The organism is Pseudalkalibacillus hwajinpoensis (assembly GCF_039851965.1).
Lineage (GTDB): Bacteria > Bacillota > Bacilli > Bacillales > Guptibacillaceae > Guptibacillus > Guptibacillus hwajinpoensis_E.
The window spans coordinates 1,497,775-1,611,552 of record NZ_CP156674.1 but is presented as its reverse complement, the minus strand read 5'-3'; the positions used below and the strand labels follow the sequence as shown (position 1 = coordinate 1,611,552).

Here is a 113,778-nt window from a genome sequence, read left to right as displayed (position 1 = left end):
TAATGGAAATACTTGCATATACGATAATCATGAACATTCCTCCATTACATGGTTATTAGCGTTACTTTACCCCTAATAGTGGATTTGCAAACAACTCTAACTGAAAGAAATAACAAAAGATTGAAACGAATTAGTCCTTAAAATCGTATGAAGTAGTAGAAGGGAGAGATGACCGTTGAATCGCTATTCTATTGAGGAATTCTTAAAGTCAACTGAACAGAAAGATAAAGGAGAGGGGTTCTTTGAACTCGAAACTCCTCGTATGCTTGAGGTGAATTTAAATGGACGCGTATGGGCAAAGTCAGGAGCTATGATTACATACAACGGCCAGATCAAATTTGAGAGAGAAGGAATTCTTGAACATGGACTTGGTAAAATGTTTAAGAAGGCATTTACAGGCGAGGGTGCTTCCCTAATGAAAGCAGATGGGAATGGAAAATTATATCTCGCGGATGCCGGGAAGAAAATCTCTATTTTACATTTACAGCAAGGAGAATCGATTAGTGTGAATGGGAATGATCTCCTTGCATTCGAGTCAGGTATTGAATGGGACATTAGGATGATGAAGCGAATTACCGGGATGATGGCAGGTGGGTTATTTAACGTCACCTGTAAAGGACCTGGCATGATTGCCATTACAAGTCATTATGAACCACTAACCATCCGTGTGACACCGGGCAAGCCAGTTATAACAGACCCGAATGCTACAGTTGCTTGGTCAGGACATCTTGAACCTAATTTCCAAACAGATATTTCATTGAAGTCCTTCTTGGGAAGAGGGAGCGGGGAATCCATTCAAATGAAATTTGAAGGTGATGGATTTGTTGTTGTGCAACCATTTGAGGAAGTTTATATGCAGAACAATCAGGGATAGCTCATGAAGCTATTTTTACAAGAAGAAAAGTATGCAGGCGTGAAACTGTTAGATGGAAGTCCTTATTATCTTACACTGGAGAATATAGAGAAATTAAACACTGAGAGAGTCATTAATTTGCTTAACCGTATGGAAGAGCATGGACAAGATAGAATTCAATATATCAATGTTGTAATGGATGCCACCTTCTTAGAAGGGGCTGACATATTAGAGCACATGGGTTATCAGTTAAAGTCAAGGTTTAGTGAATTTGAACGAGACTTATTAACCGGTAGTCTGAATTCAAATGATGCAAGCAATATGACCTATTATTCTGCTAAAGAACTTGGGGAAAAACTCTTCTTAAACATGTGGGAATCCTGTATGAAAGGTTCACTAAAAATGCTCCCTCTGTGCACTCGATAACGGAACAATACGAGGGAATGAAGCGAGAAATTGGTGATCAGTATAATACCAGTTGTTTTGGCGTATTTGATCAGGAGAAGTCATTGGGAGTTGTAATGCCTATAATTGAGCCGGGTACGCGTGATGAAGGGAGACTGTTTTATTTTGGTTTGATGCCGGATCAGCGTAATAAAGGATATGGAAGTCCTGTTCACAGCCTAGCGTTATCTCTTCTCCAACAGAAGGGAGCAACGTATTACGTTGGCAGTACTGGATCAGAAAATAAGCCGATGCTGCAGATATTTCGAAATAATAATTGTACGCTTCATCGAGAGGTCTTATCGTATATAAGGAAGCTATCAAATTAGCGAAACTTATCATAATATGCAGAACGAAGTAAAATATTCCTATTGAAATAAATAGAATTTTCTTTATAATCATACAAAAGGGTTCTCTACAAAGGAGAGTGCATGTATGATTCAATTAGAAAAAGGCAACCTTCTTAAAAGCGACTGTACTGTCATCGCGCACCAATGCGACTGTTTTAATGCTATGGACGTTGGTATCGCAAAATCAGTTAAGGAAACGTACCCTGAAGCGGCAGTAGCAGATGAAAATTTTCCATTTTCACCAAAGAAAAAATTAGGGAAATGTTCATTTGCATTAAGCCGTGATAATAAACGAATTATTGCAAATCTTTATGGTCAATATAAACCTGCAGGGCTCCAAACTAATTATCCTGCCTGGCTAAAATCTTTCGAACACATGATTAAGGAATTAAAACCATTTGAAGAAAAAGGGTTCCAAATAAAAATTGGTTGTGGGATCGATAAAGATGATTTAATTAATGTGAAAAAGTCTTTAGAGAAACTTTCAAAGAAATATGAGAAACCAATCCATGTTTACTACTCCTAATCCAAGACGCCCCGTTATCGGGGCGTTTTTTGCGTTGAATCCATTAATTGATTTTTAGTAAAATCGAATCAAAATTGTACAAAAGATACAATTAAAAGTTTATAGACTTCCAATCGTGGAATACCACAAGTGTAGCGTAAAGGATAACCTACTTAACCTTAAGGAGGAATCAAAATGGCTAATGACAGTAACAACAAAATGAGCAGAGAAGAAGCGGGACGTAAAGGCGGAAACAAGACTTCAAGAGAACATGACAAAGAATTCTATCAGGATATCGGACAAAAGGGTGGAGAAAAAACAGCGAAAGAACATGACAAAGAATTTTATCAAGAAATTGGAGAAAAGGGTGGAGAACAAACCTCCAAAAATCAGGATAAAGAATTCTACAAAGAAATTGGAGAAAAGGGTGGCAAGAAAAGCGGCGGAAATCAAAATTCATAAATTGAGTAATTTTACCTGATCGCAGCTCTTTAATCTTCGTTACTTTTTAGTTGTAAATTAGCTATGAAAATTAGTATCTCTAATCGAGGAGGATTTAAAATGGCTAACAATAATAACGATAAAATGAGTAGAGAAGAAGCAGGACGTAAAGGTGGAAACAAGACATCAAGAGAGCATAACAAGGATTTTTATCAGGATATTGGACAAAAGGGTGGGGAAAAAACAGCTAAGGAACACGACAAAGAGTTTTATCAGGAAATTGGAGAAAAAGGCGGCAATAAAGCAGCAAATGAACACAATAAGGAATTCTATGAGGACATCGGAGAAAAGGGAGGTAAGAAAACAGCAAGAGAACATGATAAAGAATTCTATCAGGAAATCGGAGAAAAGGGTGGAAAGCAAACGTCTAAAAATCAGGATAAAGAATTCTATCGCGAGATTGGAGAAAAAGGCGGTAAGAACAGCGGGAATTAATAAGTTTGATGAGAGCGGAGATAACACTTCGCTCTCTTTCTTTGTAAAGTAGTTGAAGCTATAAAAAACACCTTCCAAATTGAAAGGTGTTTTTTATGTGAAATTAAAATTTGCGTTCTTCTTCAACTTCATGCTGATCGTTTAAAATCAATAAGCGGCTTGGCGTATCTCCTTTAGCTAATTCCTCAGCTTTTTCAATTGCTATTGAACGCATATCGTATAGATCGGTTGGAGCTACGTCCTCGATTTTAACGTACCATCCTGTTACATCTTTATTAGGTGCTACCGTATATTCCTTCACGGGAAAATCCTCCTTTGAGCTGTTGTATAAATAACATTTCCCAACTGAAAGGGGGATAAAACCTGTGATTGTCTGGAGAATTAAAAAATCAGCGCATTCACGCTGATTTCATCAAGAGGAGTAAAAACTCCCATTGATAGAAGTTTTATTTTATATTGGTCTAGTTATCATGTAGAAACCGATTACAAAGGCGATTGGAACAGCCCATACCATAAAGGCTAATGCCCAAACTGTATAACGGTTCCCCTCTTTTTCTTTAATAGCCAAGAGCAGACCCTCCACATCATAAGTTTAGTTCCATTATAACATGGACATAGTTAAATTATGTGTGAACTTCATAAATTCCTGGGAATCAAGACAAAAAACGTATCGTCCACGGATACCGGTATTGATTCCCTTCGCTTGACTTAACCGAAGCAATAATTATTTGTACGAGATGGACAACAATTAGAACAGGTATCAAAATGAGACCAATTAACACCAGACTTAGAATTCCGATTAGAATTGCGTAAATGGTGATACTTAATTGGAAATTTAATGCTTCCTTTCCTTGTTCATCGACAAAAGGATCTGTTTCTTTCTTAATTGACCAAATAATTATAGGTCCGATCAAATTTCCGAGGGGAATGAAATACCCTGAAAGGGCGGAGAGATGGACAAACATTGCCCATGAACGGGCTTCATGATCAGGCATAGTAGATCCCTGTTTTTCCAAGCTAACTCCCCCATGTCTAAAATCCCTTTTATCATCAGGATATTAAGAATCGATACAGGATATTCTTATAGAAATAACTAAAAAAAAAGGAACCAGTTTGTGGTCCCCGTTAGTTGGCATTATAGCTCATATGATAAGATGCACGCTCAGTTGTAATGGTTAACTCGTAATCCGTTTGATTAACGCTATTAATGCTTTCAAGTGGAATTTCGAATATCGAGTGAGGAAGTGGGACCGCAGATTCATTGGAAATCACTTTTCCTTCTCCTTTTAGTTGGAGAAGACTTGAAGACGTGTAATCATCAACGGTTTTGCCTCGATGTTGAAAGTCAAAATCATCAAACTTTATGATGGTTTTATCAACATCGCCCTGTTCTTTTTTTTCAATTATGATATGTCCGCCAATCCAATTTTTAAGTTTGTTACGAATATCTGTGAGCATCTCTTTCGTTTCCATTTTATTCACCTCAAAGTTATTTTTCCCCAATAACTAATGGCTAAACCGTTACTAAGAACTTGTTAGAGTGTTGATGATATACTTGCTATACGAATAGAAAAAAGGATGAGTATAATGAAAACCATTTCTATAGAAGAGGTTCTTGAAAGACAAATACCGATTATTGATGTTAGAACGCCTGCTGAATATGAAAAATTTCAAATTCCAGGGGCAGTGAATTTACCGGTTTTTTCAAATGAAGAAAGAGAAATTGTTGGCACAACATATAAGCAGAAGGGGACAGAAGCTGCAAAAGAACTTGGAATTTCACTTGTCTCTCCATCACTCCCTGATTTTTATAAACGAGCAAAAGAAATATCGGAAGAAAAGGAATTTGTTGTCTATTGCTGGCGTGGTGGAATGCGAAGTAAGAGTTTAACAGTTGTATTTGATATGATGGGACTCCCGAGTCGGCAGCTCGAAGGCGGTATTCGTTCTTATCGCCAAAAAGTGACAGAGGGGCTTGAAAAGGCTTCCAAAGAAGAGACTCCATTCTTTGTGTTAGAAGGGCTAACGGGTACATCTAAAACGGAGATATTAAATGATTTAGAAAAGAAAGGATATCCTGTTGTTGATTTAGAAGGATTAGCGGCACATAGGGGATCTGTGTTCGGAAGGGTTAATCTTCCTGAGAGGAGTCAGAAAGAATTTGAAGCGAGGCTTTATCACCGGTTAGAAGAAATTGGTGATACGCCATATTACATCATTGAATCAGAAAGCAAGCGACTTGGAAACATTATTATTCCTGACTTTATCCTTGAAGGAAAACAAGAAGGGACGCGTATGCAAGTCCACGCCCCGCTTTCTTATCGAATCCAAAAGATCCTGAATACGTATCATCCTGAACAGCACATAGAAGAAATCACAAAAGGTATTAATAAAATCGAAAAACGTTTTTCTGATGAAGAGCGGGTTGATATTTATGCAGCACTTCAAAAGCATGACTTTGCTACGATAGTAGAGAGGCTTTTGATTGACTACTATGATCCTCGTTATGAATATAAGGCATTTGAAAATGAGGGTGAGATTATCAACCTTACGTATCAATCCCTTGAGGAAGGGTGTCGGCTTGTCCAGAATGAAGTGGATCGATTGGAAACTAAGCTTCGATCAGAAGGCGAGAAAGTTTCGCTTTAATGGATTTTCTTTGTTCTGGAAGTTGTTCGTTGTTGTACCGTTCAATTAGATCGTCAATTCGCTTAAAATAGAGATTGCCTACCCAAGCGACATAACTTTTGTATACGTGTGACTTTAAAAATGTAACAAGCATGTTTTCTTCCGGTCCGAAGTAATATGTTTTATCATCGAAGAAAGTGGAAAAGCAACTGAATGAAAGTTTTGTAAATGAGTTGTCCATTTCGTACCGAAACTTGTTTAATGCATCAGGAATGAGGCGAATGGTAAATACATCGTCATTATCAAACATTTCTCTCGGTGTTGGTAAAATCAAATACGGGTAGTCTCGATCATCAAGGGCTATAAAGAAATCTTCAGGTGACTCGTGACAGGTAGGCACTCGTTTGACGGTCGATTCAACAATCAATTGATAGACTGAATCATTCATTTGTAATCCTCCCTTTGTAATCTATCACCATTGTTGCCGGACTAGTAAACTTGTATACCCTTTGTCGAAAAGTAGTTTAATACAATCTATTATCCACATCCTGAAAAAATACCTTTATTTCAAATATTACATTTAAAATCCTGGGTTAATCTACCCGGGTTTTTGTATTCCTTAGTGTATAGCTCAATTAATACCTCAGCAAAGATGTAAAAAAATGATAAGCAAAGTACTTGAAAGTCAGAGATGGTCAAATTATAATAGGGTTACAAGGTCAAAGATAGTCAAAGTCAAAGAAGGCATCTTTAACCTTTAGACCAATTTAATTCGTTAAGATTATATATATAAGGAGGCCTTCATATGCTTTGTGATCATTGTCATCAAAACTCAGCGTCAGTTCAGCTTAATGTTCAATTGAACCAGAACAAGAAACAGGTTCATCTTTGTAGTACGTGTTATGCAAAAGTGATGAATGGTCAAACTGCGTCATCACCAAAAGGACAAATTGATGAATTCTTCCAATCATTTATGAATAGCTCAGGATCCAGTGGATTTACTAATGAGCAGGAGAAATATCAAACTGAAACAAACGGGAAAGGCGGCTTACTTGATGAGTTGGGAAGGAATCTTTCCGATGCAGCGAAAGCAGGTTTAATTGACCCTGTTATTGGCAGGGAAGATGAAGTGGCGCGTGTAATCGAGACACTTAACCGAAGAAATAAAAACAATCCAGTCCTAATAGGGGAGGCAGGTGTAGGTAAAACTGCCATTGCTGAAGGTCTCGCGCTTCGCATTTCTGAAGGAAAAGTACCTTCAAAGCTCAAAAATAAAGAAATCTATTTACTCGATGTAGCTTCTCTTGTTTCCAACACAGGAATTCGTGGGCAATTTGAGGAGAGAATGAAGCAGTTGATTTCTGAGTTGCAAACTAGAAAGAACATTATTTTATTCGTTGATGAGCTTCATCAAATTGTAGGAGCAGGGTCAGCTGAAGGGTCAATGGATGCAGGAAATATTCTGAAGCCCGCACTTGCTAGAGGAGAGCTCCAGCTTATCGGTGCTACTACCCTAAGAGAATACCGCCAAATTGAGAAGGACGCTGCGCTTGCACGTCGTTTCCAGCCTGTCATGGTGAACGAACCATCTGTAGATGAAGCGATTGAAATCCTTAATGGCCTTAAGCCGAAATATGAAGAGTATCATGAAGTAAATTATACAGATGAGGCGATCAGAGCCTGTGTTACTTTGTCTAACCGATTTATTCAGGATCGTTTCCTTCCAGATAAAGCAATCGATTTACTTGATGAAGCCGGAGCGAAAATGAATTTAACGTTAGTAGAAACTAACCATGATGAAATACAGAATCGTCTACAGAATATTGCTTTAGATAAGAAAAAAGCAACAGATGCAGAAGATTACGAACGTGCTGCTAAGCTACGTGATGAAGAATTGAAGCTTGAGAAGCAGCTTGAGCAAACTCTAAACCATACAGCTCAATCAGATGCAGTTGTGGATGTAGAGGCTATTCAGCAAATCATTGAAGGAAAAACAGGTATTCCTGTTCAGAAACTTCGTGCAGATGAACAAACGAAAATGAAAAACCTAGCTGACCGACTTAATGCAAATGTTATTGGACAGGAAGACGCAGTTAATAAAGTTGCTAAAGCCATTCGAAGAAGTCGTGCAGGCTTGAAACGACAAAATAGACCAATCGGCTCGTTTTTATTCGTAGGACCAACGGGTGTTGGGAAGACAGAGCTATCGCGATCTCTTGCAGAAGAAATGTTTGGCGACCGTGAAGCGATGATTCGACTTGATATGAGTGAATATATGGAAAAACATTCCGTTTCCAAGCTAATTGGTTCACCTCCAGGTTATGTAGGTCATGAAGAAGCAGGACAATTAACTGAGAGAGTCCGCCGTAAACCTTATAGTATTTTGCTAATTGATGAAGTTGAGAAGGCGCATCCTGATGTCCAGAACATGTTCCTGCAAATTCTGGACGATGGAAGGTTAACTGACAGCCAGGGCAGAACAGTTAGCTTTAAAGATACAGTTATTATTATGACAAGTAATGCTGGAACATCAGAACGCAAAATCACCGTTGGTTTTGGATCAGCTGACAGCTATACAGGAGTGATGGAGAGCCTTGGAGGTTACTTTAGACCAGAGTTCTTGAATCGTTTTGACGGTATTATTCCGTTTAAATCTCTTGAACAAACGAATCTTGTCACAATTGTTGATCTCATGATTAATGAGTTAGATGACAGTCTTGTAGAACAGAATATTTCGCTAACCATTAGTAATGAGGCAAAAACGAAACTTGCAGAACTTGGTTACAATCCACAATTCGGAGCTCGTCCTCTTCGACGAGTGATCGAAGAACATGTCGAAGACGGCATTGCTGACCTCCTAGTAGATGAAGGTGGCGTGGAATCGGTGACTGTTGAACTTGTTGATAATGATATTGTTGTAAAGAAACAAAAGTAAGAAGTTATGAAGGAAAGTCGTTCTAAACGGAGCGGCTTTCTTTTTTTGTGATATGAATTTCACTTAAAGCAGATTTCAGCGGAATAAAGGATAAATTAGAGATACATTAGGCGAATAAAGAACCAGGCTTGAGAATATATTGAAGCGTTATGAATTACACAGTAGTTCAACAAGGAGGGCACGCATGTCAGCTTCGAGAATACTGAAATGGGTGACTGGAGGTCTGGAAGCAAATTTTAGGCGTTCCTTTCTTAGGGGCTACCATCATATAGAGTTTATTCTGGATACCATTAGCCATTATGTTGATTTTGCACATTATCACGCTTGTCTTAACGAAAAAAGATAATGGAGCAACCACAGGCAGTGTATTAGGAATTATTAACATCTAGTATTGGATGGATTCCGTTTGTAGGAATGATTATGCATATTCTTTCAGCTATTTTTCTTATGCTTGACGCAGCCAAGCCAGATGCAGATAAGGATCTGGCCTGATCTAAAGGAGAAATCCTGTTGGTTAGGTCTTTTTTTGTTAGATTTTCACAAAAAGAGGGAAAGGATTTATATGATACATTCTTGATTTAACTTCCTTATAAAAGCGTCGAAGATTCGATTATTATGACTTCTTTTGTAGCTATATGTCGAAGAGTCAGAATATTAGTTAAAATATGTTGTCAGATCTGCTACGGTATATAAGGAAGGTCAGGAAAGACTTATCTACTATTTTGATAAAGGAGCGAGAACAAATGGAACTGGATCAGCTAGAAATGAACCAGACGTTACAAGAAATTCAGCCAGAAGGAAAGACGATTCCATATTTAACTGCTTTAATTGGATGGAGTCTTCCCGCAATCGAGGCCTGTGACAAATTGAATCGGCCTTTTGTAGTGGTGGGTCCTCCTGATTTTAAGGATTACGCCGAAAAGCATGATATTACATTTGTTGGCTGGGAGTTTGATCGTTTGAATGAAGGATCAGACAAGCTCTATAAGCAGCTAAAAGCTCTTGGTACAGAAGTAGCTGTTCCACTTTATGAAGAGTGTGTGGAGTGGGCAGGAGCACTAAATTCCCGCTTTAGAGAAGAACCAAGACTATTTAACCGTTCTCTTCTTTTGAGAGATAAAGGGATGATGAAACGTAAGGCACAAATTGCAGGTATTAAAGTAGGAGTCTTCGAAGAAGCAAGGGATAAAGAAGATGTGAAGCGCTTTTTGAAGAGAGTGAATGATGCCCTTCTTAAAGTGGATGGAGATAAATATGATCCGATCCACTGTAAGCCCCTTGATAAAGCTGGATCAGTAGGCCATCGTGCCATCGATAATCCTGGCGAAATTGATTCACTTACTGATAACGATTTCCCTTTATTAATGGAAAGTCATTTAGATGGACAAGAATTCTCATGTGAAGTTTTTGTTCATAACGGAAAAATTCAGTTTCTTAATATAACAGAGTATGTGAAGTTGGGATATTCTAACTTTGTTCCACCTTCCCCATCTCTTGAAGCAAAGCGTCCTATTATTCGAAAAGCGGTTGAACAACTCATTGAGGCATTCGAAATAGAAAATGGTGTCATCCACCCTGAGTATTTCGTCATGCCGGACGGCACACTTCACTTTGGAGAAGTGGCAGCACGAGTTCCTGGTGGCCATATTTTCGATTTAATTGAACGCGCTTACGGATTCAGTGCATACGAAGCTCAAATTATTTGCAGTGACCCAAATACGACGGAAGAAGAGCTAAGAAAGTTTTTCCCTTCTGAAGATGAGACACAGGGTTACGCAGGATGTCTGATGGTTCACCCTCATGTGAACTTCATTGAGACGCTAACGATTCCAGAGGAACTTGAAAATCATGATTTCTTTGAGAAGCACGATATGTTCACACCACCTCAAGGTAAGGTTGCTGAGCGCGTTGGCTTTGGAAATCATTATGGCACGATCTTCTTTTTTGGAGATGACAGTGCTGAGATGACCCGCTTACTAGTCGACTATGAAAAGTACGACTTCTATTTATAGAACATTATCTCTATCATAAAGGAGAATTTGGCATGCCATCTGAAGTTACAGAAGGAAAGATTGCAAGGTTTTCCCGATCGTTAACACGTCTTGAAGATGCGCCTTCTTATGCGAAGTCGCGTTATCAAACAGATGTTTTTCAGGAGGCAAATCGTCTTCTAGAAACAGAAGAAGGCCTGGAGTCTCTTTATCAATATGCGCATCGATTCGATGGAGCAGGTATTTTTCAAGATGGGCCATGGGAAGATGCATCGAAACTACAGCCGCCACTGGTGGCGGGGTCTCTACAGGCTAAAGGGCTCCCATATGTGATTGAGATGCTGAGCAATATACGAATGCTAGCTATCGCAGAGGGAAAGTCAGAACATCCTAAAGTTTCTAAGGAAATGGCAATGGACTTCTTGAATGAAGTGATGGCCCTTAATCTCGAATTGCTATTTCCAAATGCGTCAGAGGCTTCACGTATTGAGGAAAAAGAGAACACGGTAGAAGCGCAGCGACTGTTTCGGTTTATCTCACAATATCTTTCTTCCAGTGCACTCTCAGAAACCCTTATTTATGAAATCGAACGTTTAACAGCACAACGTCCGATTACTGTGAAGCGAACAGTTTCCATGATAAAAATGGCTAAGGAAATGTTAAGATCTGAAACAAGCGTAGAACAACGTGAAGTGCTGCAACAATATATTGCTTCAATTGAAGGACCTTCAGAATTGAGCAGTACTCATCCTATGCCAAATGATTATCGTAAACAACTAATGGCGCTTTCAACGGAAGAACTTCGTAAGGAGAGTGAAGCACTAGGTGTTTCGATGAGAAAAACTGGTCTCTGTTCTCCTCATCATAGTGTCCTTGCCAGGTTTTTAAGCAGAAAATCACCTCAATTGCTTCCGGTATTGCTCCAATTAACAGGCAAAGGGAAAGCAAATCTTGAAGAACATGCAGAGCTTGTTCATCAGCTAATAAAAGTAGCTCTTTTCCCATCGACGGCACAATCAGTATACGGACTTGCTTTGTTATTGGAGAGAGGAGTACTATCTGCTTCTCCAGTGATGCCAGGTTTGCGACGCTTAATTGAACTGGACATACGACCTGAAGTTAGGAGTGCATTATTTAATACAGTGGGAGAGGGAGAAGGCTTAACGGCCAATAGCATTCTGCTTGCCGGGGTTATTAGTGTTCTTGGCCAGCCACTTGGTGTTGGTCAGGGTTTAAATCCAACCTGTCAGGCGGCAAGAGGAATTAGTTTATGGGCTCAGCATGCTCCGGGATATTTACTTGAAATTATTCCTAGAGCTGCCCGTGATGGTGACATTGAAATGGTATTTGAAGGAGTTCAAATCCATTCGAAGGACCTTCATGGGGGACTTGCTCCAGATCTTCATCCAGAACTCGATCCGGTTTCGCTAGTGCTTGTACCTCACCTTGATCGTATTTACAGTGAAATGATGAGTCGTGTTGCTCTTCGAGGCGAAGACGGTCATCGCTGGGTTAATCCAGCGTTTTATGGCAACTGGGTTCAAAAAGGGTTTAGTACAGTTATCGAACCGATAACTGGAAGCGTAACTGATTATCCAGGGTTTGTCAGGTTGTTTTATGCCACGCATCATCCAGAATATAATGATGATTATGAGTTGATTTATCCTAACCCTGTAGGCATTTTTATTACAAATATTCACGGTAAAATGCTTGGTTTTCATGCTGTATCCATCCAAAGAATTGCAAAGTGCCCTGAAGGCCATTATCGCGTTTATTTCTATAACCCGAATAATGATGGTTCACAGAATTGGGGCCAGGGGATTGAGTGCACGGTGATGAGGAAAGGTGAACGTTCTGGAGAAAGTTCACTACCTTTCGAAGAATTCACATCACGTTTGTACGCTTTCCATTACAACCCCTATGAGCAGGGAGATGCTTATGCTGTAGAAGCAGAGAACATCTCGAAAGTGAGATCTCTCGCTCAGGATAGCTGGGGCAATGAATATACCTGGATTGGCAAATAGTAAAACGTCCTTCAGGGGGAGTATATTGCCACTCCCTTGGAGATGGGGATAAATATAGATTAGCGCCAAGGAAATTATTTGTTTCTTGGCGCTTTTTTATGTTTTACTAAAACAAAAGAGGAGGAGATCGAACATGATTGAACACATTGTATTGTTTAAGTTTAGTGATAGAACGACGAAGGAACAGAAAGAAGAAGGTATGAGAAGGTTGATTAAGGTGAAAGAAACAATTCCAGGTATTGTGGACATTCAGGCAGGAATCAACTTTTCTGAAAGGAGTGAGGGGTTCGAAAGCGGCCTAACGGTTCGTTTTGAATCAAAAGAAGCATTGGAAGCTTATGGTCCTCACCCTGCGCACCAGGAAGTGGTCGCTTATCTTAAAGAGGTGGGTATGAGGGATACACTGGCACTTGATTTTGAATGTCTTTAAAGAAATCGAAGGGAGCGGTACATATGAAAGGTTTTGTACATGGAGGCCATTCCGGTAATGAAGGATTAGCTCTTAAAAATTTGATGACTGAACATGACCCGAGTTCAGGAGAAGTGAAGATTAAACTAAAGGCTGCCGGTTTAAATCATCGGGATCTCTTTATACCAGATCGTCATGATTCATCAGATCCGGACGTTATTCTTGGTTCTGACGGATCTGGAGTTGTAATTGAAGTTGGTCCGGGTGTTAAAACTATAAAAGAAGGCGATGAAGTCGTGATTAACCCTGGTCTTGGTTGGGAAAGAAATGCTTCGATTCCTCCTGAAGGGTTCCAAATCGTTGGATTTCCAGGCCATGGTACGTTTGCTGAAACGATCGTTGTACCAGAGGAAAATGCTATATTAAAGCCAGCTTCTCTTTCATTTGAAGAAGCAGCAGTTGTTGGACTAGCTGGATTAACTGCCTATCGTGCTTTGTTCACTAGAGGTCAACTTGAAAGTGGTCAGACTGTTTTCATCCCTGGAATCGGCGGTGGAGTAGCGACGTTTCTCCTTAAGTTTGCAAAAGCAGCAGGAGCAAGAGTTATTGTGAGTTCTAGGAGTGAAGCGAAGAGAAATTCAGCACTTGAACTCGGTGCGGATATGGCACTTTCTGATGAAGAAGAATGGGGAGAAGTAGTAGCGAATGAAGAAGTGGATTTAGTGATTGAAAGCGTTGGGGCAGCTACCTTCAATCGATCTCTCAGTTTGTTGAAACGTGGTGGGACTCTCGTTACTTTTGGTTCATCAACAGGGGATTCAATCGAATTTGATTTGCGATCATTCTTTTATGGGCAGTACAATTTGCTCGGATCAACTATGGGAAGCGGAGAAGAATTCAGAGCAATGATTCAGTTTGTCGAGGACCATTCGATTAAACCTGTAATTGATAAAAGCTACCCATTAGATGAGATTAAGAAAGCTTTTGATTATTTGGGTAAAGCAAATCAATTTGGAAAGCTTGTTGTTTCCATGTAGCACCTCACTTATGAGGTGCTTTTTACATGTTTTTAGAGCCAAAAGGTCATGATAGGAATGGAGGTGGATTGAATGAAGAAACGTTCTTTAGAAGATAAGGAGCAGAATAACATGATGAATACACCACTTAACCCTGATATGACAATGAATAGAATACGTGGTGATTCAGTTGATCAGCTGGATCAACAGGAGGAAGGGAATGAGTTTCTTGCAGCAAGAGAATTACAGCAACAGGAGAACCTTTAAGGAATCGTCTACTGCTTTTCCAGTAGCTCATTTAAGCCCTGAGTCGTTAGACCTGCTTAAGCGATTTGAATCGCAGCTGCGAGAGGATGCTAACGATGACATTGTACTCATTGCTTATACAAATCAAATGGATGTCCGAAATTAATTAAGTAAACGATAAATCATAAAAAGGAAGCCGGAACAGGCTTCCTTTTCAATATATCGCTTCTAATAATAATAAGGTGGATACCCATAATAAGGTGGATAGCCATAATAAGGATATGGGCGATAATAAGGAATCAGACTAAGGGCGGCAATTCCAGCTAAAGGAAAGAAGAACCTGCTGAATCTGCGATAGCGACCGCGGCCATACTGCCTATCCATGTCTGGACCTTCGTCTTCTTCTACTTCTTGAGGAATCATCATCGACATATGTTCATCGTCAGAATCCATTAGGATTCCCTCGTATTCCATTCCATCCTGCATTTGAACTTTTGCATGATAGTTGTTGTACCTTTTACATAATTGTTTCATGTCGCCTACAAGCTCTTTTTCTTTCCCTGCCATCATTCCCTGCACAGCATTGTTAGGCATATTTGGCCCCTGCATCGCACCCTGAACAGCTTGATTTTGCATATTCGGCCCCTGCATCGCGCCCTGAACAGCTTGATTATTCATATTCGGCCCTTGCATCGCGCCCTGAACAGCTTGATTTTGCATATTAGGTCCCTGCATGGCACCCTGAACGGCTTGATTTTGCATGTTAGGCCCCTGCATGGCACCCTGTACTCCTTGATGAGGCATATAATTACCGTACATGTTCATAAATGATTTCCTCCTTTACACCACACAGGATATTCACCCATATGAAAATCCGTTCCCATTATAGAGCATGAAAAGTGCCCAATTCATAAAGAAATGTTTTCTTCTTCTTGAAATTTCCATAGAGAAGCTATACGATAGGTTCAAATGACCTTATAGGTAGAGGTGTACGATGAGAGGCTTTTATTTAACAAGAACAGAAATGGGAACCATCCTGCAGGCTATTCGAAATCAGAAATCACCTGATCGCATTCTTTCGAGATCCTGGAAACGCGCAGGCCAGATGGGACAATCTGATGAGGTGTTAGAGCTACCGCCTATTTTCCGGAAATTACTTCAGGCAGGAGAGGGTGTTTTTGGTTTATCCATTAATGAAATCGTCACTCTTGGCAACCAGCTAGAATACGCTAGCTTTCGATCTACGGCTGTGCAAAACTGGGTCAAAAGGGATATAAAGGAATGGATTGGGGCTCCGCAGCTTGGTAAAAAATATGCGATTGAGCAGGCAGCGATTTTATTCATTGTAGAAGACTTGAAAAACACACATGATTTTGAAAGCATACGTCTCTTGCTTCGTTATGCTTTTAACAACCCTGCCGATCGGAACGATGATTTGATTGACCCACTCGTTTTTTATACGGCTTATTCTCAGCTCTTCGATGTGATTCATACAGATCCTAAACCATCAAAAGAAGATTTCAAACAAAAAGCGACGCAATTATCTTCTGTTTTTAACTATTTAACACAAAGCCAAATTGATAATATTGAAAAATTATTGGTTTCAGCAGCGCTCTCTGTACAGGCTGCATATTATCAAACCTTATCAAAGCAATACCTTGAAGAGGTTTGGAAATGAACAGCCGGCTCCATAGAAAACGAGCCGGCTGTTTTTTAGTCGATCGTAAATTTGATTGATTGTTTATAATCACCCTGTCCTTCAGTTGCTAACCATACTTCTAACGTATAAGTGCCGGCTGTAAGCTGGTCAACGGTGATGGTGTAATCCAATACTTCGGCCTGTTTAACTTCCAGTTCTTCTTCCTGTTTCACAAAACTCTTATCGGCTGAATAAGTTTGAATGTGGTTTCCCTTATCATCATAAAGCTTGTAATCATATTTCTGGCTGCTTGGAAAATGAATGGTCTGGATATTTTCTGTCTGGTTCTGGATCTCATAAGAAAAGGTGACTCTTCCATCTTCTTTTGCCTCCAGCGTAAGAGAAGGCTCCATCGCACCAGCTACAATTCCAGAAGATCCTGATTCTACCTCACTAGAGTTACTACCACTTGAATTCAAAGGTGAATTCTCCCCTCCACATCCCGCAAGCATAAGGAGTACCATACTGCCGACCGTGATATACTTTAACATATCATCACTCCTTTCTATATTTGACGGGTACACGGCCTGAAAAGTTACAGATTACCATTAATATGTTTAATAAAGTGTTCTGACTACCGTATAATAGAGTAATAATATGCTGGGAAGAAGGAGTTAGATAGAATGAAGCCATCGATTCAGGAGATCCATTCTAAAATGCATGGCAGGATTGCTGGCGTTCTGGGAAATGAACGTTTTTTTAAATTTGCTGTTTTATTGCCATTACTCGAAAAGGATGGTGAGCTGCATGTTTTATTTGAAGTAAGGGCTCATACGCTCAGAAGACAGCCGGGTGAAATTTGTTTTCCTGGTGGTAAAGTAGATCAGATCGATAGTAGCCCTCGAGCTTCTGCCATAAGAGAAACATGCGAGGAACTTGGTATTACTCCAAAGGAAGTGAATGTGATGGGGGAACTGGATTATCTTGTTACTTCTTTTCAATCAATCGTCTATCCTTTTGCAGGAATCATCCAGGCAGACTCTAAACTTTCACCTAATCCTGAGGAAGTCGAAGAGATCTTCACAGTGCCCCTTACGCATTTTATAGACAATCCTCCCGAGCGTCATGATATTCGAGTGCATGTGAAGCCAGATGAAAGCTTTCCATTTCATCTCATCCCTAATGGAGAAGAATATAACTGGTCCTCAGCAGCTATGCCGGAATTTTTTTATTACTACAAAGACTACGTAATCTGGGGAATGACAGCTAGAATTCTATATCATTTTATTCAACTTACAAAGAAACTTTAGGACCATTGAAAAAGGGTGTGGGCTATTGTCAAGTACATAAAATATAGGTAAACTAGAAAAGGTCGATTTATGTCGGTTTTTCTAGTTTTTTATGTGGAGGAGGTAAAAAAGACTTGATGAAACGACAAAAATCGCAGTGATCATACGAAAGAGTTAAATGGATTAAAACATGTGCAATAAATAGAGAGACTGCCGGTAAATTTATTAGGGGGAAATCGTGATGTTATTAATTATCTTTATTTTACTAGCCTGTTCACTTGGATTTTTTATCTATTCTTATTTCGTCAAAGATTATGCTAAAGAAGTAAAGGGTCAGGTTGACGATGTTTACATTAACCTGATGAGAGAGCTTAAAACCGTTAAAAAGCGTACTGATATGCTTGAAAATCAAACGAAAACTGTAAGCGGTGGCACGAATGAGTAAGCAGGAAGCAAAAGGGATCGCTGCAGGGCTTTTATTCGCAGCTATTCTCTTAACAGCCTACTATTTTATGTTCTCTAATGTTACAGCGGAAGAAGGAAATCAGTCAACGGAAGCTGCTATAGAAACGCATCTAGAAGAGAATGGGATGATTATGATAAAGAGAGAAAAGTATGAGGCGTTAAAAGCAGATAAAGAGCAGAAAGCAGCAAATGAGCCAATTGAAGAAAGTAGTGATACTTCAGAAGAAGCTGATCAAGAGGAAGAGAGCACTCCTGAGAAAACCTCCTTTAACATAAAAGAAGGAATGACAAGCCAGGAAGTAGCTCAGAGTCTTCAGGATCAGAAGCTTGTTGAAAATGCAGACGATTTTATTGAAATTCTTCAGGATAAAGGAAAAGAAACTGCTATTCAACCCGGTGAATATGAGCTTCAGACAGATATGACAGCATCCGATATAATCGGTGTAATAGCGAGATAACATAAGAAATCCCCGGGCAGTGTGGCCGGGGATTTCTTGTAGGATTTAGTTTAGATTAATCGCGTTAGGAGACGTCGGGACAGATACTTCCTTGTTAAGGGAGTAGTTTCCTACCCTCTCAAAACCAGAATTTTCGAATGAGATGGTTTTGTAATTGTATTGAGAAGCAGCGAGCATTAGTGCTTCAATCGTTTGCAAAGCTTCTTCTTCAGATTGAAACGTACTGCCCTCCGTAAAGGAGATCGTTGCATGGTCTTCTTCACCCTCAAATGAAAATATTGATACATTCTCTGGAATAGAAGGCTGGTAAAATGCGGACTCAGGCTGCCCCTCTTTCATAAGGGACATAGCAACATCAAGTTGTGCTCCTTCTTCACCCTGGAGTTCCGGCCCTTCAACTAGAAAATGGTTTTGAGCACTGGTTTCAAAAAGATAGTAAGGTGAAGGCTTCTGATCTACTGAAGAGTCAGCTGGACCAAAGTTACCAAGATTGTAGCCATCTTCCCCGTTTGTTTGCCAGTTAATTTGTTCTGCGTCAAGGCTTTGTGCTAAGATTTTGACACTATCATTAATCATGATGGACTCGTTGGAAGACAGGCTATCACCTGCTTCTGGAAAATTCGCGATGAGTGTTTTTGTGTCATTAGTTATCTCAACATCAAATGTTGCATTTCCTAAAGGTGAATTCGCAAGACCAACTTCACCGGGTTTAAAGGTGGAAAGGATCGTTTCGATATTCTCAGAGAGCGATTTGCTGTTATCAAGTTCAAACGTGAGGGGGACAAGCAGCATACTTTGTTGATCAGGATAAGCGAGAACGATACTTTCAGTGCTAGCATTTGCCTGAAGTGCTGGTGTATAGTGATCAAATGTAACTGAATTCGTAATGGTTTGTTGTTCATCCTTTGTTGTTTCGGTTACTTCATTTGTCGTATCAGCTTCCTCTTCAGGCTTTTCCTCAGTACTTTTTGCCGGCTCATCAGATCGATCTTCAGACGTATCATTAGAAAGCGACGATTCTTCCGTATTTGAACCACTATTACTTGAAGTGTCGGAGTTAGTAATAGCAAGGTTAATAGAGTCATCATTTTGATTAAATAAGCCGGGTGTAATGAGTACAGCAAGGAGGATTACGACAGCTGCTGCAATCGTTGGTATGATCCAGGGTGTTTTCTTTTGTTTCTTATTTCTGGTGCTTTGATTTTCATCCATTTTATTCTGGACATTCTGATAGACCGTTTTTTTGCTTCTTTGATCTTTTATTTCGGGTAGTTGGGAGAGCAGGGATTTTGTTTTGTCTCTCATTATAAGACCCCCTTTAGTTGGTTTTTCATTTGGTCATCGGCAAGTTCTCGAAGTGCTTTTAGCGCCCGATGTTGAGTCGTTTTCACTTTACTTACACTCCAGTTAAGTATTTCAGCTGTTTCATTTATCGATAGTTCCTGTATATAGCGCAGAATAAGAACCTCCTGTTGATCAATCGTACACGATTTCAAACAATGATAGATTGCCTGAACCTCTTCTTTTTGAAGCAAGATTTCTTCTGGTAACGGCGCTAGATCTTTTGTCTGTTGCTTGTTAAAGTCAAACTTGCTAAGCCATCTTGTTGTTCTTCTGTTATAGGTTCTCAAATAATCAATCGCAACGTTACGCGCAATTGCGAATAGCCATGTTTTTTCATTACTACGTTCTTCATAGTTATCATAAGAACGTAGTACGTTGATATAAACTTCCTGAACTAATTCTTCTGCAACTGCCCGATTTTTGACCATATAAAAGATAAATTGAAATAAGTTCGAGTGATAGTTGTCATACAGTCGCTCAAATGTTTGATCCATTCTGCATCCCTCCTTCTTCTACTTAACAAAACGAGTTAGCTAAGTTAAAGGTTACAAATAAATAAATAAATAAATCCTCTATTATTCCACTTGTGATGGAGTGAGAATAGAGTGCCCATGAGTTAGAGGATCATTTTTCCGAACAACCAAGTACTTTAGAATAAGGCATTTCTTCGATAAAATGGAATTTAGTTATAGATTGAGAGGGGTAATTGATGCAGCAATCTTCTAAGCAAAAGGAATCGCCATTTTTTTATGGGTGGATCATTGTCGCAGCTGCGGCAGTAGGCGTGTTCTTCTCTGGACCAGGACAAACCTATGCCATTTCCATTTTTATTGATTATTATATTCAGGATTTTGGTTGGAGCAGGTCTCTCGTTTCTGGTATTTATTCTTCGGCGACACTTGTAGCAGGAGTGCTCTTATTTATAGTTGGAAGAATGGTAGATGGCTATGGACAGCGAAGGATGATGCTTACGATGGGGTCCTTACTTGCGCTTGCCTGTTTGTGGAATAGCTTTGTTATTGGGCCGATAATGCTTTTCATCGGTTTTTTTATGCTCCGGCTATTTGGACAGGGATCGATGACGTTAATCCCTAATACGCTTGTGCCACAGTGGTTTGTTGTAAAACGGGGGCGCGCACTAAGTTTTATGGCGATCGGGGGATTCCTAAGCTCTGCCGCCTTTCCACCGCTAAACACATGGTTGATTGCTTCATTCGGATGGGAAAATGCCTGGAGAATTCTAGGGGCTGCTCTGGTTCTCATTTTCATTCCAGTGGTTTTCTTTCTAGTCAAAAATAAGCCAGAAGATATGGGCCTTCTTCCAGACAACGCGGTCTCAAAAAAGAGGCTTGCAGAAAGAAAGGAAGCAAAGATGGAAGAAGAGCAAGATGAAGGTTTCGAAACGAATTGGACAGTGAAGGAGGCAATGAGAACCAGGGCATTTTGGTTTATCCTTTTCTGTGTTAGTATTCCTGCCCTTGTCAACACGGGATTAACGTTTCATCTGTTCTCTATTCTTGGTGAACAGGGTGTACCAGGTAGTACGGCAGCCCTTATTCTGAGCATTATGGCGATCGTTGGTTTTCCGGTTACGATGGCTTCAGGGTTTATTTTGGAACGGGTAAATGTTCATGTTGTACTAGGATTTTCTTTCATTGGCCAAATGGTGTTCATCCTGCTACTTACGCAGGTTCATACTTATGTACTTGCTATCGTATTTGCGGTACTATGGGGTTTGATCGTGGGAATTGAGCGAATCACCCTGAATATTATCTGGCCGGATTATTTTGGTAGGGAGTACCTTGGAAGTATTAAAGGCATTGCGACAACAACAATGGTTATTGGTTCCTCATTTGGTCCGCTACCTTTTGGGTGCATATGATATCTTTGGTGGGTATACGGAAATTCTGGTGATTATTCTAGTGTTTCCGATACTCGGTACAATCGCTGCATTTCTATCGCCACCACCACAAAAAACAACCTAACAAAAGCGCTTCTTCTGTGAACACGGAAGGAGCGCTTTTTACTAAAAAAGCGAATAAACAAGAACATCATGGTACTCTCTACGTAGATAAACGTGCTGACGGAAGCAGCCTTCTTGATTGAATCCAAGCTGTTCCAGCCGCTTAACGGCTGCTTTGTTATCCTTAATTGTTTGAGCATAAATTTTATGAAGCTTCATCTTACTAAACCCAAATTCAATAACCGCTTCCCCAGCTTCAAGTCCATATCCACCACTCCAGAAATCTCTTGAAAGAATAGCCCCGATTTCAGCTTTTGCAGACGTACGGTCCCAATTTTGAAACCCAGCCGTACCGATCATTTCCTCCGTTTCTTTTAATCGAACAGCCCAGCGTATTGTATTTGTAGTGGCAATAGATGAAGGATCTTTATAGGCATTGATGTAATGCAGTGCCTGCTTCGATGTTTTCATTACTTTCCCACCATCATAATAGGTAACAAGTGGGTCAGAAAAAATAGAAAAGAGTGATTCAGTGTCATCTTGCTCGAATCCTGTAAGTCGTAGCCGTTTTGATTCTAGTATCGGAAATACCTGCAACCCACTCACCATCCGTTTTCCACAGTATATGCAAAATGTGTGGTGGATTGGAGGGCGAATAGAAGAAAGTCTGGCCCAATCTCACAGCTAGGAAGTTAACAATCTGAGAAGCGAATTGTAATGAATTGTTTTATAATCTCATCTTGCTGTGGTTCATATTCTTCAGAAGTAATCGTCGATTTGTTCAGATCTTGATCAAATAGAATGACCTGTCTGCTATCTTCTCTTCGAAAAGAGGAGAATTGGTACAAATATGAAAAGCCAGGTCTGGTTGCTGGAAGCATTAAATAGGGCATACGAGTACCGCCAGGTCGCCTTCGCAACGCCAGTGCTGCAATCATTCCTTCAAGTGGACGGAAACCGAGCCCATGACCAAAGAAAGTCCCGTCTCCTAGATCGACGATGTTCTCACCCTGCCACTCGGGGGTAAGTGGATTCACGTCAGGGTTTTTCACATATCTAATGTCACCTGGAAGATAATCAGGAGGTACATTGTGGACAATTTGCAAATCCTGATCATATTTCCAACCCCAAAGACGCATATTGTCAAAAAGATGATTAAACTGTTGAGATGGCAGCATTTTGAGTGCTGCACGGTATAAAATAATTATCATTGCTGTGGCGCATTCAAATGCATATAACCGACCATTTTGATAGATGTCCAGAATGGCTTCTGAAGCAGGGACACCTCGTTTAAGCTGAAAGGCACCATCGGGTAAAAGCTGCCAGAACATTGGGTTGCATCTCGATCGATAGAAATCGGCGAATTGAACTCCACTATAATAAAGCTCCCGTGAGCTATCGATAATTGCAGATCGAAAATGGACTTCGAATGTTAATGCATCTCTAGTGCGGAAGGAATATGAAGCTATACTGGAATACATTAAATCAACAATCTTTTGTTCGACTGGATTTTGAGAAAATGTATTATCAAATTCATCCCGATCTTTCACGTCACCTCCTATTATAATCATGCTGCCCCTCCTCAATCGAACGAACCTGAGTTTCTAGCGGGCTGTTCATCCAAACTTTCCAATCCTTCCGCGAGTGCATTCTTAATTGGTAAGAATAATTGGCGAGCTTTTCTTTAACATCTTCATGAAGGCTGTGAAAATTATCCGAACGGCGCTTAAGGCTATCTGGTTGATCTTCCATATATTTCGCATGATGATCCACTATATATGGTTTCAATTCGGCTGTTAACTCATAGTTATTTTTATTTTGAAGCAGGTATGGAAGGTTTTCTGCATACCAGCTTCTGAAATATGAGTAGCGATCTTCACTTTCTTCAATGCCAGATACAAAGTGAAGCAACTCACTAGCCAATTGAACATCTGATTCGTCTGTAGATATTAGGCGTTTAGCAATCGGAATTAAACTTGATAAGTTCCTCGATGAGAAATAGGCCCATGTTAAGTAATGCGTAGAATGACCGAGTTTTCTCCTTCTGAATAGAAGATCTGATACAAGTGTCAAATCCTCAGGATCCTGATAAACAGTTGTCAATAAACCCGCTGCTCTGTCGATCACAAGGCGATATTTTGCGTTCAGGTTATCTTCTGATCCAGATTCAACCATCCATCTGAGCACAGAATGAATGAATTGAGGCATGTCACAGATTGAATAAGGAAAGGGAGTAGCCGGTGAACGTTCAGATGACAGAATATCTCTTTGAATTGCAAGGGCAACTTTATAGCGATCTTCCAAATGTTTCGTCATACCATGTTTTTGAAGAATCGAAGATAAGATATAAAGTGTTGAGTATGTTAATTCTTCTTCTTGAAGACGTAAAGCGGTGTGTTTTCGATCAAGCTGAATCAAGTCTCTTACATAGTTCTCAAGCCGTTTAATTCCTTCTGTTTTCCGTATCATTTCAAGAGAGATGGACAAATTCATTTTGTTTCCTCCTTTCGGAAACCCGCTGTTAACAGCGTATTCGTCCAGGATATTTTATATGATTGGGAAACCTCAATAAGCTAGCGTCGTCTATATAGTTAGAAGGGGGAACAGCGATGCAAAAGAAATTAATACAAATAGGAATTAAATTAATAGCAGCACTATTAGGTGTTTTACTACTTGGGGCAATGCCTGGTTTGTTTAATGGCATGAATCTTGATTTGAGTGGTTATGTAAATCGGCTTTTGAACACAATTCAGCAGCTGATCCACTACAAAGATCTTACCTTTGATTCAGGGGAGGGAAGTTATCAGCTCTTCCCGGTGTTATTTGAATACCTGACCTATTCAATAATGATTTTATTTGGTGCCCTGTTGATAGCTTTTCTAGCTGGGCTCTCTTTTACAATCCTGACTTTAAGACTGCCAGCACCTCTTCAAAAGGGGATCAGAAGGATTGCATTTCTTATAGAATCGCTACCGGATGTATTTATACTGGCACTGGTTCAGATAAGTGTCATCTGGATCTATAAAAAAACGAATGTTCTTATCATGGATGTCGCATCATTTGAACGTATTTACACGATGCCTATTCTCGTTCTTGCTATTTTGCCAACCTTTTTATTTTATCGCATCATGATCCATATATTTGAGGAGGAATTTGAAAAGACCTATGTGGACCTCGCTCGAACGAAGGGTGTGAATGCCACGAGAATTTTATTTGTACATATTTTTCGCAATGCTATTCTATCAATCTATTTCCACTCACGTTCTATCGTTTGGTTTGCACTATCTAACTTGTTCATAATGGAATTTATTTTTAATCTAAACGGGTTGACTCGCTTTATCTTTGAGCACCCGACGCCCGAGATTTTTACTGTAAGTTGCGTACTACTATTCGTTCCTATATTTGTTGTGTTAAATAGTTTTCAACTTATTGCTGAACGAGCATCGAAGGAAGAAGCATTAATCTAACGAGTAGAAAGAGGGGGAACTGATGTTACGAAATGCGATGAAAAATCCCATGTTTGTAGTAGGTTTAATAGTCATTGTGGGTTTATTTAGTATTAGTATGTATTATTATATTGTTCATGAGGATCATATACCTAAAACGTTTATGTTTCATAACGATGAAGGGCAATTGATTGATCGAGCTCCTCTTTCGCCAATACAGGTGGGTCCCTTTGGAACAGATAAATTAGGATATCATCTGTTCGAACAAATTATCATTGGAGCAAAATATACAATTGGAATTGCCTTTCTAGTAGCCAGCATGAGAATGGCCCTGTCCTTTGTGGGTGGTGTTCTCGGAGGAACGTATCTACAGAAAACGATGCGAACTACTTCGGGTATAGTTGATGCCATGCAATATATCCCTATTTCACTGCTTAGCTATTTTATTTTAAGAGGAGTTTTGATGGAGAATGGGATGGATGGGACTTTTCAGTACTCTTTTTTTGAACGGATGGTATTTGAAGTGGTGATTTTAACAGCAGTTGCAATACCAACAACAACCGTTCTCATCTCAAACGAAACCTATGCGTTGTGGGGAAAAGAGTTTATTGAAAGTGCAAGAACTTTAGGGGGAACAAGAATTCATATTCTTGTAAAACACATTCTGCCGCACCTGGGTCCGCGTATGATTATTATTTTTCTTCAGCAATTGGTAAGTGTCCTTATTCTCTTGCTGCACCTTGGTTTACTGAAGTTATTCTTTGGAGGTACGTTTTTTTCTCCAGATCCTGTGCTCGGTGATGAATACCGATCAGTTTCAGCAGAATGGTCAGGTCTAATTGGTTCTACATATGAGTACCTTGCTTATGAAACATGGGTACCGCTCATTCCGATTCTCTCCTTTGTGCTAGTTATTCTTGCGGTGCACGTGATGTTAGAAGGATTTAAACAGTCCATGGAAAGCCAATCTGGTAAACGTAATAAAAAGAGACAGTATTCTGAGAAACAAGCAGACGTCAATCCGAATTCCTTTTATTTTCTTAATGAGATCGAAGAAGAAAATCTTCCGAAAAGAACCGCAAGCAGGTAAAATGACTGATGATAATTATTCTATCTCTGCCCACATCTCCTGTGGGTTGAGTTCATAGATATTATTTTCTCTGTACATAAAGTGATTAATGATAAATTCTCTCCGAATCGTAGCAAAATCAGGATGGAAATTTTTAATATAATCATTAATTTCTTTCTCTGGATACTTTCGTCCTTTTTCTAGCCCCTTTATCATATGGCGTAGGATAATAATTTTTTTCTTTCTTTGAGATGGTAAGTGTTTTAGAGTTCCATCTGCTGCTATGAAATTATTAACAACTGCTGAGGTTTTCATTGAATCGTCCTCCTTTTCAATGTCAGGTTGGTAAATCATCTTTAGTAAATCTTCTGAATACGAACGGAAATTCTTTTCATCGATGTAATAATAAATTGTATTCTTATCTCTACGCTGGTAGATAATGCCCGTATCTCTTAATTTAGTGATGTGATGTGTAATGATGGGAGGCTTTAATCCAAGTTTTCCTGCAATAGCCTGCCCGTGTAAGGGGCCGCTGGCAAGTAGAGATAGAATACGAATACGGGTGGGATCACCGAGAGTTTTGTGGAAATTAACCATTCTACTTAACTGCAAGGGGGACCTCATTTCTTTTAGTTAGATTTACATCTAATTAGATGTTGAGGTCAACTGGATATAGAAATAATCAGTGATAGACTAATTAGAAAGCCAGTTAATCGTTGGATTTCCTTTATCTTTAGACCCTTTTAGAAAAAATGAAGTGTCCTGTTCATCGAAATAGTTGATAGAAGCATAATCATTTTCGTCTTTAATGATGATATCGACCGTATAGTATTTCCAGAGATCAACGGCACCTCCGTATTCCATCTTATATAGGTTGGAAAGAAGCTTTAGGGGGAGATTTTCATTCATCAAATCAGTCCTTCAATTATTCTTTTTTATAGTAAAGACGAATCTCTCCGCAAATAGTTGCGAAGGCTCTATAAAACTTTATCGCAATGTCCCTTTTTCCTTTTTTTTTTCGATATATAAAAGTGTAAGGAGGTAATTATGAAAGATAAAAAAATTCTAGAAGGAGTGATGAGTTTTGATAGTGATGCAGGACATGGTGGTAAAGATCCCGGTGCCACAGCGCATGGAGTGAAAGAAAAGGATTGGACACTTGAAATCTCTCTCCATCAATATGCTTTTCTTAGTAAGCTCGGGGTGCAGGCGACGCTCACAGAAAGATTGATCAAGAGTTACCCTCTGAACTTCGTTCAAGATTCGTGAAGAATTCGGGAGCAGCTGTTTGTATTAGCAATCATTATAATGCTGGTAGAGGGAGCGGAGCCGAAGTGATCCATTCGATTTATTCGAAAAGTGATCTAGCCTTTCTTACAGCGGAGGCATTGAAAAATGCAGGCATGCCGCTAAGAAGAGTGTTTTCAAGAAAAAATGAAAATGGGAAAGACTACTATTACATGCACCGACAGACCGGATCTGTTGAAACAGTAATTGTTGAGTATGGGTTTCTGGATTCTTCCCCTGATATGAAGAAGTTAAATGTTCGATCTTTTCGTTTAAAGCTGGCAGAGCAAGCGGCGCTTGCGGCAGTAAAGTATCTAAATGGGAAAATAACTTCCATTTATCTTGTTCAGACAGGGGCTTTTAAAGAAAAAGAGAAGGCCAATCAATTATGTGAGGAATTAAAGCGGAAAGGATATGCTGCATTTATTAAAAGAGAAGGGTAGCCCAAAGCTATCCTTCTCTTTTAAGGTGCTCTGGGTGCTCATCAAGTAGAGGTCGCAAAACAAAGAAAGACTATGACAGCAAGGAGTGCCACATACCCGATGATTGAGAAGAGAGGGAAGTCCTTCTTTTTTGTTGAAAACCTTTCTTTATCAATGGCGTTACGAATGGCTGCTTTCGAGCGTGGTGTAAATTTCTTTTCCCTTGAAATAAGAGGATTCATTCCTTCAGAGAGGTGCTTTATTTCATCGTCCATACTGGTTATTCCTAGAGCCAATTCTTTACTCAAGATCTTTCTGGCACGATGCAATCTTGTTTTGACGACGCTCTGGCTACAGTGAAGAGCTGTGCTAACCTCAGCAACATTCATTGCTTGATCATACAAGAGAACAATGACTTCCCGGTACTTTACTGGAAGACTAAGCACGTTCTTAGAAAGTTCTTCATATTCATCTTTTGCACTTAGCTGTAGACTCGCTACTGGAACTCCAGTCAGGAAAGTAGTGAGTTGGCTTAGTGTAAATGAATGTAAAAAACGACAATGAATATAGTCATGACAACGATATATGGCTATGCGGTAGAGCCAGGTCTTGAGTGAGGTTTCAGCTCGATATGTATCCAGCTTAAGATAAAACGAAACAAATACATCTTGAATAACATTTTCGGCTTGGTGCCAGTCTTTTACATACGTATATGCAAGACGCGTTAAGCTTTCCCCATAAGACTCCATTAGGTCCTCGATCAAATCTTCTTTATCCCTTAGTTGGATTAAATTCGCTACTGATCCGCTTTTCTCCATAGTATCACCGCCTTTTTCAGTCACACATTAGACGGCGTATTCTTAATAAAAGTTACATGTAAAGGAAAAGAGGGAGCCATGCACAACGGCATGACTCCCTCTTTTGGTCAATCCTACATTTTAGGGGTAGTAATTCCCCATCTCAAAACGTAAGATTAGGTGTGGATCAACTAACATTCAATAGGGGATGAAGGCAACTATAAAAAAAAGTCACCTTATTTCAGTAGATCAGGATTATCGTTTTTAGCTCTTCTTACTTTAGGCTTTCGAATGCCACCTGCAATATCTGCTTTCTTAAACTCTTTCGTATAAGCAACCTCTTGAGCGTCACTTAGTGAAAATCCTCTTTCATGTGTTGGTTGGTATTGAGAATTCTTAGCCATTAGTAATTCCTCCTTATGATGTCTCTTATATTTGGAGTACCCGCGAAAAAATGAGCTAAACATACAGCTATTATTTTGTTAAACAAATCCCGTTTGTGGTACCTTATACTTAACGATGAAAATAAAGTGGAGGCACTATGAGTAAAAAGAAAGTGATGAATATAACCATAGCAAGTATTGTTGTGCTCGCGAGTGTTTTGTTAATTGGTCGCTACACGTATGTACATAAAGAACATATAGAGCGTGGAGAAGTCATTAAAAAAGAAAAAACGGACCATCATTTCTATGTGTTTGTTCAACCTGAAAGTGAAGGGGAGGCGGTCGAGCTCCTCGTGGAAGACGAAATGGCCTGGAATCTTGTGCATGAAGGAAAAGTATATAGTGTAGCTTACTCCTGGTATGGAGCGAAGGAACCGACAATCGAAGAGATGGAACCAATAGAACGAGAATGAGTGCATGCACTCATTCTATTTGATAACACCGGTTTCTGCGATTTCGACAGTTACTATCGCTTCTAAATCCAGTTCTTTAAATTGTTCATCCCATTCTTCTTCGTCCCATGCTTCAAGGTATAGTTTGCTATAAAGCATTAAAGTTATGTACTGGTATTGAGTGGATTAGTGAAGGAAATGATATAGGTACAAAGTATAGATAGATTGCAATTAAATGGTCTCGTATGCTAACTGTTAGTATATTTTTTTGGGGAATACAGATCATTTTTGTCGAATATATGTACACCATATGTTTAGTTAACTTATAATACTTTTAATGAAAGGTGGTTTTTACGGTGGCGATTAAAAATGTTCAAAAGGAAAAGTTAGCTGTTGATCGGTGTATGAAGCATTTGGATGTTGTCAACGTCGAGCCAAAAGTAAAGCAGTTGGTGTCTATGTATATGACATCCTTATACCGTCAAGCGTATGAAGAAGGCTTTGCGGATTCAGAAAAAGAAAAGCTTAAATCCGAACAAAATTTCTTATAGTGAAATTTGAAAGAAATGGATTGAATCTTGATAGATATTGTCTATAATAATAACTAACTATATGTATCATCGATGCGAAAGAGAGTAGTGCCTGCCGAAGGGAAAAGCGATTCAGGGGATGGTGGGAGCCTGGAACCTTAACTAGCATGAAGCGGACTTTCAAGATACTGTTCTGAATGAAGTAGGGACAGTCGGACTCTCCGTTACAGAGTGAAGCAGGTGTGCCCTATTTGGGCAGGCAATCAGAGTGGTACCGCGGATTAAATCTCCGTCTCTATAATAGAGACGGGGATTTTTTGATGTTAATTTCTTTAGATAAAGGAGGAATTGTAATGAATTATAAAGGAATATTTGCAGAGGAGTTATACAAAGCGTTTGAGAAACAGATGGAGATCAAATCTATTATTCAACGTATTGAACAGCCGAAGCACGAAGATCTTGGTGATTATGCATTTCCTTGTTTTGATCTTGCGAAAGTAATGCGCATGGCCCCAAACAAAATAGCGAATGAATTGGCTCCGAAAATCCAGAGCTCCATTTTTGAAAAGGTCGAGGCAGTCGGCCCATATCTTAACGTTTTTCTTGAAAAGAAGTCAGTAGCATCTGAAGTTGTGAAAATCATTCAGGAACTGGGCAGTAATTATGGAACAACTAATTTTGGTGAAGGTGGAGCGGTAACAATCGATCTCTCCTCTCCTAATATCGCTAAACCTTTTTCAATGGGACATCTTCGTTCCACCGTGATAGGCAATGCCCTTGGCCTTATTTGTGAAAAGGTAGGTTATCGTCCCATTCGGATTAACCACCTGGGCGACTGGGGGACACAATTTGGGAAGTTAATTACAGCGTATCGTAAGTGGGGAAACGAGGCACAAATTCGTCAAAACACGATTAAGGAATTGCTGGCTCTCTATATTAAATTCCATGAAGAAGCTGAAAGCGATCCCTCTCTTGAAGACGAAGGACGAAAGTGGTTCAAAGCTTTAGAAGAAGGGAATCAAGAGGCTGTAGAATTATGGAAGTGGTTTAGAGAAGAGTCGCTTCAGGAGTTCAATCGAATTTATGAATTATTGGGCATCACGTTTGATTCGACAAATGGAGAAGCATATTATAACGATAAGATGCAACGTGTGGTAGATCTTCTTGAGGAGAAGGAACTCCTAACAGAATCAGAAGGTGCAATGGTTGTTGAACTTGATAACCTGCCACCCTGTTTGATTAAAAAGAAAGATGGAGCGACGTTGTATGCGACACGAGATTTAGCAGCAGCTGTTTATCGTCATGAAACATATGATTTTAGTGAAGCTTTATATGTGGTTGGTAATGAGCAAAGTCTTCACTTCACACAGGTATTTGAAGTACTTCAGAAGATGGGGTATACATGGGCAAAAGAGATGCACCATATTACATTTGGGATGATGCTAAAAGACGGTAAGAAAATGTCCACGAGAAAAGGAAAAGTTGTTTTACTTGAAGAGGTATTAAATGAAGCTATTGAGCTTGCTCAGCAGAACATTGAAGCTAAGAATCCATCTCTTGAAGATAAAAACTTCGTTGCTGAACGAATAGGGGTAGGAGCTGTCATATTTCATGATCTTAAAAATGATCGTCGTAACGATATTGAGTTTTCGTTAGAAGATATGCTGCGTGTTGAAGGAGAAACAGGTCCATATGTGCAATATACAAATGCACGTGCTTGCTCTATCCTTCGTAAAGCCAATTATAAGCAAGAAGGGTCATTTCAATTGATTGAGGATGAAGAGGCATGGCCAGTTATCACTCGTCTTCGTGGTTTTCCAAAAGCAGTTGAACGTGCAGCAACTGAGTACGACCCATCTCAAGTTGCAAAATATGTACTGGATCTCTCGCGTTCATTTAATAAGTATTATGGACAGGTACGAATTTTGGAGGATGAATCACAAAAACAAGCAAGACTTCAGCTTGTATCAGCGGTTTCCATTGTAATAACAGAGGGACTCCGTTTACTAGGTCTCCATGCACCTGAAGCAATGTAAAGAAGCAGTCCGATTAGAGTAATCGGGCTGCTTCTTCGTTAGCTAAGATCTGTGTCCTCGATTGTACCTTTAGAAGCCTGTTCTTCGTAGTCATCGAGCTCATCTTCGTAATGCTCATGAGTTTCATTTGGAATAACGCCAGTTGGTTTACCATCAATATCAGCTGATAAAAACGTTTCGATTTCTTCTACGTATCCATAAGGCTCATGCGATTCAATATACATGCTATCATAGTCCATCTGCTGCTCGTTAAAATCAGAAGGCGTTTCAGATGTACCATACCTTGCCGCACGCTGCCAGGAATCTTCAGCATCAAAAAAGTTTGCATCTTTCGTGTCATTCACATATTTACCGAATGGAGGATTGAGAGGATCTTCTTCGGCAGGCCTGTGATTTGATGTTTGCTGTGAAGGACTATGTTCGACACATGTTATTGCTGTTGGCAGGGCAGTAAGTCTTTCAACGGTAATTTCTCTGCCACATACCGTACATACACCGTATTTACCACTTCCAATACGCTGTAGAGCACTTGTAAGCTCTGCTAATTCCTGTTTTGTATGCTCGTACAAAGAAATATCCTTTTCACGTTCGTAGAGCTCGGTACCTGTGTCTCCTGGATGATTATCATAATTTGACAGTTCACCTGTTGAATGTTGAACAAATGACTCTGAAAGCCCAAATTCATTGTTGTCAGCTAACTCGTTATTAATTTCATTTATTCGATTCTGGATCGATCTTTTAAATGATCGAAGTTGTTCAGTGGTCAGCATAGCACTAGCTCCTTTCTTTTGCTCTTACGTGTAGTATGAGACAAAAGGAAAGACGTTACTTCTGGAAAAAATTCCAGTTGAACCGCATTGATTGACAATTATTTGGAAAAAATAGCGTTGTACGTAATTAGAAGAAAAGCTGGTGGTTTGGTGAAAAGAAAAGTGTTTCCATTCGAAGTGCTTCTTTGGAGCATTGCATTTCCTGGGTTTGGACAAATTATTAACAAAGCATATATTCTAGGAGCGTTTTTTATTCTTTTAGAATTCGTTATTAATGTAAAATCTAATTTGAATTTAAATATTCTATATAGTTTTCAAGGGAAGTCAGAAGAAGCGGTCCTCGTCACAAATTATGAGTGGGCGATGTTTTATCCATGTGTTTATCTCTATGCCATTTATGAAAGTTTTTTGAGCGCGATTGAGAAATCTGGAGAAGTACCACCTGTTTATTTATCATTGCCTTTTGTCACGGGAGCATATTTTTCAACGGTAGGAGTCGTTTATTCAGATGTTCTCCCTTTTATCATTTATGTCCCATCCACATTTATTCCTATTATCGGGATTGTAATAGGAGTGGGGGTTGGTTTTATGCTCCGTTTAATGATTATTCGTTTCTCAGAGTATGGAAAAAAGACGTGAAGCCTCGGGGCTTCACGTTTTTTTAAGGGATTATTTCAATATGTTTCTAACCGGTTTCCGCTTTTCTGATCTAGCTGCAGCAGCCAGGTCCTCGGTCGCTTCACCTTTCAATCTGAACACAAAAAGCGTGTTAATTTTGAAAGGCTCCAGCGCCTGCCGGACCTAAACGGCTGCTTCCGCTTTTCTATATTTCCGAGATTCTGAATTCGGGGGATTGTAGTTCTTCGGCGTCTTTTTCGCGTTCTTTTCTTGCCCATTGGAAGAAGATGTAGCCAAGGGCTGAGCCGTATGAGAGTTCCTGGATGATTTTCATGATAATGCCGCCAAGCTGTTGATCTTCCATGATTCCGAGTGGTTTGAATTGCTCGAATAATTCAGGTGAGACAACGGTGCCGCTCGCGACGCAATAGCCCATTGCATTTGCCCATACTGTTGGATCTGTATAGGTAGCGTATAGTGGTGTTGTAGCGAAAATGATAAGAGCACACGCAGGTGTTAATAAGACTCCGTCTGCGAATATATAACCGAGTTTTTTTACTCCGGATAACGTGTCGTACTCTGGAACAGGGGTGACAAGTGGCCACCACATCGCAAATGCTGAAAAAATTAATGCGGCTTTGTAGAAATTTTGTGCAGTGTAATGCACCATTAAGTAATCAAAAATTTCTGGAATATGATAGAACGAGAACAATCCATTAAACAATAAAAGTGAAATAATGGGAAAAGTAAAGAATTTAACAATTCTTTCAATAAACTTAATGTTTAGAAGAGGACGTAATAACCATGCTGGTGTCCCAACAAGCATTAATGGTGGAGCAACGAGATAGACGAGTGCCATCTCGGACATGTGTATACTTAGCAATAAATGTCCCATTAGAGATAAAGGACCGCCAAGACCAAGGTAAAAAAGGAAAACCCCTATCAAGAAAAACATTTTCTTGTAGGTTGGGAAGGGTGCTGAATCTTTAAAGCTGTCTTTCCAGGGGCCTGTTAGTAATAAATAAAATCCGGCAACGACAATTGCTGCTACCATAATTCCAGGACTCCAGAGAGCACTAAATGAAAATGTGCTCGATAATTGTTCCCACATCAGGAACACCTCCATATATCTTAATACGCGTGAGTAAATGATCAACGTTTTCATCATACCACATCAAGCTCTGACGTCCTATCTTCTGTCTTTGAAAGCTGTTACGATTCCTTGTATTTATTGTAAAAAGGATTTGGAAAGAACTCAAGGAGGGTCCTAAAGAATGTGTGAATGAATCGTGACAGTTAGGGAGTTGACAATGGTGGTTTTCTTTTCATACAATGACAGCAGTATGTTATATGAATAAGTGTTCATATAGTGAAATGGAGGAGAAAGAAATTGGATAGCGAGCGGGATAATAAGACCGATAGTATAGAACTGGATGATGAAACGTTGTTCATTGTATCCCAGACGTTTAAAGCCCTCGGTGACCCTACACGCATTCGGATATTAAACTTACTTGCTGATCGGGAATGTGCTGTGAGTGAAATTGCAGATTCCCTGCACCTATCTCAATCTACCGTCTCTCATCAGCTCAGATTTCTAAAAAACTTAAGGCTTGTTAAATTTAGAAGAGCAGGAACGAGTATTTATTATTCACCTGATGATCAACACGTTATGGCCTTACTTGGTCAGGCCATTCACCACGCCTGTCATGATTAGTAGTGTAAAATCGTAAGGAAACGTTCAAGAAAGACTTTACAGATCAAAAGGATAGCCCGTTATACTAAGGGAGTGTATTCAGGAAAGAGAGGAGTCTACTTGATGTTAACTAAGATTAAACAGCATAAAACGGAATCCGCTGTTATTTTTCTGGCATTTATTCTACCTTTTTTTACGATGATTGTGATCGGTGTGCTATCTATTTATTTATCGTATAACGGTTAATTGCAATTTTAAAGAAGAGGTGAAGAGGCTTTGGGTATGAGTTCAATATTGGTTTATATGTCCACTGGTATTTTTTTCGTGGTGTTTGGGTTATTTGGATTCTTTTTGTACATGCTGAAACAAAAAGAGAAAAGGGTTGAACAGGCGGAGCAAAAGGAGATTCATGAAAATGAGAAATAAAAACATCCGACTACTTATCATTTTAATAGCGCTGAGCGCAGTATGGGGAGTTGTTTATTGGGTTTGGGCGTTTAGTAATGCTTAAATAGCCTGTTCGAATAATCGAATAGGCTTTGATGGTAAGCGGCTCATTCTAGCGATAGCGCTTAAGAGTTATAAGTAATGGAGGTAATGGAGGGATTAGATGGGGCATGATCACCATCACAACCATTCGGTAAAAAATATACGGGCGGCCTTCTTTTTGAATTTTGGGTTCACGATTATTGAAATCATAGGTGGACTTTTAACAAATAGTATGGCTATTTTATCAGACGCGTTACATGATCTTGGTGATTCATTGTCACTTGGGATCTCGTGGTATTTACAGAAAAAAGCTGACAAAAAAGGGGAAGACCAGACGTTTAGCTTCGGCTATAAACGCTTTTCTTTACTCGGTGCGCTCATAAACAGCATTATCCTTATCGGTGGATCACTTTTCATCTTGACTCAAGCCGTCCCAAGGCTTCTTGATCCGCAACCGATTGAAGCTACTGGCATGTTAATTCTTGCAATTCTAGGAATAGCCGTAAACGGGATGGCGGTCCTCAGGCTGCAGCGAGGAAATTCAATGAACGAAAAGGTTGTGACCTGGCACTTACTCGAAGATGTTCTTGGCTGGGTGGCTGTACTCATTGTAAGTATTGTTCTCCTATTTAAAGATTTACCCATTTTAGATCCCATTCTATCGATAATGATTACGTTTTATGTATTATTTAACGTTATTAAAAACCTCAAAAAAACACTGATGATTTTTCTTGAGGCTGTCCCAGAAGGAATTGATTTTAATACGGTGAAAAATAAGATCTCTAATCTTCCCGGTGTTATTTCAACTCACCATACCCACCTCTGGTCGCTTGATGGTGAGCAGAATGCGCTTAGTACTCATATTATAGTAAAGGACTCTACCACTCGTGAAGAAATTGTTGTGCTTAAAGGCCACATCCAGGAATTTGTAGATGAGCTAAACCTTGAGCATTTAACAATTCAGGTGGACTATCAAAATGAAGACTGCTGCATGGACAAGCAAATGGTTCACGATCCTGAGTAATAAGGAGGACATATGGATTACATTAAAGAAATCCGATCGTTAGTTGGAAGTCGCCCATTGATTTTACCTGGTGTCGCTATTCTCATTAGGGACGAGAACGATGAGCAACTTCTCCTCCAAAAGCGGACGGATAATAAGCTCTGGGGATTAACAGGAGGCTTTATGGAGCCTGGTGAAACCTTTGAAAAAACGGCGCAGCGAGAATCATTTGAAGAATTAGGAATTTCCATAACAGGGCTGACCTTTATATCGATTTTTTCTGGGGAAGAACTTTATTATCAATATCCAAATGGTGATCAGGTGTATAGTGTGATTGCGGTATTCTCAGCGAAGTGCGCCAGTCAGAACTTCGCGTTGGATATAAAAGAAGTATCCGAAGTGAGGTTTTTTCCTTTAAATGAACTCCCGAATAACATCAATCCAAATCATAAGACGGTTCTTAAGGAACTTGGCTTTAGATTGACAGGTGAATAAAAATTTTATAATATGAAATCAGGTTATACGTTTAAACTTTTAAACGAATAGGAGCTTTCTGTTATGAATCAGGCAAGTGAACATCAGGAAGCGATTCAACTCTTTCGCAAGAGTACGCCCATCTTTCAGGCGCTTGGCGATCCGTACAGGCAAGATATTATTATGTTGCTTAGTAATCACGATAGTCTAAGTGTGAATGAGATTACAGAACAATCAACCTTATCTCGCCCGGCGATCTCTCACCATTTAAAAATTTTGCGTGAAGTTGGACTTGTTTCTGTTGAACAAAAAGGAACAACGAGGTACTATTTTCTTCAATTAGAAGAAGGAGTAACCACGTTGAAGCTATTGTTAGACAAAGTAGAAGAGACCTGTTTCTAGGTCTTCTCTTTTTTTGTTCATTAAATCCTTAAATACATTTGCCAAACCATATGGTAACTTCCTTTAGTTTGAGATAAGGTAAAGGAAGGATATGATATTTTAGATTACTGGAGGTCACGGGTAATGAAGAAAAAGTTGCTTCTCCTTACAAGTATAATGACCATACTTGTTATATTAGCTGCATGTGGAAAGGATGTACCGGACGATCTCGATTGGCAAGTTCAAGATTTTACCTATACGGAACATACAAACAGTGAATTCGGACTAAATGATCTGGAAGGAAAAGTTTGGATCGCTGATTTTATCTTCACAAATTGTGAAACCGTTTGTCCACCAATGACTGCAAACATGGCACAGCTTCAGGAAAAGTTAAAAGACGCTGATGTCGAGGTTGAACTGGTTTCTTTTTCCGTTGACCCTGAGCGTGACACACCAGAAAAACTAGTTTCCTTTTCTGAAAAGTTCGATGCGGATTTATCCAACTGGCACTTTTTAACTGGTTATGATGGTGATGAAATTCAAGAATTCGCGAAGAATAGCTTTCAAACGCTAGCCTTACCTGACCCAAATTCTGATCAGTTTACACATGGAACTTCTTTCTACCTTGTAAATAAAGAAGGGATCGTCGTAAAGAAATATTCTGGCGTTTCGAATGTTCCTTTTGAAGAAATTGTGGATGATGTGAAGGCACTACAGTAATCACTAACCAGTCCTTATAGTAGAGGACTGGTTTTGTAGTGTAAATGAGCTCCATACAATAACTTTGTAAAATTGACAAAAAAGAACAAGATTTCTATAATAACCTTGGAAAGCGATCACAAAATGTTGGTTTTTTATCCCAATCTTATCGGTGAAAACCGGTATAAGATTGTATGGAGCTTACCGACTTTTTCGATGCGGTTTTATAGACCAGGCAGAAGGAGAGAAGATTATGACAGAAAAACGTCCAATCACAGTAGCGACCGGAGACGGAATTGGTCCTGAAATCATGGAAGCTACATTGCATATTTTAGAGCAAGCAGGGGCAGAAATTGAGCCTGAATTTATTGACGTTGGGGAGAAGGTTTACCTGACAGGAAATTCAACGGGTATCCCTCAGGATGCATGGGAATCACTGCGCCGAACGAAGGTACTTCTTAAAGCGCCAATTACAACCCCACAGGGTGGTGGATACAAAAGCTTGAACGTAACCATTCGCACAGCAATGGGTTTATATGCAAACGTTCGCCCGTGTGTCTCTTATCATCCTGTTATTGAAAACAAGCACCCTGACATGGATCTTGTTATTGTACGGGAAAATGAAGAAGATCTATACTCAGGAATTGAGCATCAGCAAACGCCAGACGTGGTGCAGAGTTTAAAACTTATTTCTCGCCCTGGATCCGAACGTATTATTCGTCATGCTTTTGAATATGCGCGTCAAAACAATCGTAAGAAAGTGAGCTGTCTTGTGAAAGATAACATCATGAAATTGAGTGATGGTCTTTTTCATCAGGTATTTAAAGAAATAGCTGCTGAATATCCTGATATTGAATCGAACAGTTACATAGTGGATATCGGAATGGCGCGAATTGCTGATTCACCAGAAGAATTTGATGTGATTGTAACGTTAAATCTGTACGGTGATATTGCATCTGATATCGCTGCTCAGATTGCAGGTAGTGTTGGCCTAGCTGGTTCCGCTAATATTGGTGATCAAATTGCTATGTTTGAAGCAATTCATGGGAGTGCCCCTGATATTGCAGGGAAAGGGATTGCAAACCCATCCGGACTTCTACACGGTGCAATTATGATGCTTGTTCATATTGGCCAGCCAGAAGCTGCTGAGAAAATTCATAATGCCTGGTTAAAAACGATTGAAGATGGTGTATTAACAGGAGACATGGCAAAAGGTAAAGATGCTGTCGGAACGAAGGAATTCGCCCAAGCTGTTGTTGAACGTCTTGGGCAGTCTCCATCCATCCTAGAACCTGTCGAATACAGTAAAGAAGCTGTCGAGAAATCAGAAGAGAATCCGCGTTCAAATTATGTTCCGGAACGTGAACTTGATGGGACAGATGTTTTTCTATTCAACAATACATTAACGATTAATGAAATTGCTGATAAGCTCAAGCGTGCTGCAGGGAATGATCATGAGTTTGTCATGATGACCAACCGCGGTGTAAAAGTTTATCCTAATGGATTCTCGGAAACTTTCTTATCTGATCACTGGCGTTGCAGATTCCAGCCAGCAAATGGTGTGAAAGTGACGCAGTCTCTCATCCGTGAGTTATTATCACGGATCGAAGCGGAAGAGCTTGATTGGATTAAAATCGAAAATCTCTATCGTTTTGATGGAAAAATTGCATATTCATTGGCTCAGGGCCAATAAGAGAAACGCGCCATAACGGCGTGTTTTTTTGTGGAGAATGGTGCGGATAAAATCTTTAAACGAGCAAACACTACGACAAGGATAAAAGATTGTGTGGTGAATGGAGATGTTGGAGTGGTTACGAAAGCGCCAAAATCCTGATAAATTAAAAAATCTTCCTGATCTAATTAAGAGCTTAAAGGATTCTGGTGATTTTCTGCATTTTGAAAATGAACAAAAAGGAAATCCATTTTTCCTTTATTATTTTAAAACTCTTGTACACGAAACCGAACTCAATGATCATATTTTGCCGTACCTTGTAAGAAAACCTTTATCTGACATCAGTGATGTTAAAGAAAGAGTCCCCATTCCAGGTGTCATTATTACGAGTGAACTGAAAGATATATGTGAAAAAGTAATGACGGGATACGTCATGTTGCGTATAAATAAGAATGCCAATGATTGTGCGTTAATTCCATGTCAGGTTAAGAAAGCAAGACCAGTTTCTTCACCAGAAGTTGAATTTACGGTGCTAGGGTCGAAAGAAGCTTTCGTTGAATCGCTTGACACAAATGCTCACCTTATTAGAAAGCGACTACCGGTCCATGAGTTAAAAGCGATTGAACTGAAAGTTGGGAAATTAACCAATACGAAAGTAATGATTTTCTATTTAGATGGGATTACGAATCAAGAAAATCTGAACACAGTTAAACAGCGAATTGAAAGTATTGACGTTGACCAGGTGATCGATAATTCAGTTATTATGCAGTTCATTACAGATAATCAAAACTCACCGTTCCCGCAACTTGTTGATACGGAAAGGCCGGATCGAGCAGTTTCAGTTCTCTGTGAAGGCAAAGTTGTTGTCATGTCTGATGGGTCTCCTCAGGCATTCATAGGCCCTACTACATTGGTAGAGTTTTTCTCAGCATTTGAAGATTATTTTGTGAATTGGATTATCGCTTCAGCATCGAGGCTCATTCGATTGTTTTCTGTTCTCTTTTCCATCCTGGTTACACCAATATATGTGGCGACACTAACGTACCACTACGAGCTCATCCCGAAGGACTTACTTAGTACACTCGTAAGTTCCCGTCAGCAAATTCCTCTTCCACCTATTCTTGAAGCTATCTTTCTTGAGTTATCAATTGAATTGTTAAGAGAGGCCGGGGCGCGTTTGCCTACTAAGGTTGGACAGACAATTGGTATCGTAGGAGGTATCGTAATTGGAACAGCCTCTGTTGAAGCGGGATTAACGAGTAATGTATTACTAATCATAGTGGCATTGGCAGCGCTTGCTTCATTCACTACACCTGTGTATCGAATGAGTAATACCATCCGGCTGATTCGTTTCCCTTTCCTGCTGTTTGCTCATCTCTGGGGAATGTTAGGGGTAGTGATTTGTTTTTGTTTCATGCTTGTTCATTTGCTACGTTTAACCTCACTGGGGCGTCCTTTTCTTGAACCGATGTATCCGTTTCGAATTAAAGATTTTAAAGATGCCTTAATCAGACTTCCTCTCTCTTATCAGAACAGGAGACCAATCCATTTGCAAACGAATGATCCTGTTCGTTTTAAGCCAAAGAAACAGAGGAAGAAAAATGATTTCTACGAATAGAAAAAGAAAGGAGAGACTTTACAATGCATGGCTCAGAAGTAAAAGATGAATTTAAAGTTTCTCCATTTCTTGTTTTCTACCTTGTTCATTCGACTCAAGTAGGTGTAGGGGTCATGGGATTTCAACGCATTAGCGCGAAATATGCTGAAAATGATGCCTGGATTACTGTTCTATTGGCGGGTCTAAGTCTCTGTTTTATTATTTTTCTCATATATAAAATTCTTACAAAAGAGAATGGGGATATCATTGCTGTTCATGAAAAAACATTTGGTAAATGGATAGGTGGATTATTAAGTCTGGCTTTTATAGGTTATTTTACTGCGATGAGCATAACGGTTATGCGAACCTATATTGAGGTTGTGCAAGTATGGATGTTCCCTGATTTAAATAAATGGATCTTTGGTTCTGTACTCTTATTGTTGGTCTATTATTGCCTGACGGGAGGGTTTAGAACCGTCACTGGAATCGCCTTCTTTGGTGTTGTACTGCCATTCTATCTGGTACTTACCATGCTGTTTCCTTTGTACCATGGGCATTTTAGAGATCTTCTTCCATTCTTTGATCATTCAATCAAGGAACTCTATGAAGGAGCTAAAGGAGCATCTCTTTCATATTTAGGATTTACAACTATTTTAATGTATTATCCTTTCATCAAGAATCCTGAAAAATCTCATCGCTGGGCACAAGGTGGCCATCTGTTAACAATCTTTCTCTATACAAGTATCATGATTACTACCATTGTATTTTTTAGTGCGAATCAACTTCAAAAAACAATATGGGCTACGTTAACGACATGGAAAATAACTGAAATGCCATTTGTGGAAAGATTTGAATACATAGGGATAGCTTCATGGGCACTCGTCATACTTCCTAATTTATGTATTACAATATGGGCCGCTGGAAGAGGATTACGAAGGTTAACAAATGTGAGGCAGCGAACCGTTACGATCCCCCTCTTGATCATGATATTAATTGGTAGCAGTCTCTTTTCAAAACGTGAGACGATCGATTTGCTTAACCAGTATACAAATAAGGTGGGTTTTTACACGGTATACGTTTATGTTCCATTGCTTTTTTTGATTCAATACATTAAGAGCAAAGTGAGGAAGCAATCATGAAAAGGTGGTACGCTGTTTTAATTTTTGCCCTGATGTTAACAGGCTGCGTGGAAAATCGAATTCTCGACGACCTACAGATGATAACAGTTATTGGATACGATAAGGCTGATGATGGGAGTGAGAGCGATGTGGTGAAAGGGATTGCAGTTGCTCCACAGTTTGAGAGAGATGGAAGAATTGAAAATAATGTGTTTGTGGAATCAGCACACCTTAGTAAGGAAATTAGGAGCCAATTCAATGCAGAGTCATCAAAACCTCTTGTAAGCGGTAAGCTACAGGTAGCCATTTATAGTAGAGAAATTGCTGAAACAGACGGCATTATTGATCTTGTTGATACGCTTCAACGAGATCCTGCTATTGGTTCACGCGCATTTCTAGCGATAGCAAACAGTGATCCTGAAGAGATGCTTCGCTCGGATTTTGGGAATGTTGATATAGGCAGCTATATTCACGATGTCCTGGAGCATAATAGCGTTAACGGCATGTTGCCTTTAACAAACCTGCACTATTTCCTCTACTACTACTATTCTGAAGGAAATGATCCATTTCTTCCTCTCATTGAAAAGCAAGACAATAAAGTGAAAATTGTGGGCCTCGCTCTCTTTGATGGAGATAAAATGGTTGGTGAAATAGGTTTACAAGATCTTTTCACCTTTAAAGCTCTATTTGAGAAATTTAGCAGTAACGATTCGTATTCAGTTAAACTTGATAATGGAGAATACGCTGCTGTTTATAATATTGCTTCCAAACGAAATTTGAATCTTGCTGATGTAGATAAAGACAACATCGAAATTAAAGGTGAAATTCTAGGGATTATTAAAGAGTACTCAGGGGAAAAGTTAAACCCCAAGATCATGAAAGAAATTCAATCAACAATGGAAGTGGAAATTGAAGAAAAAGGAAATGCAATGATAAAAGATTTTCAGCGATTAGGGGTGGACCCACTCGGTCTTGGCAATGCAGTTAGAAGCGTAACAAGAGGTGGTCTTGACCAGAAAGAGTGGAAGAAGAAGTATGAAGATATGGACATTACCTTTAATATGAACGTTAATATAACTGAAGCAGGGGTAACTGAGTAAGCGATTTTAGATAAAGAGTAAAAGCATCCAAAAATGGATGCTTTGTTTCCTACTACTTTACTTTAATCCCTTTTTCCAGAGCTGCGGTTAATGTAACAAGCTCTTCAATTACGATCGAGAGCCTTTCTTTAGCTTTCGTATCAATCATATAGCCCTTCTCATCAAAGCAAGTAGGATCAGCACAGAATTGATCGGGGAGGACAAGGGCATAAAGGCCACGCATAACGGTTCTCATATTGTTTAATGCATTGATCCCACCTTTTCCCCCGCCTCCAACAGAAGCCAGTGCAGCAGGCTTCTGCTTAAAATGACTCCCACCAAGAAAGTCGAGGGCATTTTTAAGTGCTCCACTCATTCCGTTATGGTATTCTGGCGAGCAGATCACGAAAGCGTCAGCATTCATAGCGTTGTTCATTAGGCGCTGAACCTCTGGATGCTCAAGGTCTTCTTTTCTTCCTTTGAAGAGAGGCAAGTCATGAAAGCCAGCATCAAAAGTCATGACCTGGATTCCCTTTTCATCAAGCTGATCTGTAATCGAGTTCGTTAAATTGCGTGTCATCGATTTTTCTCTTGGGCTACCATTCATTACAAGGATATTCATTTTGAAGCTCCTTTCTACATCTATCTACTACTTTAATACCTCAATACTGATTCAGTTAATCTATTATTAGCTTATTTCATAATAGACCATGTTGCATCGTCGGGAGGAACGAGTTTATCCTCATACTTTAGTCTTATGCAAGTTCATCAAACCAGTTCTTTCTTGTAGCATAGAGAGCTGCTTGTGTGCGATCGTGAAAGTTTAATTTTGATAAAATACTGCTGACATGAGTTTTGACGGTTTTCTCTGTTATAAAAAGAGACGAGGCGATTTCCTTATTACTCTTTCCTAATGTGATTTCTCTTAAAACATCTCGTTCTCTAGGTGTAAGGGATTTCAGCCGGGGTTGATTTTCAGTCTCGTTTTCTCCGATCATATGAGACATGAGTTGACTTGTTGCCTGAGGATGAAGGTGGCGTTTGCCGCTAACGGCTGCGCGAATGGTATAAATTAACTCATCCGGATCAATATCTTTTAATTGATAGCCTTCTGCGCCAGCTCTAATTGCGGGTAAAACATGGTCTTGATCAGAAAAACTAGTTAAAATGATGACCTTAACCATAGGAAAACGTTTCTTAATTTCCTTAGTGGCTTCAATCCCATCCATTTCGGGCATGATTAGATCCATTAGAATAACATCAGGTTGCCATTCTGTGGCTAGCTTAACGGCTTCAATTCCATTGGAGGCTTCTCCAATAATTTCAATATCATTTTGCGATTGCAGAAATAATCGAAGGCCTTTTCGCACTATCTGATGATCATCTGCAAGAAGTAGTTTAATTTTCATCGATATCCCCCTTATTCAGATAGTGGCAGAACTGCTTGAACAGTCGCTCCCTTGTTTTTCTCGCTTGTAATCCTCAGTGTTCCGCCAATGATATTAACTCGTTCCTTCATACCCCTTAGTCCGAGTGTGAAGTCTCCGGTGGTTACTTTATCAAAACCAACTCCGGTATCTTGAATTGTAAGTGATGCGGTGATATTGTTGATATCTATGTGAATGAAGACCTCTTTTACCCTTGCGTGCTTGAGAACATTATTAAGTGATTCTTGTCCGATTCGGTAGAGTGCTTCTTCTATGGGAGCAGGAAGTACCTTCAAACCAGTAACCTCACAAACGGGTTCAAGTCCAAGACTAATTGCGTACGCTTTCAGTGATGTCATAAGGCCAGCTTCAATTCCTGCAGGACGAAGTTGCCAGATTAACGTTCTCATCTCTTTCATTGCTTCCTGTGCAAGCTCTTGAATGTCTACCAGAGCTTCTGTTAGAACAAGATTGTTTTCCTGTAAGCTTTGCGCACCTTTTGCCGTCATTGAAAGGGAGAAAAGCTTCTGACTAACAGAATCATGCAAGTCTCTTGCTAGTCTATTTCGTTCTTCTGATAGAATGAGTTCCTGTCTTCGTACATTAATCCTAGCGTTTTCTATGGCAAGTGCCATATGATCGGCGATAGCTTTTAGAACATCCCCTTCACTTCGATCAAATGCTTTCTTATCAGAGCTCTCAGCAAAAAGAACCCCAATTTGCTCGTTACGAATTGAAACTGAGCGTGCAATTGTTGATACCGACTTTCTTAGAAAAGGCGAATGGTATTGGCGTAACTCATCTTTGCTTTTTACTTGTAACGATTCATGTATGCCTTTAAGATCTTCCCATGTATAGCGTTCATTTAATGATCGTAAAGAACCCTCTTGATACAAAGCACGTAGTGTAACCTGTTCGCCATCATTGAATAAAAAGCCAACTACAGGCCAGTTGAACGCCTCCCCTGTATGTTTAACAAGTCCGTTTACAATGTCGTTAGTTTGATCAAGCTTCCATAATTCCCTTGTTAATGCTTCTAGAATGGTGAAATTCTCTGCACGCTTTTGTTCACTTTGATATAAAGTTGTGCGTTTAATGGCTGTACCGATTTGGTAGGCTACTGATTCGAGTAATGTCAGTTCTTCTTGCGAAAATTTTTCTTTTCCTGGAGAACCGACGTTTAATAAACCAAACGTCTCTCCACCAGCAGACAATGGAACAGTTGCATGATGCGATAGTCCTTCTGTATCACCGGTATTATATTTGAGCGCATCTTCAAGTCTTTTACATTCAATAATGTTAACTGCCTGTTTCAGCTTTCCGTCCCAGTACTTATTTAAGCACCAGCACGATCCTGAACACATGGGTTGCTTATTATTTAGGGAAAGCGCCTGTGGAAGATTTACATCCGCTGTACAGACGTAATCTGGTTTATTGTCTGTAAGGAAAATCCAACCGGTTTTCAGACCAGTTACGCTTAATAATTCTTCCAGGACTGATTGCAACATCGATTTCAGGTCGCTGGATTGATTCAGTGTCTCAGCTATAGCTTTCAGAGTGAGTAGCTCTCGCTCGTGTTGGAAATCGTTCAAAAGTTATTCCCCCAATATTCAAACAAATTATCCGTGTTTATTATACTATAGACACGGCTATTCTCTAAATATCACATATGTACAATAATAGGCGTAAAGTGAATGATGGTATTATAGCTTATGTTGAGGAAGGAATGGATACACCATGAAGATTAAAGAAAAAGCTACAGAGCTTTCATCCGTACAATTAATTGTGCTCTTTTACCTGGCTGCAGTTGTTTTAGCTACTATTCTTCTGAGTCTTCCAATCGCTCATCAAAATGATGTGAAATGGAGTTTTATAGATGCCTTGTTTACGGCGGTAAGTGCGATTAGTGTTACTGGACTTACAGTGGTATCCACCGCTGATACATTTAGTACGACAGGAACATACATACTTGCTTTTGTTCTTCAATTTGGCGGAATTGGCATAATGACGTTAGGTACGTTCATTTGGCTTCTTATGGGGAAGAAAATCGGAATGAAAGAACGACAGCTCATAAGTACAGACCAGAATCGAGGAACACTTGCAGGACTAGTTAAATTAATGAGGCAGATTCTAGGATTGATTCTGTTATTTGAAGCAATCGGAACTGTTATCCTCGGATTGTATCTGCTAAAGTATTATCCGTCATGGCAGGAAGCATTTCTACAAGGTTTTTTTGCTTCAGTGAGTGCCACAACAAATGCCGGTTTTGACATCACTGGAAATTCACTTGTTCCGTATGCCAATGATTATTTTGTACAGACCATTAACATGTTGTTGCTTATACTCGGTGCGATTGGATTCCCTGTTTTGATTGAGTTAAAAGAATATTTGTTTCGTCGGAAGGAAACCATGGTGTATCGATTTTCACTCTTCACAAAAGTAACGACATTAACGTTTTTTATTCTGGTCATTCTTGGAACAGGGCTTATCTGGCTTTTTGAACTGGGAAACTTTATGCAGGATAAAACATGGGATCAAGCACTCTTTTATTCATTATTTCAATCGGTGACGACAAGAAATGGCGGCCTGGCCACAATGGATGTCAGCGAGTTTACATTATCAACCCAGTTACTCCTAAGTTTATTAATGTTTATAGGGGCGTCCCCGAGTAGTGTTGGTGGAGGGATACGAACGACAACGTTCGCTGTCGCGCTTCTTACCGTGATCCATTTTGCGAAAGGTAGAAAGAGTGTCAAAGTATTTGGAAGAGAGCTTGTTACAGACGATATTATTAAATCGTTTATTGTGATTTTTACAGCTACTGGAATGTGCGGTTTAGCAGTAGTTATTCTGGCCGCAACAGAGCCATTCCCACTGACGGCGATTATATTCGAAGTTACCTCTGCTTTTGGGACGACAGGTTTATCCCTTGGTATAACCCCTGAATTAAGCACGCCTGGAAAATGCATTATTATTTTCCTTATGTTCGTCGGTAGAATTGGGATTATTTCGTTCCTGTTAATGATGAGAGGGAAAGCGCCGGTTGAGCGTTATCATTACCCAAAAGAACAAATTATTACCGGCTAGTGTAAGCTTTATGACAAATATATCGATATGAATACGTTTACATGCAGAGCGTTATTTTCATATTCCATCGGGTATATTCTAACTACTTCAAACTTTGAGGAGGAAGAGAAGATGTATACCAAAATCGTAGTAGCGTATGATCGTTCTGAAGATAGTGAAAAGGCGCTCCATCAAGCGATGAAGCTAGCAGAAGCAAGTAAAGCAACCATCCAACTGGTCCACGTTACAAAAGAATCACATAAATTCTCTGCCCAACCTGCAACAAGAATCCCTTATGGTACTGGCAGTATTGGTAATGAGGGGCATGCAGGTGTTCCTTCTCCTGTTCAGGATGATCATTCAGACGGAGTTCTCATGGAGCGAAGCAATGGAGAAGCAATGTTGAGAGAAGTGAAGGAAACGCTTCACCATATGGGTGTAAATGTTCAAACAGACGTTAGGGCTGGCGACCCCGCGAAAGAAATTGTCGACCTTGCTGTGATGACTGAAGCAGATTTAATTGTGATCGGAAGCAGGGGGCTAAGTGGTATTAAAAAGTGGATGCTTGGTAGTGTAAGTCAGAAAGTGGCTCAGCAAGCTACTTGTCCCGTATTAATTGTTAAATAAACAATTTAAATAAAACTCACAAAAAGCTCGGTGCTGCCGGGCTTTTGTAATGTTTAATAAACATACTCTGTTAGTTGCTATTGTTGAAAATACGATACCTTGGTGTTGATGAGCTAATTTAATCGCCGTTCATAAACAAAGTGCACAAAGCCTCATTGAATGAGGCCATTTTGCTTACCAGCAAAGTTTCATGGTTAGTTCACTGCAGTCATCTTCATTTCCTGCCATGAGATCGATTCGAATGGCGTCTGGTGTATAAGCGATATGGAAGGAAGATTGAATCCCTGTTCCTTTTATAAGTTCCTGAACGTGCGAATGATCATTTTTCTGTGCTGCATCTTTTAATTCATGAGCAAATTGAGCATCTTGGCGAACTTTTTTGAGTATCGTCTGGCCATCATTCATAAGATGCATACAAGTGCTTGCCGAGTCCTGGAAGCGAGTGACTTCTACAGAAGGATAGGGACGACACGGATAGCCGGGAAAAGGTGGCGGTAGGTAAGGTCTGTATCGGTAGTTAAACATGGCGATTCCTCCTGAAGCGTGATAATAATACCGTATGGATTTTATCGAAAAAAGTGTTTGACGCCATTTGAGAAATGTCATTCATACAGGTTACAATAGCAAAGAAGACGTTTGTAAAAGGGGTAGACCATTTGAAAAAGTACATTATTTTTACAATAAGCCTTGTTTGTTTCTATTTCATTCTCAATTTAATTATTGGTTCGATTGTTAACATGGCTTTCCAGACGGAATGGTTAGACGCATGGAGCAGAGGACAGCAACTAACGAGTAGTGTAACTTTGGGGATGTTAACTAATCCAATTGATTTCATTAGTTTAATAGGCTCATTCATTATAAGTATCGTGATTACCGCGAGAGTTAAAGCAGCTTAAACCATGCAGACGCATGGTTTTTTTAACGGGAAAATAACGCTGATCTTTACCAATCTCTTCTTTGCTCATAATTGAAAGAATAGTATGATAAGTGTAATGGGAATTATGAAGAGGAGATTAAAATGAAGTCCGTTAAATTGAAGAAGACCATTTATAAACTAGTGCCTGTCCTGATTTTGTTCAGTGCATTCCTGGTTTATTTAAATTGGAGCCAGGAAAGCGAACCAACTTTTGAAATTAATGAGAATTTTGAGGAAGTACAAAGTGAGGATAAAGCTATTAAAGAAATTATTCGTGGGTTAACAGGATCAAACCTTGCGACAGAATATGATTTGTTTACGGATGTCGATCATGAAACGTTTCTACTAGAAGAACGGCGTACCCTGAAGGTAGAGAAAGTCTGGTTTCAGTATAATGTTCTCCATCTCATTTATAGCGTGGACCTCCTTCAGAAGGATAAGCGGAATCTTGATATTCCTTATCTCCAATTTGATAAAGTTTCTCTTCATTCAGAGAATAAGGAAATTTCTTTAAAGCTCGATCAGTCGTTAGGAATGGGGCCGAACTGGCTGGCACAAGGCTATGTTTCTGGTCACAGAATGTACAGAGGAGTTGCGATTGATATCGCAGGTTCTGAGCAGAATTTTGAAGAACTTCAACATGTTTACGAATGGGATGATATTGATCATATTACTATTGAGACTCCCAAAATAATCCATGTCTCCAATGAGGAAAGCGTCATAGATTCGTTCTCAATCAATGCATCTCTTGATCCTGCCTATGATCAACCTCTTAAAACCTTTAAATTAAATGAGTCTACGAAATTATTGGAGAATTCCGAGCTTGTATGGAGGGAGTTAATGTTAACGATTGATCATGCGAATCTTTCCTTTCAATTGAAAAATACAGATAAGATTTTACAAGGGGTTACACTGGCTACTAGAGCAGATGGTGGTGTCATGATGGAGCAGTATTATCCTGTAACGAGAAAAGAAGACTATTATGAGGTTAACCTAAACTCATTTGAAAAAACACCTACTAGCTTTCAAGTGGAAGTGAGAGCAGTAGAATTCACAGATCGTGATGAACCACTTACTTATACAATCTCAAATGAGATCCTTACTAAAGGAATGGAATTACCAGATGGAGAGAAAGTAGAGATTAGTGAAGAGATTGGAAACAAGAATGGCATGACGATTTCTTTTGGAGGGTTCTCAAACGCGCTCCCGGGATACGAAATGAGCGGAGTTAGTGAAGTGCTGGGATTGGAGCTTCAGATCGAGAGCATTCCTGATGAGCAGTTTCACACATGGTTTAAAACGGTCACAGAGGAAATGCAAAACTTGAAATACAGTAATGTTGGGTCAAGCTCACTCCAAACCGTTAATTATGGCCCACTTATTGAAATAAGCAATGAGAAAGGCAAGCTTGCAGAAACGTATGGAAGCTCATCTGAAGGGTTCCCGGATAAGGAGATTCAGGTTTTTCATATTAACAGGGACTTCTTAGAGCGATCGAGTGAAGTGACATTGAAATTAAGCCATTTTCCAATATATGAAAAAACAGCTGGGGAGATTAATTCGTTCGAGTTACAATGAAGGAGGAAACGGCATGATTGTAGAGGAAACGAAATCTTACCCATATAAGCTACTTCTTGAAGCCGATCCTTCTATTCCTCACATAAAGGAATATATTTCAAAAGGGAAGTGTTATGTAGCAAAGGAAGATGGGGAAGTAATCGGGGTTTACGTTTTACTGCCGATTGAATCTTCTATCACAGAAATTAAGAACATAGCTGTGAAGGAAACGTGGAGAGATAAGGGAATAGGAAAGAAGTTAATAAAGGATGCTTTACAAAGAGCAGAAAAAAATGGTATGAAATCTGTGGAAATCGGTACAGGCAATTCAAGTATTGGTCAGCTTGCATTGTATCAGAAATGTGGCTTTCGTATTTCCGAAATTGTAATGGGGTTTTTTGATGATTATCCCGAAGAAATTATGGAAGACGGTATTCGTTGCAGAGATATGATCCGTCTTTCATACAGCATCTAGAAAGAAGTTCCATTTTCCAGTTTGTGAAAATGGAACTTTTTTGTAACTTAGCTCGTCATAGATGTGGATAAAGAACTAAAGGGGGAAGAAAAGGTGGGGAAATTACATCTACCTGCTGTGGTTATGCTCTTCACGATGCTTTTTATAGCGTTACAAGGAACTGTGAGTGCGGCAGGTGCCATTGAGGTTGAGTCTAAAATTGGGATTGATGGAAAAGCTCAGACCGGTAAGGGATTTCCAGTCGAAATTACATTAACAAATAACGGAGAAAGTGTGAATGGAGATCTGGTGGTTTCCTCAAGCAAGGGCTATTCATCAGGTCATAACCAGGTTATCCCTGTAGAGCTCGAAGCTGGTGAAGAAAAAACATTGGAGCTGTCGATGGCCGGTTTTGGGGAACATATTCAACATTCTTTAAATCCTGCGTCAAATTCAAAAGCAGAACACATAGCTTTCTATGAAGGTGACTTTAAATCGGGGGATAAGGTTAAGTTGACAGGTGATCTTGATCTTACGCCATCTTTTCTCCCATATGATCGCCTTGTTATTGGTGTGCTGAGCGATAATCAGGATGCATTTAACGCAATCAAATTAGCAAAAGTTAATGGGAGTTCACCAGAATTAATTCAATTAACGTCCGTATATGATTCTGCGGAGGCGTTAGAAGTTTTCGATATGCTTTTGATAAATGAATTTAATGTGGCTGGCTTCTCAGATGCTGAGCAGGAAGCCATTGCTGAGTGGGTGAAAAGAGGCGGAGAGCTCGTTATAGGCTCTTCCACTGGAGTGGAACAGAGACTTGGTAGTCTTGCATCGCTAATGCCACTTAAGCCTTCAGGTAAGGAAGGCGTGAATCAATTCGAGCTTGTATCACAAAAGGAACCATTGAATGTATCAAATTTTGAAATAGTTACAGGAGAACTTTCAGAGACTGCAAGAGTCGTGTTTGAACAGGAGGATACGCCACTCGTTATAACCAGTCGAATCGGCATGGGGGAAGTAACCCAATTAGCTTATAACCCTGCAGCCAAAGCCCTTGTCGATTGGGAAGATAACGATGTCCTTTGGGAAAAGTTAATCCAGGTGAATAGTAATAAAGGAGCTTTTGGCTTTGAATCGTTCGACGAAATGCTGAGCCAGTTAACCTATGATTCTGAGTTATTTCCTGGATCAATCATATCAGTATCACTTCTTACAGTTCTGTTTGCCGTTTATCTGCTTGTCGTTGTGCCAGTTCTATATTTAATTTTGAACAAGAGAGACAAACGTGAATGGGGATGGTGGATCATCCCAACACTTGCGATTCTAACAAGTATCGGGATTTATGTAGCAGGTGCGAAAGATCGTCTTCAGGGATCACAGGCAAATGAGGTTACGATCTTCCAGGTGAATGAGAGCGGTATGGCGTCAGGGTTTGGTGCAGCTTCAATCCTGACCAATGGGAGCGGTGATTATAGCGTTTCGTTTCAAGGAGAGGATCTGTCCGTTTCGCCGAAGATTGATTTTAATGAAGATATAAACTATCGCCAGTTACCAATGCTCGAAAATACTGCTGAGGGTGAACGTGTCACATTTCATAATGTGGAATACTGGTCGACTAGATCAGCGATGATCAAAGTTCCAGAGGTTGAAATGGGTACAATGACGGCAGATCTAGCTGTTAAGAATAACCAGCTTTCAGGAACTCTTTCAAGCGGGTTGGATGTCGACCTTGAAAATGTTTATCTGTTAAGTGGCGGAAGTGCCTATTCGTTTGGTAGCTTACAGGCTGGAAAAAAGATGGACGTATTTATTGACGAAATTCAAAATTCAGTGATGGGAGCGCCATCATCTTATGCCGCACAGAAAGCTTTTCCCAACGCACAAAATTATAGCAGTTCTCAAAATGAGGATTGGAAGGAATTTGCCCTCCTTGAATTCTTGCTGATGAATCAGCTCCTTGATCAAACTGAGTCTATGCCAGTTATCATCGGGTATTCTGATCGTTCGGTGATACAAACGGAAATTAACAATAAAGTACCAAAGAGAAATAGTTTGAATCTGGTTGTTCAGCCAGTTTCCGTTACTGCAAGTAAGGAAGGCACTTTCACTCTTAGTGGAGATGATCTCATTCCGGATATCGAAGCATTTGAAGGGGGGGCCCCGGTTTATATGGACCCTGTTCATAACGGGGAACACTGGGTGGATATCTCTACTGGCGTTTATGAATTTGTATATGAACTACCGGAAGCGATTCGGGAAAGTGACGTAAATTATCGTGAGTTAAGCATTCAGTTCGATTCGGTAAACTCAGGATCCGAAATTCATTTAATGAAGCAGGGAAAAAAGGAGACACTTCTTGATCAACAAAGTCAAACGTTCACTGATAATCTTAACAGCTATATAACTGATAATGGCGAAATCGTCATTCAAGTGGATCAAACATCTAATTTTGATAGTCAATTTTTCATCCCGCGCATTAGCTTGAAGGGGGAGTTTACAGGTGATTGATATTGTTAATTTAACGAAACGATACGGAACGTTCACAGCGCTTGACCAGATGAACCTTACGATTGAGAAGGGTACTGTTTTTGGTGTCGTTGGTCCGAATGGTGCAGGGAAGTCGACCACATTTTCGATTCTGGCAACCCTATTAGCACCCACCAGTGGAACAGCTTATATCAATGGAGTGGATATCACGCAGAATCCAGCAAAAGTAAGGGAGTTCATCGGGTATATGCCAGACTTCTTTGGGGTGTATGACACATTTAAAGCGGGAGAATACCTTGACTTCTTTGGAGCGAGCTATAGCATTTCGGCAAAAGAGCGAGAAGTATTAATTCCACAACTGCTTGAGCTGGTTAACTTAGCGAGTAAAAAAGATACGTACGTTGATCTGCTTTCAAGAGGAATGAAACAGCGTCTTTGTCTTGCTAGGTGTCTGATTCATGACCCAGAGGTACTGATATTAGATGAACCTGCTTCAGGATTAGATCCGAGAGCAAGGGTAGAAATGCGAGATATTCTTAAGGGATTGAAATCAATGGGAAAAACAATCTTAATTTCCTCCCACATTCTACCAGAGCTTTCTGAAATGTGTGATGCACTGGGAGTGATTGAGAATGGGAAACTGGTTGCTACAGGATCTGTTGCTACGATTCAACAGCAGCTGCGAGCGAATAAACTGCTCATCGTGAGAGTGCAGCATGATTTGGAAGCAGCAATGCACTTCTTCGAGAACCACCATCTGGCAGTTGACGTTATTAAATACGGAGCAGGAGAGATTCATTTTGGCTTTAACGGAAGCGATGAGGAACAGGTGATGCTACTTAAAGAAGCCCTCGACATGAAGCTCCCCATTCTAAGTTTTACAGAAGAACAAACGGATCTTGAAGATATCTTTATGGAAATAACGAAAGGGGTGGAATAACGTGAAATCCTTTCTCCTTAATCCAGTCCTGAACAAAGAATTTAAGCTCAGACTTCGGTCTTTTAAAAGCTACCTTGGTATTCTGATCTATTTGTTCGTTCTAGGTGGTATTGGAATTGGGTTTATTTATTTAACCTCAATAAATACACAAATGGGTTATTTCAGACCGGAAGAAAGTCGCTACATGTTTATCGTTCTTTCAATGGTACAGCTTGCACTAATCATGTTTATGACCCCGGGATTAACCGCAGGCGTCATTAGTGGTGAGCGCGAACGACAAACGCTAAATATGCTTCTTACGACCAAACAATCATCAACAAGCATTATTTTAGGGAAGCTACTTTCTTCTACTTCCTTTTTACTCTTGATTATAGTTGCTTCGCTTCCTCTGTATAGCATTGTGTTTCTATTTGGGGGGATTTCTCCGGGAACGCTGCTCGCTACATTTGGCCTTTACCTTGTTACGATTTTTACACTGGGTAGCCTCGGGGTGATGTTTTCGACCTTAATACGAAAAACAATCGTTTCAATGATTACAACATATGGTACAGCGCTCTTTCTTACGGCAGGGACCGGTTTTATCACTCTGTTTTCTATGCAGATGTTGTATATGGGGGGCCAGATTCCCGGTCAAAACCCAATTCCATACTTATCTGTTATGGTTAATCCTGCTGTAGTTCTATTCTCCATATTTGAACCGACAATGCAGGAAGAGTTTTTTAAATCAAGCGGTATTTCCATTCCACTCTGGGTTAGCTACCTTTGTATTTGTTTTGTCATGATTGTTCTTTCCCTCTGGGTTAGTATCTTGAAGCTTCGACCGAATATGAAGGGTAATCGTAAAAGAGAGAAAATGGAATGAATGAAAGGGAATCGTTTCTCGTATATTTGAGAGTTCTCATGCGAGCAACGATCGAATGGCAAGACTTCTTGAAGCTAAAAACAAGCAATGAAAGCAAAAAGGTGCCTGGCAGTCTTTTTGCTTTTCTGGATGTTCAATTCCGAGGGGATGGTACAATAGACCGTAGAACATAAGTGATACTTCCATCAGAGGTGAAGGTTTTAAGGTCAATCAAGGGTGGGATACAAAGGAGTGTCTTACGATGAAATGCGCTATGCTGGAATCAATAATTGATAACGCTTACGAATGGCTTGTAGTCGTTAATAAAGATGGAATCATTGATTATATGAATAAAACGTATTGTGAATTTCTTGAAGTAGAGAGTTCAACTGTTGTTGGCATGCATGTAACGGATGTAATAGAAAACACGCGGATGCACATTGTCGCTAGAAGTGGAAATGTGGAGCTTGCTGATTTGCAATATATTCGCGGGAATTATATGGTTGCAAACCGAGTTCCCATTTATCATAACAATAAAGTAGTTGGTGCAGTTGGGACAGTGATTTTTCGAGATACTGAACAATGGAAGCAAATGAATACAAATATTAAAGTTTTGCTATCAGAGCTTGAGTATTACCGAAGTGGTTCTGCGAAGGAAAACGGTGCAAGTTATTCTCTCTATGACATTGTTGGTCTATCAGAGTCTATCCAGCGTCTAAAAGAGAAGGTGAAGCAGGTAGCAAGTGGAAACGTCTCGGTGCTCATTCGCGGTGAGAGTGGTACGGGTAAAGAGCTCTTTGCCCATAGCATTCATCAATTGAGTGAACGTAGTAATCGTCCTTTTATTAAAGTGAATTGCGGTGCAATTCCAGATCAGCTTCTCGAATCCGAGCTCTTTGGTTATGAGGAAGGGGCATTTACAGGAGCCAAAAAAGGGGGGAAGCCAGGAAAATTTGAGCTAGCAAATACAGGCACAATCTTCCTGGATGAAATTGGGGATATGCCTGTTAATATGCAGGTTAAGCTACTGCGCGTTCTGCAGGATAGAGAAGTAGAGCGTGTGGGCGGCATATCGTCGAAAAAGGTTGATGTCAGAGTTATCGCAGCTACGAATCGTCCTCTAGAAGCAATGGTGGAAGAACGTCGGTTTCGAGAAGATTTATTTTATCGGATTAACGTTATTCAATTACTCATACCACCTTTAAGAGAACGTGTGCAAGATGTGAAACCTCTCGCAGAATCTTTTGTGCGAAAAATCGCAGCAAAAGCCGGAAAGCGTGTGATCAGAATTGAAGAAAATGCCTTACAGTTACTTCGTAAGCACAATTGGCCTGGAAACGCGCGAGAGCTTGAGAATGCGTTAGAAGCTTCAGTGCATTTAACAAGAAGTGAAACAGTCGATATAGCTTCTCTTCCTGACTATTTAAAGGAGAAGGAAGGGATAGTGGCAGGTGATCGGAAGTTGAAGGAAATTCTCGAAGAAGCAGAATCTGAAGCAATTCGCAAAACGCTTGTTCAATGTGAGAACGATAAACTGGCCGCGGCTGAAATACTTGGCATTGGTAAAACGAGCCTATACGACAAAATCAAAAAGTATAACCTATAACTATTTAATTCCAGAAATCCGGAAAACGTTCCGGATTTCTGGAATTTCTTTATTTATATTGGAAGAAAGCAAGATTCTCCTGTTCTTTAAAGCGCTTTCATAGTATTTTTCCGAAATAACGGAAAAGAAAAATTGAAGTGAAGAATGAACAATCAAGCAAACGCTTACATATTTGTGAACTTTGAAATTTGGCATGGATCTTGCATATTAAGTAGTGAACATGAAAAGGAGCTGGAATGATGAAAGAACATTTTGTGAATGGGTTCGATGCAGTGAAAGAGATTGCTGATGGATCTACGTTAATGGTCGGTGGATTTGGTTTAGTCGGTATACCGGAACAAATGATTCTTGGATTGGTTGAGTCAGGAGTGAAAGATCTGACGATTATTTCTAATAATTGTGGTGTTGATGAGTGGGGACTAGGGCTACTTCTTAAAAATCATCAAATCAAGAAGATGATCGGATCTTATGTTGGAGAAAATAAAGAATTTGAACGTCAGGTTTTATCGGGTGAACTTGAAGTTGAATTGATTCCCCAAGGAACGCTTGCTGAACGAATTAGAGCAGGTGGAGCCGGAATACTTGCATTTTACACACCAGCAGGAGTTGGGACCCAGGTAGCAGATGGGAAAGAAACTAGAGTGTTTGATGGCAAAGAATATGTCTTAGAAAAAGCACTTCAGGCGGATTACAGTCTTGTGAGGGCTTTTAAGTCAGATGAGATGGGAAATCTAGTCTACAACAAAACAGCACGCAATTTTAATCCAATGATCGCAGCTGCCGGAAAAGTAACGTTAGCAGAAGTAGAAAAATTAGTTGATACTGGGGAATTAGAACCAGATCATATTCATACGCCAGGGATTTACGTTCAGGGTTTACTTGAAGGAGCACAGGAAAAGAGAATCGAGCGAAAAACAGTTCGAAATGGATAGGAGAGATTGGGAATGAAAACGATCAAAAACAACGTGAGAGAACGAATCGCTAGCAGAGCTGAACAAGAAATCGAAAGCGGTTACTATGTCAATCTTGGGATCGGAATCCCAACTCTTGTTGCCAATTACATATCTGAAAATAAAACTGTGGTCCTTCAGTCGGAGAATGGTCTTCTAGGCATTGGAGAATACCCAGAGGAAGGTGACGTAGATCCTGATTTAATTAATGCAGGAAAAGAAACAGTAACGGCGATAAAAGGGGCTTCCTATTTCGATAGCGCCGAATCTTTCGGAATGATCCGGGGAGGTCACATTGACCTTGCGATACTCGGTGGTATGGAAGTATCTGTGCAGGGTGACCTTGCAAACTGGATGATTCCTGGAAAAATGATTAAAGGAATGGGCGGTGCTATGGATCTCGTACATGGAGCTAAGAAAATCATCGTGATCATGGATCATGTTAGCAAAAACGGTGCTCCTAAAATTGTAGAAAAATGCTCGCTTCCTTTAACAGGTAAAGCTGTTGTGAAACGTATTATTACAGACCGTGCAGTACTGGATGTAACAGATGAGGGTCTTCTTGTTCGAGAAATTGCTTCTGGCTTTACCTTAGAAGAGATAAAGAATTCAACTGAACCAGAAATCATTGTACCATCGGAGGTTCGGTATGATGCGTACTAAAAAGGAGGAACCACAATGTTAAGTATGATTGGATTAATTGGCGGGTTATTTCTGCTTATTTATCTCACGATGAAAGGAATGAACTTGCTTGTAGCAGGTCCGCTTTGTGCCGTTGTAGTAGCCGTTCTAAGCGGATTGCCACTCTTTCCACAGCTCGTTTCGGAAGGGGCACCGAATTTCGTTGGAAACTATATGGGTGGTTTCTCGGGATTTGTTGCAGCCTGGTTTCCAATGTTTTTACTTGGAGCTATTTTCGGAAAAGTGATGGAAGATAGCGGTGCTGCCGATAGTGTCTCGAAGTGGGTAGTAGAGAAGCTTGGATTAAAACAGGCTGTTCTTGCAATCGTCCTTGCCTGTGCGATCTTAACTTACGGTGGGGTTAGTCTCTTCGTTGTTGCTTTCTCTGTTTATCCGATGGCGGTTAGTTTATTTAAGCAGGCGGATTTACCGCGTCGATTCATACCGGCTGCACTAGCATTTGGTTCGGTTACGTTCACGATGACATCTGCAGGTTCACCTGAAATCCAGAACTGGATTCCCATTGAGTATTTAAATACCAGCCCATATGCAGGATGGGAAGTTAGCTTAATTGTTGCTGTATTCATGGCTTTATTTGGTTACTGGTGGCTTAAGCGAATGATTACAAAAGCTGTTGCAAAAGGAGAGCGGTTTGAGTCTCGTAAAGAAGATCCAGAAGTTGAAAATCGTCCACTTCCAAATCCTTTATTGGGACTCGTTCCGCTCGTTATTGTATTAATTATTTCCTTCATTTTCCACGATAGCTTAAAACAATCAGCGCTTATTATTGCATTACTCGGTGGGATTATAGCGACCTATTTACTTAACAGAAAATACTTTGCGAACTTCGGGCGTGCGGTCTCTGATGGAACATTAGGCGCACTCATTGCGATTGGTAATACAGCAGCTGTTGTTGGTTTCGGCGGTGTTGCGAAAGCTGTTCCTGCATTTGAAACGGCTGTTGATTTTATGACAGGCATTCCAGGTAGCCCACTTATCGGGGGAGCGATAGCCGTAAGCGTCATTGCAGGTTTAACGGGGTCCGCATCTGGAGGTCAGGTTATTGCCTTACCTATTATTGCACCACATTATATCGATGCAGGTGTAAATCCTGAAGCCCTTCACCGTACGATTGCAATTTCGTCAGGCGCTCTTGATTCCTTACCTCATAATGGCTATGTCGTTACAACAATACGTGCCATTTGTGGAGAATCACATCAGGATGCCTACGGTGCAGTGGGAGCGTTAACAGTTATTGTCCCACTTATTGGTCTAGCCCTTGCAATTGTGTTATTCAGTCTTGGACTTGGAATCTAATGTAATAAGGAGGAAGTGGTTTGGACGTTAAAGATAAGGTTGTCATCATCACTGGGGCGGCAAGTGGCATCGGTAAAGAAATGGCTACGGTTTTCGCAGAAAATGGTGCAAGGGTTGTGCTGAGTGATTTGGATGAGGAAAAAGTAAAGCAAGTGGCATCTGAATTGAACGGTGCAATCGGACTTCGCTGTGATGTAACCAAAGAAAGCGAAGTAGAAGCATTATTTAATCAAACAATGGTTCAGTTTGAACGGGTAGATGTTCTCATTAACAATGCTGGGCTTCAGCACGTCTCGACTATCGAATCTTTTCCAACCGAGAAATTTGAGCTCCTAACGAAAGTCATGCTTGTGGCTCCTTTTATCGCGACAAAACTTGTTTTTCCAATCATGAAGAAGCAGAAGTCTGGTCGCATTATTAACATGTCTTCAATTAATGGGCTTGTCGGGTTCTCAGGAAAAGCTGCATACAATAGTGCAAAGCATGGGGTTATTGGGCTTACAAAAGTTGCGGCGCTTGAAGGGGCTGAATATGGCGTTACAGTTAACGCGGTGTGCCCGGGCTACGTGGATACACCACTTGTAAGAGGGCAGCTTGAAGACCTCGCAAAAAGTAGAGGCGTTGCGCTTGAACGAGTGCTTGAGGAAGTAATTTATCCCCTTGTACCTCAGAGACGGCTTCTCTCGGTTGAGGAAATTGCCGACTATACGATGTTTTTGGCCAGTGATAAAGCAGGAGGGGTCACAGGGCAGGCGGTGGTTATTGATGGAGGGTATACGGCTCAATAAAGTAAAGCTTCCACACTGTCCGCTTTGGTGTTAGGCTTGTAAACGTTTTCCTTTTATTTGTAAAATAGAGAGGAATGGAGGGAGAAACATGAGAGATGTTTTTATTTTAGAAGGTGCACGAACACCGTTTGGAACATTCGGGGGATCGCTTAAAGATGTTAGTCCGACAGATTTAGGAATAACGGCGAGTAAGGAAGCTCTGAAGAAAAGCGGTGTTGATGCAGAAGAAATCGATTTATCGGTTATGGGAAATGTCATCCACTCAACATCGAATGCCTCATATCTCGCACGTCACATTGCTCTAGGCGCTGGCGTTCCTATCGCAAGTCCCGCTCTTACAGTTAACCGACTGTGTGGTTCAGGTATGCAGTCTATTATTTCAGCGGCACAATCAATTATGATGGTCGAAGGAAATACGGCTCTTGCCGGCGGCTCGGACAACATGAGTCTATCTCCATAGCGCTTCGAGGCAGCCGTTTTGGTACAAAGCTTGGAGCACCTCAGATAGAAGACATGCTCTGGGCTACGTTAACCGACGAATATACAGGAAACGGAATGGGAATGACGGGGGAAAATCTTGCTGAAAAATATGGTATAACAAGAGAAGAGCAGGATGAATTCTCCGCACAGAGCCATCAGAGAGCTGCAATAGCAAGGGAAAAGGGTGTCTTTGCTGAAGAGATTGCTCCAGTAGAAGTTAAGGGGAAAAAGGGTGTGGAAACGGTTTCAATTGATGAACACATTCGAGAAGGGACAACGGCTGATAAGCTATCTTCGTTGAAATCTGCCTTTAAGAAAAATGGTACAGTAACCAGTGGGAATGCAAGCGGGATTAACGACGGAGCAGCAGCAATTGTGTTAGCAGGAGAAAAGTATTCAGCTGCCAATAACCTTGCGCCTATTGCTCGGATTGTATCATGGGGGATTGCGGGGGTGGATCCTTCCATTATGGGGATTGGACCAGTGCCAGCGATTAAAAACGCCTTGCAAAAAGCAAATATGACCATGCAGGAAATGGACCTTATCGAAGTGAATGAAGCATTTGCTGCACAGTATATAGCTGTTGAAAAGGAACTAGAGCTCGATCGATCAAAAGTGAATGTGAACGGAGGAGCCATTGCTCTCGGGCATCCAGTTGGTGCCAGTGGAACAAGAGTGCTTTATACGCTAATCAAGGAATTAAAGCGAAGGAATGGCAAGTATGGCGTCGCATCCTTATGTATTGGTGGGGGTCAGGGAATTGCTATGGTCGTGGAAGTTATCTAATTAGTCGGAAAACATTTACAATTAATATTCAATCGGATATACTATATTTACTACGTTACGAAAGGGGTTGTGCATTATGGTGAATTACAATACGAATTTATTGCTAATTGAATATTGTGCACAGTCCAACTGGTTTTAATAAGGGAAATTTCTCTTGATTAATAAGAGTTAAACCATGGACTGTGCACATATGTCCATGGTTTTTTTATACGTTAGATGTGTAACTGCATCGTATATTGGAATGAATATGCTGGCGATTTGGTCATCAGCTTCATTCCTCCTCAAACGCTCAGAGCGTTTGAGGATAAAGCCGTCGTAAGAGAACGGCTTTTTATTATACAGTAAAATCTATTCTCTTTTAAAAGGGGAGCATAGATCTTATTAATCAGGAGGCTTTTTAATTGAACTTAACTAATTTAGGATGGAATTCTTTTTATGAAGGTGCTTATCAAGAAATTAAAAAGGATGGAAGGGTACCTGCACGCGTTCGACGAGAACATCGTGGTTCATACGAGGTGACAACAGAAGAAGGAGATTTTGTAGCGGAGTTGTCTGGAAAGTTTCGTTTTGAAGCGGGACTTCGAGACGATTTACCAGCGGTAGGGGATTGGGTCCTCATTTCTAATCCGTCACAGGGACGAGCGATCATTCAATATCTATTGCCGCGAAAAAGTAAATTCTCAAGAAAATCTGCCGGTAACACCACCGAAGAACAAATCATTGCTGCTAATATCGATACAGTATTTTTGGTGAATTCTCTCAATCAGGATTTTAATCCTGGTAGAATTGAACGTTACCTTGTGATGGCCTGGGAAAGTGGTGCCAATCCAGTGATTGTCCTAAGCAAAGCTGATTTGTGCACTGATCGTGAAGAAAAAGTGAATTCTCTTGCTAGTATTGCCGCTGGTGTTCCAGTTCACGTAGTCAGTTCTGCGATTGGAACAGGTATTGATGAACTAACTTTTTACTTAGAGAAAGGAACCACTACGGCTCTCTTAGGATCATCTGGGGCCGGAAAGTCGACGCTCATAAATAAATTAGTTGGTAACGACATTCAGGCTGTTCAGGATATCAGGGAGGATGATGGGAAAGGTCGGCATACCACCACAAGTAGAGAGCTAATCGTTCTTGAAGGCGGAGGGGTTCTCATAGACACACCCGGGATGAGAGAGCTTCAGCTATGGGAATCAAGCAGCTTGCCGTCAAGCTTTAAGGATATTGATGCACTTGCTGAGAGGTGTTTCTTCAGAGATTGTCAGCACAATGGGGAACCGAAATGTGCAGTGGAAGCTGCGATAATAGAAGGAAGCCTTGAAGAGAGGCGTTTTCAGAACTACAGGAAATTTCAGAAAGAACTCGCTTTTTTAGAGAGGCAATCGAATGTGAAGGCGCAGCTTGATGAGAAGAAGAAGTGGAGGAAGATTGCAGGAGATCGAACGAGACAGCATCGGCGTTAAAGTTTTTAATTCTGAAAGGAGTCAATTAAATGACTGATGGACGTTATGTTTTAGATGACTATGCTTCGTTTATGGATTGGTTACAGAAGACCGCAACGGAAATGAGTGATGAACTGTTCTTCACGCCAATTAAAAATGGGAAGTGGTCACCTGCAGAAATTATTTCACATATTAAGGCATGGGATGACTTCCTTCTAGAAGAAAGGATTCCTTATATTAAAAATGAGGCATCTTTATCCGAAATCGATGTGAAAGTTGAGCAAGTAAACAGTCAAGCAGCAGAGCATGCCATGTCAGGAATTTCTAAAGAAGAGTTAATAGAAGAGGGTGTGTATGGAAGAGAACGGGTCGTTGCTCGACTGAAGCAATTTGAGCCTACTCAGTGGGAGGAGACCTTTTATATTACTAAGTATCCACTCTGTCTCACGAGCTATATGAAGGGGTTAATCGAGCACGATGAGCATCATAAGCTTCAGATTGAAGTGTTTATGAGTGAACACGGCATCTCAATTTCGCCGCCACTTCTCTAAGTTTGTCCCTTGTAGAAGGGCATAAGTCTCATAATGATGGAGACCCTAGTAGTTGGAGGTGAGAAGAATGCCAAAACGAAAAGCAAATCCTTCCACAAATGGTCTTGCTTCATCTCAGCCTGAAGGTCAAGGGACCGGTATTGAAATGGGAGCACCCCGTGATTCAGCTAGAAAAAAGAAAAAGAAATAACAAGAAAACACGCTGTCAATTGACAGCGTGTTTTCTTGTTGTGTGCCCGGCATGTGCATACGCTATAGGGTTCAAGTCCCGAACGGCAAAGGTCATTGTAGCCGTTAGCCAAAGGCAAGGGTGTCCGAGGCGACTCGGAATCTGAAGGAAGCCAGAGGCAAATCTCTGACCCGAGGAACACGAATCTCATACAAGGCTGTCATTCTCGGATGAGATGGCAACACACATCGAAGTCCAAATGACCAAAGGAAATGGCAGTAAATGAGGCGGGTAAATGGAGAGGAAGTTTGTGCACTTACCCGGGGAGGTCTGACGGTCACGCCATACACCTATGGTAACTGTCTTCAAGAGAAGTCACTGAACCACCAGAAGTCAGCCGAGGTCATAGTACCGTTCCAAACTCGAGATGGTACGGGAAGGACCGAATCATGAATAGAGAACAGGTTCTACCGAAGTACGCATCGTTCGATGACACAGAACATTTCAGCTCAACATATGAGGTAGGAGTGAAGTCTCTGAGGGCATATGGAGCGTGGAGAATTGGTGCCACACAAGGAAAGAAACCTGTCACGTGGAGGAAGAAAGCATGTTGGAAAAGATACTTCATCGGAACAATTTAAACGAAGCCTATCGACGAGTGGTCCGAAACAAAGGGAGTCACGGCGTTGATCACATTCCCACGTCTGAACTGAAATCCCAGATCTCGGAGTCCTGGAATGAGATTGAAGCCCAACTTCTGGATGGAACCTATCAACCGTCACCCGTCCGTCGTGTCGAAATCCCGAAACCGAACGGAGGCAAACGAAAGCTAGGCATTCCAACCGCCATGGATCGCTTCATCCAACAAGCTATCAACCTTTATCTTCAACGGATCTACGATCCGTCGTTTTCCAACTCAAGCTACGGGTTCCGACCAGGAAAACGAGCACACGATGCGGTCCGAAAAGCCCAAGAATATGTCAATGACGGATACCGGTGGGTGGTGGATATCGATCTGGAGAAATTCTTTGATCGCGTTCACCACGACCGACTAATGCGCACATTGAGTTGTCGGGTTAAGGACGGTCGCATCCTTCGAATCATTCGGAGATACCTACAAGCTGGGGTTATGGAGAACGGCCAAACACAGACGAACCAAGCAGGGACACCGCAAGGAAGTCCTTTAAGTCCACTCCTATCAAATATCGTGTTAAATGAACTGGATAAGGAATTGGAGTCAAGAGGTATTCGTTTCGTTCGATACGCCGACGATTGTCAGATTTACGTAGGCTCAAGAAGAGCAGCCGAACGAATCCTTCGAAATATCAGCCAGTTTATCAAGAAGAAATTAAAACTAAAAGTTAATAAGGAAAAGAGTGCGATTGACCGCCCGTGGAAACGAACGTTCCTTGGGTTTAGTTTCACGCTCCACCGAGACTCGAAAATCAGGGTCGCGAAACAATCAATCCAACGAGCAAAACAGGAACTTCGACGCTTAACATCACGAAAGTGGAGTTTAGCGATGTCCGATCGAATCAAGAAATTAAACAAATTCATTGTAGGGTGGCGAAACTATTTCCAGCTCGCTGAAACGACATCAACTTTTAGAGAATTAATGGCATGGTTGAGAAGGAGATTACGAATGATCCGGTGGAAGGAATGGAAAACACCTAAAACAAGAAGGAAACAACTCCTTTCATTAGGTGTTACAAAAGCGAAAGCTTTTGAATGGAGCAACACAAGAAAAGGCTACTGGCGAATTGCCAGTAGCCCGATCCTCCACCGTACCTCCAATGACAAGTATTGGCGTCAGTTAGGATTAAAATCGTTAGAAGCACGTTAGATTTTCATGAAACCGCCGTATACGGATCCGTACGTACGGTGGTGTGAGAGGTCGGGGGTTAGTCACCCCCTCCTACTCGATTCCCCTTTCTCACTCAAAGCGTCTATTCAATTGAAATTATTATACTTACCACTCAGGATTCTTCGCCATAGTTCATAAACAAATAGAGAAATATCCCTATCTTCTATGGTACTCAAGATGATCCTCACACCAGGTGTTCATCTTTATTATCAAGCTCTGATCATCAATAAATTTCTGCGAATTGTCTGATGTGCAAGTTGTTCAGTACGCTAAGGAGACGACTTGTCCCTTCTAACAATTTCTCTTTATTAACATAGAAGAGAGGAATCTTTATTCGTGATGCTGCCCCATTTGTAAAAGGGATTAAGAGCACATTGGCTTCCAGCATGGACTCGAAAATATCCTGTTGTTTAAGCGCCGGCGTAAAATCAAACCAGATTGCGGCAGGATCATCTCTTTCAAGAAGGGTAATGTTGTCTTTTAGTGGCTCCGCCTGTACTCTTAGAAATAACCGATAATGTTTTACATTCCGAAGCAGTTTATGATCATTATGCCGAGGTACTTGAAGAACTAGATGAAGCAACGCGTGTTAACCTTTATGAAACTGATAAAATTGACCGCGCTGCCCTTAGTGCAGATTTCGTTGATCAGTTTAAGGACAGAGAAGGTTTCTCCACAATCCTTGATACAACGATCTACTTCCTTCGTCTCAACCAGAAGAATGAAGCCCTTGCAAACAATGATATCCGTAAGGCATTATTTCTTGCATATGACCGTGATGGTCTTGTAAATGTACTACTTAACAATGGTTCAGTAGCAGCTCGCTACCTTGTACCTAAAGAATTCCTATTCCTTGATGGAGAAGACTTCCGTGCACCTGCTCCAGACGGCTACATGGTTGATCAAACAGCAGATGACGCTGCAGAATACTGGAAGAAAGGCTTAGAAGCACTTGGAACTGATAGTGTCGAGCTGGAATTCCTTACAACGGATAGTGATTTGGCATCTAAAATCGCTGAATATGCGAAAAATCAGTTTGAATCCAAGCTTGATGGCATAACAGTTACGATCAACAAGCAACCATGGAAGCAGTTCCTTGAGCTTGAAGATGCTGGTAATTTTGATATCTCCACTGGTGGTTGGGGACCAGATTATCCAGATCCAATGACTTACGTCTACATGTTTGAAACTGGTGGAGCATACAACCGTATGGACTACTCAAATGAAGAGTATGATAAGCTAGTTTCCGGCGCTAAGACTGAATCTGATGAACAAAAACGCTGGGAAATGATGCAAGAACCTGAGCGCATTCTTATTGAAGAGGATGCTGCAATCGTTCCTACTTACCAGGGCGGTAGCGCAATTATAATGAAGGATTATGTTAAAAACTATCATATTCACAAGTTTGGAGCAGATTCTTCACTTAAATGGGTAACAATCGAGAAGTAAAAAGGAAAAAAGCGTGGCTGCATGCCGCGCTTTTTTTGCTTTGTTAGACTAGTGAAAAACGTTCAGGGAGTTTTCGAAGCTGTGTTTGTTGTTCGTATCCATATGCTAATTTTATTAGCTGGGGTTCGTTAAAGGCTTTACTTGTAAAGGTGATTCCAAATGGTTTTCCATTTGAGGTAGCGCCAGCCGGAACGGTTATAGACGGATAACCTGCTTTCGCAGGAATGGTAGAGCCATAACATCCAGCGAATAGAAGAGCATCAACACCTTTTTCGAACAACTGATCAAGAGCGCTTTTACCATCTTCTAAATCACGCAACCGACTACTAATATATATTGGATCACTCAACAGGCCATTTTTTTCGTTAGCTTCAACTAATCGTTCCTGACCATATTTGATCAGTTGGGGATTTTGTTTGTAATAATTGATGACAGTATCCAGTGTCATTCCTGAAGAGTTCTTTGTTTCATTGGCAAGATAGCTATTAAGGGCTGGTTTGAATTCATGTAGCAGAACCTGGAAATCGTTCTCAAGTTCGTTCTGATGTGGGGTAATCTCGTCTACTTCAGTAAAGGTACACCCTATGAACTCTAGTTCAGAAATAGCAATCTCCATCAGCTTCTGTTCTTCAGGATGCATTTGATCGTAATAGCCTTTCCTGACGATACCGATTCTGAATTCTGCAAAGAGAGGCTTGAGGAGGTAAGGGGTGTAATCATGATACACGGTTATCCCATGCGTAACGGGGTCTTCGGGATCACTCCCAGACATAATGCCTAGTAAAATTGCGGCGTCTGTTACATTTCGAGTAATGGGGCCAGCTGTATCCTGTGAAAAAGAGATTGGAATGATTCCTTTTCGACTAACTGATCCAACAGTTGGTTTTAATCCGACGGCTGCATTCGAGCTAGCGGGGCTAAGGATAGAGCCATTTGTCTCGGTACCGATAGCGGCCGGACTAAAATGACAGGCGACCGCTGCAGCTGAACCAGAACTGGATCCCCCTACATCTAGAGTTCCTGGTCCATACGGGTTCAAAACCTGCCCACCTCTTGAACTAAATCCATTTGGCATGGAGTCACTCATAAAGTTCGCCCATTCAGTCATATTTGTTTTACCGAGAATTATAGCACCTGCTTCTCGAAGCTTTTTTACAAGAAACGCATCTTTTTTACCATATGAACAGGCAAGAGCAGCAGATCCAGCACTTGTGTGTAAATGATCACCAGTATTAATGTTATCTTTTAATAAGATTGGAATCCCATGAAGAAGACTTCTTGATCCAGTTTTCTGTCGTTCTCGGTCGAGTCCTGCTGCGACAAAGAGTGCATCCGGGTTTACTTCAAGGACAGCATTTATATGAGGATTATGAGTAGCGATTTGATTGAGATAGAACTTTACGAGTTTTTCTGAAGAAAGGTTACCTTCGAACATTGCATTTTGAAGGTCCCTAATAGTGGATTTTTCGAGCCATTCGATCGTTAACACAGGGAGTCCCTCCTTACTCCTTTTTATAACTAATTCAACAAATAATGGGAATACCCCTTCAAAAAACCCGGATCTTTTTACAGATCCGGGTTTTAATTTATTCCTTCAAGAAGAGGGATTAATGCCCCCTTTGATTGAAGTTTCACTTTATGCGATCCTGATTTGCTTTTCAAACCAGGGTTTTAATTTTACGAAAAAGGCGATAAATATCCCGGCTACGATTGCGCCTTTTAATAGGTTAAACGGGGTAATACCTGTTAATACTAGGGCCTGACGAGCTGATGCTGACATTTCTTCAAAGCCCATGAACCAGGTGTATGCCGGTAGGATGATGATATAATTCAACAACCCCATCATTGCTGACATAAGAATCGTCCCGATGGTCAATCCCAGTGTTAATCCTTTCTGGGTTTGATTAAACTTCCGGAAAATAAGAGCTGTTGGCACGATAAAGAATACACCTGCAATAAAATTAGCAAGCTGGCCAATTGGTACACCAGTGAAGCTTCCCTGAATTCCGAAATGGATAAAGTTCTTAATCGCTTCAACAAGAATCCCGGCTACCGGCCCATAAAGAATAGCCACGAAGAGTGCTGGAATATCACTGAAATCAATTTGCAGGAAAACAGGAAATCCAGGCAGTGGAAAATCAAATAGCATTAGCAGATAAGAGATACTACTAAACATCGCAATCACGATCATTCGTTGCGTTTTCGATACACTTTTCATTTTGACATTTCTCCCTTTTTTTTCGAACCACCGAAAAAGGAGATGTGGCCCCAGTGCACACAAAAAAACCATGAGTATGGGGCTCATGGTTACGGCATGGGGAAATAAGCAAGCTCTTCTCGAATATCAAAAGAAGCTTACTTATCCACCATCTTCTCCCATCCAGACTATACTGTCGGCTCTGGAATTTCACCAGATCCTGCCCAAAATACAGGCTCGCGGGCTTGAGGAAATACTTATCCTTCACCGCCGGTCGGGAATTACACCCTGCCCCGAAGATAGTTCGCTATAATTAGTTACAACTTTATTATACAGCGGGAAATATGATAGCTCAACAAATATATCTTGAAGCTATGTTGTTTTGTGATAACGCTTTCTTTCGGTGCAAGTAAAAACTCTCTATTCAATTGAACAGAGAGCTTCAATAAAGCGCTATTATTTTTTCTCAGAAAGCCAGGTAGCAACCATTTCTGCTTCCTTCCCTTGAATGACACCAGCTGGCATTCCGCCGCCTTTACCATTTTTAATGATTTCAAGAATCTCATCTTTCGAATACTTACCACCTACAGCTTCAAGTGCGGGGCCCGCTCCACCTCCAAGGTTTTCACCATGGCAAGATGCGCAATTCTGAGAGAAAATTTTTTCAGCTTCACCCCCAGCGGAGTCGCCGCCTTTTTCACCGCCACCTTCTTCCGCCTGTTCGCCGTGACCTGCTTCATTGCCGGCGTGTTCTTCGGTTGTGGATAGCCAGTATGTAAAACCTACAACCATTACAAGGAACAAAATTATTACAGCAATATATGCTGATGATTTACCCATTCTGTTCACCTCCTGTATCCTCATCTTTATCATACTTTTCACACATTCATTTATCAAATATATTTTGCTTGTTTTTCCTTTCTATCCCTAAATTTCTATGTTCACTAGCAAAAAAATCTTCTAAAGTAGTCCTCGTTTTCATAGAAATAAGTATCTAAAGCGAGAGTGGCAGGAGGGAAGTTGAGATGAAAAGCAGTTCTATTAAATGGTTTAGTGATGGAAGCAGTATGAAAATCAGAGCATTTTCTTTTTTTACCATTATTGGTTTGATTGTCCTATTTGTTGTAGCCGGGTTTATATCTTCTTCAGAAACAAGATATCGTCTTTCATCTTCCATGCTGCATGACTGGATTACGAGTTTTTCTACTGAAGCAATGGTTTACGGAATGGGCACGGAAAATCATTATTTAACCCAGGTTTTACCTGAGGCAAGTGAACCCCCAGCACTTTCTCTTGTCGCCTTCCAATTTATTACTAGTGTAAAGCCAGGTGATATTCGAAGTCTGGTTGGTGGTGAACTCCCGGGCTTTGCATTGTATGATGCCAAGATTCACGTAGCAGGGGAAGGGACAAACTTCACGAACCTTCCAGTAGAGTCAGCTCCTCCTTTAAATGAATTGTTGAAAGAAAGAGAAGTTCCTTCAGAAAAGCTTCAAATTAAAGAGTCGAAAGGAAACGTTACACCACCTGTTCAAACGACTAATGGAAGAGAAGTCGCGTTTATCTATCATTCCCATAGTTATGAATCCTACCTTCCCCTTCTTGGACTCGACGGAAAGAAGGATGCAGATCTTGCAAATGATGGGAAAACAAATATTACTTTAGTAGGCAAGATGCTGGGGGAGGAACTTGAAAATCGCGGAATTGGAGCACGAGTAGATGATTCGAATATTGGGGTTCTTCTAAACGAGAAAGGCTGGGAACACGGTAAAGCCTATGATGTTTCGAGGACGATCGTTCAATCTGCGATTGCCGGAAGCGATGAGTTCGATTTGTTTATAGACATTCATCGTGATGCATTAAGAGAGAAGGATACAACGGTTACAATTAACAATGAAGAATACGCCCGAACTGTCTTTGTTATCGGAGAAGAAAATCCTAACTATGAGAAGAATCTTGCCCTTGCTAAAGATCTTCATGAGGCATTAAAGGATCAATATCCGGGGTTAAGTCGGGGGGTTATTGGGAAGAAGGGGCAGGGTGTTGATGGCATCTACAATCAAGATTTGTCTCCAAATGCCCTACTTATTGAAATGGGTGGTGTTGACAATAACCTTGATCAATTAAGCAGAACGGTAAGAGCCATTGCAGATGTGATTAGTGAACATTACTGGAATGTTCAAAAGGTAAACAATTGAAGAATTACTTACTATTAAAAAAGCGCTGGCCATGTAGCCAGCGCTATTAAAACTAAGTAGCTTCTTTTTTGATGGTTAACAGGCTTGTTGTAAGCCCAACGAATAAAATAGTTATCGCAGAATAGATTGTTGAGTTCAATCCAATGGTTTGTGAGCCGATAATAATCACCAACCCATCAATAATGAAAATGATGAATCCTACATTTAAGGAGAACATTCTTGAAATAAATTGGGCAAGTAGATCTGTGCCCCCTGTACTCGTTTCAAATCTAAGCATGAAGCCAATACCCGAACCTACGAAAAAGCCACCAAGAATGGCGCTGATTAGAATAGGGAAGGAAAAAATGTGACGAAGCGGAGAGAATAAATCAATAAATAAAGAAGAAAGTAATAATCCATGGAGGCTATTATAAAAGTAAGGGCGAAAGTAAAGAAATGCAATAATATAGAGTGGAATGCTTAAGGATATGATGGTAAGACCAGTCTGATAGCCCCATAAGTATTTGATAATTAAACCTATCCCAATCATACCACCATCGATTAATTGATTTGGAACGAGGAAACTGTTGATTCCAAAGCCAACAAGAGCACTTCCTGTGAACACAGCAACCATTTTTTTATACATAAAACGCTCACCTGCTTGTTCATGGTTGTTTCATATGTATGTGCCCAAGAAGATTTTCATAACTTTTAGATTAGAAGCTCCTATCAATGTATAATCAGGATTTTTCTTAACTTGCACTGTGCGATTTTACTATTATTGAATTTTGAAACATTAAGTCGGCGTAAATAGGATCATTTCTAGTAGTCTAGCAGCTTTCGTTTGATGGACTACTGTATCATTATTGGCTAGAATGTAGTACGAATGTTTTATAACATAAATAAATCAACGAGAAAGGCAGGCCAATAGGCTGCCTTTTTTTCATTCCAAAACCTAATTATGTATTTTTTTACCATTAAATAAACTTATGAATAAATTATATCACGCCATGAATTTAAATGTTATTGGGAAAGGAATGAGCATTTAAACGCATTAATTCCTGTGATTTCTACTATATTTCCCAATACAAACAATAGAAAATATGTGTTAATCTACCAATGTATTAAAAATTCTAATTATTCCGAAATGGAGGAAATGAAATGAAAAAGGGAATTGCCGTTATACTTGCTACAGGTCTTGCATTTGGTTCAGCACTTCCAGCTGGTGCTTCGACGAATGATTTGAATCCTGAACAAAAGCAGGCACTCAAAAAGATGGAAATCGTGAAGCAAAACTGGGAAGACGAGCGTAAAGTACCTTCGTTCCTTTCCGGAAAACTATCAGAAAAAAGCGTTAAAACTGAAAAGGCGGTTAAGTCATATTTAAAGTCGAATGAAAGTCTATTTAAAATAAAAACCAAAGATTTAAAGCTAGTAAATGAAATGACAGATGAGCTAGGAATGAAGCATTATGAATATGTTCAGACTGTAAAAGGCGTAGAAATTGAAGGAGCGCGGTTCATCGTACATACGGATGAAAATGGAGAAGTTGTAGCAGTAAACGGTGATCTGCACCCGGATGCAGAAAAGAATTTTAAAGGAAGTTCGAAAGTATCCGTTAAAAAAGAGGTAGCAATTAAGAAAGCCTGGAATCATATCGATGTAAAGCCACAAAACGTTGTAAGTGATGAGCAAAGCTTTATGAAGAAATCTGATGTCTCTGACATGGTAGAAAAAAGCGAGAAAGTAGTATATGAAAAAGATAATGAATACTATTTAACTTATAAAGTACAGCTTCAATTCATTGATCCATACCCTGCGAATTGGCAGATTTATGTTGATGCTCGTGATGGCTCAATTGTCGATGCATATAATGCCGTTACTGAAGGAGCAACGACAGGTTACGGGTATGGTGTACTTGGCGATTATAAATCTCTAAATACGTACTATTCTAATGGCACACACTACTTATACGATGTTACCAAGCCAATGAATGGTGTCATTGAAACAAGAACAGCAAATTACGGTTCCTCCCTACCTGGATACTATTCAGTAGATAGTAACAATGCTTTCACTGCAACCTCTCAAGGTGCAGATGTGGATGCTCATTATTATGCTGGTACAGTTTATGACTATTACAAAAATACGCATAACCGAAATAGCTTTGATAACAACGGCGCAACCATTCGATCAACGGTGCACTATGGATCAAGTTACAATAATGCATTCTGGAATGGCTCACAAATGGTCTATGGAGATGGTGATGGTTCAACATTCGATCCATTGTCTGGTGCACAAGACGTTGTTGCCCATGAGATTACTCATGCAGTAACTGAAAGAACTGCAGGGCTTCAATATCAAAATCAATCTGGTGCATTGAACGAATCTATGTCAGATGTATTCGGCTACTTTGTGGAACCAGGGGACTTCCTTCTTGGAGAAGATGTCTACACGCCTAACAGGTCAGGAGATGCATTAAGAAGTCTATCGAATCCTGATGCTTATGGACAGCCATCGCATATGGATGACTATTATTACACGTCATCTGACAATGGTGGTGTTCATACAAATAGTGGAATCCCAAATAAAGCTGCTTATCTGACAATCCAAAGCATCGGGAAAGCAAAAGCTGAGAAAATTTACTATCGTGCATTAAGTATCTATTTAACACCTACAAGTAACTTTAGTACGGCAAGGGCAGCACTATTGCAAGCTACATCTGATCTTTATGGCACTGGGACAACTTACAATGCAGTTGCAAGTGCATGGAACCAGGTGGGAGTAAATTAATCATACCGCCTGGAAGAAGAGTTCATTAAATGAGCTCTTCTTTTTTTTGTATCAGCCCTTTCATTACCAAAATAATTAGTGAAAAACAACCTCTAGCATTTAATTTCTGAGGCGCATTTTCCAATCCTGCATTATTTTGGTTATAATATAAGGAGATTAATGAATCGGAGGCTGGTCATGGAACATTTAGATATGCATCACATATTCGAACTTGGACTGATTCTTACAATGATTGCGGCAGGTATAACGGCAATTGCCAAAAAGCTGAAACAGCCTTATCCGATTGCGCTCGTTATCATTGGAACACTCATTGGACTATTTAACATTCCCGTTCTTGAACCGCTGAAAATGTTTATTACGGAAGGTGACGTTTTTAATTTTGTCATTCTAACGATCTTTCTTCCAGCACTTCTAGGTGAGGCAGCATTAAAACTTCCTTTCGCCCATTTAAATGAGAATAAAAAGCCGATAATCGCCCTTGCGTTTGGAGGAACGTTCCTTTCCTTCATTGTAATTGGCTTTTCGACCCATTACTTGTTGGATCTGCCAATACCAGTAGCGTTCGTTTTTGCAGCTCTTATGAGTGCGACAGATCCTGTCAGCGTCCTGTCGATTTTTAAAAGTATGGGAGTTAACCATAAACTATCTACAGTAATTGAAGGGGAAAGTCTTTTTAATGATGGACTTGCAGTTGTTCTCTTTAAAATCTCTGCTTTCTCACTCCTTGCATACATTGATATGGGATGGGGTGGCGTCGCTAGTGGCTCATTTGAGTTCATTAAAGTAGTCGCTGGTGGCTTATTAGTAGGGGGTGGCCTCGGCTACGCGATTTCCATTCTGACGAAGTATTTCGATGATTATCCACTTGAAATTATTTTCAGTATCCTGCTCTTCTACGGTTCCTACATAACGGCTGAAAGCATACACGTTTCAGGCGTTATTGCAGTCGTTGTTGCCGCACTGACATTCGGAAACTTTGGTTCAAAGGTTGGTATGAGTCCAACGACTCGCTTAAACATCAATAACTTCTGGGACGTTGCAGCTTTACTTGCAAACTCAATTGTATTCCTAATGGTTGGATTAGAAATAACTCGTATTAATTTCTCAGATCAATGGGGTACGATTGGGCTTGCACTCCTCATCGTCTTGATTGGAAGAAGTATTGCTGTTTATGGAAGTACCTCAATTGTGAAAGGTCTTCCATGGTCATGGAGACATGTCTTGAACTGGGGAGGTTTAAAAGGGTCTCTATCGATCGCACTCGTTTTAAGTTTACCAGGCGATTTCACTGGCAGAGACACCTTGCTTATTCTTACATTTAGCATTGTCCTATTTTCATTAGTTGTGCAGGGACTAACGATCAAACCGCTGATCAGCTACTTTGGGCTCAGAGCAAAACATAGCGGTTCAAGGGAATACGAAGACATTGTTGCCAATTTACACAGACACGAAGCAGGTATAGCTGAAATTAGAAAGTTAAAAAGCCAGTTATTCGTACCTGAGCCTATATTTTCTGAATTGTTGACAAGTTATCAGGTTGAAATAGATAAAAGCCATCGAGAACTTGATCAGCTTTTAGAGAAAAATCCCGAGCTTAAAACAAGTCAGCTCATCACATTAAGAAAACATTCTCTTTATGCTCAATATGACAAAATTACAGAGTTGGAACAAGAAGAGATCATCTCAGGAGAGGTTGCTGGAAAGTACAAAGAACTATTAAACAATGGACTTGCAGATTTTGAAGAAGAAGAAACTGTGAAGGAATCTAAACGAAATCACTAAGCTGCCACTTTTGTGGCAGCTTTTTCTTTTAATCAGCATACCCTATTAAAGAAGGGACAAAGTACTAAGAAAAATGAATATTTCGTTTATTGATGAAAGATAAGGGTTATGGTTTACAGTAAGTAAAGCAGTGAGGTATAGTGATAAAAGTCATTTTCATACTACAAGAAAATAACTCACAAGGAGGACTTTTGAGAGAAAATGCCTTACCTTCAGACCGATCGTCTGACCATTATTCCTTTTTCCTTTGACTTGATCAAAGCTATGACAAATAAGAAAGAATTAAAGAAGCTACTTCATGTAGATGTACCAGAAGATTTTAACAACGTACAGTTCGAGGAGTTCTTACCTTTTCATCTAACTGGTTCAAGTGTTTCAAGTTTGAGTCATAAATGGGAAGGGATTTTAATTCATACTTCTGACGAAAAAGTAATTGGTACGATGGGATACAAAAATATTGAATCGTCAAGCAATCTCGAAATTGGTTATCAATTAATCCCAGCGTATCGTAACAAAGGCTACGCCATTGAGATGGCAAACGCCCTTGTCAATTGGGCCTTCCCAGAAAAGGACTCAGCTCTCCCGGAAAAGAAGGAAGAACTAAATGCTTTGATGAAGCGATGTGGGCTATCCAGATTAACGGTTGAACCTACTGTTATTGAAGACAAAATAGATGAAGAAAAGTTTATAAAAGAAAATGAATATATGTAGAACCCTGCGATTGTTGCAGGGTTTTTTGGTGTTTATTTAAATGTTTAGTAAATTACTCTATGAGTATAGACGTTATTTTTATTGTTGTATAATATTAGGGCAAGAGGGATTTGGTGATTTTTGTCGAATGTAATTATGGTATAATCAAGATTGTTTTGTAAATTTTGTAACTGCTTTTAGCGGTGTTAGGAGTTACCATGAGATCATTGTCCCGAGAAGAAATTGATATAAATGAGGAGAAAAAAGCGAATAAATTATTTATTATTTTATTTTATTTTATCTATATTTTTTTCGAGGTTTATAGGAATTTCATCAGACCGTTACTAGATATTGCTGGAGAAGAAATAATATTTAGAAGTCAAACTATGATGGCAACTACTATTGTATTTTATATAGTAATTACATCATTGTTACCTATTTCAGTATGGCTTACTAGAAATAAACGCCCCTTTTCAATCAAGTATCTATACTTCAGCGTATTTTTTCTAGGCATTTTGGTAACTGAAATACTAAGATATTATGGCAATTCTGATACTTATGCGAGTGGTAGTCCTGTTGAATTGTTTTTTGTGCTATTCGCACCAATTTATGTAAATAGAGTTTATTATCTTGTCGTTGCAATAGGATTTGTGTGCAAATATTCCTTTATGGGATTTTTTACACTTTCACCTGAAGTTACTTTTCCCATTGTTCTTTTAGTTTTATTTTCAACTGTTACGTTTATTATTCTTAATAGATTCAAAACCTATTTGAGAACTGTTGAAAAATCATATGAACGTGCTGGACACAATGAAAAGTTAGCGTTCATTGGTCAAATCGCCACAAGTGTTACACATGAGATTAAGAATCCTTTAACTTCTTTAAAAGGATTTGTTCAACTTCAAGAATTGGAGCAACACTACAACCCTAAATATTCCCAAATAATGTTGCAAGAATTAGAGAGATTAAATATTATTGTCAATGATTTGATGGTGCTAGGAAAACCACAAGCGTTAAAGTTAAAGTCAGTTGAATTAATTAATTGCCTCTCATATGTTATTAACCTTGTTCAGCAGCAAGCCGATAATAATCATATAACTATCTGTTTTGATTATGATGAGAAACAGATATATATTTCGGGCGAGGACGTTAGACTAAAACAGGTTTTTCTAAATGTTTTGAAAAATGCGATGGAGGCAATGCCTGATGGTGGAGAAATTAAAGTTAAGGTAAGGCAAGAAGAAAAGTGGACAACTGTTCAAATTGTAGATAGAGGGATTGGGATACCTGAAGAAGAGATTCCTAACCTAGAAAAAGCTTTCTATTCTACTAAAGAAAATGGGACAGGACTTGGATTAATGGTTAGCTATCAGATTGTCGAAGAACATAGAGGGAGAATTGATGTTGAAAGTGAAATTGATATAGGGACAACTTTTTCAGTTCATTTTCCAACTCCTAAAATTATGTGAAGTTGAGAGGTTTAAAGTATGCCTAAATTTTCAATAAATCCAATAGCCATTCAAGAAGAGGAAAGAGCTATAAAACTTTTTATGATTTTGTTTTACATAGTTACTTTTTCTTATGATGTTATATATGGTGTCATTTTATCTAAATTTATTTTGGGGCAGTCCCCAGCTTATTATTCGCTTGGCCCAGGTTATATACTAATTCTAATGGAACTAATTTTATTTCCAATAGCTATCTATCTTCTTAAACGAAGAGAAGCATTTAAAATAAAGTACTATTATTTCACTACAGTCGTAGGTTTTTCGTTAATAGGCGAAATTTTCATCTATTTATCAAATGATATTCCTTACCGTTCAGGCGGTATAGCCGAACTTTTCTTTGTACTTACTTCACCACTTTTTTTAAATACAAGATATTTTTATATTGTCACGTTTGGTATTATAGCTAAATATTCAATTTTACTAATTACATTAAATGAGAGAGCAGTAGAAATAATTATACCGCTAATTTTAATATCGCTCTTTTCGATTGTGTCTTTCATTTTACTAAATCGTTTTAAAAGTTATGTGAACGCTATATCTCTATCTTATGAAAATCAGCTTGAGGGCATAGTTAAAGGGATTGTGGCCACACTAGAGTTGAAAGACCCATACACAAGAGGGCATAGTGAGAGAGTTGCTCATTATTCACAGTTGCTTGCAAAAGAAATGAAGCGATTCGATAGTGGTGAGCTGCAGTCTTTTAATTATGCTTGCTTACTGCACGATGTTGGAAAAGTTCATATACCTGATCACATATTAACAAAGCCTACAAGACTATCTAAAGAAGAATATGACATCATTAAAACGCATCCTTCTGTTGGAGAAGAGGCACTGAGAGGCATGAAAGGATTAGAGGGTTGCCTGGATGTCGTAAGGTCCCACCATGAAAGGTGGGATGGAAATGGGTATCCAGATCAACTTGAAGGGAGCACAATTCCCTTGCTTGCTAGAGTAACAGCTATTGCAGATGCCTTTGATGCAATGACTTCAACAAGGTCCTATCGCCCTGCAATGGATCCTGACAAAGCATATTTGCAAATACTTAACGGTAAAGGTACACAATTTGATCCGAATTTAGTGGAAGTTTTTGGGGAAGTTTATCCAGAGTGGGTTGCTTTTCATTCAACATACGAATTTAAAGCTCCCCTTTCATCAAATATTCTCGAATGAGGTTTTATACAGGATAGAGGGAGGTGAATTATATGAAGATTCGTAAATTGAAGTCTGTTAAGGTGACATGCTGGTGGTGTCCATGGAGACCATATTAAATGGATTAAAGAAGCAGGTACATTCCTGCTTCTTTTTTACTAATGAATGATCGAGGTGCAAAGTTCATGAACAATCATTCGGTTGTAAAAACTGTTCCGCTTCATTGTTATACAAATAAGAAAACTTTTATAGTCGAAAATATTCAAAGTGAAGAATATTTTGAAATGCCAGGTGTTTGTATTGAAGCTATAGAGCTTTTAAATCAAGGTAAATTCCTTCAAGAAATCCAAGTTCAGCTAGAAAACACCTATCACAATGAAGATGTTGATATCTATGATTTCGTAACTCAACTTTGCGATTTGAATTTAATAAGTATAATCGATGGTCAGCAATTCAATGTTGAGGAAGAAAATACAAAAAGCAAAAAATCTTTGATTAATGATATCCCTAGTAGTATAGGGAAGATCTTTTTTAATAGTATTTCTTATTTAATTTATGGAACTATCTTATTAGCAAATATTTACCTTCTTTTTAAATCTCCTGAACTAATTCCAACGTACAAGGATTTTTTTGTGTTTGATAGTATGGTATTTAACGTGCTCTCGATGATGTTAGTATCAATTTTCTTCGCAATGTTACATGAATTTGGACATATAATTGCAGCTCGATCATTCGATATTCCAACCAATTTAGGTGTTAGTAATCGTTTGTTTCTCATTGTTTCCGAGGCGGATATGACCCATGCATGGAAACTCTCTAAAGCTAAGAGGAATATTTTATATTTAGGTGGTTTATGTGTTGATAATCTTTTTTTATTTTTAGCGTTAATAAGTCAAATTTACTGGACGGGACCATTGATTGTTGAAGCATTTTTTGCCTTAATAGTCTTTGATATATCAATAAAAATCATTTATCAATTCTGCATTTATATGAAAACAGACTTTTATTATGTTATTGAAAATAGCACTGGTTGTCATAATTTAATTGAAAACTGCAATTATTATCTTCTCAGGAAAATTCCTTTTATTAATAGTGGAAAAGCGAATGATATTTTTAAAGGAGAAGAAAGAATTGTTCGATGGTATAGTTTATTTTATTTCTGCGGGGTCTTGGTTACACTGCTAGTATTCTTGGGATTTATAATACCTCAAATTATCTTCTCTTTGACTTTGACAGTTCCAAACTTGTTTTTAAGCTTCTCAGATCCAATGTTTTGGGATGCTTTGTTATTTGTTATGCAAATAGTCTTATGGTCGGTACTAATAGTCTTTTCTCTCTATAAAAAATATGTTTTAAGGTGATAACAAATAGAGATTCTTTCTACTTCCCGACACACTTCACACAATCTCCCGGGAAATAAGGTGAAATTACGACAAATATCAAACAATATCAAAAACATCCCATATTTATGCATTGACCCTCATCTCTCGTTACAATAAGACTATAAACAAATCAAAAGGGAGAAAGGGTGACCGGGGAATGGGTTACTATGATGAACAAGAAAGTACGAGAACAAATCGGCAGAAGCGAGGCATGAGTTGGTTCCTACCAAGTACATTTGGTGCGGTTGTAGGAGCATCTATTATGCTTGTAGCAAGTCCAATTGTTTCAAATATAGATCAGCCTGGATCAGATCAGGCTGCAGTAACAACGACTGCGGAAGGCGTTACTGCATCAAATGTTTCTTATAACGTATCTTCAGATATTACATCGGCTGTCGAAAAAGCTCAGGATGCTGTTGTCAGCATTACGAGCTACCAGGAGGGTGGCTTTTCGCTTGAAGACCCATCAGGTCAGTCAGGTCAGGCAGCTTCATCGGGTTCAGGGGTTATTTATAAAAAAGAGAATGGGAAAGCGTTCATTGTGACAAATAATCATGTGGTGGAAGGTGCTTCTTCTGTAGAAGTAACTTTAAGCAATGAGAAGAAAGCAGAAGCGAAAGTGCTCGGTACAGATCCTTTAATGGACCTTGCTGTACTTGAAATCGATGGCAGCGACGTTGAAAGTGTTGCTGAATTCGGCTCATCGGAAAGCTTGAAGACGGGTGAACCAGCCATTGCTGTAGGGAATCCACTTGGTTTCCTTGAAGGATCTGTTACGCAGGGGATTGTCAGCAATCCAAACCGCACCATTCCAGTAGATCTTGATAAAAATGGCCAGCCAGATTATGAAGCAGATGTTATTCAAACAGATGCTTCGATTAATCCAGGTAATAGCGGTGGTGCTCTGATCAATATTAAAGGTCAATTAATCGGTATTAACTCATCAAAAATTGCAGAAACAACGGTTGAAGGTATTGGCTTTGCTATTCCGATTGATGATGCTCAGCCTATTATTGAACAGCTTGAGGAAACTGGCGAAGTGAAACGTCCTGTTATGGGAGTCACACCTGCTTCCCTTTCTGAAGTACCTGCTCAGTATTGGACCGGTACACTAAACCTACCTGAAGATATTGAAGGTGGCGTTGTATTGATGGGGATCTCGCCAAACTCACCAGCTTCAAAAGCTGGATTGAAAGAAAAAGATGTCGTTGTGAAGCTGGACGATACAGAAATAAAGGATTCTGCAGATCTCCGCAAGTATTTGTACTCAAACAAAAAAGTTGGGGACAAGATGGAAGTCACATTTTATCGCGATGGTAAGCTTCAAACTGTTACAATGTCACTCGCCAATCAAAATGGTTTATAAAGTTTAAAAACCGCCTTCGGGCGGTTTTATTGTTTAACTAGGGAATTGGTCGATAGAATGTGAGAGCTTACTGTTTTCAACTGCACCAATGACAAAAAGAAACATATAAACACCAAAAACCCTCTGAACACTAGGCGTCCAGAGGATTTTTGGTGTTTATATGTTTAGGATCGCTACTTGAAACTTTTGTGAGTAAATATAAAATTGGGGTATCAAGAATGGCGAGCCCCATTTTAATAACAAATTGCGAAAGAATCATGATCCAGATGTTAGGAACTGTTCCAATGAAGGCAATTGTGATGAATATCGTCGTATCAAGAAACTGTGAGACGAACGTGCTAACATTGTTCGGCATACTTAACTACAGCAGCCGGGATAACAAAGCTTCCAATCATCACCACTTTTCCTGCAAGAACGTTTGCAATCACAATGGAAGTGGCAAAAAGCACGTTAAACAGGACTAGATTTCGGTCGATGAGCTGATTCGTCCTGTTATGATGTAGCTTTCTCTCGAACTGCTGTTGTTTTTAATTCAATTCCACCACGAGCTGATTGGTAGACAGTAATTGTCACTTTTAATGGATTAATGGCATAGACAACGTCATCAGCGATACGTGCTGCGAGTGTTTCACAAAAGCTACCTTCGTCACGATAAGACCAGAGGTAGAATTTCAGGGATTTAGACTCGATGCATTTCGCATCCGGAGCGTATGAAATCTCAACACGTCCAAAGTCAGGTTGTCCTGTTTTCGGGCAAACTGCTGTAAATTCAAGTGCGTTAAACGTAATTTCCTGTACGTTTGGCGCATCAAATGCTTCATTCTTAATAACTTCTCTTGCTTGCTCTACACTTTCCGGGCGCGGCATAGGACCGGAAGATGGAAGCCATGCTTTATCCATGCTATTCATTTAAATTCCTCCTTTAGTTTTGATGAAGCAGGAAGGTTACGAACTGCTGTCATACAACGCTGTCTATTATAACAGAGGCGCTTTATGATGCGAAGAAGGAAGTTCGTGTTAAATTTTTTAGTTTAGCTTTTAGCATAAAGGGAAAGAAAAAACTAGCTAAGAAAACAATGAAAGCCAATAGGAGGAATAGTCATGCAAACAACGACAACGACAGTTAAAGAACAGAAGAACGGTAAGCTTGTTAAAGGTATTCTAGTAGGTGCAATTGTAGGTGGAGCCGTTGCCATGCTTGATTCTACAACTAGAAATAAAGTACGCTCAACAGCAGGCAATGTAAAAAATTCATCCAGAGGTTTTTATACACGAGTAAAAGAAAATCCAGGTGAAGTAAAGGATGACTGGATGGATCGTATTCAATCAGCTTCTTCTGTCTTGAAAGAAGCCATGAATGATGCACAGTCACTCTATGAAAAAGTAAATGACGAAGTAGTTGATCAGGTTAATCAGGTGAAAGAAGATTCGACTGATGTGATTTCGACTGCAAGAGAAGCGGGAGAAGACTTGAAGGATATCGGAACTAAAGTGAAAGATGCAGGACAGGAAGTAACTGATTCCAGCGAACAAGGCTATGAGCCAACAAATACCCCTGGAAGTGAAACAAGAACACCAGGAAGCACAACAACCAGCCCGAAAACAAATTCTGGACTAAATGAAAGAATCTAAAAAAGACGCCTCGGCGTCTTTTTTTTGCGTTTTTTATTACCAATGATAAAAAGAAGTATAAACAACACGACAATCAGTGCAAATCCTCCGCCATATCCACCCATAGGTAATCCCTTCAGTATTGTGCGTTCGTTCCATATTAGCGTATGTGGAGGGAAGGAGATGGGGAAGTAGGCAAACGCACAAGTTGGGTTGTTAGACTGAATAATTAATGGTGCAAGCAGGACCTGGAAAGTCGGTGAAAATCGCTTTGCACCCCATCTTTTTAAAAGCGGCGATCTGGGTATTGTCATTAACTGTAAAAACTCGAACTGGGATGGAATGGAATTTTGTGTTTTTGAGTAAATGTTCGTCTACGGCCTGCCATTCAATGTGAATACCATGAGCCCCAATTTTTTTAACATATTCCCATGGATCGACTAACTTTTCCATCAGGAGGATCGCAGTTTCAATTTGAGAATCCCTTTGGATGGTTCGTTGTACACTATAGTGATTGAATGAAGATATAATACAGCGGTCGCGCATTTGATAATTAGTAAGAAGAGCAATAACTTTTTCTTCAATTCCAGGATACACGAAATATCCTGTCTTCAATTCTATGTTTACGATTAAGTTGGTAGAAGAAAGCCAGATTAGAACGTCCTCGAGACGTGGAATTCGCGTGCCTTGAAAACGGCTTGAAAAGGATTGCCCTGCATCAAGTCGAATGATTTCCTCATATTGAAAGTCTTTCACCCAACCGATGCCATTTGTTGTCCGATCAACTCGTTCGTCATGAATAACGACAGGAATACCGTCTCGTGTTAATTGAACGTCTAGTTCAATTCCCTGTGCTCCTGCTTTATGTGCAGCTTGAAAGGAAATGAGTGTATTCTCAGGATGTGTGCCGGGTGATCCTCGATGACCAAAAATAGATATAGGAGAAGCCATATGTCACCTCTTTCTATCATTACCAATAGGTTCACACCTTATAGTATTCGATTCGATTTTAATATTCCCTTTGGAGGTTTTTGTTTTTAGACCAAAATAGGTATTCGAAGGGATAATGGGCATAGAAGTTAAATAGGAATAGAAGGAGGGGATTCATAATAAAGGGAAGCGGATTGCCTCTCTCCCATGCCCATGAATTTAAGGGAGGAGTGGAGAAACGTAAAAATCATACTCATGGCTATCTTATTGGGTTCAGTTTTCCTGTGAATGGAACGGATCATGACCAGCACGTGCACCGCGTCGAAGGGATTACGATTAGGGAAGAAAGACACCAGCACAGGTATAGTGTTCAAACAGGACCTCCAATCCCTCTTCCGGGCGGAGGGCATTATCATTTATTTGGTGGTGAAACGTTTTCGAAAGAAGAGCATGAACATTATTTCTCAGGGCGAACTGGAAAACCATTAGGAAGCTACCCTGATGATTGGTAAATAGAAAAAGAGGTGGTGCACACACTGCCTCTTTTCTACATTTTAATATCACGTTTGTTTTGATAAAACGTAAACGCAAGTGCGCCAATTAAAATCGTTCCTTTAATAATATCCTGAGCGTAGTAGGGCACATTCAACATTGTGAGGCCGTTAAGAAGAATGCCAATTAACACTGCTCCGACAAATGTACCAAATGCATTTGGTTTTCCGGCTCCAAGAACGGAATAACCGATGAGTGCAGCCGCAACACCATCCATTAGAAGTGGGGCTCCAGCGGAAACCTGGCCGGTGCCAATACGAGAAGCTAGCACAATGCCTGCGATCCCAGCGAATAATCCACTAAGCACGTAAGCGAGGGTGCGATACGCTTGGACAGGTACACCTGAAAGTCTTGCGGCTTCCCGATTGCTACCCGTCATATAGAGGAGGCGTCCAGCCCTTGTGAAGGTGAGGAAGAGGTGGACTAGAATAACGCAGGCAATCATGAAAATAGCGGGAAACGGAATGCCGGCTATTTCTCCCTGACCGATAAACAGAAAGGAAGGGATGAACTTTCCCGGTGCTGTTGTGCCGTCACCCATTGGCATATTATTGTATATTGAAAAGCCCTTTGTATAGGTGAGTTGGATCCCATTTACGATGTACATGACGGCGAGGGTTGCAAGAAGATCTGGGATTTTTATTTTAATTGTGATGAACGCGTTGATGAGCCCAACTAGAATCCCTAGTATGATTGGAATCAATAAGGCAACAAGCAATTCCTGTCTGTACCATACAAGGACAGAGGCGCTTGCTACTGTCGCAAGACTTACCGTTGAGCCTACAGAGAGGTCAAACCCTCCAACAATTAGGGTAAACGTAACACCAAGTGCAACAAGCGTAACGATCGAGATTGATCGCAAAATATCTGCAAAGTTGCTGTAGGTGAGGAAACGATCGTTTACTATGGTAAAGATGAGAATGAGTGCAAAAATAACGAGCAATGTACCATATTTCACAAAAAAGCTAGTTAATTTATCTTTCAATGGTAAAGCAACTCTGATAGATTCAGACTCTACCAGTTCAGCTGTTGATTTCATATTTCTGACCTCCAGTTGCTGCTTGCATAATGGCTTCGTGATTCATATCCTTATCTGTTAAGGTAGCAGTTATTTCTCCGTCGTACATCACAAGGATCTTATCCGAGATATCAAGGAGTTCATCGATTTCACTTGAGAAGTAAAGAATGCCTTTCCCTTCGTCAGCAAGATGTCTGATGAGTCCTAGTACTTCTGATTTAGCTTTGACATCAATGCCCTTTGTTGGTTCATCAAATAGAAACACTTTTCGATCATCAAAAAGCCATTTCCCGATAGCAGCTTTCTGCTGATTTCCCCCGCTCAAGTGATGCAGGGGTTCTTCAGGTGAAGGGGTTTTGATACTGAGTTGTTCAATTTGTTTCAAAGAAAAATCCTGTTCCTTTTTCCGATTAAGGAACCATGTAGAGTGTCTCTTTAATGAAGGGAGTGTAAGATTGTCAGATACTGAAAAATCGAGCAGGATCCCTTCTTTTCTTCGTTCTTCTGGTACGAGGCACAGTCCAGCTTTAATGGCGTCTACCGGAGAGCGAAAGGCGTAGGACTTGTTGTTGATGTGCCATTTTCCTTTCGTACCTGGAACAGCTCCAAAAAGGGATAAAGCCGTTTCGGATTTTCCTGCACCAACGAGACCTGCGATACCGATGATTTCCCCCTCGTTTAATAAGAGATCAATTGTTCTTCCTGTTTGAGGCACCTGTATTTGTTCCGCTCGAAACAGGGCGCGGGTTGTGGCAGACCATTTCCGATCTTCCTTTTTGGTTAAGCTCGATCCAATCATATGAGTAATGATTTCGTCTGAGGAGATGGAAGTGGTGTTTGATGTTAAATGAACCTTTCCGTCGCGAAGAATTGTAAATCGATCACTGATCTCCTGAATTTCGGGCATACGATGTGAAATATAGATAATGCCAACGCCGTTTTCTTTTAACTTGTGAATGAGTGTAAACAATAAAGCTGTTTCTTCAGAGCTAAGTGGTGCTGTTGGTTCGTCCAGGATAAGATAATGAACCTTTTGAGCCATGGCACGAGCGATAAGAATGAGCTGCTTTTCCGAAAGTGAACAGTCTGAAACAATCTGATTTGGATTCAGGTTAATCCCAAGAGATTGGAGCAATGATATGGTTTTCTTATTTTGTTTTCTTGATGAATGGATGGCGAAAGGGGACTGATTAACAGTGTCTGCCCAGATATTTTCTGCCACGGTAAGGGCCGGGAATAGGGCTGTGTCGACTTCCTGAACGACCATACCAATCCCTGCTTTTTTCGCATCAGCAGGTGCATGAATAGTAAGCGGTTTATCATTCAGTGAAATGGTGCCGCTATCCTTCGTGTAGTCCCCACAGACAATTTTCATCAATGTGCTTTTTCCAGCACCATTCGTTCCCAGAAGAGCATGTACTTCCCCAGATTGAATGGTTAAGGAAACATCCGTTAAAACAGGGATGTTTCCAAATGATTTTGAAACGTTCTGAATCGCTAGCTTGCTCATTTTGTTTCCTGCTCCGTCAATTTTTCCATCCATGGTGAAGTGGCAGCCTCAGAGGAGCCCCAGTCGTCAACATACTTACCGAGAGCATCCATTGAAATGGTTTCCTCAGGTAAATCTGACTGCTTCACAAGGTGGGGGTCAAGAGAAAAGATTTCTGGAGTTTCTTCACCCGCTATTTTTTGATAAACGAAGCGAACTTGAACACGCCCTACTTCGGCTGGATCCGTTGCAGCTGATGAAACCCATGGGCTATTTTCTTTTTGCATCATTTGTAAGTCTTCATCGCTCATGTCTATTCCATAAACCTTAATTTCTTCTCTACCAGCCTGCTCAATGGCTCGTGTTGCTCCTTTAGCGAATTCATCCCATGGAGCAAAAACAGCATCAATATCCCCTTTGTTTGGATACTGTTTGAGGATCGCTTCCATTTGCGTCTGAGTATCAAGTGCTGTATTAGCGCTTGCTGTTCCGAATTTGGCTATTTCTTTAATATTCGGGTAGCGTTCCTGAAACGCTTCGTAAATCGCGTTTCGGCGTTCCATCGGTGCAAAACCGCCGACCCAAACATAGACAATTTCACCTTCACCATTTAAATCCTGTGCAAGTGTCTTTAACGTATCCCACGCAAGGCTATAGTCATCCTGATCAATGACGGTTACGCCAGGGACGTTAATATCACTATCGAAAACAACTACAGGAATCCCTTTCTCAACCGCTCTCTTTACCCCGGGCTCAAGGGCATCTGCTCGTCCATGATCGATTAAAATGCCGTCAACTTCCTGGTTAATCGCTGTTTCAAGATGAGTCGCCATTTTAGCAAGGTCATTGTCAGCATTATAGACCTGAACGCTTCCGCCGAACTTCTCGACCTGATCTTCTACGCCCTGTATATACTGAGATGAAAATGTTCCTAGTGATGCCTGCATAATGGCTGCAATTTTAATCGGTTTTTGCACCTCTTTAGGAATGTCTGATGAGACTTCTGATGCGGGAGCGGCTGCTTCAGTTGTAGTGTTTTTAGCTTCGGGTTTTGCCTCGGGTTCACTAACAGCATCCTGTTCACTCGTGCATGCAGCAAGTACAAATAGCAGTAAAGTAGCTAGAATAAGTCCAATAGGCTTCATAATTGTGCCTCCATCGTTCAATAATTTGGCTGATAAGTCAGGTGTTCAAGGTTTTCTTTGTATGGTGAACGGATAATGCCATGCTCCGTAATGATCCCTTCGATCAATTCATTTGGTGTCACATCAAACGCAGGATTAAATACATTAATGTTAGATGCAGCCACTCTTTCACCCTGCCAGTGTGTTATTTCTTCTGAACTTCTTTCCTCAATCGGAATGTCTTCTCCGCTTGCAATTGAGTAATCGATTGTTGAGAGAGGAGCTGCGATAAAAAAGGGAACATTGTAAGCCTTAGCAAGGTGTGCAAGCCCCAGGGTGCCAATTTTATTAGCCGTATCACCATTCTCGACAATTCGGTCCGCGCCTACGATCACGGCAGCAATTTTCCTGGTTTTTAATACGTGAGCTGCCATGCTGTCGGTTATAAGTGTGACATCAATGCCAGCACGCTCTAATTCCCATGCAGTAAGCCTTGCTCCTTGAAGAACTGGCCTGGTTTCAGTAGCAATGGCAGAGATGGAAAGTCCTTTTTCTTTGGCGAGATGAAGAGGGGCAAGTGCTGTTCCGTATTTAGTGGTTGCGATACCACCTGCATTGCAGTGAGTGAGAATTGTGTCTCCGTCTTTCAAGAGCTTAAGGCCATGCTCACCGATGCGCTGGCAAATTAACTCATCCTCCCGATGGATCGTAACTGCTTCATTTCGGATAGCTTCTTTCATTTTCACGACTGATGTTTCAGTGAGTCCGGCTCGTAATACCCGATCAATGGCCCAGAAAAGGTTCACAGCGGTAGGACGAGCTGAAGCAAGGTAATTTCGCTGCTTCGTTAATTCGGTTTTAAAGGTTGAAGGTGATTCGGATTGAAACTGCTGACTCCAGAGAACTAGACCGTATGCAGCTGCAATTCCAATAGCAGGAGCGCCACGAACGGCAAGTGCTGCAATGCTGTTCCAGACATCTTCAATCGCTGCTTGTTTAATAAACACTTCTGTATGTGGCAGCTGGCGCTGATCGAGTAGTAAAAGGTGATCGCCTTTCCATTCGATCGGTGAGACGTTCGTCATTTATAACTCCCCCTTGATGAACGTGATGTAATCTTGAATAGATGTAATGTCGTTTCTTCTCAGAACAAGCTGCTTACCAAGTCGAAGTGCCTGCTTTTCAACAGATAGCTTTACGCCGATATCCTTAATGCGATCAATATCTTCAACGTGTGCCAGTCCAATTGTTCTACGAATGATTTTACAGCCAGCAAACCCGACACTATCAACAAGAATCGATTGAAGCAGCCCATCGAGGTAGTGCTCAGAATAGCGATTCTCAGAAACAAGATGTACACTCCAGAGATCGCGGAAAGTTGATTCGAAGGTGCTCCAGACTTCATCGATGACATTGAAAAGGAACGCTTCATACTTGTCTTTTTCCTCCTCAGTTCTGTGTCCTTTCTGAGAGAGAATACTGAGTGCAATGTTCGCAATAAATGCTCCCACATCAAATCCAGCTGGACCATAGAACGCAAATTCAGGATCAATAACTTTTGTCGAGCTCTCTGTGACAAAGATGCTTCCGGTATGCAGATCACCGTGGAGAAGTGCTTCGCCTTTTGTTAGAAAAGCATGTTTAAGCGCAGCAATTTCTTTCAAAAGCACATCGTCGTTCCAGAGGGCTTCTACATCTGTTCTTATCGGTTCAGAAAAACTGTTGCTCTCAGCATTATAAAATGGATCTGTAAAAACGAGAGTTTCAGTAATCCCACATAAATCAGGATTGATAAATTTTTTAGCAAGCTCTTTCTTACGGGCTGGACCAAGACCGTAGTCTGAGGTGAAGAAGAGTGTATGTGCAAGATATGTACCAACGTCTCTCGCAAGCTTTGGATAGACCTGTCCGTCAATTAGTCCTTTTCTGAGGATGGTATGGCTGGATAAATCCTGCATAACGGTTGCAGCCTTTTCGGTGTCATGCAAGTAGACAACAGGAGCAAGTTCAGGAACAAGCGAGTAAGCTTGCTTAAGTGCTTCACTTTCGATGCGAGAACGATCAAGCGTAAGCGGCCAGGATTCACCAACGACCTTTGCGTATGGCAATGCCTGTTTCACAATCCAGGCATCACCTGTTTTCCGCTTCTGGACATGAAAAACATAATTTAAATTTCCATCCCCAATCTCCTTTACATTGACAGTGGTCGAGCCATCTAGTATACCGTGCTGTTCCAAAAAGTGAACGACCGATTCCTCCGTAAAAGGCGTATATCCTGTCGTACTACTTGTCATTGTAAATCCCCCTCAAATAAATGAATTCTTAGTATCTATTAAGCAATAAAAAAAGCCTCTTTCCGAAGAAAGAGGCTAGAAGACATAGAAGCTTCGTAGCTCTTATCTTCCAGAACAAAAATCATTCTGTTGGAAGTAGCACCGTGCCATTCAGATCAGTAAAGCGAATTGATCAAAATAGAAGGTCGGTTGCTGGGCGTCATAGGGCCAAATCCCTCAGCCTGCTCTTGATAAGAGAAAGTTATGAATTTTATAATTTTTTGTGCTTGAGATGTATCTTACAGAGAATTCCCAAGGGTTGTCAACATTATTTCGAAAATTCGTTATAAATATCCGGGCGGCGATCTTCAAATACGGGAATTCGAGTCCGAATTGAAGATATTTCTTTTTCATCAATCGATCCCACTAAAATGGTTTCTTCCGTTCCTCCTTCAGCTAGTACAGTTCCCCATGGATCGATGATGAGGGAATGACCGCCAAATACATTGTCTGGATCTGAACCAACTCGATTACAGGCGATAACGTAACACTGATTTTCAATGGCACGGCTAATTAACAGCGCGCGCCAGTGGTCTGTTCGCTGTTCTGGCCATTCTGCAGGAACGAATAGAACCTGCGCACCTTCAACGGCATGAAGGTGAAGCCACTCTGGAAAGCGAATATCATAACAGATGAATCCAGCACATGGAAGGTTTTCAAGTGTGAAGTGACTTTTCGTATTTCCTGAAACAAGATACTTTTCTTCGTTCATCAGTCTAAAAAGGTGAGCTTTACTATATTCGTGCACAAGCTGACCATCTCGATCAAAGACAAGCATCGTATTGGTAACCTCTTTCTCATGACGTTTTGCGATAGAGCCACCAACAATACTAACGGAATGTTTGTTTGCGAGATTCGAAAGAAATTTAATTGATTTCGTTGCGTCAACGTCGCCAATTTCATCAAGTCTTGATAAATCGTAGCCAGTAGACCATAATTCAGGCAACACGATAATATCTGGCTGTTGACTCGCAGCTTCAGAAACGAGCTGTTCAACCTTCTCGAAATTCTTTTCAGGATCACCAAAAGCAATATCAAATTGCAACAGGGTAAGCTTTTTCATTGAATCTTCCTCCTCAAGCTTTTAGAAAATTTACTTTACATGATTGTGTATCCAAGATAACATAACTTACTAGAATTTCACGAAAATTTTAACAGGATGTGATTGACTTTGAAACACTTTGAACCATCAGAAGCACTTAAGCGGCTACCAGAACAATTTTTTGCAAAGCTTGCCGGGAAGGTAAATCATTATGTTGAAGCGGGGTATGACATTATTAACCTTGGTCAGGGGAACCCGGATCAGCCAACTCCTCAGCATATTATCGAATCACTACAAAAAGCTGCTGAAAAGCCCGCTTATCACAAATATCCACCCTTTCGTGGACAGCCTTTTTTGAAAAAGGCTGCAGCTGATTTCTATAAGCGTGAGTTCGGGGTCGATCTTGATCCTGAAAAAGAAGTGGCTGTACTATTCGGGGGGAAAGCTGGTCTTGTTGAGGTTAGCCAATGTTTGTTAAATAAAGGTGATCTGGCATTGGTTCCTGATCCAGGCTATCCTGATTACTGGTCGGGAGTAGCGATGGCGGAAGCAGATATGCACATGATGCCGTTACAAGAGCAGCATGATTTTCTACCGGATTATGAAGGGATTCCTGAGGAAGCACTTGAAAAAGCAAAACTTATGTTCTTGAATTACCCAAACAATCCGACAGCCGCACAGGCGACAGATGCCTTTTTCGATGAAACTGTTGCATTCGCGAACCGACATGACATTTGTGTTGTACACGATTTCGCTTATGGTGCTATTGGGTTCGATGGAAAAAGGCCAGTGAGTTTTCTAGAAACAGAAGGAGCGAAGGATGTAGGCATTGAAATTTATACGCTTTCGAAGACATACAATATGGCTGGATGGCGCGTAGGCTTCGCAGTCGGAAATCCATCTGTTGTTGAAAGCATTAACCTATTACAGGATCACTTTTATGTTAGTTTGTTTAGTGCTGTTCAAGAGGCAGCTGCAGAGGCGTTACTAGGTTCTCAATCTTGTGTAAGAGAGCAGCGCGACACGTATGAATCTCGTCGTAATGTACTGATTAAAGGATTGCACGATATTGGCTGGAATGTGAAAGCGCCTGCAGGCTCCTTTTTTTCCTGGTTAAAAGTACCCGATTCTTTTACTTCAGAAGAATTTGCCGATTATCTTCTTGAGCATGCGCAAATTGTGGTAGCACCTGGAAATGGCTTTGGAGAATATGGTGAAGGGTATGTACGCGTAGGACTGCTTACGTCGGAAGAAAGGCTTAAGGAAGCCGTGGAACGAATAAAAAGGCTCGAACTTTTTTGAATTCAGAAAAATCAAAAAAGGGATTGACAGTTTTTAGTGAGTCTGGCATAATTCGAATCAATTAATCTAATAGCAATACTCTTATCCAGAGAGGTGGAGGGACGAGCCCTGTGAAGCCCGGCAACCGATTTTCAAGTTTACTTGAAAACACGGTGCTAATTCTCGGCAGCAAAAGCTGGAAGATAAGAGGAGGAGCATAATGATTCAGGCCTCTTCCTCAGGAAGGGGCCTTTTTGTATGCGAATAAATCAGCAAGCAATTACGGTTGATCGAGCGAAAGGGATGACCAACATGGGAAATGTAATTGCCACGTATCTTGTAAAAGGCGATAAGAATTTATCACAGCGTGCAGAATCGATAGCGCTGGGACTGACGATCGGAACGTGGACCGATTTGCCTCAGCTTGAGAAAGAACAGCTTATAAAGCATAAAGGAGAAGTAGTTCGAGTCGGAGAGAAGGATGGAGATGGCATTATTGTTATTTCTTACCCTGCGCTTAACTTTAGTCCGGATCTTCCAGCCATACTGACAACAGTGTTCGGAAAATTGTCTCTAGATGGTGAAATTAAGCTCATTGATCTGGTTTTTTCAGAAGATCTTCTTAGACACTTTCCGGGTCCATCCTACGGAATTGGCGGCATTAGAAAGCTAACTGGCGTGAGGGATCGCCCCCTATTAATGAGCATCTTCAAAGGGGTTATTGGAAAGCCGCTTGATGAGCTGGTTCTACAAATGAAGCAGCAGGCGCTTGGCGGAGTAGATTTTGTTAAGGATGATGAAATTTTATTTGAAAATGATTTAACACCACTTGAAGAACGCGTCCCTGCCATGAAAAAGGTTCTGGATGAAACGGCAGAAGAGACAGGTAAGCGCACACGCTATGCCGTTAATTTAACTGGGAGAACGTTCGGTCTGAAAGATAAGGCTAAGCGAGCCATTGAACTTGGAGCTGATGCATTATTGTTCAATGTTTTTACATACGGATTAGACTCGCTGGAGTCACTTGCTGAAGATCCTGGAATAACCGTGCCAATAATGGCCCACCCTTCCTTTTCCGGAGCAATTGCAGGCTCCAGTTCATATGGACTCAGTTATTCATTGTTACTTGGTAAATTACTTAGAATAGCAGGTGCAGATTTTTCATTATTTCCATCGCCTTACGGAAGTGTTGCTCTCGAACGAAAAGAAGCGCTCGCTACGGCGACAGCTCTAACTGAAACATCATCATTGCGAGAAACCTTCCCGGTCCCATCAGCAGGCATTCATCCGGGTTTAGTACCATTGCTAATAAAAGATTTTGGAATAAACAGCGTTATCAATGCCGGTGGTGGCATTCATGGTCATCCTGGTGGAGCATGGGCAGGTGGAAAGGCATTTCGAGATGCAGTTCACGCCGTTTTATCTGATAAGTCTCTTGAAGATGCTGCAGAAGAGAGCGAAGAGTTAAAGGCAGCTCTTACGAAATGGGGAATGGCGGAGGCGGTACGATGAAAAAGCAAGTGATTTTTTGTGATTTTGATGGCACGGTCACGAACGGCGATAACATCATTTCACTGATGAAGAAGTTTGCACCAGATGAATGGGAACAGATCAAGGATCAAGTCCTTGATCAAACGCTCTCGATCAGAGAAGGAGTAGGGGCGATGTTTAGCTTAATCCCCTCAACCCTGCATGATGAGCTACTTAATTACTTGTTAAAGACGACAGAAATCAGACCTGGATTTGAAGAATTTGTTGCGTACACGAAACAGGAGGGGATTGATTTATACATCGTAAGTGGTGGGATTGACTTTTTTGTCTATCCACTTCTCGCCCCGTTTGATATTCCAGAGGGTCACATCTTTTGTAACGGTAGTGATTTTTCAAGCGAGACCATTACGATTACCTGGCCGAACCGCTGTGAAGATGACTGTCAGAATGACTGCGGTTGCTGTAAGCCTAGTATATTGAACCGTTTTGGTGATGAGTTTGAACGGATTGTTATTGGTGATTCTATTACGGATTTAGAAGCATCCAAGTTAGCTGACAGAGTGTATGCGAGAGATTATTTGTACGAGAAGTGTGCAGAACTTTCTATTCCTGCTGTCCCATTTGAAACGTTTTTCGATATTATTCAGCATGTGAAAGAAGAAAGGGCGGGGAGCCATGTTGCAGGAACGCTGGGAAGAACTAGCTGATATTAAAGACGATTTGGCAGAAAGAGATTGGTTTCCAGGAACGAGCGGGAACCTATCGATCAAGGTGAATGATGATCCGCTTCAATTTCTTGTTACAGCAAGTGGAAAAGACAAGCGAAAGCGCACAGCGGAGGACTTTCTTCTTGTCGAAGGAGACGGGAAACCAGTAGAGAAAACCCATCTCAAGCCGTCAGCCGAAACGCTTATTCATAAGGAAATTTACAAACAAACAGATGCAGGCTGCTGTCTTCATGTGCACACAGTAGACAACAATGTGATTTCAGAGCTTTATGCAAGAGAAGGCGAAGTTAGTTTTCAGGGCCATGAACTAATTAAAGCGTTTGGGCTCTGGGAGCAGGATGCTGAGATCAGGATCCCTATTATAGAAAATTCCGCTGATCTTTCAGTGCTTGCTGAAGATGTTAAGAATGTAATAACGCATAAAACAAAAGCTGTTTTAATGAGAAATCATGGCATTACGGTTTGGGCAAAAACTGGTTTTGAAGCTAAAAAGTATCTTGAAGCGTTTGAATTTCTATTTCGTTATCAGCTGAAATTGAAAAGTTTCCAGACAGTTGTAAATTAATCTACTTCAAGGAGGAATAAATAATGGCGGTTATTAAAGTGAGAAATACAAATGAAGTGATTGAGGGAAATGAGAAGGTAAGTGCTTTTTTAAAAGAAGAAGGGGTATTGTATGAACACTGGGTTGTAGCGAAATTACCTGAAGAGTTAAAAGGGAATTGTCACGTGACAGATGAGCAAAAAGATGAAATCCTTGCCGTTTTTGATCCCGAGATTCGATCACTTGCTGAGCGTAATGGATACGGTAGTTGGGACGTAGTGGCACTTTCTGAACAAACTCCTGACATCGAGAACCTCTTGAAGAAATTTGAACAAGTACATGTTCATACGGAAGATGAAGTGCGAGCGATTACAGCAGGGCATGGTATTTTTGTGATCAAAGGTCATGGCGAAACAGGCTATTTTGATGTGGAGCTCGACCCAGGGGATGTGATTTCCGTTCCTGTTGATACCCCACATTTCTTTACTTTAATGGATGATCGCCAGGTTGTCGCTGTTCGCCTTTTCATCGATCCATCAGGCTGGGTTGCCCATCCTTATGAAGAAAAAGAAAGTGTGCAATAAGTTAGAGCCGCGATCATTCGCGGCTTTTTCTCTTACATTTAGCAGTAGGTTAAGAGCGAGGTTAAATCCTCCCAACCGAATGCGGTCTCACGGAGTACTTTACCACCAATCATAGTTTCTTCTTCGGCGACGCGGATAGGATTAAAATGTTGATAGAATTGTGAGGCAGGATTACCATTTAATACCCATACAACCATCGAGTGAAAACCGTCTTTCTTGAGCTGTTCAGCAACGTGGCAAATCAAGTGTTTGCCAGCACCCATTCCCTGCGCTTCTTCTAATATATAAATGGCATACAGCTCTCCATCATAATGATATTTCTTACTTCTGTTCTCTCCTCCATTCGCAAATCCGACAATACGGTTTTGCTCATTAACGGCAACGAAGATCTTGTTCCCTTCTTCCATACTTTTTCGCCAGCGTGCTTCGCGTACTTGCACATCAAGATTATTCAAAAAAACCTCAGACACCAGGCTCTGGTACGTCGTTTTCCAGCTATTCACATGAACCTCAGCAATTGCAGCGGCATCGTTTAGATTGGCAATTCTTATTTCCATCTTACCCCTCCTGATGAATGTGGACTCTTCTATCCCACCCTTAACGGGCAGTGAAAATCCCCTCTAATGGAAGTTTCACTTTATATGCTTTCTTTTCTAGAAAAAGGGAATGAATCCTGCCAGTCGAATTAGTAAATTAGTAGGATCAATAGAAAGGAAGGATGACAATGAGGGAATTTAATTTTGAATTGGATGGCCAGTGGATACATGGGGTGAAGTGGGGAGCACCTGATAGGCAACTGATTATCTGTCTGCATGGTTTAACCAATAATGCTCTGGGGTTTATCGAAATGGCTGAGGAATTAGAGAAGAATTATCATATCATTGCCTTTGATTTACCAGGTCATGGGCAGACCGCCCCTTTTGCTAAAGAAGAAGACTATGGGTTTACTATTTTGTCTGCCTGGCTTGATAAGGTAGTTTCTTCTATTAGTAATAGGCCGTTTCTATTAATTGGTCATTCGTGGGGAGCGGCATTGGCCCTTCATTATACAAATCACTATCATCACAAAGTAAAAGGTATTGTGATGATAGATGGTGGATATGTTCAGCCTTCTGACGGTTCAACAACACTTCAAACACATCTTGAGAGAGTGACGAATTGGGTAACTGAAAATCAGTTTAATCGAATAGAAGAATACGAGGAAAAAAAGAAAGGTGAAATTGGAAGGTGGAGCGAGGGTATTAAATGCATGGTTCATGCTGATATGATTCAGGATGGAAATCGGGTAAAGATGAGGTCGGATGAAGGAACGGTGAGAGCTATAATGAAAGCGCTCTATACAGAACCATTCCGTGATATCCTGAGTGAAATCCATGCTCCAGTGTATCTACTACGAGCAACGCTTCCAGAAGAAGAAGAGCGAATCAGACTTAATGCAACGGATCTCCTTAGAATGAATTTAAAAGGTGATTGCCGCATTCAAGCAGTTCCACAGGCCGGCCATGTTCTGCACTGGCAAAATCCAGAGGATGTAATCCTTTCAGTTAACGGATGGCTCAATGGCCAGAAAACAACTAGCATTTAGGAAGATTCCCCCTTCTAAGGGGGATATCTTAAACGGCTTTAGGTAATGTAATCGTCACTTCTGTACCTTCGCCTTCCTTACTCTTGATGCAAAACTCACCTTGATGTCGATCGATGATTTGTTTACAAATAGACAGCCCTAGGCCTGTTCCGCTTTCCTTTGTCGTATAAAAAGGAGAGCCCAGCTTATTCAATTCTTCATGAGGTATTCCTATTCCATTGTCTTTGATTTTAATACGCAACATGTCCTCTACCTCTTCAGCTATAACAGTAATTTCTCCATCCTCAGTAATCGCTTCCATAGCATTCTTTATTAAGTTGATGAATACCTGTTTAATCTGATTACTTTCACAATACACATTTGGTAGCGTTGCAGGATAATCTTTCTTTAAGACGATCGATTTCATATTCGCCTGGCCATTAAGAAGTTCAATTACCTCATCAAGAATGTGATCAATTCCATGACTGCTAAAATTTGTTTTTTGAGGTTTCGCAAGAATCAAAAACTCATCGATGATTTGTTCAATTCGATGGAATTCTGAATCCATCACTTGAATGTATCGTTCGATATCTTGATCGGTGTTTTTAACGTGGATGAGCTTAAGAAATCCTTTCAAAGAGGTAAGAGGATTTCTAAGTTCATGCGCGATGCCGGCAGCAAGCTGACCAACAACGGATAGTTTTTCCGAATGAATCATATGTTCCTCGTTTATTCGTTTCTCAGTTATGTCCCGGGCTGCTCCAATTAATCTTGATACAGAACTACCTTCTATCATGGGAACAAGGGTGATTTCAAAGACTCTGTAACCCTGTTTAGGAAAGGTATACCCTTCTTCAAAATGGATGGTTTCTTTTCGAATAATAACCTCTTGAAACCGTCTAATCGCTTGCATTCCCTGATCAACGCCTAGAAAATCTTCAATTCGCCTCCCCGATATCGATTCTTTTGAAGTTCCATAGTTTGCTAAATAGGCTTCATTAACTGCTTCAATCTCATAATGATGCACATCGACCACTTTAATGAAGAAAATGAGATCGGAAATATGGTGAAAAATTAAGTCTAAATAAGTAGTAGCTAACTTGCTTCCCTTTTCCATAGAAATCCCCCATAATCTGCTTTTTAAAATAGCACTAATTGGATATTTCTACAGGATATGCATATACCCTTTTAAAAATGTGCGTTAAAAGTAAAAGAGTGTAACATAATGGCGAATGAGAGAGTCGCTGCATTTCTTTCTCTAGCTAAATCTTCAGATGGAAGAACATTGCAATCTTATTCAGTATGCTATAAAGTTAGGAGAAGTGTTTTTGAACTTATTAAACTGTTATTTCATATGGAGGGACGATCGTTTGATAACGAAAAGAGACTCCGTCTTTTACCTCAGTTTATTCCTGTTCTTTTTCCATGGAGCTAATACAATTATCATTAGTTTTATGCCTGTTTACTTTCAGCATGCTGGGATGTCCGAGAGCAAAATAGGTTCCATTCTTGCCATCGGTCCGCTTGCAGCCATTCTAGCACAGCCCTTTTGGGGCTACATGAGTGATAAATATGGCACGATTAAAAGAATCCTATTAATTACACTGGTAGGTGTTTTTGTTATAAGTATTTTTCTTCTGACAAACGATAGTTACATGTTCATTCTACTATCAGCTGCCTTTTTCTATATCTTCATGTCTCCGACGGGCGCTCTTGGAGACAGCCTTGCTGTTAAGACGGCTGCAAGTGTTAATAAGAATTTCGGAAGTATTCGCACGTGGGGATCCATTGGTTTTGCAGTCTCCACTCTGCTGGTAGGACAATATTTTTCCTTTGCAGGCATAGGGCTAATTCTCGTGCCCTTCCTTCTCATGATCACCATTGCTTTTCTTACCGCAACAAAAGTGTCAGATGTAAAGAGTGTAAATAAACCGATAACAGTTCTGGATGCTGTGAAAATCGGAAAGAATCCAAGGTTTTTATTCTTTCTCGGTACGATTATGTTCCTTACAATTCCGCACAGAGCAAATGATAGTTTCATTGGTATATATTTAACGGAGCTTGGGGGAAACGAATCTCAGATTGGTCTCGCCTGGTTTGTGGCTGTTGCCAGTGAAGCGGTTATTTTTGCCACAAGTCAGTATTGGTATAAACGATTTAATGAAATAACGTTTATACTGATTGCTGGTTTACTATATTCGGTTCGTTGGATTGTGCTAGCATATGCGGGAGGGCCAGTTGCTGCAATTCTAATGCAGGTATTGCACGGTGTAACGTTTGGTGTGTTTTACGTAACGGCATTCCAGTACGTAACCAAACTGGTCCCAGAGAACTTGCAGGCAACAGGACATTTACTGTTCATTTCAGTCTTTTTTGGAGTATCAGGTATTTTAGGCTCTCTGTTTGGAGGAATGCTTTTTGAAAAAGCTTCCGGAGCCATGTTATACACGACCATGGGGTATATGTCTCTAGTTGGATGTGTGGCTCTTGTTATTTATATTTACTTTGATAGAAAGAAATCAAAAATAGATACAAGTTATGCTTAGGAGGGGAGAAATCTCGTCCTTTTTTTATTGAATTTCATTAAGTTTATACCCAAATTTTATCAATTCGAAACAGAACACTGAATGTGACTTTAATCACATATTGAAGCCGTGAATCCCTATACAATAAAAGTGTATAAGAATCAATAACAGGAAGGTGATGGGCATGTTTGTTAAATTCTTGAGAGAAAATCAAGCACTGCAGGTGTCCTTTTTCTTATTCGATTATATCTTGGGTTTCAATGTAACAGCGGGGTGTACAAAGATAACTGGTGGATTCGAAGCGAATAGGTTTCTACGGGTGCGGTAGCAAAAGCAGACGGAGAACATCCGGCTGTTGGTGGGCTACCTTTTTGGAAGGTGCAGTAATCCCGAATGCAGACTTCTTTAATTTCCTTGTACCGTGGGGAGAATTTCTGGTCGGAATGGGGTTATTGCTGGGGACATTTACTACCTTCGCTGCATTAATGGGAGTAATTATGAACTTTGCTTTCATGTTCAGTGGCACCACAAGCACCAATCCGATGATGGTGATCCTCGGAATGTTAATCCTGATTGCTGGGTATAACGCAGCAAAAATAGGACTTGATCACTGGGTTATTCCTTATTTGAGAAAAGCAACTAATTTACGAAGCCTTAAAACAGCCTATGATCATTGAATCTAAAAGCTCTTGAGCCCCAGAGCTTTTTCTTTGTCTGAATAAAAGATAGGGAGGAAAACCAAGTAGTTAAATATCAGAAGATCCGAAAGCTGTGGAGCTTGCATTTTTTCGTTTACTTTTATATAACATTTGGATAAAAAGGTGCATTAAATGTAATATAATGTAAAGAGGCTTTAGATGAATGAGGAAGAACATGGTTTAGTAATGGAGAATGGGAGGCTGAACCATGATCGGTATTTTTAAAGAAAATGAAGAGCGGTACATTGGATGGTATGAAGCGAATCCAGGAGGGTATGTTTTTAATCATTTTAAAGGGAGAGATCCAGGTTATAATAAAATTCACGCTGCGACGTGTCGAACACTATGGCGAAAGAAGGATCTGGGAGCAAGAACCAGAGTTGAAAAAATCTGCTCAGATAACCTTAAAGAGCTAATCGAAATGACTGATCTCATTCGTCGTGAGAAAGGTTACACCTTATGTAAAATTTGTATTGATGAAAAGAAGCTTAATTCTTTCTTCAAGCACTCTAACTATCTATGTAACTATAATAAATAAAATGAATGGGTTAGCGAAAGAGTGATCTAACATAATGGCTACTACTAGGGGACGAATTATTCAGTGAAATAACTTTAGGAGGTCAAAGATGAAACAGGACTTGCTTTATATAAAAGGAAAAGTTATTGATGAGGAGACGAGGTGTGTTCATTATCATAGTGACCAGGATATTATTGCGATAAAATTCTACTGCTGTGATACGTATTACCCCTGTATTACTTGTCATCAGGAAGCTTCAACTCATTCAGTTCAAGTATGGCCTTCTAATCGTTTTGATGAAAAAGCTATTCTGTGTGGAAAATGCAAAATGGAATTAACGATAAATGAGTATCTCTCATTACAATCGGCCTGTCCAAATTGCTCTGCCACCTTCAATAAGGGTTGCAAATTACACCATCATTTCTATTTCGATGTACACAGCAAATAATGTTCTTTACTTGTCCTGAAACTGGATGTATTATTATCTCATTCATCAGTAATTGACTTAATTTTGCTTAAAGCAAAAGCGGGGGACCCGATCTGTGGATGTAGTCCACACGGGGTGAATCCTGAGAAATCAGGTAGGGTTTCTTCAAGCCCGAATCCGACAGCTAACCTCGTTTGTTAACTTGAAGGGACAAACTTTTGTGTAAACACAGGGATCTCCTGTGTTTTTGTGTTTCTCCTTTCCACCATAAGGAAAGAAGGGTTTCAATTGAAATCGAGAAAATCACTACTAAATCCACCACGAACGCTCCTATACTTATTTCTAATCATTAGTACACTTGGGACCATTTTATTAAAACTCCCACAGGCCACCGTTACAACTGTTACCTGGTTGGACGCATGGTTCACGGCTATTTCTGCCATTACAGTGACAGGTCTCGTTGTTGTCGACACGGAGACTGTTTATATGCTGTTTGGTCAAATAGTCATTTTGCTGCTGATCCAGCTTGGTGGGCTTGGCATTATGTCATTTGCCGTCATGATCTTTATCCTTATTGGAAAAAATCGGTATCGCTCAAAGATTAGTGGTTTCTCAGGCTCTAAACCAGGGCGCGACAGGGGGGATCATCAAGCTTGTCAGGAACCTGTTGATCTTTTCATTGCTGATCGAATTAATCGGTGCAATTGTTCTTTCAGCGAGGTGGATACCAGAATATGGCGCCTGGCAAGGGATCTATGCTGCAATCTTTCACTCAATTTCTGCTTATAACAATGCAGGGTTTTCTATCTGGTCAGATAGTCTTTCTTCATATGTAAATGATCCAGTAGTGAACATTGTCATTACATTACTTTTTATTCTGGGAGGAATTGGCTTCACTGTATTAATTGATCTGAAAGAGAAAAAACATTTTCGTGAATTAAGTCTCCATACAAAATTAATGATTGTAGGAAGCCTGGCAATCAATGCCGTAGCTTTTCTAGTTATTATCCTGCTGGAATGGAATAACGGAGCAACTCTCGGTCCATTAGATGGAGCAGGGAAAGGATGGGGTGCCTTATTCCAGGTTGTAACTCCCAGAACAGCAGGATTTAATGCCATCGATATTGGTGGTATGGAGGAGGCGTCACTCTTCTTCATTACTGGTTTAATGTTCATAGGAGCAGGAAGTGCCTCCACTGGTGGCGGAATAAAGTTAACCACTTTCATCGCCATGCTCCTTTCTGTTAATACGTTTTTGAAAGGCAAAAGTGAAATCACTGTTTTCATAAAACACTTGCCTTTTCAATTATTGTTAAAGCTCTTGCAATCACAGTAATTTCAACTGGTGTTGTTTTTATCGGTGTCTTCATACTTGAATTAACACAGCCGTCCTCATTCTTAGCCAATCTCTTTGAGGTTGTTTCAGCATTCGGGACAGTTGGGCTATCAATGGGAGTAACGGATAGTTTTGATCCGATTGGGAAGTTGACCCTCATCGTCATCATGATGGTTGGTAAGCTTGGCCCACTCACAATGGCGTTTATTTTTGCTTCCAAGAAACCATCCAAAATTAGATATCCAGAAGAAGAGGTTCTTACCGGTTAATCAACTCTCCTCTATAAGACCATAGGGGGGAGTTGAAATTATTTTGCTATAATGGTTGACGGCAATAAGTGTGCATGATAAGATAAATCTTGTCACTTCGGAAGCCAAATTGTTGATCACGAAATGCTTCAAAAAAATGATTGACATAATAACTTGTTGCTGATATGATTGGAAATGTCACTCGGGAAACAAACCGAGATTGATAGAATCAAATCGATCTTTGAAAACTGAACGAAACGCCATGTAAGTAGTTGTTTCTACAGGAAACAAACATTGTTTTAAAAGCTAGATTAAGCTTTCTATCGGAGAGTTTGATCCTGGCTCAGGACGAACGCTGGCGGCGTGCCTAATACATGCAAGTCGAGCGGAGATTTGGGAGCTTGCTCCCAAATCTTAGCGGCGGACGGGTGAGTAACACGTGGGCAACCTGCCCTGCAGACTGGGATAACTCCGGGAAACCGGAGCTAATACCGGGTAATACATCGCACCGCATGGTGTGATGTTGAAAGTTGGCCTCTGGCTAACACTGCAGGATGGGCCCGCGGCGCATTAGCTAGTTGGTAAGGTAATGGCTTACCAAGGCGACGATGCGTAGCCGACCTGAGAGGGTGATCGGCCACACTGGGACTGAGACACGGCCCAGACTCCTACGGGAGGCAGCAGTAGGGAATCTTCCGCAATGGACGAAAGTCTGACGGAGCAACGCCGCGTGAGTGACGAAGGCCTTCGGGTCGTAAAGCTCTGTTGTTAGGGAAGAACAAGTACCGTTCGAATAGGGCGGTACCTTGACGGTACCTAACCAGAAAGCCACGGCTAACTACGTGCCAGCAGCCGCGGTAATACGTAGGTGGCAAGCGTTGTCCGGAATTATTGGGCGTAAAGCGCGCGCAGGCGGTCCTTTAAGTCTGATGTGAAAGCCCACGGCTCAACCGTGGAGGGTCATTGGAAACTGGGGGACTTGAGTGCAGAAGAGGAGAGTGGAATTCCACGTGTAGCGGTGAAATGCGTAGATATGTGGAGGAACACCAGTGGCGAAGGCGGCTCTCTGGTCTGTAACTGACGCTGAGGCGCGAAAGCGTGGGGAGCAAACAGGATTAGATACCCTGGTAGTCCACGCCGTAAACGATGAGTGCTAGGTGTTGGGGGGTTCCACCCTCAGTGCTGAAGTTAACACATTAAGCACTCCGCCTGGGGAGTACGACCGCAAGGTTGAAACTCAAAGGAATTGACGGGGGCCCGCACAAGCAGTGGAGCATGTGGTTTAATTCGAAGCAACGCGAAGAACCTTACCAGGTCTTGACATCCTCTGACAATCCTGGAGACAGGACGTTCCCCTTCGGGGGACAGAGTGACAGGTGGTGCATGGTTGTCGTCAGCTCGTGTCGTGAGATGTTGGGTTAAGTCCCGCAACGAGCGCAACCCTTGATCTTAGTTGCCAGCATTTAGTTGGGCACTCTAAGGTGACTGCCGGTGACAAACCGGAGGAAGGTGGGGATGACGTCAAATCATCATGCCCCTTATGACCTGGGCTACACACGTGCTACAATGGACGGTACAAAGGGCAGCAACACCGCGAGGTGAAGCGAATCCCATAAAGCCGTTCTCAGTTCGGATTGCAGGCTGCAACTCGCCTGCATGAAGCCGGAATTGCTAGTAATCGCGGATCAGCATGCCGCGGTGAATACGTTCCCGGGCCTTGTACACACCGCCCGTCACACCACGAGAGTTTGTAACACCCGAAGTCGGTGGGGTAACCTTTATGGAGCCAGCCGCCGAAGGTGGGACAAATGATTGGGGTGAAGTCGTAACAAGGTAGCCGTATCGGAAGGTGCGGCTGGATCACCTCCTTTCTATGGAGAATTACGAGGTAACATTGGTTACCAACCTTACATGAGCGTTTCGTTTAGTTTTGAAAGAATGATTTACTTCTTTCAAAACAGGCTAGTCGAAGAAGCAGCAATGCCGATTCGAGTGATAGCCATGTTCCTTGAAAACTAGATAGCATAAACAACGACATCCAATAATTATTATTTTTTTGCGTTAAATCTTTAGTAGTTAGTCACATCTAACGATGTGCATCGACGAAGTTAGAAGCGTTAAGCGACTAATGTAGTCTAAGGTTAAGCTACTAAGGGCGCACGGTGGATGCCTTGGCACTAGAAGCCTAAGAAGGACGGGACGAACACCGATATGCTTCGGGGAGCTGTAAGTACGCTTTGATCCGGAGATTTCCGAATGGGGGAACCCACCATCCGTAATGGGATGGTATCCATTTCTGAATACATAGGGAATGGAAGGCAGACCCGGGGAACTGAAACATCTCATTACCCGGAGGAAGAGAAAGCAAATGCGATTTCCTGAGTAGCGGCGAGCGAAACGGAATCAGCCCAAACCAGAGGGCTTGCCCTCTGGGGTTGTAGGACGTCTCTTTGGAGTTACAAAGGCACGGATAGACGAAGCGATCTGGAAAGGTCCATCACAGAAGGTAACAATCCTGTAGTCAAAATCCGCTGCCCTCCGAGACGGATCCTGAGTACGGCGGGACACGTGAAACCCCGTCGGAATCTGGGAGGACCATCTCCCAAGGCTAAATACTCTCTAGTGACCGATAGTGAACCAGTACCGTGAGGGAAAGGTGAAAAGCACCCCGGAAGGGGAGTGAAAGAGAACCTGAAACCGTGTGCCTACAACTAGTTGGAGCCCGTTAATGGGTGACAGCGTGCCTTTTGTAGAATGAACCGGCGAGTTACGATCCCGTGCAAGGTTAAGCTGATAAGGCGGAGCCGCAGCGAAAGCGAGTCTGAATAGGGCGACAGAGTACGTGGTTGTAGACCCGAAACCGGGTGATCTACCCATGTCCAGGGTGAAGTTCAGGTAACACTGAATGGAGGCCCGAACCCACGCATGTTGAAAAATGCGGGGATGAGGTGTGGGTAGCGGTGAAATGCCAATCGAACCCGGAGATAGCTGGTTCTCTCCGAAATAGCTTTAGGGCTAGCCTCGCGGCAAGAATCTTGGAGGTAGAGCACTGATTGGACTAGGGGTCCTTACCGGATTACCGAATCCAGTCAAACTCCGAATGCCAACGATTTATCCGCGGGAGTCAGACTGCGAGTGATAAGATCCGTAGTCGAGAGGGAAACAGCCCAGACCACCAGCTAAGGTCCCAAAGTATACGTTAAGTGGAAAAGGATGTGGCGTTGCTTAGACAACCAGGATGTTGGCTTAGAAGCAGCCATCATTTAAAGAGTGCGTAATAGCTCACTGGTCGAGTGACGCTGCGCCGAAAATGTACCGGGGCTAAACGTATCACCGAAGCTGTGGATTGTCTTACGACAATGGTAGGAGAGCGTTCTAAGGGCTGTGAAGTCAGACCGAAAGGACTGGTGGAGCGCTTAGAAGTGAGAATGCCGGTATGAGTAGCGAAAGACAAGTGAGAATCTTGTCCGTCGAAAGCCCAAGGTTTCCTGAGGAAGGCTCGTCCGCTCAGGGTTAGTCGGGACCTAAGCCGAGGCCGAAAGGCGTAGGCGATGGATAACAGGTTGATATTCCTGTACCACCTCCTTTCCGTTTGAACGACGGGGGGACGCAGGAAGATAGGGAGAGCGCGCTGCTGGAAATGCGCGTCCAAGCGATTAGGCTGGTGAATAGGCAAATCCGTTCACCGTGAAGGCTGAGTCGTGATGGCGAGGGAAATTAAGTACCGAAGTCCCTGATTCTACACTGCCAAGAAAAGCCTCTAGTGAGGAAAGAGGTGCCCGTACCGCAAACCGACACAGGTAGGCGAGGAGAGAATCCTAAGACGATCGGGAGAACTCTCGTTAAGGAACTCGGCAAAATGACCCCGTAACTTCGGGAGAAGGGGTGCTTCCTCGGGTGAATAGCCCAGGGGAGCCGCAGTGAAAAGATCCAAGCGACTGTTTAGCAAAAACACAGGTCTCTGCAAAGCCGTAAGGCGAAGTATAGGGGCTGACACCTGCCCGGTGCTGGAAGGTTAAGAGGAGGGGTTATCCCTTACGGGAGAAGCTCTGAATCGAAGCCCCAGTAAACGGCGGCCGTAACTATAACGGTCCTAAGGTAGCGAAATTCCTTGTCGGGTAAGTTCCGACCCGCACGAAAGGTGCAACGACTTGGATACTGTCTCAACGAGAGACCCGGTGAAATTATAGTACCTGTGAAGATGCAGGTTACCCGCGACAGGACGGAAAGACCCCATGGAGCTTTACTGTAGCCTGATATTGGATTTTGGTACAGCTTGTACAGGATAGGTAGGAGCCATAGAAGTCGGACCGCCAGGTTCGATGGAGGCGTCGGTGGGATACTACCCTGGCTGTACTGACATTCTAACCCAGCACCGTGATCCGGTGCGGAGACAGTGTCAGGTGGGCAGTTTGACTGGGGCGGTCGCCTCCTAAAGTGTAACGGAGGCGCCCAAAGGTTCCCTCAGAATGGTTGGAAATCATTCGCAGAGTGTAAAGGCACAAGGGAGCTTGACTGCGAGACCTACAAGTCGAGCAGGGACGAAAGTCGGGCTTAGTGATCCGGTGGTTCCGCATGGAAGGGCCATCGCTCAACGGATAAAAGCTACCCTGGGGATAACAGGCTTATCTCCCCCAAGAGTCCACATCGACGGGGAGGTTTGGCACCTCGATGTCGGCTCATCGCATCCTGGGGCTGAAGTAGGTCCCAAGGGTTGGGCTGTTCGCCCATTAAAGCGGTACGCGAGCTGGGTTCAGAACGTCGTGAGACAGTTCGGTCCCTATCCGTCGCGGGCGCAGGAAATTTGAGAGGAGCTGTCCTTAGTACGAGAGGACCGGGATGGACACACCGCTGGTGTACCAGTTGTTCCGCCAGGAGCATAGCTGGGTAGCTACGTGTGGAAGGGATAAGTGCTGAAAGCATCTAAGCATGAAGCCCCCCTCGAGATGAGATTTCCCACAGCATTAAGCTGGTAAGATCCCTTAGAGATGATGAGGTAGATAGGTTCGGGGTGGAAGCGTGGCAACACGTGGAGCTGACGAATACTAATCGATCGAGGGCTTAACCTAAAAACGAAAAGCGAAGTGAGCCATTTGGCTCATGGACCTGGACATATTGGAAAACGTTGTACGTGCTATCTAGTTTTCAGGGAATACCTGAAACAAGGAAGTTTGATTAAGGTGCACCACGTCCTGTGGTGAACATTGAACTAACATCCTGTTAGTCTAGTGACGATGGCGAAGAGGTCACACCCGTTCCCATGCCGAACACGGAAGTTAAGCTCTTCAGCGCCGATGGTAGTTGGGGGATCTCCCCCTGCAAGAGTAGGACGTCGCTGGGCAACTGAAAGAAAGTCAGAGATCTTAGGGTCTCTGGCTTTTTTGTATGGGTTTGTACTCGTTTGATTCTTCATGAATAAGCAAAAAGACATCATTGAAAGCTACGTAGGGGTGGGAGAAGCAAGAAATTCGAGGAAGCCAGTGATGACAGACCGGAGTGGATATTCGGAGATCTATGAGGATCTGGCATCGCGCAGCTGACGAAGAAGTTTGCGGCTTATCGCGCCCTGTATGAGAACACGGAAGTGAAGCTCGCGCGCCGATGGTAGTTGGGGGATCTCCCCCTGCAAGAGTAGGACGTCGCTGGGCAACTGAGAGAAAGTCAGAGATCACCATGATCTCTGGCTTTTTTGTGTTCTAACTTAAAGCTTTTAACTAACTAAGCCCTCCTTCTCGCGGATTAAAACTCAAATTCGCGGGTAAGTGCTGCAAACGAAGTCCTTCAAAATGAGTTTCAATATTTACAGGAATCGGACCCTTTCTCCAGAATATAATTAAATAGGCGTTTGACTATGGAAATGCCGCAAAAAAGTTAAATCAAAAGTGGCTTATGAGGTAGAAGATTTGTAACATGACCCCTTCCATTCATATAGCTGTTGACCTAAAGGCACTATCGTTGAATATATTGGAGAAAAGCTAATATAAGGGAACATTGCAAAAGCACTTGATGATAAAAAATTGTCCGATGAATAGACATAATTAATAAGTTTTGGAGTTGAATATTAATTCATTATGCAAAAATATATGTGATGGAATCGGATAATATTGATTAGGAGTGTGCTAAATATGGGGGTTACGACTTTCCAAGTGTATCAATGCCTGCTTAAAAATCAGTTTTGTGATTTTTAGCAGGCTTTTTCTAATGGCCTTTATTAAAATACCATGGTAGAGGAGTGGTATGATGTGGTTACTTTAGATGGTTACAGCTTGACACTCAAGGACTTAAAAAAGACTCTATTCGATCATGCGAAGGTGATTTGCTCTGCAGAAAGCTTGCAACGTGTTGATGAAAGCAGAAGCGCAGTAGAAGCGATTGTAAAAAGAGGAGATGCGGTCTATGGTATTACGACAGGTTTCGGAAAATTAAGTGATGTCCGCATACATCCACGAGATGTTGACCAGCTTCAACTTAACCTTATCCATTCTCATGCCTGTGGCGTAGGAGAACCATTCCCAGAAATGGTGTCGAAAGCAATGCTTATTCTTCGGGCAAATGCGCTGTTAAAAGGTGTTTCCGGTATTCGCTGCGAAGTCATTGAACAGTTAATTCTTTTCGCCAATGAAGGGATTTTGCCCGTGGTACCTGAACAGGGGTCACTTGGTGCAAGCGGTGACCTTGCCCCGCTTGCACATCTGGTCCTGCCACTTCTTGGAGAAGGAGAAGTCTTCTATAAGGGGAACCGTGAACAGGCGTCAGTAACTTTACAGAAACTTGGGATTACACCACTTACATTAACGGCAAAGGAAGGGCTCGCACTCATTAACGGAACACAGGCGATGACGGCGGTTGGCATTGTTACTTATATCGAAGCTGAGAAATTGGCCTATCAAGCTGATGGAATTGCGGCAATGACGTTAGAAGGGCTAAGAGGCATTGTCACAGCATTTGATGAAGACATTCAATTGGCACGGGGATACGCAGAGCAAGTTGCCGTGGCTGCAAGGATTAGAAGACTCGTTCATGGGAGCCAACTTACTACTGAACAGGGTGAACTTCGTGTACAGGATGCTTATTCCCTCCGCTGTATTCCACAGGTTCATGGCGCATCCTGGCAAGTTCTCGGATATGTGAAAGAAAAACTGGAGATTGAAATCAATGCTGCCACGGATAACCCGCTTATTTTTAATGAAGGGACGAAAGTTATTTCTGGAGGGAATTTTCACGGACAGCCGATTGCTCTTGCAATGGATTTTCTTTCGATTGGCATGGCGGAATTTGGAAGCATCTCAGAACGACGAATTGAGCGGCTTGTTAATCCACAGCTCAATGATTTGCCTCCATTCCTAAGTCAGCAGCCAGGTCTTCAATCAGGCGCCATGATTATGCAATATGTGGCAGCATCACTTGTCTCAGAAAACAAGACCCTGGCCCACCCGGCTTCGGTAGATTCGATTCCTTCTTCAGCAAATCAAGAGGATCATGTCAGTATGGGTACAATCGGTGCCCGACATGCTGCAGCCATAACCGCTAACGTTAGAAAAATTCTTGCTATTGAAGCCATTTGTGCCATGCAAGCAATTGATTATCGTGGAAAAGAAAAGCTCTCGCCGCTTACTTTTCAATTATATAACGAAGGAAGAACGATTGTTTCACGAATCGATCACGACCGCATATTTTCAATTGATATTCAAGCGTTTACAAAATGGATGAAAGAAGAGAGAATGATGGAGGGTATTGTGACAGGGGGTAATTTTTCGTAGCCCAAATGAAATAAAATAAGAAGAATGATATAGTAGACAAAATAGATGGAAAGCAGGGGGCCTTACATTGAACGAAAAAGAAGTAGAGATTCTGGAGATTTTAGAGGAAAATGCGCGAGTGCCAATGGAAGTACTTGCAGATATGGTTGATGTAACTGTAGAAGAAGTAGAAAGAATGGTTAAATCATTAGAAGAACAGAATATTATTCTAAGTTACTCATCCGTCATTAATTGGGATAAAGCAGCAGGCAAAGATGGTGTGGCGGCTATGATTGATGTGAAAGTGACACCAAAGCGGGAAGTGGGCTTTGATGAAGTTGCGGAACGTATTTACCGCTTTCCGGAAGTGAAAGCCGTGTACTTAATGTCTGGCGCGTTTGATTTGTCTGTTCAAATTGAAGGCAAAACGATGAGAGAAGTTGCTTTCTTCGTTTCGAATAAATTATCGACGCTCGATTCAGTTCTTTCGACCACAACGCATTTCTTGTTGAAAAAATACAAACACGACGGTATCATTTTTGAACCGGAACAGAAAGATAAACGGATTGTGGTGTCACCATGAGGCAGGTTAAACAGAAGTATGTTTCAAAAACCGCTTCACAATTAAAGCCGTCGGGCATTAGGAAATTCTTTGATCTTGCTTCACAAATGGATAATGTCATTTCACTGGGTGTCGGTGAGCCTGATTTTGTTACACCATGGAATGTATGTGAAGCAGGCTATGCATCACTTGAAAGTGGATATACAGCTTATACTGCAAATGCAGGATTAATGGAGCTTAGAGAGGAAATTTCTTCTTACTTATCAGAGCAATTCTCCCTCTCTTATTCAGCACAATCTGAGATTGTCCTTACTGTCGGTGCAAGCCAGGCAATCGACCTTGCTTTTCGAGCAATCATCGATCCCGGCGATGAAGTGATCATTGTAGAGCCAGGCTTTGTAGCATATGCACCTGCTGTCACTCTTGCAGGTGGAGTACCGGTATCACTGGAAACAAGTGCGGAGGATGAATTTAAGGTAACGCGGGACC

The 113,778-nt window shown here is 40.9% G+C and carries 120 protein-coding genes, 3 rRNA genes, 4 pseudogenes, 4 riboswitches and 1 other annotated feature (2 of these 132 cut by a window edge); of the genes and pseudogenes, 88 read left to right on the top strand and 39 right to left on the bottom strand.

The annotated features are described in order from the left end of the window. Positions 1-31: the start of a DUF948 domain-containing protein gene (locus ABFG93_RS08255; protein WP_347552227.1), read on the bottom strand. It extends 377 nt beyond the left edge of the window; 31 of the gene's 408 nt are visible here — the first part of the coding sequence; it begins with the start codon at positions 29-31; its stop codon lies beyond the left edge, outside the window. Between the two features lie 144 nt (positions 32-175). Here ABFG93_RS08255 and ABFG93_RS08250 point away from each other — a divergent pair, with 144 nt between their 5' ends. From ABFG93_RS08250 to ABFG93_RS08225, 6 genes are all read left to right on the top strand, one after another. After that, positions 176-874 carry an AIM24 family protein gene (locus tag ABFG93_RS08250; RefSeq protein ID WP_347552225.1) on the top strand — a complete coding sequence of 233 codons (699 nt, stop codon included), beginning with the start codon at positions 176-178 and terminating at the stop codon, positions 872-874. A 3-nt stretch (positions 875-877) separates the two neighbouring features. Continuing rightward, positions 878-1,279 (top strand): hypothetical protein, encoded by a 402-nt coding sequence (locus ABFG93_RS08245; protein WP_347552224.1) that lies wholly within the window; start codon positions 878-880, stop codon positions 1,277-1,279. A 17-nt stretch (positions 1,280-1,296) separates the two neighbouring features. Then, positions 1,297-1,626: a GNAT family N-acetyltransferase gene (locus ABFG93_RS08240; protein WP_347552222.1), complete on the top strand. Its 330-nt coding sequence runs from the start codon at positions 1,297-1,299 to the stop codon at positions 1,624-1,626. Positions 1,627-1,732: 106 nt separating this feature from the next. Further along, positions 1,733-2,173 carry a hypothetical protein gene (locus ABFG93_RS08235; protein WP_347552220.1) on the top strand — a complete coding sequence of 147 codons (441 nt, stop codon included), beginning with the start codon at positions 1,733-1,735 and terminating at the stop codon, positions 2,171-2,173. A gap of 174 nt (positions 2,174-2,347) precedes the next feature. After that, positions 2,348-2,614 (top strand): KGG domain-containing protein, encoded by a 267-nt coding sequence (locus tag ABFG93_RS08230; protein ID WP_431522063.1) that lies wholly within the window; start codon positions 2,348-2,350, stop codon positions 2,612-2,614. A 99-nt stretch (positions 2,615-2,713) separates the two neighbouring features. Further along, positions 2,714-3,088, top strand: a complete 375-nt coding sequence (locus ABFG93_RS08225) for a general stress protein (protein WP_347552218.1) — start codon at positions 2,714-2,716, stop codon at positions 3,086-3,088. 103 nt (positions 3,089-3,191) lie between these two features. On the opposite strand, the gene ABFG93_RS08220 is transcribed toward ABFG93_RS08225, so the two are convergent. The 3 genes from ABFG93_RS08220 to ABFG93_RS08210 form a co-directional block, all read right to left on the bottom strand. Next, positions 3,192-3,389, bottom strand: coding sequence for a DUF2188 domain-containing protein (locus ABFG93_RS08220; RefSeq protein WP_347552216.1), 198 nt, complete (start codon positions 3,387-3,389; stop codon positions 3,192-3,194). Between the two features lie 352 nt (positions 3,390-3,741). Further along, the gene (locus tag ABFG93_RS08215; RefSeq protein WP_347552214.1) at positions 3,742-4,104 is read right to left on the bottom strand and encodes a DUF4870 domain-containing protein; all 363 of its coding nucleotides are present in this window, start codon (positions 4,102-4,104) and stop codon (positions 3,742-3,744) included. A gap of 109 nt (positions 4,105-4,213) precedes the next feature. Beyond that, a complete protein-coding gene (locus ABFG93_RS08210) occupies positions 4,214-4,561 on the bottom strand; it encodes a hypothetical protein (RefSeq protein WP_347552212.1) in 348 nt (115 codons plus the stop codon). Between the two features lie 114 nt (positions 4,562-4,675). Here ABFG93_RS08210 and mnmH point away from each other — a divergent pair, with 114 nt between their 5' ends. Next, positions 4,676-5,737, top strand: a complete 1,062-nt coding sequence (gene mnmH, locus ABFG93_RS08205) for a tRNA 2-selenouridine(34) synthase MnmH (protein WP_347552210.1) — start codon at positions 4,676-4,678, stop codon at positions 5,735-5,737. Here mnmH and ABFG93_RS08200 read toward each other — a convergent pair. After that, positions 5,700-6,164: a hypothetical protein gene (locus tag ABFG93_RS08200; RefSeq protein ID WP_347552208.1), complete on the bottom strand. Its 465-nt coding sequence runs from the start codon at positions 6,162-6,164 to the stop codon at positions 5,700-5,702. The two genes, mnmH and ABFG93_RS08200, sit on opposite strands and share 38 nt — an antisense overlap. 357 nt (positions 6,165-6,521) lie before the next feature. Here ABFG93_RS08200 and ABFG93_RS08195 point away from each other — a divergent pair, with 357 nt between their 5' ends. The 8 genes and pseudogenes from ABFG93_RS08195 to ABFG93_RS08160 all read left to right on the top strand — a co-directional run bounded on the left by ABFG93_RS08195 (position 6,522) and on the right by ABFG93_RS08160 (position 14,503). After that, on the top strand, positions 6,522-8,651 hold the full coding sequence (locus ABFG93_RS08195; protein WP_347552206.1) for an ATP-dependent Clp protease ATP-binding subunit: 2,130 nt from the start codon (positions 6,522-6,524) through the stop codon (positions 8,649-8,651). 184 nt (positions 8,652-8,835) lie between these two features. Then, a pseudogene (locus ABFG93_RS08190) lies at positions 8,836-9,143 on the top strand (hypothetical protein). Between the two features lie 251 nt (positions 9,144-9,394). Then, complete coding sequence (locus ABFG93_RS08185; protein WP_347552205.1) at positions 9,395-10,663, top strand: ATP-grasp domain-containing protein; 1,269 nt, start codon at positions 9,395-9,397, stop codon at positions 10,661-10,663. Between the two features lie 32 nt (positions 10,664-10,695). Then, on the top strand, positions 10,696-12,666 hold the full coding sequence (locus ABFG93_RS08180; protein ID WP_347552203.1) for a hypothetical protein: 1,971 nt from the start codon (positions 10,696-10,698) through the stop codon (positions 12,664-12,666). A 133-nt stretch (positions 12,667-12,799) separates the two neighbouring features. Beyond that, on the top strand, positions 12,800-13,096 hold the full coding sequence (locus tag ABFG93_RS08175) for a Dabb family protein (protein ID WP_347552201.1): 297 nt from the start codon (positions 12,800-12,802) through the stop codon (positions 13,094-13,096). Positions 13,097-13,119: 23 nt separating this feature from the next. After that, positions 13,120-14,112, top strand: a complete 993-nt coding sequence (locus ABFG93_RS08170; RefSeq protein ID WP_347552199.1) for a zinc-binding dehydrogenase — start codon at positions 13,120-13,122, stop codon at positions 14,110-14,112. A gap of 72 nt (positions 14,113-14,184) precedes the next feature. Continuing rightward, positions 14,185-14,358 (top strand): hypothetical protein, encoded by a 174-nt coding sequence (locus ABFG93_RS08165; RefSeq protein ID WP_347552197.1) that lies wholly within the window; start codon positions 14,185-14,187, stop codon positions 14,356-14,358. Continuing rightward, positions 14,312-14,503, top strand: coding sequence for a hypothetical protein (locus ABFG93_RS08160; RefSeq protein WP_347552195.1), 192 nt, complete (start codon positions 14,312-14,314; stop codon positions 14,501-14,503). The genes ABFG93_RS08165 and ABFG93_RS08160 overlap by 47 nt, the downstream gene beginning before the upstream one ends. A gap of 62 nt (positions 14,504-14,565) precedes the next feature. Here the strand turns inward: ABFG93_RS08160 and ABFG93_RS08155 are convergent, their stop codons facing one another. Then, a complete protein-coding gene (locus tag ABFG93_RS08155) occupies positions 14,566-15,162 on the bottom strand; it encodes a hypothetical protein (protein ID WP_347552193.1) in 597 nt (198 codons plus the stop codon). Positions 15,163-15,331: 169 nt separating this feature from the next. Here ABFG93_RS08155 and ABFG93_RS08150 point away from each other — a divergent pair, with 169 nt between their 5' ends. Then, on the top strand, positions 15,332-16,015 hold the full coding sequence (locus ABFG93_RS08150; RefSeq protein ID WP_347552191.1) for a DUF1836 domain-containing protein: 684 nt from the start codon (positions 15,332-15,334) through the stop codon (positions 16,013-16,015). Positions 16,016-16,050: 35 nt separating this feature from the next. On the opposite strand, the gene ABFG93_RS08145 is transcribed toward ABFG93_RS08150, so the two are convergent. Next, positions 16,051-16,527 (bottom strand): BsuPI-related putative proteinase inhibitor, encoded by a 477-nt coding sequence (locus ABFG93_RS08145; RefSeq protein WP_347552190.1) that lies wholly within the window; start codon positions 16,525-16,527, stop codon positions 16,051-16,053. A 132-nt stretch (positions 16,528-16,659) separates the two neighbouring features. On the opposite strand from ABFG93_RS08145, the gene ABFG93_RS08140 reads away from it, so the two are divergent. From ABFG93_RS08140 to ABFG93_RS08130, 3 genes are all read left to right on the top strand, one after another. Continuing rightward, complete coding sequence (locus ABFG93_RS08140; protein WP_347552188.1) at positions 16,660-17,286, top strand: NUDIX hydrolase; 627 nt, start codon at positions 16,660-16,662, stop codon at positions 17,284-17,286. 220 nt (positions 17,287-17,506) lie between these two features. Next, entirely contained in the window at positions 17,507-17,710 is a 204-nt protein-coding gene (locus ABFG93_RS08135; protein ID WP_347552186.1) for a hypothetical protein, read from the top strand. Then, positions 17,703-18,188, top strand: coding sequence for an endolytic transglycosylase MltG (locus ABFG93_RS08130; RefSeq protein ID WP_347552184.1), 486 nt, complete (start codon positions 17,703-17,705; stop codon positions 18,186-18,188). The genes ABFG93_RS08135 and ABFG93_RS08130 overlap by 8 nt, the downstream gene beginning before the upstream one ends. Before the next feature lie 45 nt (positions 18,189-18,233). On the opposite strand, the gene ABFG93_RS08125 is transcribed toward ABFG93_RS08130, so the two are convergent. Together ABFG93_RS08125 and ABFG93_RS08120 are read right to left on the bottom strand one after the other, a co-directional pair. Next, positions 18,234-19,493, bottom strand: coding sequence for a hypothetical protein (locus tag ABFG93_RS08125; RefSeq protein WP_347552182.1), 1,260 nt, complete (start codon positions 19,491-19,493; stop codon positions 18,234-18,236). Continuing rightward, positions 19,493-20,026 carry an RNA polymerase sigma factor SigX gene (locus ABFG93_RS08120; RefSeq protein ID WP_347552180.1) on the bottom strand — a complete coding sequence of 178 codons (534 nt, stop codon included), beginning with the start codon at positions 20,024-20,026 and terminating at the stop codon, positions 19,493-19,495. The genes ABFG93_RS08125 and ABFG93_RS08120 overlap by 1 nt, the downstream gene beginning before the upstream one ends. Before the next feature lie 215 nt (positions 20,027-20,241). On the opposite strand from ABFG93_RS08120, the gene ABFG93_RS08115 reads away from it, so the two are divergent. Further along, a complete protein-coding gene (locus tag ABFG93_RS08115; RefSeq protein WP_347552178.1) occupies positions 20,242-21,414 on the top strand; it encodes an MFS transporter in 1,173 nt (390 codons plus the stop codon). 144 nt (positions 21,415-21,558) lie between these two features. Here ABFG93_RS08115 and ABFG93_RS08110 read toward each other — a convergent pair whose 3' ends face one another. From ABFG93_RS08110 to ABFG93_RS08100, 3 genes are all read right to left on the bottom strand, one after another. After that, on the bottom strand, positions 21,559-22,104 hold the full coding sequence (locus ABFG93_RS08110) for a GNAT family N-acetyltransferase (protein ID WP_347552177.1): 546 nt from the start codon (positions 22,102-22,104) through the stop codon (positions 21,559-21,561). An 83-nt stretch (positions 22,105-22,187) separates the two neighbouring features. Then, complete coding sequence (locus ABFG93_RS08105; RefSeq protein WP_347552175.1) at positions 22,188-23,066, bottom strand: protein-glutamine gamma-glutamyltransferase; 879 nt, start codon at positions 23,064-23,066, stop codon at positions 22,188-22,190. Further along, a complete protein-coding gene (locus ABFG93_RS08100; RefSeq protein WP_347552173.1) occupies positions 23,047-23,988 on the bottom strand; it encodes a hypothetical protein in 942 nt (313 codons plus the stop codon). Before ABFG93_RS08100 ends, ABFG93_RS08105 begins: the two co-directional genes overlap by 20 nt. 116 nt (positions 23,989-24,104) lie before the next feature. Between ABFG93_RS08100 and ABFG93_RS08095 the strand changes: the two genes are divergently transcribed. Then, positions 24,105-24,962 carry an ABC transporter permease subunit gene (locus ABFG93_RS08095; protein ID WP_347552171.1) on the top strand — a complete coding sequence of 286 codons (858 nt, stop codon included), beginning with the start codon at positions 24,105-24,107 and terminating at the stop codon, positions 24,960-24,962. A 22-nt stretch (positions 24,963-24,984) separates the two neighbouring features. Continuing rightward, a complete protein-coding gene (locus tag ABFG93_RS08090) occupies positions 24,985-26,031 on the top strand; it encodes an ABC transporter permease (RefSeq protein ID WP_347552169.1) in 1,047 nt (348 codons plus the stop codon). A 15-nt stretch (positions 26,032-26,046) separates the two neighbouring features. Here ABFG93_RS08090 and ABFG93_RS08085 read toward each other — a convergent pair whose 3' ends face one another. Together ABFG93_RS08085 and ABFG93_RS08080 are read right to left on the bottom strand one after the other, a co-directional pair. Continuing rightward, entirely contained in the window at positions 26,047-26,622 is a 576-nt protein-coding gene (locus ABFG93_RS08085) for a metalloregulator ArsR/SmtB family transcription factor (RefSeq protein ID WP_347552167.1), read from the bottom strand. An 81-nt stretch (positions 26,623-26,703) separates the two neighbouring features. Continuing rightward, on the bottom strand, positions 26,704-26,919 hold the full coding sequence (locus ABFG93_RS08080; RefSeq protein WP_347552165.1) for a hypothetical protein: 216 nt from the start codon (positions 26,917-26,919) through the stop codon (positions 26,704-26,706). 138 nt (positions 26,920-27,057) lie between these two features. Between ABFG93_RS08080 and ABFG93_RS23070 the strand changes: the two are divergent. After that, positions 27,058-27,539: pseudogene (locus ABFG93_RS23070) on the top strand (N-acetylmuramoyl-L-alanine amidase family protein); the annotation flags it as partial. Further along, positions 27,540-27,740, top strand: coding sequence for an SPOR domain-containing protein (locus ABFG93_RS23065; RefSeq protein ID WP_431522084.1), 201 nt, complete (start codon positions 27,540-27,542; stop codon positions 27,738-27,740). A gap of 41 nt (positions 27,741-27,781) precedes the next feature. On the opposite strand, the gene ABFG93_RS08065 is transcribed toward ABFG93_RS23065, so the two are convergent. Together ABFG93_RS08065 and ABFG93_RS08060 are read right to left on the bottom strand one after the other, a co-directional pair. Further along, positions 27,782-28,537 (bottom strand): sigma-70 family RNA polymerase sigma factor, encoded by a 756-nt coding sequence (locus ABFG93_RS08065; protein WP_347552160.1) that lies wholly within the window; start codon positions 28,535-28,537, stop codon positions 27,782-27,784. A gap of 215 nt (positions 28,538-28,752) precedes the next feature. Further along, positions 28,753-28,920, bottom strand: coding sequence for a YfhE family protein (locus ABFG93_RS08060; protein WP_347552158.1), 168 nt, complete (start codon positions 28,918-28,920; stop codon positions 28,753-28,755). A 137-nt stretch (positions 28,921-29,057) separates the two neighbouring features. Between ABFG93_RS08060 and ABFG93_RS08055 the strand changes: the two genes are divergently transcribed. Further along, positions 29,058-29,372 carry a hypothetical protein gene (locus tag ABFG93_RS08055; RefSeq protein WP_347552156.1) on the top strand — a complete coding sequence of 105 codons (315 nt, stop codon included), beginning with the start codon at positions 29,058-29,060 and terminating at the stop codon, positions 29,370-29,372. 15 nt (positions 29,373-29,387) lie between these two features. On the opposite strand, the gene ABFG93_RS08050 is transcribed toward ABFG93_RS08055, so the two are convergent. Continuing rightward, complete coding sequence (locus tag ABFG93_RS08050) at positions 29,388-29,510, bottom strand: hypothetical protein (RefSeq protein WP_347552154.1); 123 nt, start codon at positions 29,508-29,510, stop codon at positions 29,388-29,390. Between the two features lie 197 nt (positions 29,511-29,707). Between ABFG93_RS08050 and ABFG93_RS08045 the strand changes: the two genes are divergently transcribed. Further along, positions 29,708-29,902: a hypothetical protein gene (locus tag ABFG93_RS08045; protein WP_347552152.1), complete on the top strand. Its 195-nt coding sequence runs from the start codon at positions 29,708-29,710 to the stop codon at positions 29,900-29,902. Positions 29,903-29,965: 63 nt separating this feature from the next. After that, positions 29,966-30,181: a binding site (T-box leader), on the top strand. A gap of 53 nt (positions 30,182-30,234) precedes the next feature. Next, complete coding sequence (argS, locus tag ABFG93_RS08040; RefSeq protein WP_347552150.1) at positions 30,235-31,917, top strand: arginine--tRNA ligase; 1,683 nt, start codon at positions 30,235-30,237, stop codon at positions 31,915-31,917. A gap of 38 nt (positions 31,918-31,955) precedes the next feature. On the opposite strand, the gene ABFG93_RS08035 is transcribed toward argS, so the two are convergent. After that, complete coding sequence (locus ABFG93_RS08035; RefSeq protein ID WP_347552148.1) at positions 31,956-32,687, bottom strand: TraR/DksA C4-type zinc finger protein; 732 nt, start codon at positions 32,685-32,687, stop codon at positions 31,956-31,958. A gap of 150 nt (positions 32,688-32,837) precedes the next feature. Here ABFG93_RS08035 and ABFG93_RS08030 point away from each other — a divergent pair, with 150 nt between their 5' ends. Beyond that, positions 32,838-33,326 (top strand): hypothetical protein, encoded by a 489-nt coding sequence (locus tag ABFG93_RS08030; protein ID WP_347552146.1) that lies wholly within the window; start codon positions 32,838-32,840, stop codon positions 33,324-33,326. A 184-nt stretch (positions 33,327-33,510) separates the two neighbouring features. On the opposite strand, the gene ctaG is transcribed toward ABFG93_RS08030, so the two are convergent. Continuing rightward, complete coding sequence (gene ctaG / locus ABFG93_RS08025) at positions 33,511-34,416, bottom strand: cytochrome c oxidase assembly factor CtaG (RefSeq protein WP_347552144.1); 906 nt, start codon at positions 34,414-34,416, stop codon at positions 33,511-33,513. Between the two features lie 279 nt (positions 34,417-34,695). On the opposite strand from ctaG, the gene ABFG93_RS08020 reads away from it, so the two are divergent. The 11 genes from ABFG93_RS08020 (at position 34,696) to ABFG93_RS07970 (ending at position 43,531) form a co-directional block, all read left to right on the top strand. Further along, positions 34,696-35,019 carry an ArsR/SmtB family transcription factor gene (locus ABFG93_RS08020; RefSeq protein WP_347552142.1) on the top strand — a complete coding sequence of 108 codons (324 nt, stop codon included), beginning with the start codon at positions 34,696-34,698 and terminating at the stop codon, positions 35,017-35,019. Positions 35,020-35,121: 102 nt separating this feature from the next. After that, positions 35,122-35,244, top strand: a complete 123-nt coding sequence (locus ABFG93_RS08015; protein ID WP_347552140.1) for a hypothetical protein — start codon at positions 35,122-35,124, stop codon at positions 35,242-35,244. Between the two features lie 36 nt (positions 35,245-35,280). After that, a complete protein-coding gene (locus ABFG93_RS08010; RefSeq protein WP_347552138.1) occupies positions 35,281-35,424 on the top strand; it encodes a hypothetical protein in 144 nt (47 codons plus the stop codon). Positions 35,425-35,608: 184 nt separating this feature from the next. Beyond that, entirely contained in the window at positions 35,609-36,511 is a 903-nt protein-coding gene (locus ABFG93_RS08005) for a cation diffusion facilitator family transporter (RefSeq protein ID WP_347552136.1), read from the top strand. 12 nt (positions 36,512-36,523) lie between these two features. Then, a complete protein-coding gene (locus ABFG93_RS08000) occupies positions 36,524-36,985 on the top strand; it encodes an NUDIX hydrolase (RefSeq protein WP_347552134.1) in 462 nt (153 codons plus the stop codon). A 63-nt stretch (positions 36,986-37,048) separates the two neighbouring features. Next, entirely contained in the window at positions 37,049-37,366 is a 318-nt protein-coding gene (locus tag ABFG93_RS07995) for an ArsR/SmtB family transcription factor (protein WP_347552133.1), read from the top strand. 123 nt (positions 37,367-37,489) lie between these two features. Continuing rightward, positions 37,490-38,065, top strand: a complete 576-nt coding sequence (locus ABFG93_RS07990; RefSeq protein ID WP_347552131.1) for an SCO family protein — start codon at positions 37,490-37,492, stop codon at positions 38,063-38,065. A 232-nt stretch (positions 38,066-38,297) separates the two neighbouring features. Then, positions 38,298-39,737, top strand: coding sequence for an NADP-dependent isocitrate dehydrogenase (locus ABFG93_RS07985; RefSeq protein WP_347552129.1), 1,440 nt, complete (start codon positions 38,298-38,300; stop codon positions 39,735-39,737). A 106-nt stretch (positions 39,738-39,843) separates the two neighbouring features. Further along, on the top strand, positions 39,844-41,334 hold the full coding sequence (locus ABFG93_RS07980; RefSeq protein ID WP_347552127.1) for a spore germination protein: 1,491 nt from the start codon (positions 39,844-39,846) through the stop codon (positions 41,332-41,334). Between the two features lie 23 nt (positions 41,335-41,357). Beyond that, the gene (locus tag ABFG93_RS07975) at positions 41,358-42,452 is read left to right on the top strand and encodes a GerAB/ArcD/ProY family transporter (protein ID WP_347552125.1); all 1,095 of its coding nucleotides are present in this window, start codon (positions 41,358-41,360) and stop codon (positions 42,450-42,452) included. Continuing rightward, positions 42,449-43,531 (top strand): Ger(x)C family spore germination protein, encoded by a 1,083-nt coding sequence (locus tag ABFG93_RS07970; RefSeq protein WP_347552123.1) that lies wholly within the window; start codon positions 42,449-42,451, stop codon positions 43,529-43,531. Before ABFG93_RS07975 ends, ABFG93_RS07970 begins: the two co-directional genes overlap by 4 nt. 52 nt (positions 43,532-43,583) lie before the next feature. Here the strand turns inward: ABFG93_RS07970 and ABFG93_RS07965 are convergent, their stop codons facing one another. From ABFG93_RS07965 to ABFG93_RS07955, 3 genes are all read right to left on the bottom strand, one after another. Beyond that, entirely contained in the window at positions 43,584-44,132 is a 549-nt protein-coding gene (locus tag ABFG93_RS07965; protein ID WP_347552121.1) for an NADPH-dependent FMN reductase, read from the bottom strand. A 133-nt stretch (positions 44,133-44,265) separates the two neighbouring features. Next, positions 44,266-44,919: a response regulator transcription factor gene (locus ABFG93_RS07960; protein WP_347552119.1), complete on the bottom strand. Its 654-nt coding sequence runs from the start codon at positions 44,917-44,919 to the stop codon at positions 44,266-44,268. An 11-nt stretch (positions 44,920-44,930) separates the two neighbouring features. Next, a complete protein-coding gene (locus tag ABFG93_RS07955) occupies positions 44,931-46,529 on the bottom strand; it encodes a GAF domain-containing sensor histidine kinase (RefSeq protein WP_347552117.1) in 1,599 nt (532 codons plus the stop codon). Positions 46,530-46,674: 145 nt separating this feature from the next. Between ABFG93_RS07955 and ABFG93_RS07950 the strand changes: the two genes are divergently transcribed. Together ABFG93_RS07950 and ABFG93_RS07945 are read left to right on the top strand one after the other, a co-directional pair. Further along, entirely contained in the window at positions 46,675-48,024 is a 1,350-nt protein-coding gene (locus tag ABFG93_RS07950; RefSeq protein ID WP_347552115.1) for a TrkH family potassium uptake protein, read from the top strand. A 111-nt stretch (positions 48,025-48,135) separates the two neighbouring features. Further along, a complete protein-coding gene (locus tag ABFG93_RS07945; RefSeq protein WP_347552113.1) occupies positions 48,136-48,630 on the top strand; it encodes a universal stress protein in 495 nt (164 codons plus the stop codon). 174 nt (positions 48,631-48,804) lie between these two features. Here ABFG93_RS07945 and ABFG93_RS07940 read toward each other — a convergent pair whose 3' ends face one another. Continuing rightward, complete coding sequence (locus ABFG93_RS07940) at positions 48,805-49,155, bottom strand: hypothetical protein (protein WP_347552111.1); 351 nt, start codon at positions 49,153-49,155, stop codon at positions 48,805-48,807. A 131-nt stretch (positions 49,156-49,286) separates the two neighbouring features. On the opposite strand from ABFG93_RS07940, the gene ABFG93_RS07935 reads away from it, so the two are divergent. From ABFG93_RS07935 to ABFG93_RS07845, 19 genes and pseudogenes are all read left to right on the top strand, one after another. Beyond that, on the top strand, positions 49,287-49,526 hold the full coding sequence (locus tag ABFG93_RS07935) for a hypothetical protein (RefSeq protein WP_347552110.1): 240 nt from the start codon (positions 49,287-49,289) through the stop codon (positions 49,524-49,526). A gap of 122 nt (positions 49,527-49,648) precedes the next feature. Further along, complete coding sequence (locus ABFG93_RS07930; RefSeq protein ID WP_347552109.1) at positions 49,649-51,124, top strand: hypothetical protein; 1,476 nt, start codon at positions 49,649-49,651, stop codon at positions 51,122-51,124. A 13-nt stretch (positions 51,125-51,137) separates the two neighbouring features. Beyond that, positions 51,138-51,578: a GNAT family N-acetyltransferase gene (locus ABFG93_RS07925; protein ID WP_347552107.1), complete on the top strand. Its 441-nt coding sequence runs from the start codon at positions 51,138-51,140 to the stop codon at positions 51,576-51,578. A 93-nt stretch (positions 51,579-51,671) separates the two neighbouring features. Continuing rightward, entirely contained in the window at positions 51,672-54,068 is a 2,397-nt protein-coding gene (locus tag ABFG93_RS07920; RefSeq protein ID WP_347552105.1) for a hypothetical protein, read from the top strand. Further along, positions 54,061-54,987 (top strand): ABC transporter ATP-binding protein, encoded by a 927-nt coding sequence (locus ABFG93_RS07915; RefSeq protein WP_347552103.1) that lies wholly within the window; start codon positions 54,061-54,063, stop codon positions 54,985-54,987. Before ABFG93_RS07920 ends, ABFG93_RS07915 begins: the two co-directional genes overlap by 8 nt. 1 nt (position 54,988) lies before the next feature. Then, entirely contained in the window at positions 54,989-55,849 is an 861-nt protein-coding gene (locus ABFG93_RS07910; RefSeq protein WP_347552101.1) for an ABC transporter permease, read from the top strand. Next, a complete protein-coding gene (locus tag ABFG93_RS07905; RefSeq protein WP_347552099.1) occupies positions 55,846-56,022 on the top strand; it encodes a hypothetical protein in 177 nt (58 codons plus the stop codon). Before ABFG93_RS07910 ends, ABFG93_RS07905 begins: the two co-directional genes overlap by 4 nt. Before the next feature lie 68 nt (positions 56,023-56,090). Then, positions 56,091-57,434, top strand: coding sequence for a sigma-54 interaction domain-containing protein (locus ABFG93_RS07900; protein ID WP_347552097.1), 1,344 nt, complete (start codon positions 56,091-56,093; stop codon positions 57,432-57,434). Positions 57,435-57,673: 239 nt separating this feature from the next. Then, a complete protein-coding gene (locus ABFG93_RS07895) occupies positions 57,674-58,366 on the top strand; it encodes a CoA transferase subunit A (protein WP_347552786.1) in 693 nt (230 codons plus the stop codon). Positions 58,367-58,378: 12 nt separating this feature from the next. After that, positions 58,379-59,047 carry a CoA transferase subunit B gene (locus ABFG93_RS07890; protein WP_347552095.1) on the top strand — a complete coding sequence of 223 codons (669 nt, stop codon included), beginning with the start codon at positions 58,379-58,381 and terminating at the stop codon, positions 59,045-59,047. Positions 59,048-59,062: 15 nt separating this feature from the next. After that, positions 59,063-60,382: a GntP family permease gene (locus ABFG93_RS07885; RefSeq protein WP_347552093.1), complete on the top strand. Its 1,320-nt coding sequence runs from the start codon at positions 59,063-59,065 to the stop codon at positions 60,380-60,382. An 80-nt stretch (positions 60,383-60,462) separates the two neighbouring features. After that, on the top strand, positions 60,463-61,170 hold the full coding sequence (locus ABFG93_RS07880; protein ID WP_347552785.1) for a 3-hydroxybutyrate dehydrogenase: 708 nt from the start codon (positions 60,463-60,465) through the stop codon (positions 61,168-61,170). Between the two features lie 88 nt (positions 61,171-61,258). Next, positions 61,259-62,436: pseudogene (locus ABFG93_RS07875) on the top strand (acetyl-CoA C-acetyltransferase). A 401-nt stretch (positions 62,437-62,837) separates the two neighbouring features. Then, a complete protein-coding gene (gene rsgA, locus ABFG93_RS07870) occupies positions 62,838-63,893 on the top strand; it encodes a ribosome small subunit-dependent GTPase A (protein WP_347552091.1) in 1,056 nt (351 codons plus the stop codon). Positions 63,894-63,922: 29 nt separating this feature from the next. Beyond that, positions 63,923-64,423, top strand: coding sequence for a DinB family protein (locus ABFG93_RS07865; protein WP_347552089.1), 501 nt, complete (start codon positions 63,923-63,925; stop codon positions 64,421-64,423). Between the two features lie 67 nt (positions 64,424-64,490). Then, the gene (locus tag ABFG93_RS07860) at positions 64,491-64,613 is read left to right on the top strand and encodes a YuzL family protein (RefSeq protein ID WP_347552088.1); all 123 of its coding nucleotides are present in this window, start codon (positions 64,491-64,493) and stop codon (positions 64,611-64,613) included. Between the two features lie 428 nt (positions 64,614-65,041). Further along, positions 65,042-65,233: a hypothetical protein gene (locus ABFG93_RS07855; protein WP_347548066.1), complete on the top strand. Its 192-nt coding sequence runs from the start codon at positions 65,042-65,044 to the stop codon at positions 65,231-65,233. Continuing rightward, entirely contained in the window at positions 65,200-66,435 is a 1,236-nt protein-coding gene (ltrA, locus tag ABFG93_RS07850) for a group II intron reverse transcriptase/maturase (protein WP_347552086.1), read from the top strand. The genes ABFG93_RS07855 and ltrA overlap by 34 nt, the downstream gene beginning before the upstream one ends. A 504-nt stretch (positions 66,436-66,939) precedes the next feature. Beyond that, positions 66,940-67,905, top strand: a complete 966-nt coding sequence (locus ABFG93_RS07845) for an ABC transporter substrate-binding protein (RefSeq protein ID WP_347552084.1) — start codon at positions 66,940-66,942, stop codon at positions 67,903-67,905. 43 nt (positions 67,906-67,948) lie between these two features. Here ABFG93_RS07845 and ABFG93_RS07840 read toward each other — a convergent pair whose 3' ends face one another. The 3 genes from ABFG93_RS07840 to ABFG93_RS07830 all read right to left on the bottom strand — a co-directional run bounded on the left by ABFG93_RS07840 (position 67,949) and on the right by ABFG93_RS07830 (position 70,894). Beyond that, positions 67,949-69,394 carry an amidase family protein gene (locus ABFG93_RS07840; RefSeq protein WP_347552082.1) on the bottom strand — a complete coding sequence of 482 codons (1,446 nt, stop codon included), beginning with the start codon at positions 69,392-69,394 and terminating at the stop codon, positions 67,949-67,951. 147 nt (positions 69,395-69,541) lie between these two features. Beyond that, a complete protein-coding gene (locus ABFG93_RS07835) occupies positions 69,542-70,123 on the bottom strand; it encodes an ECF transporter S component (RefSeq protein WP_347552080.1) in 582 nt (193 codons plus the stop codon). Between the two features lie 146 nt (positions 70,124-70,269). Then, positions 70,270-70,407: riboswitch (FMN riboswitch) on the bottom strand. Between the two features lie 151 nt (positions 70,408-70,558). Further along, entirely contained in the window at positions 70,559-70,894 is a 336-nt protein-coding gene (locus tag ABFG93_RS07830; protein WP_431522083.1) for a c-type cytochrome, read from the bottom strand. A 233-nt stretch (positions 70,895-71,127) separates the two neighbouring features. Between ABFG93_RS07830 and spoIIP the strand changes: the two genes are divergently transcribed. Beyond that, positions 71,128-72,300 carry a stage II sporulation protein P gene (gene spoIIP, locus ABFG93_RS07825; protein ID WP_347552076.1) on the top strand — a complete coding sequence of 391 codons (1,173 nt, stop codon included), beginning with the start codon at positions 71,128-71,130 and terminating at the stop codon, positions 72,298-72,300. 52 nt (positions 72,301-72,352) lie between these two features. Here spoIIP and ABFG93_RS07820 read toward each other — a convergent pair whose 3' ends face one another. Beyond that, a complete protein-coding gene (locus tag ABFG93_RS07820; protein WP_347552074.1) occupies positions 72,353-72,925 on the bottom strand; it encodes a YitT family protein in 573 nt (190 codons plus the stop codon). Between the two features lie 515 nt (positions 72,926-73,440). Here ABFG93_RS07820 and ABFG93_RS07815 point away from each other — a divergent pair. The 7 genes from ABFG93_RS07815 to ABFG93_RS07785 all read left to right on the top strand — a co-directional run bounded on the left by ABFG93_RS07815 (position 73,441) and on the right by ABFG93_RS07785 (position 82,946). After that, positions 73,441-75,069: a M4 family metallopeptidase gene (locus ABFG93_RS07815; protein WP_347552072.1), complete on the top strand. Its 1,629-nt coding sequence runs from the start codon at positions 73,441-73,443 to the stop codon at positions 75,067-75,069. 177 nt (positions 75,070-75,246) lie between these two features. Then, positions 75,247-76,851, top strand: coding sequence for a cation:proton antiporter (locus ABFG93_RS07810; RefSeq protein WP_347552070.1), 1,605 nt, complete (start codon positions 75,247-75,249; stop codon positions 76,849-76,851). Between the two features lie 201 nt (positions 76,852-77,052). Then, positions 77,053-77,562, top strand: coding sequence for a GNAT family N-acetyltransferase (locus ABFG93_RS07805; RefSeq protein WP_347552068.1), 510 nt, complete (start codon positions 77,053-77,055; stop codon positions 77,560-77,562). Positions 77,563-77,759: 197 nt separating this feature from the next. Then, complete coding sequence (locus ABFG93_RS07800; RefSeq protein ID WP_347552066.1) at positions 77,760-79,010, top strand: ATP-binding protein; 1,251 nt, start codon at positions 77,760-77,762, stop codon at positions 79,008-79,010. An 18-nt stretch (positions 79,011-79,028) separates the two neighbouring features. After that, complete coding sequence (locus ABFG93_RS07795; RefSeq protein ID WP_347552064.1) at positions 79,029-80,219, top strand: HD-GYP domain-containing protein; 1,191 nt, start codon at positions 79,029-79,031, stop codon at positions 80,217-80,219. A gap of 164 nt (positions 80,220-80,383) precedes the next feature. Next, the gene (locus tag ABFG93_RS07790; protein WP_347552062.1) at positions 80,384-81,559 is read left to right on the top strand and encodes a hypothetical protein; all 1,176 of its coding nucleotides are present in this window, start codon (positions 80,384-80,386) and stop codon (positions 81,557-81,559) included. A gap of 178 nt (positions 81,560-81,737) precedes the next feature. Further along, on the top strand, positions 81,738-82,946 hold the full coding sequence (locus ABFG93_RS07785) for a S1C family serine protease (protein WP_347552060.1): 1,209 nt from the start codon (positions 81,738-81,740) through the stop codon (positions 82,944-82,946). 130 nt (positions 82,947-83,076) lie between these two features. On the opposite strand, the gene ABFG93_RS07780 is transcribed toward ABFG93_RS07785, so the two are convergent. Beyond that, positions 83,077-83,241: a hypothetical protein gene (locus ABFG93_RS07780; RefSeq protein ID WP_347552784.1), complete on the bottom strand. Its 165-nt coding sequence runs from the start codon at positions 83,239-83,241 to the stop codon at positions 83,077-83,079. On the opposite strand from ABFG93_RS07780, the gene ABFG93_RS07775 reads away from it, so the two are divergent. Further along, the gene (locus tag ABFG93_RS07775; protein WP_347552923.1) at positions 83,165-83,410 is read left to right on the top strand and encodes a hypothetical protein; all 246 of its coding nucleotides are present in this window, start codon (positions 83,165-83,167) and stop codon (positions 83,408-83,410) included. The genes ABFG93_RS07780 and ABFG93_RS07775 overlap by 77 nt on opposite strands. A gap of 28 nt (positions 83,411-83,438) precedes the next feature. On the opposite strand, the gene queF is transcribed toward ABFG93_RS07775, so the two are convergent. After that, positions 83,439-83,855, bottom strand: coding sequence for a preQ(1) synthase (gene queF / locus ABFG93_RS07770; RefSeq protein ID WP_347552059.1), 417 nt, complete (start codon positions 83,853-83,855; stop codon positions 83,439-83,441). Positions 83,856-84,047: 192 nt separating this feature from the next. Here queF and ABFG93_RS07765 point away from each other — a divergent pair, with 192 nt between their 5' ends. Further along, on the top strand, positions 84,048-84,578 hold the full coding sequence (locus ABFG93_RS07765; RefSeq protein WP_347552057.1) for a YtxH domain-containing protein: 531 nt from the start codon (positions 84,048-84,050) through the stop codon (positions 84,576-84,578). Here ABFG93_RS07765 and ABFG93_RS07760 read toward each other — a convergent pair. After that, entirely contained in the window at positions 84,575-84,682 is a 108-nt protein-coding gene (locus tag ABFG93_RS07760) for a YjcZ family sporulation protein (protein ID WP_347552055.1), read from the bottom strand. The genes ABFG93_RS07765 and ABFG93_RS07760 overlap by 4 nt on opposite strands. 91 nt (positions 84,683-84,773) lie before the next feature. Beyond that, a complete protein-coding gene (locus ABFG93_RS07755) occupies positions 84,774-85,508 on the bottom strand; it encodes a glycerophosphodiester phosphodiesterase (protein WP_347552053.1) in 735 nt (244 codons plus the stop codon). A gap of 209 nt (positions 85,509-85,717) precedes the next feature. Here ABFG93_RS07755 and ABFG93_RS07750 point away from each other — a divergent pair, with 209 nt between their 5' ends. Continuing rightward, positions 85,718-85,999 carry a YmaF family protein gene (locus ABFG93_RS07750; RefSeq protein ID WP_347552051.1) on the top strand — a complete coding sequence of 94 codons (282 nt, stop codon included), beginning with the start codon at positions 85,718-85,720 and terminating at the stop codon, positions 85,997-85,999. A gap of 35 nt (positions 86,000-86,034) precedes the next feature. Here ABFG93_RS07750 and ABFG93_RS07745 read toward each other — a convergent pair whose 3' ends face one another. The 6 genes from ABFG93_RS07745 to ABFG93_RS07720 all read right to left on the bottom strand — a co-directional run bounded on the left by ABFG93_RS07745 (position 86,035) and on the right by ABFG93_RS07720 (position 93,066). Beyond that, positions 86,035-87,078, bottom strand: coding sequence for an ABC transporter permease (locus ABFG93_RS07745; RefSeq protein WP_347552049.1), 1,044 nt, complete (start codon positions 87,076-87,078; stop codon positions 86,035-86,037). Beyond that, positions 87,062-88,567, bottom strand: a complete 1,506-nt coding sequence (locus ABFG93_RS07740) for a sugar ABC transporter ATP-binding protein (protein WP_347552047.1) — start codon at positions 88,565-88,567, stop codon at positions 87,062-87,064. Before ABFG93_RS07740 ends, ABFG93_RS07745 begins: the two co-directional genes overlap by 17 nt. Beyond that, positions 88,564-89,691, bottom strand: coding sequence for a sugar ABC transporter substrate-binding protein (locus ABFG93_RS07735; protein ID WP_347552045.1), 1,128 nt, complete (start codon positions 89,689-89,691; stop codon positions 88,564-88,566). The genes ABFG93_RS07740 and ABFG93_RS07735 overlap by 4 nt, the downstream gene beginning before the upstream one ends. A 17-nt stretch (positions 89,692-89,708) precedes the next feature. Beyond that, positions 89,709-90,755 (bottom strand): S-methyl-5-thioribose-1-phosphate isomerase, encoded by a 1,047-nt coding sequence (gene mtnA / locus ABFG93_RS07730; protein WP_347552043.1) that lies wholly within the window; start codon positions 90,753-90,755, stop codon positions 89,709-89,711. Continuing rightward, positions 90,756-91,964, bottom strand: a complete 1,209-nt coding sequence (gene mtnK / locus ABFG93_RS07725; RefSeq protein ID WP_347552042.1) for an S-methyl-5-thioribose kinase — start codon at positions 91,962-91,964, stop codon at positions 90,756-90,758. It abuts the gene before it with no gap. 99 nt (positions 91,965-92,063) lie between these two features. Continuing rightward, a riboswitch (SAM riboswitch) is annotated at positions 92,064-92,201 on the bottom strand. 70 nt (positions 92,202-92,271) lie between these two features. Further along, positions 92,272-93,066 carry a carbon-nitrogen family hydrolase gene (locus tag ABFG93_RS07720; protein WP_347552040.1) on the bottom strand — a complete coding sequence of 265 codons (795 nt, stop codon included), beginning with the start codon at positions 93,064-93,066 and terminating at the stop codon, positions 92,272-92,274. A gap of 108 nt (positions 93,067-93,174) precedes the next feature. On the opposite strand from ABFG93_RS07720, the gene ABFG93_RS07715 reads away from it, so the two are divergent. The 5 genes from ABFG93_RS07715 to ABFG93_RS07695 all read left to right on the top strand — a co-directional run bounded on the left by ABFG93_RS07715 (position 93,175) and on the right by ABFG93_RS07695 (position 97,673). After that, complete coding sequence (locus ABFG93_RS07715; protein WP_347552038.1) at positions 93,175-94,347, top strand: pyridoxal phosphate-dependent aminotransferase; 1,173 nt, start codon at positions 93,175-93,177, stop codon at positions 94,345-94,347. Positions 94,348-94,425: 78 nt separating this feature from the next. Continuing rightward, positions 94,426-94,536: riboswitch (SAM riboswitch) on the top strand. Between the two features lie 102 nt (positions 94,537-94,638). Then, positions 94,639-95,838 carry a 2,3-diketo-5-methylthiopentyl-1-phosphate enolase gene (locus tag ABFG93_RS07710; RefSeq protein WP_347552783.1) on the top strand — a complete coding sequence of 400 codons (1,200 nt, stop codon included), beginning with the start codon at positions 94,639-94,641 and terminating at the stop codon, positions 95,836-95,838. Beyond that, complete coding sequence (locus tag ABFG93_RS07705; protein WP_347552036.1) at positions 95,835-96,524, top strand: 2-hydroxy-3-keto-5-methylthiopentenyl-1-phosphate phosphatase; 690 nt, start codon at positions 95,835-95,837, stop codon at positions 96,522-96,524. The genes ABFG93_RS07710 and ABFG93_RS07705 overlap by 4 nt, the downstream gene beginning before the upstream one ends. Continuing rightward, positions 96,493-97,110, top strand: a complete 618-nt coding sequence (locus ABFG93_RS07700) for a methylthioribulose 1-phosphate dehydratase (RefSeq protein WP_347552034.1) — start codon at positions 96,493-96,495, stop codon at positions 97,108-97,110. The genes ABFG93_RS07705 and ABFG93_RS07700 overlap by 32 nt, the downstream gene beginning before the upstream one ends. A 23-nt stretch (positions 97,111-97,133) precedes the next feature. Continuing rightward, a complete protein-coding gene (locus ABFG93_RS07695) occupies positions 97,134-97,673 on the top strand; it encodes an acireductone dioxygenase (RefSeq protein ID WP_347552032.1) in 540 nt (179 codons plus the stop codon). Between the two features lie 38 nt (positions 97,674-97,711). Here ABFG93_RS07695 and ABFG93_RS07690 read toward each other — a convergent pair whose 3' ends face one another. Further along, positions 97,712-98,230, bottom strand: a complete 519-nt coding sequence (locus ABFG93_RS07690; protein WP_347552031.1) for a GNAT family N-acetyltransferase — start codon at positions 98,228-98,230, stop codon at positions 97,712-97,714. Positions 98,231-98,397: 167 nt separating this feature from the next. Between ABFG93_RS07690 and ABFG93_RS07685 the strand changes: the two genes are divergently transcribed. Continuing rightward, positions 98,398-99,258: an alpha/beta fold hydrolase gene (locus ABFG93_RS07685; protein ID WP_347552029.1), complete on the top strand. Its 861-nt coding sequence runs from the start codon at positions 98,398-98,400 to the stop codon at positions 99,256-99,258. 28 nt (positions 99,259-99,286) lie between these two features. Here the strand turns inward: ABFG93_RS07685 and ABFG93_RS07680 are convergent, their stop codons facing one another. After that, positions 99,287-100,354, bottom strand: coding sequence for an ATP-binding protein (locus tag ABFG93_RS07680; RefSeq protein ID WP_347552027.1), 1,068 nt, complete (start codon positions 100,352-100,354; stop codon positions 99,287-99,289). A 253-nt stretch (positions 100,355-100,607) separates the two neighbouring features. On the opposite strand from ABFG93_RS07680, the gene ABFG93_RS07675 reads away from it, so the two are divergent. The 11 genes and pseudogenes from ABFG93_RS07675 to ABFG93_RS07625 form a co-directional block, all read left to right on the top strand. Further along, positions 100,608-101,783, top strand: a complete 1,176-nt coding sequence (locus ABFG93_RS07675) for an MFS transporter (protein ID WP_347552025.1) — start codon at positions 100,608-100,610, stop codon at positions 101,781-101,783. Between the two features lie 350 nt (positions 101,784-102,133). Continuing rightward, on the top strand, positions 102,134-102,439 hold the full coding sequence (locus ABFG93_RS07670) for a DoxX family membrane protein (RefSeq protein WP_431522062.1): 306 nt from the start codon (positions 102,134-102,136) through the stop codon (positions 102,437-102,439). 229 nt (positions 102,440-102,668) lie between these two features. Next, on the top strand, positions 102,669-102,998 hold the full coding sequence (locus tag ABFG93_RS07665) for a hypothetical protein (protein WP_347552023.1): 330 nt from the start codon (positions 102,669-102,671) through the stop codon (positions 102,996-102,998). 88 nt (positions 102,999-103,086) lie between these two features. Continuing rightward, the gene (locus ABFG93_RS07660; RefSeq protein WP_347552021.1) at positions 103,087-103,425 is read left to right on the top strand and encodes a CHY zinc finger protein; all 339 of its coding nucleotides are present in this window, start codon (positions 103,087-103,089) and stop codon (positions 103,423-103,425) included. Between the two features lie 44 nt (positions 103,426-103,469). Next, positions 103,470-103,618: riboswitch (cyclic di-AMP (ydaO/yuaA leader) on the top strand. A gap of 74 nt (positions 103,619-103,692) precedes the next feature. Beyond that, positions 103,693-105,009 (top strand): annotated as a pseudogene (locus ABFG93_RS07655) (TrkH family potassium uptake protein). 299 nt (positions 105,010-105,308) lie between these two features. Then, a 16S ribosomal RNA gene (locus ABFG93_RS07650) occupies positions 105,309-106,859 on the top strand. Between the two features lie 268 nt (positions 106,860-107,127). Continuing rightward, positions 107,128-110,057 (top strand): 23S ribosomal RNA (locus tag ABFG93_RS07645). Between the two features lie 155 nt (positions 110,058-110,212). Next, a 5S ribosomal RNA gene (rrf, locus tag ABFG93_RS07640) occupies positions 110,213-110,329 on the top strand. Together the 16S, 23S and 5S rRNA genes form the textbook arrangement of a ribosomal RNA operon. 901 nt (positions 110,330-111,230) lie before the next feature. Beyond that, a complete protein-coding gene (hutH, locus tag ABFG93_RS07635; RefSeq protein WP_347552019.1) occupies positions 111,231-112,748 on the top strand; it encodes a histidine ammonia-lyase in 1,518 nt (505 codons plus the stop codon). Positions 112,749-112,815: 67 nt separating this feature from the next. After that, positions 112,816-113,310 (top strand): Lrp/AsnC family transcriptional regulator, encoded by a 495-nt coding sequence (locus tag ABFG93_RS07630; protein ID WP_347552018.1) that lies wholly within the window; start codon positions 112,816-112,818, stop codon positions 113,308-113,310. Then, positions 113,307-113,778: the 5' end (the start) of an aminotransferase gene (locus ABFG93_RS07625; RefSeq protein ID WP_347552016.1), read on the top strand. It continues 710 nt past the right edge of the window; 472 of the gene's 1,182 nt are visible here — the first part of the coding sequence; it begins with the start codon at positions 113,307-113,309; the stop codon falls past the right edge of the window. The genes ABFG93_RS07630 and ABFG93_RS07625 overlap by 4 nt, the downstream gene beginning before the upstream one ends.

What these genes read in the sequence shown, in the direction of transcription:
- ABFG93_RS08245 (WP_347552224.1), top strand. Translation starts at nt 878, where the DNA reads ATGAAGCTATTTTTACAAGAAGAAAAGTATGCAGGCGTGAAACTGTTA.
- ABFG93_RS08240 (WP_347552222.1), top strand. Translation starts at nt 1,297, where the DNA reads ATGAAGCGAGAAATTGGTGATCAGTATAATACCAGTTGTTTTGGCGTA.
- ABFG93_RS08235 (WP_347552220.1), top strand. Translation starts at nt 1,733, where the DNA reads ATGATTCAATTAGAAAAAGGCAACCTTCTTAAAAGCGACTGTACTGTC.
- ABFG93_RS08230 (WP_431522063.1), top strand. Translation starts at nt 2,348, where the DNA reads ATGGCTAATGACAGTAACAACAAAATGAGCAGAGAAGAAGCGGGACGT.
- ABFG93_RS08225 (WP_347552218.1), top strand. Translation starts at nt 2,714, where the DNA reads ATGGCTAACAATAATAACGATAAAATGAGTAGAGAAGAAGCAGGACGT.
- ABFG93_RS08210 (WP_347552212.1), bottom strand. Translation starts at nt 4,561, where the DNA reads ATGGAAACGAAAGAGATGCTCACAGATATTCGTAACAAACTTAAAAAT.
- mnmH (WP_347552210.1), top strand. Translation starts at nt 4,676, where the DNA reads ATGAAAACCATTTCTATAGAAGAGGTTCTTGAAAGACAAATACCGATT.
- ABFG93_RS08200 (WP_347552208.1), bottom strand. Translation starts at nt 6,164, where the DNA reads ATGAATGATTCAGTCTATCAATTGATTGTTGAATCGACCGTCAAACGA.
- ABFG93_RS08195 (WP_347552206.1), top strand. Translation starts at nt 6,522, where the DNA reads ATGCTTTGTGATCATTGTCATCAAAACTCAGCGTCAGTTCAGCTTAAT.
- ABFG93_RS08185 (WP_347552205.1), top strand. Translation starts at nt 9,395, where the DNA reads ATGGAACTGGATCAGCTAGAAATGAACCAGACGTTACAAGAAATTCAG.
- ABFG93_RS08180 (WP_347552203.1), top strand. Translation starts at nt 10,696, where the DNA reads ATGCCATCTGAAGTTACAGAAGGAAAGATTGCAAGGTTTTCCCGATCG.
- ABFG93_RS08175 (WP_347552201.1), top strand. Translation starts at nt 12,800, where the DNA reads ATGATTGAACACATTGTATTGTTTAAGTTTAGTGATAGAACGACGAAG.
- ABFG93_RS08170 (WP_347552199.1), top strand. Translation starts at nt 13,120, where the DNA reads ATGAAAGGTTTTGTACATGGAGGCCATTCCGGTAATGAAGGATTAGCT.
- ABFG93_RS08165 (WP_347552197.1), top strand. Translation starts at nt 14,185, where the DNA reads ATGAAGAAACGTTCTTTAGAAGATAAGGAGCAGAATAACATGATGAAT.
- ABFG93_RS08160 (WP_347552195.1), top strand. Translation starts at nt 14,312, where the DNA reads ATGAGTTTCTTGCAGCAAGAGAATTACAGCAACAGGAGAACCTTTAAG.
- ABFG93_RS08155 (WP_347552193.1), bottom strand. Translation starts at nt 15,162, where the DNA reads ATGAACATGTACGGTAATTATATGCCTCATCAAGGAGTACAGGGTGCC.
- ABFG93_RS08150 (WP_347552191.1), top strand. Translation starts at nt 15,332, where the DNA reads ATGAGAGGCTTTTATTTAACAAGAACAGAAATGGGAACCATCCTGCAG.
- ABFG93_RS08145 (WP_347552190.1), bottom strand. Translation starts at nt 16,527, where the DNA reads ATGTTAAAGTATATCACGGTCGGCAGTATGGTACTCCTTATGCTTGCG.
- ABFG93_RS08140 (WP_347552188.1), top strand. Translation starts at nt 16,660, where the DNA reads ATGAAGCCATCGATTCAGGAGATCCATTCTAAAATGCATGGCAGGATT.
- ABFG93_RS08135 (WP_347552186.1), top strand. Translation starts at nt 17,507, where the DNA reads ATGTTATTAATTATCTTTATTTTACTAGCCTGTTCACTTGGATTTTTT.
- ABFG93_RS08130 (WP_347552184.1), top strand. Translation starts at nt 17,703, where the DNA reads ATGAGTAAGCAGGAAGCAAAAGGGATCGCTGCAGGGCTTTTATTCGCA.
- ABFG93_RS08125 (WP_347552182.1), bottom strand. Translation starts at nt 19,493, where the DNA reads ATGAGAGACAAAACAAAATCCCTGCTCTCCCAACTACCCGAAATAAAA.
- ABFG93_RS08120 (WP_347552180.1), bottom strand. Translation starts at nt 20,026, where the DNA reads ATGGATCAAACATTTGAGCGACTGTATGACAACTATCACTCGAACTTA.
- ABFG93_RS08115 (WP_347552178.1), top strand. Translation starts at nt 20,242, where the DNA reads ATGCAGCAATCTTCTAAGCAAAAGGAATCGCCATTTTTTTATGGGTGG.
- ABFG93_RS08110 (WP_347552177.1), bottom strand. Translation starts at nt 22,104, where the DNA reads ATGGTGAGTGGGTTGCAGGTATTTCCGATACTAGAATCAAAACGGCTA.
- ABFG93_RS08105 (WP_347552175.1), bottom strand. Translation starts at nt 23,066, where the DNA reads ATGATTATAATAGGAGGTGACGTGAAAGATCGGGATGAATTTGATAAT.
- ABFG93_RS08100 (WP_347552173.1), bottom strand. Translation starts at nt 23,988, where the DNA reads ATGAATTTGTCCATCTCTCTTGAAATGATACGGAAAACAGAAGGAATT.
- ABFG93_RS08095 (WP_347552171.1), top strand. Translation starts at nt 24,105, where the DNA reads ATGCAAAAGAAATTAATACAAATAGGAATTAAATTAATAGCAGCACTA.
- ABFG93_RS08090 (WP_347552169.1), top strand. Translation starts at nt 24,985, where the DNA reads ATGTTACGAAATGCGATGAAAAATCCCATGTTTGTAGTAGGTTTAATA.
- ABFG93_RS08080 (WP_347552165.1), bottom strand. Translation starts at nt 26,919, where the DNA reads ATGAATGAAAATCTCCCCCTAAAGCTTCTTTCCAACCTATATAAGATG.
- ABFG93_RS23065 (WP_431522084.1), top strand. Translation starts at nt 27,540, where the DNA reads ATGAAGAAGTTAAATGTTCGATCTTTTCGTTTAAAGCTGGCAGAGCAA.
- ABFG93_RS08065 (WP_347552160.1), bottom strand. Translation starts at nt 28,537, where the DNA reads ATGGAGAAAAGCGGATCAGTAGCGAATTTAATCCAACTAAGGGATAAA.
- ABFG93_RS08060 (WP_347552158.1), bottom strand. Translation starts at nt 28,920, where the DNA reads ATGGCTAAGAATTCTCAATACCAACCAACACATGAAAGAGGATTTTCA.
- ABFG93_RS08055 (WP_347552156.1), top strand. Translation starts at nt 29,058, where the DNA reads ATGAGTAAAAAGAAAGTGATGAATATAACCATAGCAAGTATTGTTGTG.
- ABFG93_RS08050 (WP_347552154.1), bottom strand. Translation starts at nt 29,510, where the DNA reads ATGCTTTATAGCAAACTATACCTTGAAGCATGGGACGAAGAAGAATGG.
- argS (WP_347552150.1), top strand. Translation starts at nt 30,235, where the DNA reads ATGAATTATAAAGGAATATTTGCAGAGGAGTTATACAAAGCGTTTGAG.
- ABFG93_RS08035 (WP_347552148.1), bottom strand. Translation starts at nt 32,687, where the DNA reads ATGCTGACCACTGAACAACTTCGATCATTTAAAAGATCGATCCAGAAT.
- ctaG (WP_347552144.1), bottom strand. Translation starts at nt 34,416, where the DNA reads ATGTGGGAACAATTATCGAGCACATTTTCATTTAGTGCTCTCTGGAGT.
- ABFG93_RS08015 (WP_347552140.1), top strand. Translation starts at nt 35,122, where the DNA reads ATGTTAACTAAGATTAAACAGCATAAAACGGAATCCGCTGTTATTTTT.
- ABFG93_RS08010 (WP_347552138.1), top strand. Translation starts at nt 35,281, where the DNA reads ATGAGTTCAATATTGGTTTATATGTCCACTGGTATTTTTTTCGTGGTG.
- ABFG93_RS08005 (WP_347552136.1), top strand. Translation starts at nt 35,609, where the DNA reads ATGGGGCATGATCACCATCACAACCATTCGGTAAAAAATATACGGGCG.
- ABFG93_RS08000 (WP_347552134.1), top strand. Translation starts at nt 36,524, where the DNA reads ATGGATTACATTAAAGAAATCCGATCGTTAGTTGGAAGTCGCCCATTG.
- ABFG93_RS07995 (WP_347552133.1), top strand. Translation starts at nt 37,049, where the DNA reads ATGAATCAGGCAAGTGAACATCAGGAAGCGATTCAACTCTTTCGCAAG.
- ABFG93_RS07990 (WP_347552131.1), top strand. Translation starts at nt 37,490, where the DNA reads ATGAAGAAAAAGTTGCTTCTCCTTACAAGTATAATGACCATACTTGTT.
- ABFG93_RS07985 (WP_347552129.1), top strand. Translation starts at nt 38,298, where the DNA reads ATGACAGAAAAACGTCCAATCACAGTAGCGACCGGAGACGGAATTGGT.
- ABFG93_RS07980 (WP_347552127.1), top strand. Translation starts at nt 39,844, where the DNA reads ATGTTGGAGTGGTTACGAAAGCGCCAAAATCCTGATAAATTAAAAAAT.
- ABFG93_RS07975 (WP_347552125.1), top strand. Translation starts at nt 41,358, where the DNA reads ATGCATGGCTCAGAAGTAAAAGATGAATTTAAAGTTTCTCCATTTCTT.
- ABFG93_RS07970 (WP_347552123.1), top strand. Translation starts at nt 42,449, where the DNA reads ATGAAAAGGTGGTACGCTGTTTTAATTTTTGCCCTGATGTTAACAGGC.
- ABFG93_RS07965 (WP_347552121.1), bottom strand. Translation starts at nt 44,132, where the DNA reads ATGAATATCCTTGTAATGAATGGTAGCCCAAGAGAAAAATCGATGACA.
- ABFG93_RS07960 (WP_347552119.1), bottom strand. Translation starts at nt 44,919, where the DNA reads ATGAAAATTAAACTACTTCTTGCAGATGATCATCAGATAGTGCGAAAA.
- ABFG93_RS07950 (WP_347552115.1), top strand. Translation starts at nt 46,675, where the DNA reads ATGAAGATTAAAGAAAAAGCTACAGAGCTTTCATCCGTACAATTAATT.
- ABFG93_RS07945 (WP_347552113.1), top strand. Translation starts at nt 48,136, where the DNA reads ATGTATACCAAAATCGTAGTAGCGTATGATCGTTCTGAAGATAGTGAA.
- ABFG93_RS07940 (WP_347552111.1), bottom strand. Translation starts at nt 49,155, where the DNA reads ATGTTTAACTACCGATACAGACCTTACCTACCGCCACCTTTTCCCGGC.
- ABFG93_RS07930 (WP_347552109.1), top strand. Translation starts at nt 49,649, where the DNA reads ATGAAGTCCGTTAAATTGAAGAAGACCATTTATAAACTAGTGCCTGTC.
- ABFG93_RS07925 (WP_347552107.1), top strand. Translation starts at nt 51,138, where the DNA reads ATGATTGTAGAGGAAACGAAATCTTACCCATATAAGCTACTTCTTGAA.
- ABFG93_RS07905 (WP_347552099.1), top strand. Translation starts at nt 55,846, where the DNA reads ATGAATGAAAGGGAATCGTTTCTCGTATATTTGAGAGTTCTCATGCGA.
- ABFG93_RS07900 (WP_347552097.1), top strand. Translation starts at nt 56,091, where the DNA reads ATGAAATGCGCTATGCTGGAATCAATAATTGATAACGCTTACGAATGG.
- ABFG93_RS07895 (WP_347552786.1), top strand. Translation starts at nt 57,674, where the DNA reads ATGAAAGAACATTTTGTGAATGGGTTCGATGCAGTGAAAGAGATTGCT.
- ABFG93_RS07890 (WP_347552095.1), top strand. Translation starts at nt 58,379, where the DNA reads ATGAAAACGATCAAAAACAACGTGAGAGAACGAATCGCTAGCAGAGCT.
- ABFG93_RS07885 (WP_347552093.1), top strand. Translation starts at nt 59,063, where the DNA reads ATGTTAAGTATGATTGGATTAATTGGCGGGTTATTTCTGCTTATTTAT.
- ABFG93_RS07880 (WP_347552785.1), top strand. Translation starts at nt 60,463, where the DNA reads ATGGCTACGGTTTTCGCAGAAAATGGTGCAAGGGTTGTGCTGAGTGAT.
- ABFG93_RS07865 (WP_347552089.1), top strand. Translation starts at nt 63,923, where the DNA reads ATGACTGATGGACGTTATGTTTTAGATGACTATGCTTCGTTTATGGAT.
- ABFG93_RS07860 (WP_347552088.1), top strand. Translation starts at nt 64,491, where the DNA reads ATGCCAAAACGAAAAGCAAATCCTTCCACAAATGGTCTTGCTTCATCT.
- ABFG93_RS07855 (WP_347548066.1), top strand. Translation starts at nt 65,042, where the DNA reads ATGAATAGAGAACAGGTTCTACCGAAGTACGCATCGTTCGATGACACA.
- ltrA (WP_347552086.1), top strand. Translation starts at nt 65,200, where the DNA reads ATGTTGGAAAAGATACTTCATCGGAACAATTTAAACGAAGCCTATCGA.
- ABFG93_RS07835 (WP_347552080.1), bottom strand. Translation starts at nt 70,123, where the DNA reads ATGAAAAGTGTATCGAAAACGCAACGAATGATCGTGATTGCGATGTTT.
- ABFG93_RS07830 (WP_431522083.1), bottom strand. Translation starts at nt 70,894, where the DNA reads ATGGTTGTAGGTTTTACATACTGGCTATCCACAACCGAAGAACACGCC.
- spoIIP (WP_347552076.1), top strand. Translation starts at nt 71,128, where the DNA reads ATGAAAAGCAGTTCTATTAAATGGTTTAGTGATGGAAGCAGTATGAAA.
- ABFG93_RS07820 (WP_347552074.1), bottom strand. Translation starts at nt 72,925, where the DNA reads ATGTATAAAAAAATGGTTGCTGTGTTCACAGGAAGTGCTCTTGTTGGC.
- ABFG93_RS07815 (WP_347552072.1), top strand. Translation starts at nt 73,441, where the DNA reads ATGAAAAAGGGAATTGCCGTTATACTTGCTACAGGTCTTGCATTTGGT.
- ABFG93_RS07810 (WP_347552070.1), top strand. Translation starts at nt 75,247, where the DNA reads ATGGAACATTTAGATATGCATCACATATTCGAACTTGGACTGATTCTT.
- ABFG93_RS07805 (WP_347552068.1), top strand. Translation starts at nt 77,053, where the DNA reads ATGCCTTACCTTCAGACCGATCGTCTGACCATTATTCCTTTTTCCTTT.
- ABFG93_RS07800 (WP_347552066.1), top strand. Translation starts at nt 77,760, where the DNA reads ATGAGATCATTGTCCCGAGAAGAAATTGATATAAATGAGGAGAAAAAA.
- ABFG93_RS07795 (WP_347552064.1), top strand. Translation starts at nt 79,029, where the DNA reads ATGCCTAAATTTTCAATAAATCCAATAGCCATTCAAGAAGAGGAAAGA.
- ABFG93_RS07790 (WP_347552062.1), top strand. Translation starts at nt 80,384, where the DNA reads ATGAACAATCATTCGGTTGTAAAAACTGTTCCGCTTCATTGTTATACA.
- ABFG93_RS07785 (WP_347552060.1), top strand. Translation starts at nt 81,738, where the DNA reads ATGGGTTACTATGATGAACAAGAAAGTACGAGAACAAATCGGCAGAAG.
- ABFG93_RS07775 (WP_347552923.1), top strand. Translation starts at nt 83,165, where the DNA reads ATGGCGAGCCCCATTTTAATAACAAATTGCGAAAGAATCATGATCCAG.
- queF (WP_347552059.1), bottom strand. Translation starts at nt 83,855, where the DNA reads ATGAATAGCATGGATAAAGCATGGCTTCCATCTTCCGGTCCTATGCCG.
- ABFG93_RS07765 (WP_347552057.1), top strand. Translation starts at nt 84,048, where the DNA reads ATGCAAACAACGACAACGACAGTTAAAGAACAGAAGAACGGTAAGCTT.
- ABFG93_RS07760 (WP_347552055.1), bottom strand. Translation starts at nt 84,682, where the DNA reads ATGGGTGGATATGGCGGAGGATTTGCACTGATTGTCGTGTTGTTTATA.
- ABFG93_RS07755 (WP_347552053.1), bottom strand. Translation starts at nt 85,508, where the DNA reads ATGGCTTCTCCTATATCTATTTTTGGTCATCGAGGATCACCCGGCACA.
- ABFG93_RS07745 (WP_347552049.1), bottom strand. Translation starts at nt 87,078, where the DNA reads ATGAAATCAACAGCTGAACTGGTAGAGTCTGAATCTATCAGAGTTGCT.
- ABFG93_RS07740 (WP_347552047.1), bottom strand. Translation starts at nt 88,567, where the DNA reads ATGAGCAAGCTAGCGATTCAGAACGTTTCAAAATCATTTGGAAACATC.
- ABFG93_RS07735 (WP_347552045.1), bottom strand. Translation starts at nt 89,691, where the DNA reads ATGAAGCCTATTGGACTTATTCTAGCTACTTTACTGCTATTTGTACTT.
- mtnA (WP_347552043.1), bottom strand. Translation starts at nt 90,755, where the DNA reads ATGACGAACGTCTCACCGATCGAATGGAAAGGCGATCACCTTTTACTA.
- mtnK (WP_347552042.1), bottom strand. Translation starts at nt 91,964, where the DNA reads ATGACAAGTAGTACGACAGGATATACGCCTTTTACGGAGGAATCGGTC.
- ABFG93_RS07720 (WP_347552040.1), bottom strand. Translation starts at nt 93,066, where the DNA reads ATGAAAAAGCTTACCCTGTTGCAATTTGATATTGCTTTTGGTGATCCT.
- ABFG93_RS07710 (WP_347552783.1), top strand. Translation starts at nt 94,639, where the DNA reads ATGGGAAATGTAATTGCCACGTATCTTGTAAAAGGCGATAAGAATTTA.
- ABFG93_RS07705 (WP_347552036.1), top strand. Translation starts at nt 95,835, where the DNA reads ATGAAAAAGCAAGTGATTTTTTGTGATTTTGATGGCACGGTCACGAAC.
- ABFG93_RS07700 (WP_347552034.1), top strand. Translation starts at nt 96,493, where the DNA reads ATGTTGCAGGAACGCTGGGAAGAACTAGCTGATATTAAAGACGATTTG.
- ABFG93_RS07695 (WP_347552032.1), top strand. Translation starts at nt 97,134, where the DNA reads ATGGCGGTTATTAAAGTGAGAAATACAAATGAAGTGATTGAGGGAAAT.
- ABFG93_RS07690 (WP_347552031.1), bottom strand. Translation starts at nt 98,230, where the DNA reads ATGGAAATAAGAATTGCCAATCTAAACGATGCCGCTGCAATTGCTGAG.
- ABFG93_RS07685 (WP_347552029.1), top strand. Translation starts at nt 98,398, where the DNA reads ATGAGGGAATTTAATTTTGAATTGGATGGCCAGTGGATACATGGGGTG.
- ABFG93_RS07680 (WP_347552027.1), bottom strand. Translation starts at nt 100,354, where the DNA reads ATGGAAAAGGGAAGCAAGTTAGCTACTACTTATTTAGACTTAATTTTT.
- ABFG93_RS07665 (WP_347552023.1), top strand. Translation starts at nt 102,669, where the DNA reads ATGATCGGTATTTTTAAAGAAAATGAAGAGCGGTACATTGGATGGTAT.
- ABFG93_RS07660 (WP_347552021.1), top strand. Translation starts at nt 103,087, where the DNA reads ATGAAACAGGACTTGCTTTATATAAAAGGAAAAGTTATTGATGAGGAG.